Below are 115,343 nucleotides of genomic sequence, written 5' to 3' on the forward strand. Positions count from 1 at the left end.
ACGAGGTGGTCTGGTTCGGTGAACCCGAAGACATGGACGGCCGTCTGATCGCGCAGTCCGGCACGTTCGTGCTGCCCGGCGTGATCGACCGTCCCCTGCACCGCATTCTGGAAGGCTACGAGAGCGAAGACCCGCTGCTGCGCAAGATCGTGCTGCCGGTCGCCCTGCGCGCCGACGCCATGAAATGGCTCTACCGGATGAACGTGACCAACGCGTCGTTGTTTCCGGATCTCGACGGGCTGGCCCGCTCGATTGCCGTCGAAATCGAAATGGTCTGGCCAACGCAGACGCTGGGTTGAGGCTGGATTGAGGGCAGATCAACGTCGGATGAACGTGCCTTACACCCATTGCTCGAGAAAGCTCGCCCCGCCGGACTTGCGCGCCGATTTGTTGGCGTACATGCGCTGATCGGCCACACGAATGAGCTCGCTCATCGATTCGCCGTCCTCGGGGAACACGGCCACACCGACGCTCACCCGCACCGTCAGGTTGGCGTCATTGACCGAGACGGCCCGCTCGATTTCCTCGCGCAGGCGCGTCACCGCGAAGTCGATCCGCTCGACGATCTCGACGTCCTGAACGATGGCGACGAACTCGTCGCCGGAATGACGCGCCACAAAACCGCAATCCGTCACGCCCGCCTTCATGCGCTGGCCAATTTCCTTGAGCAGCAGGTCTCCGGCGGCATGCCCCAGGCTGTCGTTCACGCCTTTGAATCCGTCGATATCGGCGAACAGCAATGCCAGCTTGCCGTTCGTGCGCTGTGCCCGCCGAACGGCCTCGCTGGCGAACTCGCCAAAGGTGCGGCGGTTCGGCAGGCCAGTCAGTTCGTCGAAACGGGCGGCCTCGTAAAGGTCGTCGATGAGTTGCTTGCGCTCGATGGCCAGCGCTGTCTGATCGCAGACGAACGCGAGTAGCCGTTGCGCCGCCTCGGCCTGCAATGCCCGCACCGGGCCGTAAATCATGAGCGTGCCCACCGCACGCCGCGCCGTATGCATCGGCAGCACGGCAAGCGCATGCCGCGCCGCCTCGACGTTATCGCCGGGCGAGAATGGCTCCGCACGTACCGGCACCGGGGCATCGGCCACCCCCCCGCCCGGCATGGCTCCGATCAGACGCCAGAGCGATTCCCGGGCATTCGTGGCCTCGGTCGAAAGACGCTCCGCCTGCGTCCAGTCGAGCAGCGGCACTTCGGCGCTGTCCCGGTACTGATACGCCTTATCCCATGCTTTTAGGTCCGTATCGCACGTCGCAACGACGATAGCGTCGATGGGAAACAAGGTGGCCAGCGTGTCATGGACAGCCTTGCAGAGCGAGCGGATGTCGGCAGCGTCGTGCGCGGCTTCGGAAATCGAATAGGTCGCGCGCTGGAGCGCTTCGGCGCGCTTTTTCGCCGAGATGTCGCGTGCGACACCGATGCGCAGCCCGTGCGCATCCGACCACCGCGCAGACCACATGATGTGGATGTAATGGCCGTCCTTGTGGATGTACCGGTTCTCGAATCCGATCCGGGGGCGTCCGCCCATGACGAGTTTCGACTCCTCGATGGTGCGTTCGCGGTCTTCCTTCGCCACGTAATCGATCATCGAGCGGCCCATCAATTCCTGCGGCGAGTAACCGAGAATAGGCTCGCAGGCCGGACTCACATAGACGAGAGTACCGTCCCCGTTGACGAGAAACACCGCGTCCAGCAGCAGCTCCATGCAGCTTGCCAGAACGTCTTTTGTTACGAATTCCATTGATTTCGAACAGCCACCAAGCATTCGCCCTATCGAAGGCGATCTCAACATGTGAATATTTCATCACTGCTTGAATCACCCTTGATCGCGACGCTTATTCGTGATTTTTATTCGTTTTTCCCCTCGCCGGACTTCCCCGCCATGCTGACTGTCCGGGTGTGGCGATTGTCACGCGGGGAACTCAAATTGGCAACCGCGAAAAAGCATGCGTGGCGCCCGCGCGACGGGGCTCTCCCGGCGTCATGACGTCGAAAATATCGTCAAAAAGAGGGTTAAAAGATGCCCTGTCGAGAGGTAATTCCGGGAGTGTATTGGGGGGATTTACCGGTAAAAATAAATCGGATTGCGAAATTAATTAATGAATTATGAGGTTTTCGAATCGATAGTCACCCATCGCTCATCGACTGCGTCCGACAACACGATGGAGACCTACCTGATCCCGCAGATGTGAACTAGCATGAAAGCCGTGATGCCCGAAGGCGAGACAGTCCTCCCCGCCAGTTCATGCCGGATACGCACACCGTGTTCGTGCGGATGCGTTCACGAGGGCGATTCACGGCAGCGATTCCCCACAGGAGACAACCATGACGAAGCTCGTTACCTGCGTTTGGTTCAACGGTCAGGCTCGCGAGGCCGCCGAGTTTTATGCCGCGACATTCCCCGACAGTCACGTTCAGGCGCGCCACATCTCACCGATCTCCGGCATCGGAGCAGGCAATGAATTGACGGTCGAGTTCACGGTGCTTGGCCAGTCGTTCGTCGGCCTGAACGGCGGCCCCGAATTCAAGCCCAACGAAGCCGTGAGCTTCATGGTGGTCACGCAGAACCAGGAAGAGACCGATCGCTACTGGAACGCCATCGTCGGCAACGGCGGTGCCGAGTCGGCCTGCGGCTGGTGCAAGGACCGCTGGGGCTTCTCGTGGCAAATCACGCCGAAGCGTCTGCTCGATCTCATGGCGGACGCCGACATTGCGAAGGCGCGCCGCGCAATGGAAGCAATGATGACCATGCGCAAGATCGATATCGCAGCGCTCGATCGCGCCGCAGCGGGCTAACGCCGACTGTCGCAACTGTCACGACTGGCGCGACCGGCGATTGGCCTGCGCGTCACCGGATGCCGGCGCGCTCACTCCGCTCGCTCATTTCTCCATCTCGACCTTGGCGGACACCTCACGCGCCTCGCTCAGATGGTGACGTAGCGTCGGCAGCATCTTCCCGGCAAAGCCGCGCAAGTCCGTGTCCTGGCCCTTTTCGGCTTCCGTCTGGAACAGGGTGACGGCCTGCTCGTGAGCCTCGGGCCCGGCCAGCGCCAGATAAGCAACGTCGAACTCGCGCCCCTTCTTGCCCTTCAGTGCTTCGATATCGGGGTCGACAGCGGCGTCGTTCAGCACGCTAACGCCCTTCTTCGCGGCCAATTGACGGAGCGCCTCATTGGCCTTGCTATGGTCCGTCACCATCTGCTGCGCGAAGCGTCTGACGGCGGGATTGCCGGAGTGCTGCACCGCGACCTGGCTTGCCTGCACTTCGGCCTTGCCCGCCTTTTGCGCATTGTCGACGAACTCGGCGTCGATACCCGCGGTCGGCTGCGCGGTGCGCGTGGCCTTCGCAGGCGCATTCGTCACGTCTCGCCCCGGGTCGCTGCCGCCCACTTCAGTACCCCCGCCCTGCGCAGGCTCACCCTTCGGCAATTCCTGCGCAATAGCCCACGGACTCATCAACAGCGCGACGCTCAGCACACAGGCGCCACGCGCGGTAGTGATTCGTGAATGCATTTTGACCTCCCGGTAGTGGCTTCGATGAGATTCCCCTCAAGCCGTGATCTGCGACAGTCGTGCGTACAGCGTCTTCAGGCTGATGCCCAGTTGTCTCGCGGCGCGCGCCTTCACGCCACCGCATTGCGCGAGCGCCCCGAGAATGACCTGCCGGTCGAGATCGGCGAGCGATGCATCGAGGGCGACGGATGTCCGGTCGTCACGCACCGGAAACTGCGCCAGTTCGGCGGAAACTGGCGGCGGCAGCGAATCGATGACGGACGTCTGACTGAGAATACGCACGCGCTGCACGAAGTTGCGCAACTCGCGAACGTTGCCCGGCCAATCGTGACGCTGCAACGCCGCCAGCACGTGCGGCGCGAACTGCATCGGACGGCCATCGCTGGCATTCACCTCGTCGAGCATCGCTTGCGCGAGCAGCACCACGTCGTCGCCGCGCTCGCGCAAAGGCGGCAGCGTCACGGGAAACACGTTGAGGCGATGGTAGAGATCGGCGCGCAGCTTGCCCGAGCGCATGGCGGCTTCAGGGCAGACGTTGGTGGCGGCGACGATCCGGACATCCACCGCAATCTCTTGCGAGCCGCCCACACGCATGAGCTTGCCCGTCTCCAGCACGCGCAACAAATTGACCTGCGACGCCGGGGGCATTTCGGCAATCTCGTCGAGAAACAGCGTGCCGCCATGTGCGCGTTCGAAAAAGCCGCGGTGGCGTCGCTCCGCGCCCGTGAAACTGCCCCGGTCGTGGCCGAAGACTTCGCTTTCGACGAGATTCGGTGCAATCGCGCCGCAGTTCACGGCAAGAAACGGCCCGTCGCAACGCGCGCTGAGATCGTGCACTGCGCGCGCCGCCAATTCCTTGCCGGTGCCCGATTCGCCGGTGAGCAGCACCGCGGCATCGGTCGGGGCCACACGCGCGAGCGCATCGAATACGCGCTGCATGGCGACCGACTTGCCCAGCAAGCGCGCAAACGCTCGTGGCGACTCGGAGGCCTCGGCAACGTCGCCCGCGACCACACTTTCCGATGCCCGCGCAATCCACTCGCCCGCCCGCTGACGATCTCCCGGCAGCACCAGATAATCGCTTGCTCCCCGGCGCAGCGCCTGCACCGCGCTCTCCCAGCCGGGACGCGCCGTGCACATCACGACGTTCAGATCGCGCCGGCTCGCCCAGCCATCGAGCACGTCGAAGCCACTGCCGTCAGGCATCTCGACATCGGTCATGACCAGCGATGGCGCCGCATGGGCGAGACGCGCATCGGCCTCGGCCAACGTACCGGCCCACGCGGGCGGCGGGCACGTTGGCGGACACAGCGTCCGGCACAACGCGCGTAGCGCATCGCGTGTCACGCTGTCCGCGCCGACCAGCAAAATGGGCGACCGGTTGGCAGCGTGTCGCGAAGCGTCTGAGTCTATTGACATGAATCCTCCGGAGAACGGCCGATGCCGGTTCGACTACGTAATCTGCGATGCCGTTCGGCGCACTCTCATCGAAACTTCCTATGCGATCCGGCGAGCGGCTACAAAATTTCAATACCGAATTCGCGCAAGATGGGGATATTTGCCGAGCACTTCGCGTCACACCGGCATGACACCCTTGCCCAACATTGCCGGCGCTGCATCTCTGCTTGGCGACTCTGTCGCGATTCGTGCGTTACGCGCGCAAATCGAGCGCGTCGCGCCAACGCCTGTCAGTGTTCTGATTCTCGGGGAGAGTGGCAGCGGCAAGGAACTTGCCGCGCGTGCGTTGCATGCCGCAAGCGAGCGGCGCAAGGGTCCGTTCGTCGCCGTGGCGTGCGGCGCGATGCCGGCGGAACTTGCCGAATCGCAGTGGTTCGGCCACGAGCGCGGCAGCTTTACGGGCGCGACGGACCGACGTCGCGGCTATTTCGAAACGGCGCATGGCGGCACATTGTTTCTGGACGAAATCGGCGATATGCCCCCACCCACGCAAGTCAAGCTGCTGCGCGCGCTCGAATCCGGTGTCATCTGCCGCGTCGGCGGCAGTCAGTTCGTGCCGGTGGATGTTCGGGTGATCGCGGCAACGCGTCATGACGTCACGCAGGCATTGCGCAGCGGCTCGTTACGTGACGATCTGCTCTATCGGCTCGCCACCTTTGTCATGCATGTGCCGGCGTTGCGTCATCGTGATTCGGACGTGGTGGCGCTCGCCCACGCGCACGTTGCGGCGCTCAATGCGCGCGCCCGCACCGCGAAGACGCTGTCGGCAGCGTCCGTGCAGCGGCTGAGCGCCCACGCATGGCCCGGAAATGTGCGCGAGTTGCATCACGTCATCGAGCGGGCGTTCATCCTCGCGGACGACTTGCTGGACGTGACCCCCGAAGCAGTGCCGCCGTACGATCCGGTCGTGCGCGGCGCGACGCTGGAGTTACCGCGCGTCGTCACGCTCGCGAGTGCGCAACATCACTTCATCACGGCGTCGCTCGCCCATCACGGGAACGACAAACCGCGGACTGCCCGCTCACTTGGCGTGAGTCTCAAGACGCTATACAACCGCCTGGCCACCTCGACCGAGCAGACCGAGCAGACCGAGCAGACCGGACAGACCCGGCAGCCGTGCAGGTGAAGCGGCCGCTTCCCCTCTGTGAACCTGTGTAGCGGCCGCAATCGCAAAACCCCGTCTTAGTGGTGCTTGCCCGAGTCATTGCCCGTGCCGGACGTCCCCGGCGACGAGCCGGTCGAACCGGTGGCGCTCGACACGGTTGTCGTCCCTGCGGTCCCCACCGTTCCCGATTGCCCGGAAGTGCGCTGCGCGCCCGACGATGCCGACGCGCCGCCGCGCTGATGATCGCCCTGAGCGTGCTGCGGTGCCTGCGTGCGAATCCGGTTCTCGACATCGTGCACACCGAAGCATTGTTCGACGACGTCTTCAATGGCGTGCTTCATCCAGCGCTGCGGCACACTGCCCTGAAGCTCCACGCGGCCGTCCTTTACCTGAACGCTGACGTCGCAGACCTCCAGATGATGCGCCATGCAAAGACGCTCGCAGACGTCCTCGCGAACGCGCTCGTCGGTGCGGCTGTAGCCCTTCGGCCCTTCGCGGTGACGCATGTCAATGGCCCCACCACCGTATGCGTCGTAGCCGCGCTGACCGGCTTCCTGACGGCCCTGCCAGGATTCGTCGCCGTAGCGATGCTGCTGTCCGTAGCCTTGCGACATACCGTTGCCGTTGCCGTTGCCGTTGCCATTGTCACGCGCGTAGTCGCGGCTACGGTCCCGGCCATACATGTTGCCGAAATCGCCGCTGTAGTCGCCCTCGTAATCGCGGCCGAAGTCGCGACTATATTGGCGACCGGAATCGCGTCCGTAACCACCGCCGAAACCGCTGCGCGCGCCGTAGACGTCGCGATTCTGCATGCCGCCTTGCGAACGGCCGTACGGGTCGCGGGAGTAGCCCTGTGCGTCGAGCTGACGCGGATTGCCGTAGCGGGATTCGCGCGAGTCGTGGGAATCGCGGAAGTCGCGGGAGTCGCGTGCGCTGCCGTAGCGTTCGTTGCGCTCATAGCGCGAATCGTCTGCGCGGGCACGGCCCGACTCACTCCAGTCCGCCTGCCATTCGCCACGCTCGCGCGAGGGCTGCATGCCGTACTCGTCTTCCTGGTCGTACCCGCCGAAGTCGCGCTGCATCGCCTCGTCGTCGAACTCGCGACGGTATTGACCCCGCTGACCACCACCTTGCAATTGCCGTTCGTTATCGCGCGTTGCGTATCGTCGTTGCATGATGATTCTCCTGATTAGCAGCACCAGCGGCCCAGAAGCAAGGGCTTCTGTTCAGACGCGTCGGCACCGCCCAACACTATTGCAAGTCGCGTGCCACCAAACACAGCCCGCCGTCACGGTGTGGCACCCCGGTTGCGCGGACGGCCAGCGAGGAGAATTTTCCATTCGTGGCAACTTCATCCTGCGGCGTTGTGGAGTTACCATGCTTGACGTAACACGCGCAAAGCGTATAGAGTCTGCGCATGACGAATTTCCGCATCCACCGCTCGCAAGACTTGCGCGTTGTCCCGACGGGACGCGTGTCGGGTGTCCTTGTGGGACAGCAGGTTGCATTCGTCAAAAGCAAAAAACAGTCGCTCAACTGACCGGAGCGTGCTGTTCCGTCAGTTGAGCGACGGAATAGCCACGTGGACCCGGCAGTCCCGCCCCGCGCCTTGCGCCCTCCAGCATCACCCGGCCGACCTGCCTCGAAGTCCCCACGCGTCTTGATCTCTGCGTCGCCCTGCTGAACGGTTTCCGTACAGATCACATCACGTTCATCGCCTTCGTATCGTCCAGGGAGACACCATGCAAGACGCGCAGCCCCAGAGCATTTCAGGCACCCCCATTTTCTCGGCCACGACACCGTCGTTGTCTGCACCCTCCGCGTTCCGCGGCATTTGGTTGCCCCTCATCACGCCCTTCTCGCGCGAGGGTTCGCACACACCGGTCGATCACGCGGCGCTGCGCCGGCTCGTGGCGCATTACCGTCACTCGGGCATTGCCGGGTTCGTGATCTGCGGCACGACGGGAGAAGCCGCCGCGCTGGACGACGCAGAACAGCTCGCCGTCTTCGAGACGGTGCTGACAGAAGCGGACAACCTGCCGGTCATCGCTGGCCTCGCCGGCAATCATCTCGGCCACACGCTCGCGCGCCTGGACACCTTCAATGCCCTGCCGCTCGCCGGTGTGCTCACGCCTGCACCGTATTACATCCGCCCGTCACAGGCAGGTCTGACGGACTGGTTCCAGACGTTGGCGGATCGCTCGCGCGCGCCGCTGGTGCTCTACGACATCCCATATCGCACAGGCGCGACGCTCACCCTCGAGACGTTGCTGACGCTCGCGGGCCACGGCAACATTCGCGGCATCAAGGATTGCGGTGGCAACGCCCACACGACGCAAAGGCTCATTGCCGACGGTCGTCTCTCGGTGCTCGCCGGCGAGGACCATCAACTGCTCTCGACGCTGGCGATGGGGGGACAGGGCGCGATCATCGCGTCGTCGCACTGCCGCCCCGCCCATTTCGCGGCGTTGTACCGCGCAGTGCAGTCGCAGCAACTTGATGTCGCACGGGTGCTCTTTCACGCCCTCATGCCCGTGGTGAAGCTATTGTTCGCCGAAGCGAATCCGGCGCCGGTGAAGGCATGGCTCGCGCGTGAGGGGCTGCTCGAAGACGTGCTGCGCGCCCCGATGACGAGCGCCTCGCCAGCGCTTGCGCAGCAGCTGGTCGACGCCATTGCGGCCATTGACGCCGCATTCGGCGCAAAGACGGCGAGCGCCGCCTGACAAACGGTTGGTAAAGCGCAACGACGGATAGGAACGGCGCATCAGCCCTGCGCCGTCAGCGATGTCACGAACTCGAGAAACGCCCCCGTTGGCCGGCGTCGTGACATCGCTCGTCGCTTGCCATTGAGGTAACGTTTGCCCGACACTGAGCGCACGGCATCGCGTGCGGCGGCACAGACCGCCAGTGCGGTGCGCTCTCAGGGAGTGTCGAATGGCAAACGGCAAGCGCGTCAAACCTGAAAGGAAACCACAGTGGGCCACCCCGGAAGCCCGGCTGGCACGGCTCACCCGTGAGCGCGAGCGCAAGATGGCGCGCTCGCCTCACGCTTATGTCCGGGGCAGCACCGCGCGGTTCTACGAATGGCTGGACGGGGCCGACGTCAATCTGCCGCAAGGTCCGGCCATCTGGATCTGCGGCGACTGTCACACGGGCAATCTTGGCCCGCTGGCCGACGCCCATGGCCATGTCGACGTGCTGATCCGGGATCTCGATCAGACCGTCATCGGCAATCCCGTTCACGACCTCATCCGGCTGGGACTCTCGCTGGCCAGCGCGGCCCGCGGCTCGGCCCTCTCGGGGCTGACCATCATCCGCATGCTCGAAGCGCTCACGCACGGCTATATGTCGGCGTTCGAGCGTGGCGATGGCGATGGCGATGGCGATGGCGATGGCGACGAGGATAAGGAAGCCAAAGCGGCCGAATCGGGCAAGACGAAGGCCCGCAAGCGGCGCGCCGGCGCCGGAAATACGGGCAATACCGGACGAACGAAGCAACGTGCGAAAGCCGACGACGCCCGTCCGGCAATCGTCGACCTTATCATGCGTCGCGCGGTCAAGCGCTCGTGGAAGCATCTCGCGCTGGAGCGCATCGAGGATATCCATCCGACCATTCCGCTGGGCCGACGCTTCTGGCCGCTCAGCAAGACGGAGCGCAAACAGATCGACGCGCTGTTTCAGGTCAACGCCATTGCCAGTCTCGCGACCGCATTGCGCGGGCGTCCGAACGACGGCCATATCGAAGTTCTCGACGCCGCCTACTGGGTCAAGGGATGCAGTTCATTGGGGCGTCTGCGTTACGCCGTTCTGCTCGATGTCAATGGCGACGTGGTGCAAGGCGACGATCTGTGCCTCATGGACCTGAAGGAAGGCGTGAAGGCTGCGGCCCCTCGCTACTCGGGGGTTCGCATGCCTCGCGATAATGCCGAACGGGTCGTCAAGGGCGCACTCCACCTGTCGCCGTCGCTTGGCGAGCGCATGCGCGCAGCGCGCCTCATGGATCGCGCCGTCGTGATTCGTGAACTTCTGCCGCAGGATCTCAAGCTCGACATCGAGACGCTCGCGCGCGACGACGCGGCCGAAGTCGCGCAATATCTCGGGCGTGTCGTCGGCCTCGCGCACGCGCGTCAAATGGATGACGCGACGTGCCGCGCGTGGCTGGCCGACCTGCAACGCAACCGTTCAAAGACGATCGACACGCCTGTCTGGCTATGGAACAGCGTGGTGCAACTCACGAGCGAGCACGAAGCCGCCTATCTCGAACATTGCAAACGCATGTTTTCCGGCGAAACGCCCGGCTGAGGGCCGTCATGCGGCGTTAGGCCGCATCCGTCGGCGTCAAATCAGAACATCGAATTGCCGCTGACCGTCTTGGCCGGCGTTTGCTGCGAGACGTCCCAATGCTCGACGATCTTGCCATGCTCCAGACGGAAGATGTCGACGATGGCGATCGGCAAGTCGCCCGGATGCGGTACCTTGCGCACGTGCAGAATCACGAAGTCGCCGTCGGCAAACGCGCGCACGATATCGCTATGGGAGTCCGGCTGATTCTTGCGCAGGAAGTCCAGAAACCTGGCGAAGCCTTCGACGCCGTCGGGTGCATTCGGATTGTGCTGAATGTACTTGTCGCCGAGATACTGACGCGCCGCATTGAAGTCCTTGCGATTGAGCCCCGCGTCATAGAAAGCGAGCACGGCCTGCTTGTTCGCGGCCAGTTGCGCCGCGGACACGGCCGGGGCCGCGCTGCCCGACGCTCCGGGCCCTTCGGTGGCGGCTGCGGAAATCGCCGCGCCGGGCAAAGGAGGCATGCCCTCGGCGGCGTTTGCGCAAACCGTCGTGATCGAGACGGCAGCGCTCATAACCATGGCGAGCGACGAAGCAATGGATGTTTTCATAGGTTTTCGCGTGTGTGTTGCCTTGACGGGCAATCAGCTTAGCAGTTCGTACGGACCGCCGCGCGCGAGGGCACGCTGATAAGCATCACGGGCGTGGATACGTTCGAGAAAATCGGTGATCGCGGGCCAACGGCCTTTTGCGTCGCCGCTGGCATCACCCCGTGCCACGGCTGCCTCCAGCGCAAAGCTCATCTGAATATCCGCAGCACTGAAGGTGTCGCCGACAAACCAGCCGGTTTTCGTCAACGCATCGTTGACATAGCCGAAATGCAGCGCCAGTTGCGGGTCGACGAAACTCGACTGCAACGTGCCACTGATCTTGCGCGCAATCGGACGCGCAAAAAACGGCATCGGCGCGCTGGCGATACGCTGCGCCACCAGCTTGAGCAGCAACGGCGGCATGGCCGAGCCTTCGGCGTAATGCAGCCAGTAAGTCCAGCGCAAGCGCTCCGGGGTGCCGCGCGGCGGGGCAAGCCGGCCTTGTCCGTCGTGGCCGTCATGTCCATATCGTTCGACGAGATATTCGATGATCGCCCCCGACTCGGCCAGCGTCAGATCGCCGTCCGTGACCACGGGAGACTTGCCCAGCGCATGCACGCGACGCAGCTCCGGCGGCGCCAGCATGGTCTTCGGATCACGTTCGTAGCGCTGCAGATCGTATGGAACGCCAAGCTCTTCAAGCATCCACAGCACGCGTTGCGAGCGGGAGTTGTTCAAGTGATGGACCGTCAGCATGGTGTCTGGCTCCGGCGGGAAATCCGCACGCCATTGTCGCCGTAATGCCGGGTTTAAGGGTACTCTTGCCCATCGGCCGCGCCGGGACTCATCCAGCGGCCCTCCACCGACTGCTTGCCTCTTACCCGTTACCCCCTCTCGCGCATGGACAGAATCGACGCCATGAAGGTCTTCGTCGCCACCGTGGACGAAGGCAGCCTCGCCGGTGCCGCCCGGCGACTCGGACGCTCGGCCGCCGCCGTGAGCCGCGCCATCGCCTATCTGGAAGCGCACACCGGCACTGCGCTGCTGCATCGCACGACCCGCACGCTCAAGCTGAGCGTCGCCGGCGAGCGTTACGCCGCCGCGTGCCGCCGCATCCTGCTCGATCTTGAGGAAGCCGATGTCATCGCGGCCGGCGAGCGCTCCGAGCCGCGCGGCCAGCTCACAGTATCCGTACCGCTGGCCGCGGGCGAGACATTCATGCGCGAGATTGTCGACGCATTCATCGAGCGCTACCCCGACGTCGTCGTGCGCCTGCAATTGAGCGATCTGCCGGTCAACCTGATCGACGAAGGGGTCGACGTGGCGGTGCGCGTCGCGCATCTGCCCGATTCGTCGCTTGTCGCTACGCAGGTGGGCGAGGTCCGGCGCGTCATCGCGGCTTCGCCGGCGTATCTCGCGTCCCACTCGCCCATCGAGACACCCGCCGATCTCTCGAAGCACCGCATTGTTTCCATGACCTACTTCGGCATCGACTCGTGGCGCTTTCCGCCCACGGGACGCAGCACCGTGCCGCAGATCGTTCAATTCACGCCGCGTCTGATCGTCAATTCGATTCGCGCGGCAATTGCGTCGGTCGTGGCCGGACACGGCGTAGCACGCGTGCTGACGTATCACATCGCGAGCGAGCTGGAGCTCGGCGCGCTGAAGATCGTTCTGCAAAACTACGAACACCCGCCGATGCCGGTGCACGTCATCACCCCGCAAGGCCGGCTGGCCGTGCCCAAGGTACGGGCGTTCGTGGATTTCGCCGTGCCGCAGCTGCGCAAGCATTTCTCGCACGCGCACAGGCTCGCGGCGGGCAAGGTCTGAGAGACGCGGGACGTCGGCGGACGGCATCCATACGGCCCCATCGGCCCCATAGACCCCATACGCCCGGATTACGCCACGATTACGCCCTCATTGTTACGCCGCGCGGAAGAATGACTTCCGACGGGTAGCGGTTCTCTGACGCACCGCAGCAACCTACACTGACTCCATCGCTTTTGCGCGCCGTGCCGGCCGAAGCCCGGGACGACGCAGCGTCACCCGGAGTCATCATGACCAATGCAGTTCTTGGCGGCACGTCGTCCGCCCCCTTCAACGCCTGGCGCGCCACACTCTCGGCCGCCTGCGCAAGCCTCATCGGCATCGGCTTTGCCCGCTTCGCGTACACCGCCCTGCTGCCGGCCATCATCGGCGCACACTGGTTCGCGCCCGCCACGGCGGCCTATCTCGGCGCGGCCAACCTCGGCGGCTATCTCGCCGGGGCGCTCGGCGCGCGCGTACTGGCACGTTATGCGTCGAGCGTTGCGATCGTGCGCGTCATGATGCTGCTCGCCGCCGTTGCGTTTTTTGCGTGCGCGTGGCCCGTCTCGTTCCTGTGGTTTTTCGTGTGGCGCTTCGCGTCGGGAGTTGCCGGCAGCGTACTGATGGTGATCGCCGCGCCCACGGTGCTTGCGCACGTGACGCCGTCGCGCCGCGGCATCGTGAGCGGCGCGATCTTTGGGGGACTCGGTCTGGGTATCGCGGCGTCGGGCACGCTCGTGCCGCTGCTGCTTCGCCAGGGCCTTGCGCAGACATGGATCGGTCTGGGCGTGCTGTCGCTGCTGCTCACTGCCCTGGCCTGGCGCGGATGGCCTGAAGGCGCTCCGGCCGCCACGCCGACTCATGCGAAGCATCGCCCCACCACTTCGGTCACGTTGCGGGCGCTCTATATCGAATACGCGCTGAACGCCGTGACGCTCGTGCCGCACATGATCTTCCTCGTGGATTACGTCGCACGCGGCCTCGGCAAAGGGCTCGACGCTGGCGCCAACTACTGGGTGCTGTACGGGCTGGGGGCCATCGTCGGACCGTTATTCGTGGGACACCTTGCCGACCGGATCGGATTTGCGCGTGCTTTGCGAGTGGCTTACGTTGCCCAGATGTGTGCCGTCGTACTGCCGGTGTTGGGTCTCGGGCTGCCCGCGCTGATTGTGTCGAGCGTGGTGATGGGCGCCTTCACGCCCGGCATCGTCACCCTGGTGCTCGGACGCGTGAACGAACTGCTCGCGCACCATCCCGCTTCGCAAAAGGGGGCATGGAGCACCGCAACGACGAGCTTCGCCACCTTGCAGGCAGTGGCCGCGTACGGCTTGTCGTTCCTGTTTGACGCCACGTCGGGCAACTATTCACTGCTGTTCATCGTGGGCGGCGTGGCGATGGCGTTGGGGTTGGTAGTCAATCTGGTCGCCGCGCGGCTGGCACGGGCATGACGTTCAGCCCTCGGGTTCGTACAGGAAACCGGATGGGCCATTCGCTCGCCTGATTCTCGCGAAACCGAGTTCGCCCAGATGCATGCCGGCGACCAGCAGCCGGTCTGCGCTGACCCGGTCCAGCAGCCGTGACCGGGTCGTGGCGGCCAGCGTCGAATCCTGATCGAAGGCAATCGAAACGTCCGGCCGCTCGATCTGGATGTGAGGGAAATGAACGATATCGCCCCAGATCAGCAAGCTCTGGCGACCCGACTCGACGAGATATCCGGTGTGGCCCTGCGTGTGTCCCGGCAGCGAGACTGCCCGGATACCGGGGAGCACCTCGCCCGCCTCGAACGTGCGCAGCTTGTCGCGATATCCGTCGAACACCTGACGCGCTATACGGAAGTTGCCGCGTACCCGCTCGCTGGCGCGCGCCAGATTGGCGTCGTCCTGCCAGAACTTGATTTCTCTATGATCGACGACAAGCTCGGCATTCGGAAACGTGATTTGCCCTTCCGAATTCACCAGCCCGCCGACATGATCGGGATGCGCGTGTGTGAGCAGAATGGTGTCGATAGCGGCGGGTTCGATGCCCGCCAGCAAGAGATTGGCCCGCAGACGGCCACCCCATTGCTTGATGCCGCCGGCCCCGCCGTCGATGAGCGTCGTGCGCCCCGCCGTCTGCACCACATAACAGTTGATGTGCACGGCGTCGGGCGCAGTCTGCCCGGCATCGCGCTGCATTCTGGACGCATCGAGCGTGTCGATGTTCGAGAGAGCGTCGAGGCTCGCAGTGAGGTAACCATCGCTGATGGCGGTGATCGCGAAATCCCCGACTTGCCGGCTGGGAAAGGAACGCTTGGACACAAGGCTTCTCCGGAACAACGGGTTGAACGTAGACAGTCACGTTGGCGATGGCACACCTACTCGTGCTTCGCCGGCGGATGCGCCGTCGAGTCCGCTGGGGCACTGGTGAGCTGCGCCGTCATCGGCGAGTAGAGGTAAGCGCCGTCAGGAGGATTCTCGAGGAATCGCGCGCTGCCACGAGGCAGTACCGCCAGCCAACGGCGCTCCGGAGACTTCTCCAGCGCAACGGCGTGCATGGCCAAAGGTTGAAGGCCCATCCGAATCAAGGCATCGGGACCGCTCGCGCATAGCACGAGCCATTCGTCCGCCTTTACCGCTGGCGCACGGCCGATACCGCTGTAGAGATTTCGGTGCCAGTCGGTGATGTGTGGCTGCCACTTCGCGAAATTGCCACCGCCTTTGCGGCGATATTCGTCGCCCGTCAGGACATCCAGATCGTCAATCGTGTGAAGGGCAAGGTAGACGGGGCAACTCGCGCCGACCGCCTTGAAGCGCTGCGACGTGTGAAAACCGGTCACCGAAATCAGAGCGGGCAGCTTTTCAAGGCTGTAGAAGTTGTTCCATTCGGCTTCGCTCGCAGGGTCGGCGAAGCTGCATTCCACGGTGTAAATCATCGGATTGTCCTTGGTGACAAATCGGTATTCATCGACGAAACCATTCGTTCTCATTGCAGTCACGTAATGGTAATCTCACGTTTCTAACGTATATAACGAATAAACGTCAGCCTTCATTGATGTTTTATCAAGCTGACGTCGAACGCCTTCTGATCGACGAGACCTCTATGCGACGCAAGATTCCAAGCCATTCCGCGCTCCTGGCTTTCGAAGCCGCGGCGCGACATGGGAGCTTCGCTCGCGCGGCCGAGGAGTTGTCACGGACCGAAGGCGCCGTCAGTCGTCAGATCGGTCGGCTGGAGGCGTTTCTGGGGGTTGCACTGTTCGAGCGGATCGGCAATCGGGTGCGGCTTTTACCCAATGGCACGCGATACGCCGTGCAGGTTCGTGAAATTCTAGATCGGCTGGAACGGGACAGCCTGTATCTGATGGGGCAGCCTATCGAGGGCGCGAGTCTCGATATCGCCGCCATTCCAACGTTTGCCACTCGCTGGCTGATTCCCCGGCTGAAGCGTTTTCAGCAGCGGCATCCGACCATCACCGTGCACATTGCCGAACGCATGGAACCTTTCCTTCTCCCGCAGAGCGGTTTCGATGCCGCCATTCATTTTGCGCATCCCGCCTGGACGGGCGTGCATCTGCATCACTTGCTCGAAGAAGTGCTGGTGCCTGTGTGTAGTCCGGCGCTTCTCGCAAACGCCGGAGCGAACCCATCGCTGGACGATTTGCCTCGTCTTCACCGGCGGCAGACTCCGGACGCCTGGCAAAGGTATGCGCAAGCGTGCGGCATTACGCTGACCAATTCGGCGGTCGGCGCGCATTACGACCTGCACGCCATGCTGATAGAAGGCGCGCTGGCGGGCCTGGGTGTCGCCCTGGTGCCGCGCCTTTACGTCGGGAGCGAGATCGCGCAAGGCAGATTGATCGCCCCTTGGCCGGAAGACAAAGCCGTCACCAAGCATTTCTGCCTTGTGCTCCCCAATTCGATCGAGTCGAGTCAGACGCCGGTACAGGCCTTCGCGAAGTGGATCATCGAGGAAGCCAGAGGCGTGGCGTCTTGAGCTGTCATTGTCCGGCCCCAACGATTTTTCGGCTCACCGCCACGCCGCGCTAAGCATCACGCCACCGGAAACGACGAGCATCGTATCGAGCAGACGCTGAAAGACTGCCGGCGTGATGCCCAACACGAAGCGCTTGCCCAGCAGCGTGCCAAGCATCAGCGTCATGCCGACGATCAGCCCGTTCGCCCATGCTTCGGGCGGTAACGCTCCGAGGCCCGAGAACATCAGCACCTTCGCCACGTAGATGAAGACGGAACTGGCCGATTCCGCCCCGAGAAACGCGCCGCCCGACAGCCCGTAAGCCGCGAACGCCGGCACGCTTAGCGGGCCGGTCGACAGCACGATCCCCGTCAGGAAGCCGATCACCGCGCCCACGACCGCCAGTTGCCAGAGCGATAACCGCCATTCACGGCGTTTCAGGTAATGCCGTGTCGGCACCATTGCGATGAAAAACACGCCCAGCGCAATGTCCACGACCGTCGAGGGCAGACTCCACAACGTCTTCGCGCCAAGCGCCGCCGCCGGGGCCCCCGGCACGGAATACGCGGCCACCGCGCGCCAGTCGATCTCGCGCCACCACGCCACCACTTTCGACACATTGCCGAAGACGGCCGCGACCGCCATGATCGGCACGGCCTCCTTCGGGCCGTAGGTATAGACAAGCACCGGGAGCAGCATCATCGACGAGCCGGTACCGACCACGCCACTTACCGCCCCCGCCGCCGTACCTACGATGGCGATCATCACCATGCCCCACGCGTGTCCCGCCAGGAAAGCTGCCAACATCCGTGCCTCGTGATTTTTCGTCCGCCCGCGCGACGCCAATGCGCGTGATCCATGGACGCGACATTAAAGCATGAGGCGCACTCACGCCATCGACAAAATAGCCGCCTATCCGTTACAAAAACTCACAATCAAAAGATCCGAAGAAGGGGGATGCCTACTCGCCATACACCTTTCTGCGTAGGAAGCAGGCCGCCTGTCCGACCAAATTTCTATGCTTTTTCCCAAAAACACATCCACCAACCACCTTTGGGCGATCGACCACGTTAGCCTTGTCGGCCTGCTCGCTCAACGCGGGTGCATAACCCCGAATTCCTGCACGCCCGCACGGCGATAACCCACACGATCCAGGAGGATCCTGGATGTCAGACCAACAAGCCGGTACGTACCTCCGGCGCTTCATGCACTTCCAACGCGCGCTGATTTATGGCGGCGGTGCGCTCGTGACGCTCGCCATTCTCGCCGCGCTCACCTTCCACGCCGTCTCCATCGCCGAACGCTACGCGGTACGGGAGCACCAGGACCTCACGGTCGACCTGCGCCGTATTGCGGACGAAACCACGCAGGCGGAAAGTCTCTTGCGTAGTTATGCCGTCAATGGCGAGTTGCTGTTTCAGCGCGACGCGATGGCGACCCACGCGGATGTCGACCGTTTTTTCAAGGACGGGCGCGTGTTCTCGCTGCCCGAATACCCGACCTTGCTGGTCATCGGCATCGACAGGCGGCCCATCAGTCGCGACGAGGTGGCACGCACAATCGCATTTGCGCTGCACATGGCTCCCCTGCTCGATGTGGTCGCGCGTCGGCGCGGTGCGCCGATGTCCGCCTATGCCCTGTCGGCCGACAGGTCGCTTGCCGTGTTGTCCTTGAGCGCGCCGCCCACGCGCGCGGAATTCGACCGCCTCGTCGCCAATCGGCAATCGCTGGGCAAGCGGCTCGCCGATCGGCTGCCCTCAGCGACCGATTGGGACGACACAGGCCCGCAAGCGGTGCCGAACCGACGCCCCGTGCGTTGGCTCGAACCGACGCAAGATCCGCTTAGCGGGGCATCGGTCATCCGTCTGGCGACCGTCATCAACGATCCCAAAGGTGCGCCGTTGTTCGATGTCGTTGTCGACATCCCCACCGAGCTCATCGGCGCAGCGCTGCCCAAAGAACGATTCCCGGGGGCGTTCGCCGTGGTTGCGGCAGGCAATGTGATTACCTCGACAGCGACGCACGCCCTCTCTCGACAAGCCCTCGAGCACGCCCTGCGCGCGCACCCGAGCGAGGCGCCGGAGAGGGGGGCCGCCCTCTGGTCGCATGGCGGGCTGATGTTTCAGGAGCGATACGGCACAACCCGTTGGAGCCTCGTCTACGTCGTGCCATGGCAAACGATCCTCGGCGATCTGGATACGCCCGTGAGCACGACGCTGGGCATCTTACTGGGCATCATCGCGATGATCTGGGCGCTGCTGCTGGCGTTCGATTACCGCGTGTTCCGCCCGACGCTGGCGCGCTCGATTCGTGTGTCGGAAAGCGAACATCTGAGCCGTATGCTCATCGGTACGGCGCCGGTTGGGCTCTCGCTGATCGACACACATACCGCAAAACCTCTGCTTCGAAGCCCGACGATGACCGAGCTCGAAGCCAGGATATCTCCGCTGACCGATGGCATCGCAACGACATTGGTGCAGTGTTACGAGCGTGCCGGGCATCCCTCGACGCCCACGCAGACATCGGCACAGGCAGACATCGTGACCGACGTCCTGACGTTCGAGCGCGCCGGCGCCACACCCTTGAAAGTGGCACTGCGACTCGCCCCCGCGCGCTACCAGAACCGGGACGTCATCGTCGCCACCCTGTCCGACATTACTGCCGAACACGAACTCCAGGTCAAAACCGCCGAAGCGCGTCGCGCGGCTGAAGCGGCGAACGCGGCGAAGTCCGCATTTCTCGCGGCAACCAGCCATGAAATCCGCACACCGTTGCACGCGATCCTCGGCAATCTGGAACTGCTGGCACGCTCGGATCTGGAGGCAACGCAACGCGATCGGTTGAGCACGGTTCAGGCAGCGGGGCGACAACTCACCCGCATCATCGACGACATCCTCGACCTGTCGAAGATCGAAGCTGGCGACATGCAATACGAAAGCATCGCGTTCGATCTCGTCGCGCTCGCCGAGCAGGCCATGACGCTCTTTTTGCCGAATGCGCAGGCCAAATCGATCACGCTGCTGCACACCTTCAACACGACCACTCCCCGATGGTGGATGGGGGACCCCACGCGCATTGCGCAAGTCCTTCGCAACTTGCTATCGAACGCCGTCAAGTTCACCAGCCACAGCCAGATCCTGATGACGCTGGACATTGCACCCGGCGATCATCCGACGAGCCCCTCATTCATCGAGCTGGTCGTCGAGGACACGGGCATCGGCATCGATCCGGCACACCAGGCCGTCATCTTCGACGCGTTCCGGCAAGTGGACGAAACCGTGACACGGCGCTTCGGCGGCACGGGACTCGGGCTCTCGTTGTGCAAACGCCTCGTCGCAGGCATGGGCGGGACGATTTCGGTCGAGAGCACGCTGGGCGTCGGCAGCCGCTTCCGGGTGCGCATTCCAGCCAGCGTGGCGCCGCAAGCCTCCTGCGATTCACGCGCCGGATCGCTCGACGCCAGCGCCGTCGTGCTGGCGGCCTCGCACGCCGAGTGGACCGATCACGCAACGCGTCTGCTCACGCACTGGGGAATGTCGGTCAAGACAAGCGGCCACCCGGCGGACATCGACACCGATGCAATCGGCGAATGCGACGTCGTCGTGCTGTGGGGGGACCGGAACGCATGGACATCGGTCGACGAAGACCGTTTGCTGGAAACCGCCCCCCAAGTCGTGATCGTCACGCCGGACGGCCCGCGCCGCCCTATCAGAACCGGACGTCTGACGTCGATCAGCTGCTATAGCGTCGACGGCCTTTATGCCGCGCTTGGCGGGATCGACGCCCCTTGCACCGACGACTCTCCCGCACTGAGCAACGACGATCGGGTAGCGCTCGGCCTGTCGGTGCTGGTCGTCGAAGACAACCCCGCCAATCGGCAACTGATGGCCGAGCAGTTGCATACGCTGGGCTGTCAGGTCCACACGGTCGACACCGGCGAAGCCGCGCTCGATCAACTCACACAGCTCGCCGGGCGCGCCGACCATGTTTTCGATGTGCTGATCACGGACCTCAACATGCCGGGCATGACCGGACTCGAACTCGCACAAACCCTTCAGAGCCGAGGCATTTCATTGCCGATCCTGCTGATTTCTGCGGGCGTGGCGCCCGATGTGACGGCACGGGCGAAAGCCGCCGGCATCGAGCGAACGTTGGTCAAGCCGGTCAATTTGCGCGAGCTGCTCGAAGCGTTGCAAGACTATGTCCCCGCGCCCCGATCCGCCCTTGCCGCCACCGAATTCGTCTCGTCGGACTCGCTGAAGGAAGTCTTCGTTACATCGGTCGCGCAGGACCTCTCTCGCTTGCGCCAGGCGCATGCCGTAGGCGATATCGATGGCCTGCACGCAGCGCTTCATTCGCTCAAGGGATGTCTCGGCGTGTTCGGCTTCGAAGCGCTGGCGATTCAGGTTCGCCACCTCGAACAACAGCTTGACGATGCCTCTGAGGGCGATCCGCTCCCGTCCCTGCTGCAATGGGCCGATCAGGTCGAGCATCAGATCGTCACGACGGACTCGGGGTGACGCATCCGAGCCGATATTCCCCGTTCTCGCAGCCCGGATCATGGACGTCATGATCCGGTAACCGTCGACATCCGACGCCTCCCAACCCGGCAACGGGGAGCGTCGTACAACCACCAATGACGTTGCCTATCTCGCTTCCGTAGTCATTTCGTTGTCATGAAAAAACTCAATATCATTCTCGCGGATGACCATCCCGCGATCATCTCCGGGCTTCGCACACTTGCCGAACAGTTGCCCGGCGTCGATGTCGTCGGGCACGCGCGCGACTCCACATCGCTGGTCGAGATGCTGCGCCGGCTGCATTGCGACGTCATCGTCACCGACTACGCCATGCCCGGAGGACGCTTCGGCGACGGTCTGTTGCTGCTGGAATTCCTGCAACGCCGCTACCCCGATGTCGTCGTCATCGTCTATACGGCCATCGACAATCCCGCGTTGCTCGACGCCATGCACAAACGCGGCGCGCGCGCGGTATTCAGCAAGATCGAGCCGCCGGAAAAGGTCGCCGCAGCTATCCGAGCCGTCGCGGAAGGCACGCCGCCGTCCGACTCCCGCGCCAAGTCGCCCACGTCGACGGCAAAACATTCCCGCGAACCGGTCGCGTCCGGGTTCGATACGCTGACGAAACTCGAAGCCGAAGTCGTGCGCTTGTATGTCAGCGGTCTGACCATCGATGAAATTGCGGAGCTGCGCCATCGCTCCAAACAGACCATCAGCGCACAAAAGCAAAGCGCCAAACGCAAGCTGAACATCGCCCGCGACATCGACCTCATTCACTACGTCAAGGAAAGCGGCTTTGCCACGCTGAGCGGTGCGACCACAGCACCCGCCCCTTATCCCCCCGATGGCGTGTGACAGCGCAACGTATCGAGTCGCTTCTACGGTCATCGGTCAGCGGTCAGCGGGCTCCCGACAGAAATTCGTCGGCTTCCTCGTCCTCCTGCGCGGTGCGTTGCAGATTGTCGTCGGCGCGACGGCGTCTGGCCGTGAGCGACTCGAGCGCCCCTTGCTTGCCAATCTCACGCACGCACTCGGCTTTGCGGTCTTCCAGATGACGTAACGTCACCGCATGGGCGCGGCACTCGGCGTCGTTCGCCTGAACACGGCCTTCGATCCACACGAGTTTCGCCCGATGCACATCCGCCTGCCGGGACGATGTGCGGCCGACCACGCTCTGCGTGGCAAGCTCGTCGCGCAACACCGTGTAATCGTGCGCCAGTTGCTCGGCCGCTTGCTCGAGATGCACACGGTGTGCCTGCGCCTCAAGCAAGGCGGCGTGGAGCGATTTGAGTTGTCGCTCGGCCCGCTGTCGCCGCAACGCCGCGACCCGTTCGAGCTTTCGCGCGGACGTCATCATGCGCGCTCCCTCGCCCTTTCACCCTTCCCGACCTTCCCACACCGCGCCGTCCCCATCATTGCGTGCGCGGCGAATACTGCGCCACCATGTCGGCCAATCGCTGACGGATGCTCGTTGCGTCCTCCACATCGAGCGTGCCTTGCCGCAAGAACGCAAGCAGCGCGGAGCGGGCGGCGATTGCACTGTCCAGTGCGGCGTCCTGTCCGGCGACGTATTCCCCCAACTGCATCAACAGTTCGGCATCTTCGAACTTGACCAGCCACTCCCGCACGACGCTGGCGACCCGCAGATCCTCCTCCGACGACAATTCGGCCATCAACCGGCTCACGCTCTGCCGCACATCGATCGCCGGGTAATGCCCGGTGCCCGCCAGCTTTTGCGACAGGATGATGTGACCATCCAGCAGCGACCGGACTTCCTCGCCAATCGGATCGGGGATATCGGCGTCTTCAAGCAGTACCGTGTAGAACGCCGTGATGGAGCCCTTGTCGGCCGGCCCCGCCCGTTCCACCAGGGCGGGCAGCGCGGTGAACACCGACGGCGGAAAACCACGCCGGACGGCGGGCTCCCCCGCGGCCAACCCGGTTTCCCGCAGCGCTCGCGCAAAACGTGTGAGCGAATCCATCAGGAGCAGCACGGGCCGGCCCTGGTCGCGGAAATACTCGGCAATCGCGGTGGCGGTATAGGCCGCCTTGATACGCTCCATCGACGGACGATCCGACGTCGCCACGACCACGACCGTGCGCGTGCGCTGTTCGGGCGTCAGTGTCTTGTCGAGAAATTCGCGCACTTCCCGGCCTCGTTCGCCGATCAGGGCAATCACGCTCACGCAATCCTCTGCGCCCTGCGCTATCGAGCTCAACAGCGTACTTTTACCGACCCCGGCCGGTGCGAAAATGCCCACGCGTTGCCCGTGGCCCACGGTCAGCAATCCATCGATGGCCCGGATGCCCGTGTTCAATACCGTGCGGATCAGCGGACGCGACATGGGGTCCGGCGGTGCCACCTGACTCGGGCGTGAATCGAGCCCCGTCAAGGCGTCGCCATCGATCGGCCGGCCAAGCCCGTCGAGCACACGGCCCAGAAGCGCATCGCCCGTCGGGACAAAATGACCTGCGCTCAGTGGCAGCACGTGCGTGCGAGTGCCCAAGCCGTTGACGTCGCCATACAGCGTGACGAGCGCGCCCTGTGGCGTCATGCCCACCACTTCGCCCAACACCCCGGCATGGTTCGAATCGAACAGGCGGCACATTTGCCCGACGCCAAGCGACAGTCCGCACACCTGCACCTGGTTACCCTGAACACTCGTCACGCGTCCCAGATGCCGCTTGCGCAGGTCCACCTGAAACGCCTTGGCAAACGCCGCGTCGAATTTTGCAATATCCCAGTCAATCATGTCCGTCCCTGCCGTTCCTACGGTCGCTGCGGTCATTACCGTTCCCATTAGCATCAGGCGCCGGCGAACCCCGAATCGAGTTCCCACTCACGCACGTCGACGGTGCCCATAATTTCGTGCCTGACCTGGTCCGAGAGCTCCTCCACCGCCAACACCACCATCGATTTCCCGCCGGCTTGCCAGAGCAGGCCTTCCAGCGAACGGCGCAGATCCTGACCGGTAATCACCACGACATCCGGCGTATTGGCGCGCACGCGCTGTACCTCCTCGACAATGCGCCGTCCCAGTTGTTGCTGCTCCTCGACGCTCAGGTCGATGAAGCGGCTGCTTTCCGTGACGACCAGCTTGCGCCGCAACGTCGCTTCGATTTCGGGCGCCAGCACGATGATCGGCAGCCGATGCTCGGCGTCGGCCCACGTGTGGGAGATCTGACTGGCCAACGCCTGCCGGCATGCCGACACCAGACCGTCGATGTCGTTGGGGTGCGCCGACGCGTTGGTCAGCCCCTCGGCAATCGACCTCAAGTTCCGAATATGAATGCCCGCCTTGAGCAGTTCGATGAGTACGGCGCGGAAGACGAACAAATGCACCCGCTCGCCCAGCAGGTTGACGAGCCTCGGATATTCGCGGGCCAGTTCGTCCTGCAGGTAGCTCGCTTCCTGCGTGCCCAGGAAGCGCCAGCGTTGTCGCGCCACCGCTTGCCCGACTTCGTCGACGAGCCGTTGTTCGAGCGCCGTCTTCTTGAAGCGCTCGCCAAGCGACGGCATCGCGGCACGCACTGTCTCGCCCGACTCCGACTCCGGCGCCCCCGTCGCGAGCTGCCCGGAGACGATAGGCACTTCATCGATGTCGACGGCGTAGCCGCCCGCAGGCAAACCCTCGTCGGTGTCCAGGCGAAGTCCGGGGTACGGTACGCCGGACTCCCGGAACTGCTCCTTGAATTCCAGCAGAAGCCGGTTCAGTTCGGTCGGGCTCAAACGGCTTAACAGGTTCGGGGCCAGCCGCACTCGCAAGGGTGGCGGCAAGCCCAGATCCCCGACCGAATGCGTCGGCCCATCGCGGCGTGCCCAGGCATGCGCCACGGCTTGCCCGGCGCGATGCTTCCCGCCCAGCTTGCGCAACACCAGCGCGAACGCGATCAAGGCAGCCCCGAGTCCCAGAAACGCCAGCGTAGGAAAGCCCGGCACCAGCGCAAACCCGAGCGACACCACGCCAGCAGACAGGATCGCCTTCGGTTGTGCGGCGATCTGCGTACCGATATCGGTTCCCACCGCGGAGCGGCTATCGGGCGAGGCGACGCGCGTAATCAGAATCCCCGCCGCAAACGAAATCAGCAACGACGGAATCTGCGAAACCAGGCCGTCACCGACGGTGAGCACCGTATAGAGTCGCGCCGTATCGGCCAGCGGATTTCCGTTCACGACGGTGCCGATGATGATGCCGCCGATCACGTTCACCAGCGCGATCAACAGGCCCGCGATCGCATCGCCCTTGACGAATTTACTGGCACCGTCCATGGCGCCGTAGAACTGACTCGTCTGCTCGAGTTGGCGGCGTCGCTCCACGGCATCCGCCTTGCTGATCAGGCCGGCGCGCAGATCCGCATCGATCGCCATCTGCTTGCCGGGTAGCGCATCGAGCGAAAAGCGTGCACCGACCTCCGCGACACGATCCGCCCCTTTGGCCACCACCACGAACTGAATAATGGCGATGATGATGAACACCACGCAACCGACGACGACATTGCCGCCAACGACCAGTTGACCGAACGTCGTGATGATCTCGCCGGCATAACCGTTGAGCAGGATCTGCCGGGTGGACGCAATGTTCAGGCCGAGACGAAACAGGGTCGTAACGAGCAAAAGCGTCGGAAACGTCGACAGATAAAGCGCATGCGGAACGTACACGCTCATCGTGAGCACGAGCACCGACAATGTCAGGTTCAACGCCAGCGCAACGTCGAGCATCACCACCGGGAGCGGCAGGACGATCAGACACAGCACCCCAAGGACGGCGACGACAGGGATCGTATCGGAATGTTGATTGAACGCCGCGAAGAAGCGACGCCGGAGCTTGTTATTGGACATCCAGTGACTGGCCTTACATGAATATTGTCGGGAAACAAAAAATCGAAAAATGCGGGTGACGATCCCGTCGTCAGCGCAATGCTTCGTGATGCAGGCGCTTGCGCTCGCCCTTGATCATCGGGTCGCCCTCCTGCTCCTTGAATTCGCGCTGCACCTCGTCTTTGCTCATGCGCAAGCTCTTGCGGTGCTCGTACTTCTGGTACAGCACGTCGAGCACTGCAAGCGCGAGCGTGAACAATTGCGCGCCGATGCTCAGCAACAGCAACAGGAAGCCCATGATCGCGAGAGAGTCCAGCAACGGCAGCCCCACCGTGCCCGCAATGTCGCGAGCCGTATGCCGGAGCAGCAGCAAAGCCACCGCCGAGATCACAATGACCTTCGAGATGCCTTTGAAGAGTTCCACGATGGTTCGCATCGAGAACATCGACTTGATCTGGCTGGCCGGATTCAGCTTGTCGAACGCCGGCACGATGGGCTTGATACTGATCAGCCCCTTGGTCTGTATCAGCTCAAGCGCAATGCCGCTGACCATGGCAATCACCGCCGCCCCGATGCTGAACATCAGACCGGTACGGATCACGAGACTGGACCAGTAGATCTGCTGCTCATCGAGCGAGACCGAGGGGTCTGCGATCCAGCTCATCAGTTGGCCCAGCATGGCGCCCGCCATCGCCATGGCGGGCAGGAAGATAGCGGAGAGCACCATGGGCCAGATGCAGCCCGCCAATGCCTGCGTCAGGTCTTTCGATTTGGCGATGCGCCCATCCCGGCGTGCCTGACGCACCCGGTGTTCGGTAGGTTCTTCCGTTTTCTCACTCATCGCGACTCCCCTTCAACACGCGATAGACGATGCCCGTCTGGTCCATCCAGCCGCCAATGGTCGTCTGGAACGTTTCGGTCAACGGTCCGAGCATCGCCACGAAGACGATCATGGCGAATGTGATCTTGATCGCGACGGAATTCGTGAGCACATTCAACTGCGGTGCGCTGCGCCCGATCAATGCCATCGCATAATCCAGCGTGAACAGCACCACCGCGAACGGCGCAACGATCATGAGCGTGGCGCGCCCCATCGAGCGAAAGCCGTCGGTCAATATCGTGACGAGTTGGTCCAGGTCCGGAAATCCGAACCGCCCCATCGGCCATACCTGTTGCGACAGTCCATAGGCGTGCGCCATCATCGCGAGACCGCCCACGCCGACGAACATTACCCAGACGATCTGTTCGAACAGATCGGCGAACAATGTGCTGGAACGCTCTGCCGAGCTCGGATCGAACAGTTGAATGGACTGCAAACCGGCCTGCATGTCGATCAACGCGCCCACCGCACGAGGGACGGCAAACAGCGGCAGAAACAGCGCCCCCACGATCATGCCGATGCCGAACTCGAAGGCCGCGAGCACTGCCACGGTCCCCATGTCCAGATGAGCAATCGAGACACTCGGCGCGAGATTGACGGACGGCAGCGCCAACGCCAGTGCAATGGGCAAGCGCACCATCCATCCCTGCCCGGCCTTCATCAACGGCGGCACCACGATCAATACGCCGTATCCGCGCGCGATCAGCAGCGTGAGCAGGCTGAGCGCATCGAACAACATCGTCATCGCACTACTCGCGGGTGCTGGCGCGGCCGAGCGAGGGAATCTGCTCGAAAGCCCGCTCGAATGCGCCCATCATCTCGGCGCCCATCCAGCGGCCAAGCACGACCAGCACAACGATCACGACGAGGATCTTGACGCCATAGCCAATGGACTGATCCTGAATCTGCGTTACCGCCTGCGCAATGCCCACGAGCAGGCCGACCATGAGCGCAGCCCCCACCACCGGGGCGCTCACCAGCGAGATCGTGAGGACCGCCTGCTGGATGATGTAAGCAATCGATTCCGTTTCCATCATTGATAAGTCAGAATCAACGCCTGCACGAGCCTGGACCATCCATCGGCCATCACGAACAGAATGAGTTTGAGCGGGATCGACACAATGGTCGGCGAGAACATGATCATGCCCATCGCCATCAGCACATTGGCCACGATGAGATCGACCGCGACGAACGCCAGATAGAGCAGGAAGCCGATTTTGAATGCGGCCGTGATCTCCGAAATGGCGAATGCCGGCACCAGAATGAAGAAGTCGTCGGGTTTTGCCTGCGCAGCGAGGCCCGACGGCCAGATGCGTTTGGCGCTATCGAGCAGGCGATCCTGCTCGGCCGGATCGACGTGTTGCTTCATGAAGCGCGTCAATGGCTGCGTTGCGCTTTGCACGACCCATTCGATCCGATCCTGGTTGATCGACTTTCCACGCGACATGTTGTCGCCGATATCGTGCAGCACCGGCGCCATCACGAACGCCGAAACGATCAGCGCCAACGCATTGGTCACGAGCGTGGAGGGCACCTGCTGGACCCCGATCGCGTTCTTGACCAGCGCGAACACGATGGCGATCTTGGTAAACGACGTCACCAGCACACATGCCGCGGGCAGTAACGCCAGCGCGATCGATAGCGTCAGCAGATCGATCGATTGATTCGTAATCACGGGCGCTCGCTCAGATAAACGCTATCGAGACGAATGCCGACCAGCCCGGCGATGTCGGTCAGTTGCCCCGTGGCAACGCGCTGGCCCTGATACATCACGCTCACGCTCAGATCGTCGAAAGCCCTGTCGAGACGCACGCACTCACCCGGCTTCAAATCGGCCAGGGCGCTCAGCGACATCTCGCAGGTTCCCAGTTCCACGTTGAGCGACACGGTCTTCGCCTCAACAATGGAGAGCGCACCCGCGTCGTCCGCGACTACGAAATTCCCATCAACCATCACCATTCCCTTCCTATCAAATCGGACGGCACAACCGGCGTCGAATCCGGTCGGGCACAGCGTCCCCTGCAATGTGAAATCGTCCGCAACGTCCAGCAGCAACACATCGCCTGGCGTCAGCGCCAGGTAGCTGTCCATCGGCACGGAGATCGGCCGAAGCATCATCCGGCAGCGTGTCTTCAATCGCCCGAGCGCGCGTACGCTCTTGGCGCGTGGCGTTGTGTCGGGCGTTCGCCGGGTGCCGGGCAAGGCCCGCACCAGCGATTCGGCTTCGCACCAGCAGTTCAGGTCCAACGACCCGCACCGCACGCGCAGCTTCATCCACCCATCTGGGACCGCTTCGATATTGGCGCGACTCACGGCGATACCTGCGCCGAACGCGGACTCCAGCGCACGGCGAATGCGTTTGCCGCGAAGCTGCCAGAGTTGCGCTTGCTGCATCGCGGTGCTGACTTGCTGCCAGTGTTCCGGCCACGCGAGTCGCCAGCGCGGGTCCGCCAGATAGACGGGAACGTGTTCCCCGCCGATATTGACGGTCAATCGCATGGCCTCGCCGGCGTCGGCGCTTCGCGTGCGCCCGTCCCAGTTCGCCACGATGTGCCGGTCGTCAAGGTGAGCGAGCACGCCCATCAACTCGGCTTCGAGCAGTGACATGGACGGCAGGCGCCGCAGCGTCGGCGTCCGAGCGATATCGGGCGTATGAGCCTGATCCATAAGTTGAGCGAGCGGAGATGTCACGACGCAGGCCCCCGTTCGACGCGGGCCGCTTGCAACGCCTGCGTGCTGCAGGCCGACATCGCGGCAACCGCGGCGTCGGCGTCCATCTCCACGCTGCCCAGCGGCGATTCGATGCGGCAGAATCGATAAGCGACGGCAGAATCTCCGACAACCGGAATCGCACGGGCGTTGCCCAGTTGCTGAAGCAGTTCGTCAATCCGGTCGCGATGGTCCGGATGCACGACCACGCGAACCACCGATTCCTCAGTCACATCCTGATAGGCCGCCTTCACGAACCCATCGACGATCTCGGCGTCCGGCACGGCATCGACGATGCGCGTGAGCGCTAAGCGAACTGCCTGCGAAAAACTGCTCTCGAAACGCGTTACCGTCTGTGCCATGAACTGGTTTGCCTCGAGCAGACGTGCCGCGCATTCGCGATCTGCACGCTGTTCGCCGGCTTCGTAGCCGGCTTTTTCGGCGACCTCGGTCGCCTCGCGCTGCTCCGCACGACGCAGTTCGGCCTCTTCCTCGACAACCCTCACGATCTCGATAGCCTGTTCAAGCTGATCGATCGCCGCGCGCTTGAGCACGCGCGATTCCACCAGGATGTCGCGCCCCTCGCGAGCGCCTATCTCACACTTAAAATACACGCGCCCTCCTTGCTTAAGTAATCGCGCATTTCGACCGACACCAGCGACGCTTCGAGCTCGCTCACGTCGTCAATGGCCAGCACCTCATGAAAACAACCGGGCCGGAAACGCAGCCGAAAACGCTGCGCGACTTCCGGGCTCAGATGCTCGTAAATCGTGCGCAACACCCGGCGATGCAGCACCGCAAGATCGGCGGGCCTGGCGATTTCGCTTCTGCCATGGCTTCCATAATTTCCATGAGCCCGGTGCACCGATCCGTCTCCCTGCCCATCGCGGGGCATGGCGAGCGCGCCGTCCATGACCGCCGTTCCCAGCACCCGCGCATTCCCGCGAGCGATCCGACCGCCCACGTTCTCGCGCAAATATCCCGAGCAGTGCCGTGCAATCCAGCATCGAATCAACTGATGGATATCGCGGGCGTTCAGGAGCGCGACGCGCTCGAACGCGGAGTGCATGACCTCCGCACGCGTGAGCGCCAGGCCATGCGTCGAAATCAGATACTGCGACTGATGATGGATGTCGCGCACCCAGGCGGCCGGCCAGCCCTGCTTGAATTGCGTCAGCCATGCCGGGTGGGCGTAACGCGCCACCTCGACATTGAAAGACCAGATCCGGCGGTCCAGGAACGCGGACAAACCGCTACTCATCGCGCCGCTCCCGAACCCGTCGCCAGAATCGCATCAGGCGCGACTCTCCGGCCTCTCCGAGCAGATTGCGCTCGATACGGGACCACCCGGCCACAATCGCGATACCCGCAAGCACAGCGAGCAGTGCCCACGGCAGGATCACCACCCACAACAAACGCGAGTAGCTCGTCGGCGACACGGCAATGCCCATGGCCTGCGTGTACTCGGTGGACGCCTGAATCGTCGCGCTCGGCGACCACGGGAATAACGACACCGTGACCGACGCGTGATCGAGGCCCTTGACCGCACCGATCACCAGGTTCTTGATCGCCAGCACGTTCTGCTGCATGTTGACCTCGGCGCGGTGCTTGATGAACACCGACGCGGTGGGCACAGAGGCGTACCGTAGCGACGTGCTTTGTTTCGGGATATTCAGATGGACGCGCGCGGTAATCACGCCGTCGATGGCCGCAACGGTGCGGCTCAATTCCTGAGAAATCGCATAGGTTTCGCGCATGTGTTCCTCGACGGGCGTGGAAACCAGGCCCTCCTTCGGGAACAGCTCGCCAATACTCTTGTAGCGCTCACGCGGCAGACCCGCGGAGTTCAGCATCTCCAGCGACAGCGAAACATCGGACGGCGCGACATGCACTCGCCAGCCGTCGGCGCTGCGTTGACTTTTCTGTGCCGCGATGCCCGCGCGCCCCAGAACGGACAGCATTTCGTTCGCATCGCTCTCGCTGATCTGGTCGAACAGGGCGGCTTGCCCACAACCGGCCAGCAACAGTGTCACGACGAGGATCCACCGGCGAAAGAGGCTGCCTTGCGTCTTCCCGCCGGCAGCGGATATTGCGTCAAGCCGCATTGAGCACCGTCCTCAACGACTGATTGAAGCTCGTCACCACGCTCGATATCACCTGGTGGGTGATCGAGTATTCCGTCACGCGCAGTTGAAGCAATGTCAGGCTGGACAGCGAGCCGCCCGTGCGCTGGACATCCTCCACAGTTCTCAGCAGGCTACGCTGGTTGAGCGTGAGATTCTGTTCCACCGAGCGCATGCCGGAGACGACGTCCAACGGACGAGCAGAAGCTGCCGGCTCAAGGGTGATTGGCTCGGCGCCTGACGCCGGCGGCATAGCGTGTGCGCGCCGCATATCCGCAGCGCCTACCGCATCAATTGATTCGATCGATTGCATATCCCTGTGTTCTCCGATCATGTATTGGAGTGAAGCCGCCCGAGCGTCGAGCTGACCGGCATCTGCTCACGCGGCTTGCCCGCGCGGTCGAACCAGGTCAATACCTCGCGGGCGATTTCATTCCCGCCGTGCGCATCTGCACACTGCGCAGCTTCCTGAAGGTAAGTTCGCCAATCGGCCTTGCCCTGCTGGAGTCGAACGATCCCCAGGCAGGCGAGTACCAGGCTGTGTTTCGGCGATAGCGCAAGCGCGCGCCGGAAAGCCGTTTCCGCGTCGGCGAACGCGCCTTGCACGGCCAATGTCAGCGCCTTGCCAAGTGCCGGGTAGACGTGATTCGGTTGGTACCTTTCAAGCGCCCGGAACACGCGCAATGCGGCGTCGCCCTTGCCCTGCTTCCTGAGAAAGTAGCCAATCTGGTTAGCAAGTTGAATGCTGGTCATTTCCATGGTCTGGCACGCCCATTCGAATCGCGTTCAGTGAAGCGTAGGGTCCGAGCCTGCCCGTATCGCGCAGGCTCGGACCACGTCCTGCTATTAGCTGCGGATCGATTCAGCAGCCTTCTGTTGCGCGCTACGGACCTGATCGAACAGACCCTGCGTGCCCGACGTCATGTTCTTGAACGTGTCGCCGGCAATTTGCAGCTGCATCATGTCTTCCTGGCTGGCCTTGTCGCCCTTGGCGTCAACTGCCTTGGCCTGGCTCAACAGACCATCGCGCTGGTTTTCGTTGATCTTGGCCATGACTTGCATGATTTCGTACAGACCGCCGTTTGCGTTGTTTTGAATTTGCATGAGAAAACTCCTAACTAATTAGTACTTCAAATAAAAGAATGTCCGGAAGGACATCCACATGCGCCAGTCCCTCAGATCGGGAGAAAGGACTTGGCGATGCCTGCTACGGACGAAATCAGGGACGTGGCCATACTGAGCCCCTTACCGATTCCGTCCATGACCATCTGGCCGATCTTCGCGAGCGATTGACCGACCGTTTCAAGGATCTTCATGAATTGACCGATCCCTTCAGCCGCATTGTTGGCTTGGCCGCCCGAAGCCTGGCCGCCAGCGGATGGCGACTGAGACGTGTCCGCCTTCGCCGAAGCGGAGGAGGATGCGCCGGTGTCAGCCGATTGCGCCTCACGTTGACCCAATTGCGCCTGGGTAGACGATGCTGCGCTCGTGTTGGCTTGCGCGGGATTTTGAGAATTCGCGGATGCCATTGCGACCGCGGGTGCCGATGCGGTGCGATCCGGCGCCACCATGGCCCCGTCATGCGCAAGCGCTTGCGGCATCGGTTGATGCGAAGGGCCGATTCCGGCTGGATTCATCATGTAACCTCCTAGTTTCCTAGTTGAGAGGCGTTTCAGCCTCTGGATTGCATAAAGCAGGTGCTCAACGATTGAAGTGACGCCCCAGCTCCGCCCTGGCACACGCAATCGCATCGACATAGGCCTGCTTCGATGCCCCTGCTGCGACGTCACTTTGGGGTGACGTTCGCACTCGTTCCTCTGCCTGCCGCAACAGCTCGATCACCGCGAGATGACCAGCGGGGCCGTCAGCTCGGGTCAGGGCTTCCTCGAACGGCGTCCGATCCTTGTTGAACAGCAATACAAAAAGATTCATGAGACTGACTCGCAATGAAGGGACGCGCCTCAGGCTTGGCACCTGAGCGTCACGACTGTTGATCGATCCGTTCCACAAAAATGGTTTTACGCCCGAGTCCATGCAACCGGATGTCTCGGGTCAGCATCGATCCGCTGAAATAACGCGCTCCATCGTTGTCGATCAGGAAAGACAGGTTGTCGACCGACACGATCGAATACGGCGCCGGCAGAAGCTCCTGCACTCGGGAAAACGCGGGGCCGTCGTAGAGGACTTCGCGCAATCCGGGGATGTCGCGCAAGAGCGCGTCAGTGAGCCACGTTCGATATTGCGGACGAAGCGGCTCGCCATGTCCAATCGCCACGGTGCCGGTGCCACTCAGCCACACGGTGGCCGACGGCAGATACTTTTTTGCGTAAAGACGGGCGTCTTGCTCGATGCGCTCGTCTGAGAAAATCCGGACGATGGGCTTGAGCCGCGTCGACGCAATCACCGCTTCGAGCCGAAGTCGTTCCGTTTCGCGAGCGACATAACCCGCCACCACGAGGTTGTGTTCTTCCACGACTTCTTTCACCGTCAACTCGCCTGCCCCCTGCGCCGTCAGCACACGCTTCAGGTCGAGCGCGCGCTCCGCCAGGGTCGGGGTCGTGATCCGCGGGAACACCCACCACTGGTGGAACGGAATGGCAACGGCAGCCAGCGCCAGTGCCAACGCCACGGACAGCACCGATGCCTTGACGAGCTTCAGATGCAGCGGCTTGGCCGACAGCCATCTCAGGCCGGCGAGCTTGGCGCGCACGAGCGGCGGCGACTTGGCGTCTTGCGGCGCCTCCTGAGCAACGAACCCTGGCTCGCCAATCCCGATGGAAACGTCGCCCAGCGCAATGATGGCGCCGTTGCGCAACATTCGGGTCTTGCCGGACGGCAGCGATTGCCCGTCGATTTCGACGGCGTCGGTCAGCGCCACCACGCTAAGCTTGTGATCGAGCACGACAAGCATCAGATGGCGGTCGGCGACGGACTTGTCGCGCAGCATGATGTCGCACGCGATATCGCGCCCGACCACGATGTGACTCTTTCCATCGAGCCTGACCGTCGCCCCCGCGTGCAAGCCACTCAGGACGGCGACCTCGAACACGTTGTTCGTCGCACTCACGATCTTTCTACCTCAAGGGCTCGAGCCGGGGCCGCGTTCACAGGCACGGCACGATCGGTTCGTGCGGTGCTTTTTGAGGGACGGAACAATGTTCCCTCGGTAACGCCAGGCATCGGCACAGATTCGGGCGCCGGGATGAGTGCAGGCACGGGTTCCGGAACGAGCGTCGTCTCACGAATGTCTGCGCGTCCGGTTTGCGAATCTGCCGGGGCCGTGCCACGCAGCACATCTTCGGCGCCGCGGGGCGTCGGCATGGGCTGCACAATGTCGGGTGCCACCTGCGTCGGCGCACGTCCGGATTGCGCGCGCACCGTCGAGGGACGGAACAACGCACCGTCGGAAACGCTCGGCGCCGGGGCAGCCGGAACAGTGGGGGTAGCCGGAACAGCCGGAACGTCGGGCGCGCCACCTTGCGATGCCGCATTAGCCCGCCATGCATTGGATTGCTGATTCAGGGTGCGAGCGACCCACGAGTCGCGGGGATTCAGCTCGCTATCGAACGCGCCGCGCTGGTCAGCATGTTCCGCGCCGGCATTGATCAAGCGCGGCGTAATCATGATGAGACGCTCCTTGCGCTCCACGTTCCCATTGCGGAACCGGAAAAGCGCGCCCATTACCGGAATATCCCCAAGCAACGGCACCTTCGATTCCGATGCCTCGTTCACATCGCGCACGTAACCGCCAATCAACAAGCTTTCGCCCTCCTTGACGATGGCTTGCGTGCTGATGGTGCTTTTCGAGGTCACCGGCAGGTCGCCGACCGATCCGCGGCCGAGATTGCCGTCTTCAATGAAGATCTGCAGACGGATATCGACACTGCCGTCGTTACGACGGATCACAATGGGCAGCACGCGCATGAGCAGGCCCACATCCACCTGGAACAACTGCGCCACACGCTCGTTACTGACGCGCGGATAGAAGGCGCTCTGGTCGCTCAGCACGGCCTCGATACCGTTGAGCGTCGCGAGCCGCGGCCGAGATTGGATTTGTGCCTTGCCCTCGGATTGCAGCGCCGTAATGCTGCTGAGAAACTTGAGCGCCGCCGAGCCGCCGAAGATCGAGATGTTGGCACCGCCGCCACGTGCCGCGTCGCCTTTCAGATCCTCGCCAATGCCCGCGCCGGTCGACGTCGACCCGATGCGAACGCTGCGGCCTTGCAGGGCCCAGTCAAAGCCGAGCTCTTTCAGCACGCCATCCCGCACATCCATGATCGATGCCTCGATCTGGATCAGCTCGGGCTCGACGTCGAGTTCGGTCACGATCTCTTCGAGCGGACCGAGCATGTCGCGCGGTGCCATGAGCACAACCGCATTCATGCGGCTATCGCCAACGATCTTGATCTGCGCGTTCGCGGCGCCCTCGGGGCCCGCCACGAGCCCCTCGCCGGCGCCAAACGGCGACAGCGGCGACATCGACGCCAGAGGGAAGCCGGCCGTCGACTCTCGGGAGGCCCCCATCAGCTCGGCGAGCATGCCGGAGGGTCGTTCGACCTGCGCAGGCAAGGGCGCGGGTTTGCGACGGGGATCGGCACCGGAGACGTTCGAGACGAGATCGCGCAACGAATTCGCCACGCCACGAATCACGGTTTCCTTGCCGCCAATCGTGTAGCGAACGTCTTCGGCCCATGCGTGCTTGAGTCGCACGACGCGAAATCCCAGGCGCGTGTCGTCGTCGTTGCGCAATGCCCCACGCTCGGCAATCGACACGGCGTCGGCAATGCGCTGCAGGTAGGCGGGAGGGCCGTTCACCTGAACGACCGATGCGCCCGGCAAAATACGGAAGCGAAAAGCGCTATCCAGATAGCCCATCTCGCGCGCAGTCCGTTCCACCGTGGCCGGCGACGTACGTGTCAACGCGTGCACTGCCTCGCGGTTTTCCGCCAGGGTCGTCACGTAGACGGTGGAGCCATCGAAGTAGCTCACCAGCCCATAAGACTTCTTGAGATTCGAGAACAGTTCCGCAGGCGGGATATTGAAGGTGCCATTGAGTGCAGGAAGGTTTCGCGCAGCGTCCGAGATTTCCACGGGACGCTGTTGCGTCGCGAAAATATCCTCGATGACACGAGCCACCGATTTACCGGTTGCGCGGTATTCGAAATCGACCGGATGCCACGGCATGTCAGCCGCCCATACGGGCGACACCGCCATCAACATCGACAACATCACGGCGCGCGAACTCATGCCGCCGTTGAACCCGTACTTGCGCACGGCGGCTGCAATCCGCTTCGATTTAAAACAAAACTCATTCACTCAATCACCCGATCTTCCTCAATTCGGACGGGGTCCTCAACTACCGTTCAGGGCTCCGTCACTTCAGGGGTAGATGCTAATTGTTTGGTCGAGGAATGAAATATGACCAGTCAGAATTTGAACCGGCGTTAGGAAGCCTCCCCAAGAAGCGCGTGATACGCCGGAAATCGGACTAGTCAGATTGATCCACCAAAAAGCGCTCGATAGGATCAGATCAAACGGATTGCCGACCGATTTCACCTGCTTATTAAAAGGAGCAACGAGATGCAGATTCAATCCAACGCACCTCAGGGGTATGGCGCGCCAGAACCGGATCAAAACCTGAAGCAGCCCCGGAACCAGCCATCGCCGCCAAACGATCCTCAAGCGTCATCACAACCCTCCTCCACATCCCCACAAACAGACGAAATGCCGACCGCATCCGGGTCGGATTCCGGTCAGTCGACACCTTCCGCGCAAGCCGAGAAGAACGCCGGCGAACACGGCACCCATGCCGCGGGCTCGACCCAATTCGCTCAGGCGCAAACGTCGGGAGCGGCAAGTTCCAAGGCGTCTGCATCGACGCAACCCTCGCCCATCGACTCGCGCTCGGCACATGTCGCCATCGGCAGTCCCACGGCAGAAACGCTCGCCACACTCCAGAAACGCAAGCGTTCGGCAGATGCGTCGAGTCCTGCCGGGGTCAATCAGGCCAAGTCGGCAGCGGCCGCGCTGGAGGAGGCCAACATGGACGTCCAGCATCGTCTGCGTGGCATGCCGAGCGACGATCTCGACTTCAGCCGCCCGGACAACTTCGGCGCTCCTGATGTCGCCGTCGATTTCTATACCGCGCGAAGTGCTGCGAACCGAACCAAGCTCAACGACTACTGGAACGAGTCGCTCACGATCAATGGCGCCACGGACACGCGAAAATCCCATGTCGCCGAGGCCGAGAAAACGCTTCTCTCAAGAAGCGCAGCACTCGGTGTCGCAGATGGCGATCTATCGCGCGAGGATCAGACACGGATCGATCGGTTGAGAACGTATCCGAAGGCCGCTGACCGAGAGGGGCAGGCCAGCATGCCCGGCGTCTATTCGATCGCCGGAAGCGGCGGCTCGGACAACACCAAGGTCGATTTCTCGGGAATGTATGTGATCACGCAGCGCCCGGCCGCGGGAGGCGAGTTGACGCCGTCGTCCGACGTCGGGACAGCAATGCTGGTCGTGCCAGGGCAACCGATCGTGAAGCGCGACTCGATGCAGGCACTGACCGACTATGTCGAATCCAGGCTGAACAACGCGTCCGAACGGAATCAGTTGCTGAATTTCGTCGACGCGGACAAACATGACGCCATGTCGAAAGGCGACGTGACGGCGAGCTTTTCGCCCATCGCGGGGAACGTATTCACGAATCGACTGGAATCGCAGATCACAAGGCAGATCGAAGACCTCGACGATCTGGCGATGGACATGTCTCTCGCCAAGGTGACGCAAGAGCAAGCGGAACTGCGTGGCCAGAAGATCGCCGATAGCGTACGCGCGAATGGCGATATGGCACCCTACGTCGCACAGTGGCAAGACCGGAAACAGAACGAACAGAACCTCGCCACATTGAAAGCGGCGTTGCCCGACTGGTTGAAAGCCCCCCCGGGCGGAGACAGTGACGCATCGTCCTTCGCCGCAACACAACGCAAGGCCGACTGGGAGAGAGAGCGCGAGAAGTATCTGGGTCTGGCCGAAAAAACGGCCGACAAACAAATCGAAGCCAGCAACGCCACTTCCGATGTGTTGTCTCTGGACGACTACACCGATGCGTATGCGAAAGGTTATCTGACCGAAAACGGATTCCCCGGTGTGAATCCGGGCGACATTCAGGTCAAGGTCACGCGGAGCGCGACCACGGTCGACCCTGTTGCCTATCAGACTTCCGCCGGCGTAACCAAGAAAACGACCGAAGATACGATGTCGCTGCCTGAATACCTGCGGCGCAACAATGATCCGACGTTCACGGGGAGCTACACCTTCGTCTCGGTCAAGGCATTTTCCGCGGATGGCCAGCCAATGGGTCTGAATGTCACACGCATGGCTTCCACGCTCGATGTCGGCGAAAACTATACGAAGTATCTGAAGGACTCGTTTTTCGCGCCTTCGAGTGCCGCGCGTCGCGACTCGATGCAGCAGGCCGATCGTGCCATGTTCGAGAAAGACATTTCTCAGGCACGACTTCAGAGGGCTATCGGCGAAACCCAGGACAAGCGAGGCACGAAGTGGGCCGAAGCGATCCTGAATCACCCTGATCCCGCGTCTCGTCCCAAGGTCGACGGCTATACCATCGAAGCCTCCAGGCTTCGCATCGGCGGTGAAGCCGTGGCCAATGTCTACGTGATCGGGCCCACAGGAAAGCAATCCATGGGCTCGGTCTTGCTCTATACACCCGACGCGCCACATGGCAAGACCCTTCGGGAGTTCAGTGACCGCGCGGAGCTGAGTCGGACACTCAAGTCGGACGCATTGCGGGACCATCTGCTCCAGCGAGTCGACCCAGGTGCCAAGGGCGCCGTGAACGCCGCGCTGTCAAGTCGGGGAGGGGCGTTCATCACTGAAAGACCGGTGACGGAGAACTTCTTTAACGCCATGTATCAAGATCGTGTCAATCGCGCGATCATCAATGCCGATCGCGCCACCACATCGAACTCCGAGGTCGGCGCCCAATCCGCGTGGAACGCTTTCAACTGGGGGCTGGACTTCTTGTCGCCGATCCCTATCGCCGGCCAGGCCGTGAATCTGGGACAAGCGGGCGTAGGTTTTATGAATAGCGCTGAAGCGGCACGCAACGGCGACGCCAAGGCCGCCAAGGAGTATCTGTTTGACGCGGTGACACGCGTCCTGAGCACGGACGCCGGCGGCATACCTCGCCGGCGTAGCGGCGGTCCGAAAGCACCCTCGCCTTCGTTGAACCCGAGTCCGTTGCCGAACGGAAAGACCGGATATCAGTTTTCCGAAAACAACGCCGAGGCGCCGAGCTGGAAAATTCCGACCACATTCGGGGTCGCGAAACCGCGCGATATTGGCGACGCCGAGCGAGGGGTTTACTCCGCCACGCGCAACGGCCAGAAGCACGAATACGTGCAGATGGACGGTCAGTTTTATGAATCCGGACAGAACGGCAAAGGACGCTACATCCAGCGCCCGGGCGCCCCGACCGAGCGCATGCAGATCGTTCGTGCCGACGACAAGTGGCAATTGACCGAGCCCCCCGCGCGTGGCCTGCTCGGCGGCGGAAACGATACCCCGGGCGATCGACTGACTTCCTTTTCGAATCGGTTGCAAACCCACGGCATCGCCAATTCGAGGGCGTTCAGTCGAGTGCAACCCGAATTGAACAGCTATCTCGCCGCAGATGCGAACCGAACGACATTTACCCGACTCGTGGATCTCGCTGCCGCAGAGGGGCGTTTGAGTCTGGAGGATCGCGCCGCAATCCGTGAGGAATCGACGCCCTATCGGCAAGCCGAGTCCTTCACGAATCGATTCCTCAGCAGGAACGGCAATGGCGCATCGAGTTTCCCCCATCTTCTGTCGCAAGCCGAACGTAATGGGCCCAGGGCCCGGTTAGCGACGACGACGATCGGCGGTGTCGCCGCGCGGGAACACGCGGAGCTGACGGCACTGGGTAATTTGGCGACGATGGATGCCGCGACGTTCGGCCGGCGTCGGCATGATATTTCTACCTCGCTGTCTCTGGGCGGCAATCACGAAACGTTCAATCGACTCGTCGATCTTGCTACCGCCGAGGGGCAACTGGGCTTAGCGGATCGCGCCGCCATCATGAGGCAGCCGAGTGCCTATGAAAGAGCCAGCGCGTTTACGAATACCTTCCTGAGTAGAAACGGTGCCAACGTTTCGAACTTCCCCGATCTTGTAACGCAGGCGCAAAGTAACGGACCGCGGGCCACTGCGGCGCCGACGACGATTCGCGGCATGATCGAGCAGGAACGTTCCCGCATGGAAGGGCTGCCGGGGCGGCTAACGGCAAGCGGCCCCTTCGATAGTGCGGGACTGACACGCCATCGCGCAGACCTCATCAACCTGTTGACCGCCGATAGCACTCGCGGCGTACAGGATCGCTTCCTGGATACTCTGGTGGCCAACGGTAGCCTGGGTGTCGCAGATCGCTATCAAATCGGCCGGATCCGGAATGACTATGAGCGAGGGTCCAGACTGTTGGACGCCGTTCACAGCCGCGTCGGCAATGCCGGTCTGGCGAGCGTTCCCGACGCCCTGCGCCAGGCCATCGCGCGCACCCCCGGCGCCACCACGGCCGACGGCCCCCTTGGCTTGCGTGCCAGTGCGGAGCGCTCGCGACTCGCGGGCTTGCCGGGACGGTTAAGCACCGAAGGCATCGCCGACACGAAGGCATTCCGCCAACTGCAACCCGAATTGGCCAGCTATCTTGCCGAAAGTGGCAACCAGACGGTATTCAACCGCCTCCTCGACCTTTCTGTTGCCGAAGGGCGGCTAGGCATGGCGGATCGAGACACGATCATGGCGCAATCCGGCGAGTATCGGAGAGCGAGCCGATTTGCCGAGCACTTCCTGAGCAGGAACGGCAACCGCGCAACGGATCTTCCCGACCTTCTGTCACAAGCCGTCAGCAACGGCCCTCGTGCGAGCTCGGCGCCGTCGGTGGTCAACAATATGATGCAACAGCAGCGTACCGCGCTGGCGGGTATGCCAACGCGTATGACGACAAACGGTTCGTTCGATAGCGCCGGAATGACACGCCATCGTAATGAACTCATCGGACTGTTGACCGCCGATAGCAATCGCGGCGTGCACGATCGCTTGCTCGATATTCTGGTCGCCGATGGGAGTCTGGGCGTTGCCGATCGGTTCCAGATTGGCCGGATCCAGAATGCATACGAACGCGGGTCTCGCCTGCTCGAGACGGTTCAGAGTCGTCTCGGCAATTCCGGGCTGGCAAGGTTTCCCGCCGCGCTCGAGCGTGCTGTCGAGTACGACCGATGGAGGCCAAGCGCGGCAGTCCCCGAGAAGAAGCCTGCCTCGGGTCAGGGCCCGGCCCCTGGCGCTTAAGGGGGCTCCCACCCGGCACCAAGGGGAGATGGACCGCCATCTGAGGCGCTCCTTGGTGACGGTGTAGCACGCCATTCGGTGCATGTCGGGTACGGGGCTTACCAAGCCCCGTACGCCGCACTCCGTATCTCATATCCCAGATCCCATATCCGGCTGGCAGCCCACAACGCCGCCCGGACAACATTCCAATCGCGATTCACGTATCGTTGCACTCGTTGCCTATCACGCCGCTTACGAGGATTGAGAATGTCGCGTCGTCAGTTACCGCCACTCCATGCTTTACGCGTTTTCGAAACGGCCGCCCGCGCCGAGAGCCTGAGCGCCGCCGCGCAGGAATTGTCGATCACGCATGGCGCCGTGAGCCGTCAGATCGCCCTGCTGGAGGATTGGCTGGGGCAGACGCTCTTCGTCAGACAAGGTCAACGCAATGTCGCGACGGACCACGCACGCGCGTTTGCCGCCGAGATCAGCGCCGCGTTCGACCGCATTGGCGACGCCGCACTGCGCTTTGGCAAGGCGCCGCAAACCCGTGTGGTACGCGTCAACGCGCAGACCACGCTCGCCATGCACTGGCTGATTGCGCGTCTGCCCGCGTTTCATGCCGCACATCCCGACGTGCAGATCGTCGTGACGACATCGAGCAGCGCCGACCCGGCCTTTCGCGGCGGATTCGACGTCGCCATCCGGCGCGATCCCCCTCCCCGCCCCGAGTGGCAGCCTTACGAGAAGTCGGTGCTGTTCACCGAGCGGGCGAGCGTCGTCGCCGCGCCCTCGCTGCTCGCGTCGCTACCGTTATCCGAATTGAAGGATCTCGCCAGACACACATTCGTCGCGACACAGACGCGCGTCGGCGCTTGGGAAGACTGGCTGAGCGCTGCCGGGGTGCCTGCGCTGCGACCCGTGCGATTTCACCGTTTCGATCACTATCACGTGAGCTTGCAGGCGGTCGTCGATGGACTGGGATTGGGCATCGGCTGCACGCCGACGCTCGATCGCGAACTGGCTGGCGGCCGTCTGGTCATGCCTTTTCCGGAGATTCAGGTGGACGGCGCAACGTACGTCACGCTCGTGCCGCGCGACGCCGACAAGTCCGCACCGCTACGCGAGTTCCTGGCGTGGGTTCACGATGGGGTCGACGCACCGGCCTCCGCCAGCGTCACGCCCCCGGCCCGACCCGCCACTTCCCGGGCGACACGCCGAACGCGCGACGGAAATAACGGGTGAAGTGCGACAGATCGTTGAAGCCTTGTGCGAGCGCAACGTCGGTCGCCGAGGCCCCTGCACGCAACGCCGGCAACGCGCGCACCAGACGCAACTGATTGCGCCACGCATGCGGGGCCAGTCCCGTCTCGCGGGAAAACAGGCGTGCTGCGTGAAAGGGAGAAAGGTCGACCGCTTCGGCCAGCGCCGTTAGCGAGAGCGACTCCGTGAGATCGGCGGACAGACGCGCCTTCATCGTCTCGACGCGCATCGCATCGCGATGCACCGCCAGCTCGGGCATACGCGCCTGCGCATGACGAATCAGCATCATCGACACCGCATCGATCAGCACGCTTTCCGCCAGGAGCGGGTCTGCGCCCGTCTGAAGCAACCGATGGGCCTCGATCAGCCGATGCATGACCTGCGCGTCGCGAATGACGTTCTCGCCAAACCACGGCATCGCGTCGTGCAGCGTCGTCAATCCGGTCAACGGGTTCGCCAGTTGGCGCTGCACGCCCTGAACGAAGCCGACCGGCAGATAGAACACGCGATAGCGCCATCCGAAGTCGGTTTCCCGCGCCCCCGTGTGCACTTCACCGGGATGGATGACCGCCACCGACCCGGCATCCGCCACGTGCTCGCCGCCCCGATAGGCATAACGCTCGGCCCCGGCCACGATGCACGCGAACGTGTACGCATCGTGCCAATGCGGCGCGAAGGTGTGGTCGTTGTATTCGGCCGTGAGCATATCGCCTCCGGGCACGAGCGACGAGCGCCAGTACAAAGGGGCGTTGCGAAACGGCTGAAAGGGCTGAAGGGGCTGGAACACGGCATCCATGGCCGCTACTTTACACCGGGCGACGCACCGCCGCCGGTGAGCTGGCCCACCCGCCTTACCCCCTACCCGCGCGCGTGATGCGACGCCGTACCCATCGCCGCCCCCAGCGGCTGTGCGAGCGGCGCAAACGCAGCGTCGTGATCGATCGAATTCAAGTGTTTCATCTGGTTTTATGCGTTATGAGATGAATGGACAAAATGGACAAAAGACGTGTCCTCGCGCCGGGGTGTGCGCGACACCGCCGGAGCGTTCGGACTGACTCGGACAACGAGGAAAAAGGCGACACGGCCGGCGTGGCGGTGTGGCTGGGCGCGCCGGTGCGGGTACTGCGAAGACCGGCGGGCCGTGTCGCTCGGGCGAACGGCGTCTAGACGGATGTCACGACGTCGTCCACGATCAGTTGCGGCAGGCCGCGCGAGCACTGCTCGACCCGGGCCTGCACGTCGAATACCCGGGCAATGGCATCGGCGGTCACGACCGCGTCGATATCGCCCGCTGCCATCACGCGCCCATCGCGCAGCATCACCGCTGCATCCGCGTGACGCATGGCAATCGACAGGTCGTGCATGACCACGACGGTGATCATCTGACGAGCCGCCGTCTCGCGTGCGATCAGTCGCATCACCTGAAACTGGTGATGCAGATCGAGCGCCGAGAGCGGTTCGTCGAGCAGCAGAATGCGCGGCGCACGAATCAGCGCCTGCGCCAGACCGACCAGTTGTCGCTGCCCACCCGAGAGCTCATCGAGAAAGCGCATCGCGAGCGCTTCGATGCCCAACTGCGTGAGCAGCGCCATGACGACAGCGGGTGTGGGCGCCATCGCGCTCACCGAGTCGCGTGCGGCTCGACGCGCCCCATGCCCCGCAGCCAGCACCGATTCGAGCACGCGCAGATGCACGCCCGCAGGCAACGCTTGCGGCAGATAGACGACATCGCGCGCCGGGGCGTGTCCGGTACAGCGGTGAAGGATGTCGCCGCCGAAGGTCACTTCGCCGCGGCCGCTGACAAGGCCAGCCAGCGTGCGCAGCAAGGTCGACTTGCCCGAGCCGTTCGGGCCGAGCAGCGCGCTCACGCTCCCGGCAGGCAGCGGTGGCAACGACACGCCGTGCAGAATGTGGCGGCGGCCGAGCGTCACGTCGATGCCCGTGGCCGACAGCACAACGCTGTCGGGTCGGTTCAGCCCATCGGCCGGTTGCTGGATCGGCAACTTCACAGCGACCTCCCGCTAGAGCGCACGACGATCACGAGGAAGAACGGAATGCCGACCAGCGCCGTCACGATTCCGACCGGGATGATGACGCCGGGCAGCAGTGTCTTCGACGCCATCGAGGCGAGCGACATGACCAGCGCGCCAACAATGACGCAGCCGGGCAGATAGAAGCGATGGTCTTCACCGAAGATGCCGCGCGCAATGTGCGGCGCGACCAGCCCGACGAAGCCGATGGTGCCCACGAACGACACGGTGAGCGCCGAGAGCAGCGACACGCGCATGAGCGTGATGAGCCGTAACCGGGCGACGCGAATGCCAAAGCTCGCCGCGCGGTCTTCGCCCAGACGCAGCGCCGTCATCGCCCACGACTGACGCCATGCGAACACCGCCATGATCGCGAGCACCGCGCCGAGCACGCGAACCTGCGTCCAGTCGCTGCGCGTGAGACTGCCCAGCGTCCAGAACACGAGGCCCTGCAAGGCGTCTTCCGTCGCCACGAATTGCATCAGCGACACGAGCGCGTGAAACACGAACACCAGCGCAATGCCCATGAGCACCACGCCCGAAGTCGGCAGACCGCGCCAGCGCGCCACGCCGTCGAGCACCAGTGCCGAGATCAGCGCAAAGATAAACGCGTTGACGGGCACGACCCACACGTCCGGCACGCCCGGCACATGCAGGTTCAGCACAATGGCGAGCGCCGCCCCGAAGGCGGCGGCCGCCGACACGCCCAGCGTGTACGGACTCGCGAGTGGGTTGTCGAGGATCGTCTGCATTTCGCCGCCCGCCAGGCCCAGTGAGCCACCAACGAGCACCGCCATGAGTGCATACGGCAGACGGATCTGCCAGACGATGACTTGCGCGTCGGGACTCGCGGTGCCGGGCGACACCAGCGTGCGCCACAGGTCGCGCCAGCCGAGCGCCGACGGTCCGTGTGTGAAGTCCATCGCCAGCGCGAACACGATCAGCGCCGCCAGCCCGATGAGCCACACGGCGCGGCGCAGATTCAACTGGCGATAGCCGTTCGCGACCCCCGCATGCAATACGTCCTCTTGTGCCAATCGTGCCGAGGACGTCGGAGAGGCCGTGGGTACGGCGGGCGCCGAGGACTCAGGCGCCGGAGACATCTCTGTGACCAGACTCACGGCTTGTCTCCGTCGACCCAGTATGTGCCGTTATCGGGCACGGCGAGAAAACGCTGGTGAATCTCGGCAAACGTGGCGTTCGCGTCGATCTGCCTGAAACGGCCCGGATAAAACCAGTTCAGCATCGCCTCGACTGCCACGATGTTGTACGGCGAGTCGTAGAAGTTGTGCCACAGACCATGCGTGTGGCCTTCTCGCACCGCCTTGATCGACGCGATGCCCGGCGACTTCACGAACGCGTCGAGCGAATCGCGAGCGTCCTTTGCCGATGTCTCGGCACCGACATGAATGCGCAACTGATTCGCGTTGCCGCGCGTGCCGGTGGCGATGTAGACGTCTGGCTGCGACGCGATCACATGTTCGATATTCAGGTCGCCGATCACGCCGGGCAACAAGTCGCGCGCGATGTTCACGCCCCCCGCCGCATCGACGAATTCGCCGATATTGCCGTTGCCGACCGTGTGGCAGCAGCCCGGCCAGACCCCCGCGAGCATCTGCACGAATACCTTCGGACGCGCATTCGCCGGGATCGTCGCCACCGCATCGCGCACAGCCTTCAGGTGCGACTCGTACAGCGAGATATAGGCGTCGGCCTGCGCCTCGCGATGCATTGCCTTGCCCATCAGACGCAGACTCGGCACCGTGTCCTCGAGCGGCTTCTGACGAAAGTCGACGAAGATCACCGGCACGCCCGCAGCGGCGAATTCCTTGACGAGGGCGTTGTGACGCCCCGGACCATGCCCGCCGATGCTGAAGATCGCGAGGTCAGGCTTGAGCGCGAGCGCCTTCTCGGCGCTGACGGTGGCCTCCGACGATTGGCCGATCTTCGGAATGGTGTCGATCTTCGGGAAGATCTTTTCGTATTGCTGCCACGTCTGCGGGTCGAGCGATTGCAACTCGCCTTGCCAGCCGACAATACGCGCGAGCGGATGCTTGCCTTCGAGCAACGCAACGGCGTAGAGCAAACGGCCCTCGCCCAGCAAAATCCGCTCGACGTGATCCGGCAGCGTGACTTGCCGCCCGGCCATATCGGTGACGGTCTCGCCTGCGTGGGCGGCGGTCGTGGGCACCAACGCGGTGAATGCCGCCGACATGGCAACCGTCACGCCGCACACCGCGCGCCTGACGATATCGGTCAACGATGCCCGAAGGACTTTGCGGCGATCCGGAGCGAGCGCCGTTCGAGAGAAAAACATCTGCATAAGATGACATCCAACATTGAATCAAGAACTATTCTCATTTCCATTAAAATGTAGCGCTGCGTTGTGTTGGCTTCGTGTTGATGGAATTTCGATATGTATTCGTTTGTATTGGCGTGTATCGGTATATGCGCGACGCGCGCGCGGTGTGCGCTCGCCGGTAGACTGCCGTTCTTTGGAATGTCCTCGTGATGTCGGCCCCCTCCTCCTCATCGGCTTCTCCCGCACGCGCGGTTGCCCGTCTGCTGGTCGTCGACGACGATCCGCAGATTCGCGACCTGCTCTCGGACTATTTGCGCGAGTCGGGCTTCGATGTCGCAACCGCCGCCGACGGCACGCAGATGTGGGCGCAACTCGCCGCGCAACCGGCCGATGCGGTCGTGCTCGATCTGATGCTTCCCGGCGAGGACGGACTCTCGCTGTGTCGTCAGTTGCACGCGCGCGGCGACGTCTCGGTCGTGATGCTCACGTCGCGCAGCACTCTGCTCGACCGCATCGTCGGCCTCGAAGTCGGTGCCGACGATTACCTGCCGAAGCCGTTCGATCCACGCGAATTGCTCGCGCGCGTGAAGGCGGTGTTGCGACGCGGCCCGCGTCTGCCGTCGAGGAGTGCGCACGCCGGGACGTTGCCCGTCTGCGCCGCGCCGCAGGGCCACGGCGTTCGGCCCGCACAGCCAACGCGCGCGTCGTCGCAGCCCACGCCGCCGTCTCAAGCCGCCTATTTCGATTTCGACGGATGGCGGCTCGATACGCTGGCGCGCCAACTGATTTCCCCGGAAGGTCGCGTGATTACCCTGGGCGGCTCCGACTACCGCACGTTGCAGGCGCTCGTCACGCATCCGCACCGGCCGCTCTCGCGCGACTTCCTGCTCGACTGCGCGTTCGGCCGTCACGGCGCGGCCAACGATCGCGCCATCGACGTCTGCGTGAGCCGCCTGCGGGCGCATCTCAATACGCGCGCGCGGCCATCGCCGCTGATTCGTACGGTGCGCAACGAGGGCTATATGCTCGCGGCCGATGTGGTGAGCTCAAGTGTCTGACGCCAATCGCGCGCCCTCGCGGCGTCAGCGCGCGAGCAGGACGGCGGCCACACGCGTGGGGCGGTTCAGTCGCTATTTCGGCTGGCCCAGCACACTTTCCGGCCGTCTTGCGCTGATTCTCGTGATCGGCATGCTCGCCACACAACTCGTCACGGGCACCGTCTGGTTCGACGCCCGCTACGGTCGCGTGGCCGAGGTGCCGGTGCGCTCGGGCGGCGCGCGCATCGCCGATGCCGTGAAACTGTTCGATGTCGTCCCGCCCGCAGAGCGTGCCGCGCTTATGCAACGCCTGCGCGCGAGCGGTGTCGAGGTACGTCCCATCGACGCCCCCGCTCGCGCACAGCGCATGTCGCACTTCTCCGATGATCTGTTCGACGGCGTGCTCACGGCGCAACTCGGCCCGGCGCATCCGTTCGTCGCGCATCCTGTCGTGCTCTATGACGACACCGGCGAGCCGCTCGCCCTCGCCACGCTGCTGCGCGCGCACGCCCCCACGGCGCATCTGGCCGCCGACGTCCGTTTGCAAGACGGGCAATGGCTCTGCGTGGCGGTCGTCGCCGGTCAGGCTGGCCTCGACTTGCGCCCCGGCGCCGCGTTTGCCGATTACTTCGTGCGCATCTACCTGATGCGGATTCTCGCGGTGGTGCTGATCGCCTTCATCGCCGTGCGCATTGCCCTGCGGCCACTCGCGCGGATGTCGGCCGCCGCCGAGCGGCTCGGACGCGATATTCATAGCCCGCCGCTCGATGAAAGCGGGCCGGTGGAAGTGCGTCGTGCGGCGCAGACGTTCAACGCCATGCAGCACCGTCTGATCGAAGCGATGCAGGCGCGTACCGCATTCCTCGCGTCGGTCTCGCATGACTTGCGCTCGCCGCTTACGCGCTTGCGACTACGCGCCGAAACGCTCGACGACCCGGTGCAACGCGAGCGTTTTCGTCAGGATCTGATGGAGATGGAAGCGATGATCGCGGCGTCGCTCGATCACGTGCGCGGCGTGCCCAGCGGCGAGCCGCTGCGCGACGTGGATATCGAAGCGCTATTGCACGCCGTGGCCGAAGACGCGCGCGAGACCGGCGGCGACGTGCTGGTGCGCGAGCACAGTGCAAGCGGCACGGTGCGCGGCTATCCGCGAACGCTGCGGCGGTGCGTGCAGAACCTCGTCGACAATGCGCTGCGATATGCGGGTGGGTGTCGCCTCTCCGCGCATCTCTCGGCTCAGGGCACGCATCTCGATATCGTCGTGGAGGATCGCGGCCCCGGCATTCCGGAAGCGGAACTGTCAGCCGTCGTCGAGCCCTTCGTTCGCACGGGCGCACCGCCGCAAACCCCGGCGCACGCGCATGCCAGCGCTGCCGGGCCGGACGGTGCCGGGCTGGGTCTCGCCATCGCGCGCACGATCGCCCAGGCGCACGACGGCTCGCTCATTCTCTCGAATCGCCCCGGCGGCGGGCTGCGCGCCGAACTGCATCTGCCGATCGACGGTCCGGATCTCGATATCGAAATACATACGAAATAATCATAAATTACAACGCAACATTCATTTCTCTTATGCTGCGCCGCGCCATACACTCCGGGTATTCCCTCATTTTCCGGGCCAAGGCGCAGCACCATGAACACCACGCAAGTCACGCAAACCCCCGCCACACCGGCCGCACGCGCGCTGCCCGTGGTTGCGTCGGTCCCCTCGACCGCACGCGAACCGGCGGGCGCCCACACGGATGACGTCCATGCCGTGCCGCTCGTCACGCTGGCCGTCGTTACGGTGCTCACGGGGATTGGCGCGGGCGTGGCGGGCACGCTGCTCGCGGCGCTGCTCCATATCGTTCAGCATCTCGCCTTTGGTTACGCCGAGGATCAGGTCTTCGGCGCGCAGAGCTTTCTGAGCGGTGTCTCGGCAGCGTCGCCCGAACGCCGCTTTGCCGTGCTCACGCTGTGCGGCGTAGTCGCGGGGCTGGGCTGGTTCGCGGTCTATCGCTACGGCGCGAAGCTCGTCTCTATCAAGGAAGCGGTCGGACACGCCCGCCCCATACCCGTCGGCAGCACGCTGGCGCACGCGTTGTTGCAGATCGTGACGGTCGCGCTCGGCTCGCCGCTCGGACGCGAAGTCGCCCCGCGCGAACTCGGTGCACTGGTGGCCGATCAGCTCGCGCGTCGCGCCGGGCTGTCGACCGAGCAATGCCGCCTGACGGTCGCCTGCGGTGCGGGGGCGGGGTTGGCTGCTGTCTACAACGTGCCGCTCGGCGGTGCGATCTTCGTACTCGAAGTGTTGCTCGGCACGTTCGCGTGGCGCGCGGTGCTGCCCGCGTTCGCTACGTCTGCCATTGCGGCAGCGCTCGCGTGGATCGGCATGGGCGCAGAGCAGCAGTACACCATTCCCGCGTTCGACGTAACGGCGCCGCTCGTGGGCTGGGCGCTCGTAGGCGGTCCGCTCCTGGGCGTGGCAGCGTGGGCGTATGCACGTCTGACGGAAAGCGCCCGGGCAAAGGCGCCGCGCGACTGGCGCGCTCCGGTCTTCGCACTGGCGAACTTCATGCTGCTGGGGCTGGTCATCGCGTGGTACCCGCAGTTGCCCGGCAACGGCAAAGGGCCGGCATCGCTGGCGTTCAACGGCGAGTTGGTGACGGGCCTCGCCTTTGTGCTGCTCGTGCTGCGCGTGTTTTTCACGTGGAGCAGCCTGCGCGCCGGAGCGGCCGGTGGTCTGCTCACGCCGGGACTGGCCAACGGTGCGTTACTTGCCGTTGTGCTGTGCGGTGTGTGGAACGGTGCGCTGCCGCAGGAGATGGAAGTGCCGCTCGGTGCGGCAGCCCTGATCGGGGCCACCGCCTTCCTCGCCGTGTCGATGCGCATGCCGATCACGGCTGTCGTGCTCGCGCTGGAATTCACTCACGTGAATCAGGATTTCCTCGCGCCCATACTGCTGGCCGTGGCCGGTGCCGCCTGCACGGCACGCTGGCTCGATCAGCGCGTGGCCACCACGAAGAGCCGCGGGAACGGCAGCAATACCGTGCCGTCGGCCAGCGCCGGGTAAGCCTTGGCGATTTCCTCGGTATAACGGCTCAGGAAAGCCTCGCGCGACGCGTCGTCGAGTTTCGCGAGGAACGGGCGCAATGCGCTGCCCTTGAACCATTCCACCACCGCCGGCGCCCCGCCCGCGAGCGGGTGGTAATACGTGGTGCGCCAGATGTCCACGCGTGAGCACGACTGGCGCAGCAGCGGGTAGTAGAACGTTGCCCCATGTCGCGCGGTGCGCTCCGTGCCTTTGAGCGTTGCGGCCCAACGCGGGTCCGCCGCCACTTCGCGCATCACCTGGTGTGCAGGCTCGTCGAGGTTGTCGGGCGTCTGCACGGCCAGCGAGCCACCGGGCGCGAGACAGTCCGCCAGACGCGGATACAGCGTGTCGTGATCCGGCAGCCATTGCAGCACCGCATTCGCAAGGATCACGTCGAACGGACCGTCTTTCCAGCGCCCGATATCGGCCACGTCGAAGTGAAACTGCGGCAGACGCTTGCGCGCCGCATCGACCATATCCTGCGAGCTATCGAGCCCGATCACTTGCGCTTGCGCATAACGTGCGGCGAGCACTTCGGTGGAGTTGCCGGGACCGCAGCCGATATCGACCACGCGCGCGGCGTCACGATCGGGAAGCGCCGGAATGGCGTCGACGAGATCGCGCACGGGACGCGTACGCTCGTCTTCGAACTTGACGTATTGGGAGGCCTGCCACGCCGGATTCGTGGGGGCCTGCGAGGTATTCGACGGCTGGTTTTGCGACATGAATCACTCCATCGGAGACGGCTGGACAATAGCCGTCACGATATCAGGTCGCCGCCTGCAATGCCTCCACAAACACACGCAGATGCGACGCTTCGGCGTCGGTAATCGCCCAGTACGTCATGCCATTGCGCCGCCAGCGCGCTATCGCGTAACCGTCTGAGCCGGTGATCGTGGGTGCCGCCGACGCCTTGTCACGCGCCGGAAACACGTAGAGATCGATCGGATGCTTATCGGTGTGGTAGACGAGTACGGACACCGTGCGACCGCCCACATAGTCCAATCGCCCGCCCGCGAGCGGAAAGCCCTTGTCCGACAGGTCGACGACCGGGGGCGCGTAATCGATGCGTCCGTTGAACCACGGTTTGACGGTGTGCTGATCGGTCGAGATCACGTCGATGGGATGTTGCGAGAGCAGCGCGCGCACGTGGCTCGCCACGATCTCCTGCGGTTGCAGACCGGTCGCCTGAACGTCTGGCTCGGGCGGCGGTGCAGGCGGGCGCGCCACCAGCAACGCCATTGCCACCGCCAGCCCGCCGAGGATCGCACCGCCCGCGCCGCCGAAAAGCCACGGCACCAGACTCGGTCCCCATGCGGCACGCGGCGGTCTGCCGGTTTTTGGGGGTGCCGCGTCGTGCTTGGGCTCGGGGGCTGCTTGCGGTGCTGTCGGTGCTGTCGGTGCTGTCGGTGCTGGCGTAGTGACGGCGTGCGTCGCCGCTGAGGGCTGAGTGGCTTGAGCAGCATGACGTTCCGCCTGCGCCAACTCGTCACGCAAACGCTCACGCAACGATTGCGGCGCGTTGTGATGCAACGAGCCATCGCGCAGCATCTTGCCCAGTGTCGTAGTGTCGCCGGCAGCCGAAGCCGTTTCGTCAGAGGTGATCGACGTTGGAGAAGTGGTGGACGTGGTGAACGCGGTGGATGTCGGGTCTTTGGGATCGTCGGGCTTATTCATCGCGTCCTCCGCGGGTGGTGCCGTCTGCCGGCAGACGGGTGAGACGAGTGACTTGCGCAGATGGCGCCTGTGGCGATGGGTTCGATGCGCCCGAGGTTCTGGCGTCTTGCGCGGCACGCACAGCCGCGGCCAGCATCTGTCTGCCGCGTGCCAGACGCGACATCACCGTGCCCGCCGGTACCCCGACAATCGTTTCGATCTCGCGGTAGCTCATATCCTCCATCTCGCGCAACACCAGCACTTCGCGAAACACGACCGGCAACGTGGCGAGCGCCTCGCGCACCAGCGCACACTCGTCGCGACGTACCGCCAGCAACTCCGGATCGCCGGGCGCGGCGTCGTCCCATCCCGGTAGACGAACTTCGTCATGCAAACCGTGTGTGGCCTCGTCGAAGGGCGTGGCGTCCGCCGCATCGGAGCGGCGACGCCATTCGGTCAGCCACGTATTGCGTACGATGGCGAGCAGCCATGCGCGTGCGTTCTCGCCACGAAAGCCGTCGAAGAATCGCAGCGCGCGAAGGAAGGCTTCCTGAACGATGTCGTCGGCGTCGCTCGCGCTACCGGAGAGCCAGCGCGCGAGGTTATACGCTGCATCGAGGTGCGGCAGCGCCAGTGCTTCGAACCGTCCTGGCGCCTTCGCGCCGGGTTTTTCAGCGTCGGTCACCGGAATCTCCCGAGAGCGGGCAACGCAGTGCCCGGGTGAGTCGAACCGGCGTTGCGCGGGCAACGCCGGTGGGCCCATTGAATCACATCTGCCTGTCGCTGCCTTCGCGAACGATCATTTCACGACGATCACCCCCGTCATATGGGGATGAATCGCGCAGTAATACGGATACGTTCCCGGTGTATCGAAGGTGAACGCGAACGTGCCGTCGGTGTCGAGCGCGCCCGACGCGAAGGCACGCGGATTGGACGAACTGGTCACCGTGTGCGGCTCGTCGTCGCGATTGGTCCACGTCACGCGTGTGCCGGATTTGACGGTGAGCGTCGCGGGCGAGAACGTGAAGTTTTCGATATGGACGGCGCTGGCGTCGGCCGCCCGCACAGGCTTGTCGAGGGTGAGCCATCCGAGCGCACCGACGGCCAGACACCCCAGCAGCACGCGGCGTTGCGCGCCATGCGGTTTCAAAAAAGGCGAGTTCATGAGGAAAGCTCCCGGGTCCGGAACGTTGAGTCGATCGTCACGACGCCAACGTGGTGTCGCGAAGCAACGGCGCGCCGTCGAGTGAGGTGAAGTCGATGCGGCGAATTCCCAGCATCTGCCGCAATTGCGACGCTTCGACTTTGAGTGGCCCCGGCCCCGGGCCCTCGCCCGGCGCGGGCTGGGGGAACGCCGTCGACATCGCTGTCTGCAAGGTCACGTTGCCTTCGACCTTTTGCAGCACCTGATGGATGTGCCCATTGAGCACCGTCACCGAACCGAACGGACGCAGCAACGCCAGCGCGCGATCGCCGTCGTCGGTGCCCCAACCCCACGCGGGGTAGACGGACCAGAGCGGCATATGGGTAAACACCACCAGCGGGGTGCTGCGGGAGCGCCCCTTGAGATCGGCGGCGAGCCAGGCGAGTTGCGTGTCGCCGAGATAGCCCATGCCGCCCGCCTTGAGATTGAGAACGTTGACGAGCGCGACGAAATGCACGCCCTGGTGGTCGAAGCTGTACCAGCCCACCCCGCGGGTGTCGGGCGCGAAGCGGGCAAAAAAGGCACGCCCGTCGTCACCGATCACGTCATGCTCGCCGGGAACGTAATGGGTCTCCAGACCGGCGCCGTTCACGATCTGCTGCGCCGTATCGAATTCTGCTGGTCGCGAGAGATGACTGACGTCGCCCGTATGCAGCATGAACGCAGGGCGCGAGGACGCCCCGCGAATGCGCTCGATGGCGGACTGGAGCGTGGCCGCGGGATCGGGATTCGGGGCCTTGTTGAAGCCGATGTGGCTGTCGCTGATCTGCACGAACGACAGCGCATTGGCGGAGGATGCTTGCGCCGCCGAGGCCGGCGTGCCCAGTGACAGACCACGTGGTACGCCCCCGTCGAGCGTCCACAAGATGCCCGCCCCGGCCCATGCCAGACACGACATCGCCCTGCGGCGCGACATCGACGGCCCCCCTTCCGGGAGCGGGCGGGCACCGGTATCGACATCGGCATCCGTGCCGCTTCCGATGTCCGCTTTGCCTTCCGTGTTACGGGTCATGACACACCTCCACGCGGTTTCACGCGATTCGTGCGCTGCCCGGGTCGTCGCCACAGTGGGACTTCGGAGCGCCCTTCACCGTAATACCGGTGCAGAGGGTCTTTTATTCCTGGACGTCGGATTTGCCGAACGCCACGGACCTGGCGGTCCGCATCGGAGCGGCGCTCAGAGCGGTGAATACTTCCATGGATCCGCAACGCCGGCTTTGTCCAGCTCCAGTTCCAGACCGGAGGGCACCGCGTCGTGCGCAGGCGAGCAATCGTTGAGCGCTTTCGTGCTCACGAGCGCGACGCGAACCGTTTGAATCAGCAAAGGCGTGGGATCCACCGCAACGCCCTGACGGCGAAGTTCGAAATGCAGATGCGGCCCCGTCGCGGTGCCCGTCATGCCGACCGAGCCGATACGCTCACCTGCCGACACCGTGTCCCCCACGCGCAATCCGGGGGTCGTGGCCGACAAATGCGCGTAGATCGTGTCGCTGCCGTAAGGATGCGAAATCGTGACGTAACGGCCATACCCTCTGCGCTCGAAGGCGATCGCTTTTACGACGCCCTGTGCGACCACATGCACCGGCGTGCCAGACGGCGCAACGAGATCGATACCGGTGTGCCAATGCTGCTTCCCTCGTACCGGGTGAATACGCCCGCCGAACGGCGACGACACACGGGAAAACGTTACAGGGACGACAAGCATCCGGGACGCGCGTATCGCGGCTTGCAACATCACCGACTGGGCGTGGCCGGTCGGCGAGACACATGCCGTGACGGGCGCAACGTGTGAGAACTCGGGCAACGGTGTCAGACGCGAGTGCGGATGCAGGGCATCGCTCGGGACTGGCGCACCGGCCATCACAGAAATCGGCATGGTGAAGCACATCAAGGCCCACAGGGTGGACCAACGCAAACTGCCAACGCCCCGCCCCGACAAACCTCGCGCCACACCATCCAGCGCAGCGCGAATGCGCCTGGCGGAAGCTGAGGAGAAAGACATCGTTCGAAAAATAAACTCGGAAACGACGCAGTCTACGGGTTGAGAAGGCGAAACTTTATGGGAAACCCCCCAAACAGGGCGCTAACAGCGGGCAAAACACCCCCATTTGGGAACATTCCCAAACGCAGTGTGCGGACAGAGGCTTCTGTTGATGTTGATCGGACGAATCAGCGCCGGGTGCCGGGGCGCGTGCGCTTGACGGCGTACATGGCCTCGTCGGCGTGGTCCATCAACTGCGTCATGTCGGTGCCGTCGTCGGGTAGCATCGCCACGCCCACGCTCACGCCCAATTCGAGCTGCTTGCCTTCGAATTCGAACGGCGCGCCCACCTCCTGAGCGAGTCGCTCGCTGTGGGCCAGGGCGTCTTCACGGGAACGGATGCCGCACAGGATCATACCGAACTCGTCGCCGCCGACACGCGCTACCGTGTCGGCGCGGCGCGCCGTGGCGTTCATGCGCTCGGCGGCGGCCCGGATCGCGGCGTCGCCCGCGCGGTGTCCGTACTTGTCGTTGATGGGCTTGAGCCCGTCCATATCGATGTTCAGAATGCCCAGCCGCGACGACGAACGCAATGCGAGATGCACCGCCTGGCGCAGACGGTCGTAGAACAACGCGCGATTGGGCAAGCCCGTGAGTGCGTCGTGCGTGGCTTGCAGATAGAGCTGACTTGTCTCGAAACGCGCGGCGTGGAACATGGCGGCCGCGATCAGCTCGCTCATGAGTTCCAGCGTGTGGACATCGGCATCGGGGAACGCCGAGGGCGTGGGCGCAAACACCTTCAATACGCCAACGGTCGTATCCAGATGTTTGAGCGGAGTGACGATCATCGAACGCAGACCGACTTTGCGACAGGCGTCGCGGTCGACGCGGGGATCGTTTTCCGAGTCGTTGCAACGCAGAATCTCGCCGGTCTTCACACATTGCCCGGAGAGCGAGCCGTCGCGCGAGAGTCGCAGGCCCAGCAGATTGGCGGCGACGCCCGAGGCCGCCCGGTACACCATGTCGTCGCCTTCCGCCAACTCGACCACGGCGCCGTTGGCTTGCGTCAAATCCTGTACTCGCTCGGTCACGAAGGTCATCACCCCGCCAAGATCCAGACCGAGTTTGGCGATTTCGGTTTGCGCCTTGACGATCTCCAAAAGCATATTTCTTTCGGGTACGACACTCGCGACGTTATGGCTCACAACCCATCCTGTTCATCAAAAAACGTGAACTCGCAATGTACCATCGCGCCCGCGGAATTTCATGTCGGGTCGACGGACAGCGTCGGGGATCACAACGCTGTGGCGGGTGTCGCTGCAGGCTGGCGGGGCAAGAAGTACCGCCGCGCCGGGGCGCTGACATGCCGGTGCAGTGCGCCGCCGATCAGCGCGCACACGATCAGCGCCGGCACGTAGACGAGGAAAGTCCAGCGCCTGTCGCCCTGTGCCAATGCGCGATACGCCGGCGTGAGCGCCAGCACAACGAACATGTGACTCAGATAGATCTCGTAGCTCCAGCGCCCCATCTGCGTGAGCCAGCCGACGCCGCGCGGCATGGCGCGCGTGGAACCATGCGCCGCCATTAGCCAGAGCGCGGCGCTCACGCACAGCAGGAGCATGACGTGGTCGTGCAAGAGCGGCCACAACACATCGCCGAAAAACACCACGCAGAGCAGACCGGCTGCGCCCAACGCGCCGAGAGCGCGTGCGGCAACGCGCGGCAGCGTCATGCGCTGCATGGCCAGTGCGCTCAGGACGCCCCAGGCAATCGCCGCCATACCCGGCAGGTACGCCTTTTCCTGCCAGATCTCGTTGCCCTGCAAGGCGGCCCGTGTCCACGGCAGCGAAATCGCCAATGCAACCAGCGCGAGCACCCGCCACGGGCCCCGCAGCACCACACAGAACAACGGGAATGCCAGGTAAAAGCACGCCTCGATGGACAGCGACCAGAGCCCATCCCATGCGCCGGGCAGCCAGTTCGTGCGGCCTTCGTACCAATTCAACGTCATGGTCAGCGCGCTCGCCAGCGCACCGGACAGCGATTGGCCCGGCTTGTTGATGACGAAGGTCGGCACGTTCAGCCAATGCATCGCGCAAAGCACAGCCAGCAACAGCAGCAATAGCGGGAAGATGCGCGCGGCGCGCTGCGCGTAGAAGTGGCGCCAGCGCAGTGCGTCGAGCGAGCCGTAACGCGCCAGCGAGCGGCGCGTGATGACGAAACCGGAAATCACGAAGAACACGAATACCGCTTCGTAGCCGTTAAAGCTCAGACCCTTGACGACGCGCTCGGGCAATAGATCCCCTAGCAGGCTAGGCCCGAGCGGCAGACGGAATTTGAGGGCGAGGTGGTGAATCACCACAAACAGAATGGACAGACCGCGCAACAGGTCGATGCCGTCGTTGCGTGCGCGCAGCGGCACTCGTTGTGCCTGCTGCGCCAAGGGTGAAACCATGAAAACTCCGGAAGCGGTGTGCGGGGGGTCACACCGCGGCCATCCTACTACGGGGCTGCCCATGCACGACACCCCTCGAGTTTCGGGGGGTATGAGGCTGTCCCTCCCGGTGAGAAGGGATGCGCAGATGCGTCGAACGCGCGCACGGCAACGCTGTCTGACGCTGTAAGACCGCACCGCCGCGTGACAATTTGTTCTTGTCGCGGCGACACGCGTAAGATAGCGCTTTCGCCCGCAGCCCCCCGCTAGCGGGCCGTCTCTCGACATTCATGTCTAACTTCTGGATCACCATTACCAATTTCGGCAGCGCCGCCGTCACGGTGCCATTAGCCGCCGCCCTCACCCTCTGGTTGCTATCGGCGCGCGCCTGGCATGCCGCCTTTGCATGGGTCGCGCTGTTCGGCGCGGGCTCGCTTGTCGTTGCCGTCTCCAAAGTCATGTTCCTCGGCTGGGGCGTTGGCGTGCGCGAGCTCGACTTCACCGGCGTGAGCGGGCACACGATGTTTGCTGCGACGGTCTACCCCGTCATCGCCTGGCTACTGCTGCGAAAACTGGCGTTGCCGTGGCGCGTGCTCGGTACGCTGGCCGCCGCCGCCGGGAGTGTGGCCGTGGGCGTCTCGCGCGTGGCCCTGTCGGCGCACTCGGTGTCGGAGTCGGTGGCCGGCTGTGTCGTCGGCTTTTCGGTATGTGCCGCCTTCGCATGGGTCACGCGGGGTGACGACGCTCCCAATCTCAAGACCTTGCCGATGGCCGCGAGTCTGTTCGTGCTCGTGATGTGGCTGCATGGCGAGCGCGTGCCGACGCAACGCTGGATCACCGAAATCGCACTCATGATGTCCGGCCGCGAGCAACCGTTCAAACGCTATAGCTGGCACGTGCGCGAGCGTGCGTCCCTGCCGGCGGTGCCCGCCCTGCCGTCCTCCGGCGGGGTGCCTTCACCCGCCCGGTAAGCGCTCAAGCGCGAACCTCCGGACGAGCGTGCGCAACTTGTCGCAGATCAGAATACTCATACGTGGTGTGCGTTATATTCATCGAAACGCACAAGATGCGTGAAACGCTTGAAACGTATGAATCGCCTCGTGCGACCGATGAAGCATTGACGTAACGGCGACGTGCCCGTGGCACCTCGCCCCTTCCGTTTTCCCTCTCATTGCCACGCGCGGCGCACTCACGCGCCTCGCGGCAAGTCAGAACGGAGTTCGCCATGCCTGCTCGCAGTGACAAGACGTCCCGCGCCTCGCCTTCCGCGCCAACCAGATCCAAGTCATCGGCGAAGACCCCGCCGCCAGTCACTACCTCCACCGCGTCACGCGCGCGCGGCGCACCCAAGACGGCCAGTCCGCCAACGCGCCGGGCGGCACCACACGAACCGCTTCCCATCGACGCCACGGACCGCGCATCGCCGTCGAAAGCGCCCGAGGCACCGCCCCCATCAGCCGCCCCCCAAACATTACCGTCCGCCTCACTCACCGATCACCTCGACCGTGTGACCATGGCCACGACGGCACGCTTCACCGGCAACGTCTCTCCCGCCGCCGTTGCCCTCGCGTGGGCCGACTGGGCCATGCATGCGGCCACGGCGCCTGGCCATCGGCTGAATGTCTTCAAGGCGTTCACGGCAATCGACAAGCCCACGGCGAACCGGGCGCCGAAAGCCAGCGAGCCACGCGACGCCGACCGCCGCTTCCGAGACCCATCATGGGACAAGCCGCCATTTTCCTGGTGGCGCGAGCGATTCCTGCGCACGCAGGATTTCGTCGACGAGATGACCGGCGAGATTCCCGGCGTCGATCCGCATCATCGTGACGTGGTGCGCTTCATGGCGCGGCAATGGCTCGACGTCTTCTCCCCGAGCAACCTGTGGTGCCTGAACCCCGAAGTGCTGGGCGCGATTCGCGACACGCAGGGCCAGAACCTCGTCCAGGGCGCTCAGCGCTGGTGGTCGGACCTGCGAGACATGGCGGGCGGGAACGCACCGGGTGCAGGCCCCGAGGCGTGCAAGGCGTTTCGGGTCGGTCACGAAATTGCGGCCACGCCCGGCAAGGTCGTCTATCGCAACGCGTATTTCGAGTTATTGCAATACGCCCCGGCGCAGGCGCAGACCTGGCGCGAGCCGGTGCTGATCGTGCCGTCGTGGCTGCTGAAGTACTACATCCTCGATCTGGAGGCGCAGCATTCGCTGGTGCGCTATCTGGTGTCGCAGGGCCACAGCGTCTTCATGATCTCGTGGCATAACCCCGGGCCACAGGATCGCGACCGTGGGCTCGACGACTATCTGGAATCGGGATTGCTGACGGCGCTGCGCGAGGTGCGGCGTCTGACGGGCAACGTGCCCGTGCATGCCTGCGGCTATTGCCTCGGCGGCACGCTGCTCGCCATCGCCGCAGCCACGCTGGCGCGACGGAACGGGCATGCCGAGGGGACAAACTCGGGAAACAAGGGAACCCAAGGAGATGCCGGAGATGACAACGCGCTCGCCAGCGTGACCCTGCTTGCGGCTCAAACGGACTTTAGCGAGCCCGGCGAACTCGGATTGTTCATCGACGCCAGTCAGGTGGCGTATCTCGAAGCGATGATGTGGCAACAGGGCTTCATCAGCGGCGCGCAACTCGCGGGCACCTTCCAGTTACTCAACTCGCGCGATCTGATCGGCTCGAGGCTCATGCACGACTATCTGCTCGGTACGCCGGCGCAGACAACCGACTTTACCGTCTGGAACGCCGACACGACACGCATTCCCGCCCGTCTTCACAGCCAGTGCCTACGCGAGTTGTACCTGAACAACGCGCTGGCCACGGGCGCCCTGAAGGTTGGCGCGCAACCGGTCGCGCTCTCGGATATTCGCGTGCCGATGTTCGTCGTTGCGACCGAGCGCGACCATATTTCGCCGTGGCGCTCCGTCTACAAGATGCATTTGCTCTGCCACGGGGATCTGACGTTCGCCCTCGTTTCAGGCGGACACAATGTGGGGGTGGTGTGCGAGCCGGGACACGCGCGCAGTCATCACCGCGTTGCCACGCGCGTGGCGGGCTCGGCGTATCGCGATCCGGACGAGTGGTTCGGCGCAACGCCCGCAATGCAAAGCTCATGGTGGCCCGCGTGGCAGGCGTGGCTGCTGACGAAAGGAACACAGGCAACGCCAGCAGCAAAGGGCGGCGGCAAAACCGTTGCCGCCCCCTGGCCGCCCGCGCAAACGCTGGGCGACGCGCCCGGAACTTACGTGCTCGAGCGCTGAGCGTGGCCGCCGCGCTTGGGCGGCACGCGGCCGTTGAGCGGCGACTGCTGCGAGACGGCTGCCTCGGTCGCCTGCGCGGCTTCCGCCGACATGCGGCGCCATGCATCCATCGTGCCTTGCGTCGCTTCGTTGAACGCCTGGAACCACTTCTGCAACGGCGCTTCGGCGGCCTGCGTCGCAACGCCCGCGGTGGTGCCCGCACCGATCAGATCGGGCAGCGTCATCGCACCGGCCATGCCGTGCTGAAACTCTTCGCCCGTCTTGCGGCAATGCTCGGCCCAGAGCATTTGATTGTTTGCGCACACCGCCAGCCACTCGCGCCAGAACTCGTTTTGCTGCGCGAGCTGGCCGTTGAGCAATTGCAGATGTGCGGTGAGCAAGCCGTTGAAATCCTTGGCGCCGCCCAGCGACTTGGCCGCTTCGGCATGCGCCTTGAGCAATTCACCGTCGCGCTCGACTTGCAACTGATGGGTTCGTTGCGCGGCTTCGAGCGCAATTCCGTAGGCGCCCAGCGCGCTCGCCGTGCCGAGCTTGACTAGCGCGAGTGCCGGATTCGTTTCCTTTGACATCGTGAATCTCCTAAGTAGGTGGTTCGCTTTCGCTGCGCGTTACTCCATGTGCATGCCGCCATTGATGGCGAGGTTGCTGCCTGTGATGAAACCTGCGTCGTCGGACACGAGAAAGGCGACGAGCGCTGCGACCTCGTCAGGGCGGCCCAGCCGACCGACCGGAATCTGCGGAAGAATGCGCGCTTCGAGCACGTCTTGCGGCACGGCCGTGACCATCTTCGTGGCGAGATACCCCGGCGAGATGGTGTTGACCGTCACCCCCGATTTGGCGACTTCAAGCGCGAGCGCCTTCGTAAAACCGTGCATGCCCGCCTTCGCCGCGGCGTAGTTCGCTTGCCCGAAGGCGCCGCGACTGCCGTTGACCGACGAAACGTTGACGATGCGTCCCCAACCGCGCGCGATCATGCCGCCAACGACCGGCCGGGTCATGTTGAAAACGCTGTCCAGATTCGTGCGCAATACCAACTGCCAGTCGTCGGCAGTCATCTTGCGCATGGTCGCGTCGCGCGTAATCCCCGCGTTGTTGATAAGAATGTCCACCGGACCGGTGTCCGATTCGACGGCTTTCGTGCACGCCTCGCAAGAGACCAAATCGGCAACGTCGACCCGATAGGCCGCAAAGTCCCGGCCTGTGGCACGCATACGCTCGACCCAGCCTTCGCAATCGTGATTATTGGGGGAACAGGTGACCGCGACGCGGTACCCGGCATCGGCAAGACGCATGCTGATCGCCTCGCCCAAACCTCCCATGCCTCCTGTCACCAACGCTGTTCGTGTTGTCATGGCTATCCGTCTCTGGTTAACGTCTGTCGTTAAACTTCGGATACATCCAGCATAGTCGCGAACGGCCGACTTGCTGCGGCATTCGACATCCCCGTGTGTGCTCCGCTTGACTTCGGTCAAGCCGCTGCGCGCACGCTGCACTGTGAGCACAAAAAAGCTTGCCGCCGGCATCGAGATTCCGATGCCGCTCGCGTTATGCACTGCCGGGTGTCTTCGCTACGATGTCGCCAGTCATTGCAACTGGCCTCAATGCGACTCGATGTGCGCGACAACGTTCCTCGGTAATGACAAATTGTCCAGGTGGATAGCCTTCGCGAAGCCGCGTTGACGTCCATTCGTCACATTGTCGATTGCATGCAATATGACGCTGCGCCGACACTGGATTCGCGTGTACGCTTGCACGTATGTGACTCAGGAATCGTACTCCAAAATAATTTGTTGGTTAGGTATTCATGCCCCCCGCCAACAATCTAATGACCTGCCCCTACCGATAGTCACAGGGCGGTATGCCGAGCGTTGCAACCCCGTTGCGAGAGGTCGTCAATCCATATATCATCGCCCGTAGATTTTTTCCGGATTGCGCGGTGGCCATTGCCTGCCGGGCCGACAAACGTGCCGCGATCCGGCTGTCGAAATCGTCACAACTCGTTGTTTTTCCTACCGGATTCCTACTTTTGTGGGTCACGAGCGCATGATGTCCTTTCTGCCCGATACCGCTCCACGCCGCCGGCTTGTGCTGGCGCTCGCCACCACCGCCATCGCTGCGGCCACATTGGCCGCGTGTTCGCGCAAGGCGCCACCGGAGACGCCGCCGCGCCCGGTCGTGGCCGTAGCGGCTCAGCTCGCCGAGCACACGCCCATTGCGTCGCTCCCCGCACAGATCGAGGCGCGTTACACCACGCCGCTGTCGTTCCGGGTGGCGGGCAAGATTGTCGAGCGCTCGGTGCGGCTTGGCGACGCCGTCAAGGCGGGTCAGGTCGTTGCCCGGCTCGACCCGGCGGATCTGTCGAAGAACGCCGCCAGCGCTCGCGCACAGCTCGACGCCGCCCAGCACCAGCTCGAATACGCGACGCAAACTGTCACCCGCGACCGCGCACAGGCGCGTGAAAACCTGATTGCGCCCGCGCAGCTCGAACAATCGGAAAACGCCTACGCGAGCGCGCTCGCGCAGCGCAATCAGGCGAGCCAGCAAGCCGCACTGGCCGGCGATCAGTTGAGTTACGGCAATCTGAAAGCCGATCGCGACGGTGTCATCACGGCCGAGCAGGCCGATACGGGACAAAACGTCAGTGCCGGTCAACCGGTCTATCAATTGGCATGGACGGGCGACGTCGACGTCATTGCGGATGTGCCCGAAGTCGCCCTCGGCGCGTTTCGCGTCGGACAGATGGCGACTGTCTCGCTCCCTGCGATGCCGGGCAAGACGTGGCAGGCGCGCGTGCGCGAAATCTCGCCGGCGGCAGACCCGCTGAGTCGCACGTACCGGGCCAAGCTCTCGCTACTTTCGCCCGGCCCTGAGGTGAAACTCGGCATGACCGCGAACGTTGCGTTCGCCCAGCCGTTGCCCGGGACGGCGGCGGCGACAGCATCAGCCCCCGCCGCGGCATCCGGCGCAGGCGCGGCAACGACCGTTGCCGACTCCCGCCCCATCACCCTGCCGTCCACCGCACTCTTCCATGATGGCAATCAACCCGCCGTGTGGGTCGTCAAACCGGACGACACGCTGGCCCTGCGCCGCGTGACGATCGTTCGCTACGGCGAGCGCACGGTCACGGTGGCCGGCGGCATTGCGCCCGGCGAGCGCATTGTCTGGCAAGGCGTGCACACCGTCACCGCGGGCGAGAAGGTTCGCGTGATTGCGCCGCTGCATCCCGAGGACTTCGCGTCATGAGCACGCAGGACGGGAAGCCGCCCGTGCCCCACGACACACCTGCCACACCAGCCGACGCCCCCAGGGATTACCGCCACGAGGAGGGACGTTTCAACCTCTCCGCGTGGGCATTGCGGCATCGGTCGCTCGTGATCTTCCTGATCGCGATGGCGACGATTTTCGGCATTCTGGCCTATTCGCGTCTCGCGCAATCGGAAGACCCCCCGTTCACGTTCCGCGTGATGGTGATCCGAACTTTCTGGCCGGGCGCGACCGCCAAGCAGGTGCAGGAACAGGTCACCGATCGCATCGCGCGCAAACTCCAGGAGATGCCCAGCATCGACTTCCAGCGCAGCTATTCGCGCCCGGGCGAGTCGCTGCTGTTCTTCTCGATGAAGGATTCGGCACCGGCCAAAGAGGTGCCCGAAGAGTGGTATCAGGTGCGCAAGAAGGTGGGCGATATCGCCTTCACGCTGCCCCCCGACGTGCAGGGCCCCTTCTTCAACGACGAATTCGGCGACGTCTACACGCACATCTTCACGCTCGAAGGCGACGGCTTCGGCCCTGCACAACTGCGCGACTACGCGGACTCGCTGCGCACCGTGTTGCTGCGCGTGCCGGGCGTGGCGAAGGTGGACTACTTCGGCGATCAGGATCAGCGCATTTACGTCGAAATCAACAACACGCAGCTCACCCGGCTCGGCATCTCGCCGAATCAGATCGCACAAGCGGTCAACGGTCAGAATGCGATCTCGCCGGCGGGCACCATCGAAGCGCCCAACGACCGCGTGGTCGTGCGCCCGAGCGGCCAGTTCCGCAATGTGGACGAGCTCGCCGACACGCTCATCCGGGTGAACAACCGGACTTTCCGTCTGGGCGACATCGCCACGATCAAGCGGGGTTACGTCGATCCGCCCGTCTCGGAGATGCGCTTCGGCGGCAAACCCGTGCTCGGCATCGGCATCACCATGCAGAAGGGGCAGGACGTCGTCCATCTTGGCAAAGCGCTGGCCAGCACGCTGGGCGAGTTGCGCGCGCAATTGCCCGCCGGCCTGAAGCTCACGGAAGTCGCGAGCATGTCGCAGTCCGTCTCGCATTCGGTCGACGACTTCCTCGAAGCCGTGGCCGAGGCCGTCGGGATCGTGCTGATCGTAAGTCTCGTCTCGCTCGGATTCCGCACCGGCATGGTGGTGGTGATTTCGATTCCGGTCGTGCTCGCCGTCACGTCGTTATTCATGTACATCTTCGACATCGGCCTGCACAAGGTCTCGCTCGGCACGCTGATTCTGGCGCTCGGCCTGCTGGTGGACGACGCCATCATCGCCGTCGAAATGATGGCCGTGAAACTCGCGCAAGGCTGGGACCGCAAGCGCGCTGCGGCCTTCGCGTATACCAGCACCGCCTTCCCGATGCTCACCGGCACGCTCGTGACCGTCTCAGGCTTCTTGCCGATCGCGCTGGCGAAGTCGAGCACCGGCGAGTACACGCGCTCGATCTTCGAGGTGTCGGCCATTGCCCTGCTCGCCTCGTGGTTCGCGGCGGTCGTGCTCATCCCGCTGCTCGGCTACAAGATGCTGCCCGAGCGCGCGCGCGAGGCGCACCATGGCGACGACCACGAACACGAGGTCTACGACACGAAGTTCTACAACCGACTGCGCGGCTGGCTGACGTGGTGCATCGAGCGCAAGTTCATCGTGCTCGCCATCACCGTGGTGCTGTTCCTCATTGCTATGGCCGGTTTCTCGCTGGTGCCGCAGCAGTTCTTCCCCAGCTCCGATCGCCCCGAACTGATGGTGGATCTGCGCTTGCAGGAAGGCGCGTCGTATCAGGCGACGCTGCGCGAGACGGAGCGTCTGGAGAAATTGCTCGAAGGCCGCAAGGAAATCGACCACACGGTGAGCTTCGTCGGTACCGGTGCGCCCCGCTTCTATCTGCCGCTCGACCAGCAATTGCCGACGCCGAACTTCGCGCAACTCGTGATTACCGCCAAGTCGGTGGAAGAACGCGAAGCGCTGGCGCAATGGCTTGAGCCGAAGCTGCGCGAGGCCATGCCGGGGGTTCGCACGCGCTTGTCGCGGCTCGAAAACGGACCGCCGGTCGGCTTCCCGGTGCAGTTCCGCGTGAGCGGCGACGACATCGGCACGGTGCGCAAGATCTCCGAGCAGGTCGCCGACGTCATGCGCGCGAACGGCGACACCATGGACGTTCAGTTCGATTGGGACGAGCCGTCGCAACGCTCTGTGCGCTTCGAAGTGGATCAGCAAAAAGCACGCGCGCTGGGGGTAAGCTCGTCGGACATCGCGAACTTCATCGCCATGACGCTCACAGGCTACGACATCAGTCAGTACCGGGAACGCGACAAACTGATCGCCATCACGCTGCGCTCGCCCAAAGCCGAGCGGGTCGATCCCGCCAGGCTCGCCACGCTCGCCATGCCGACACCGAACGGCCCCGTGCCGCTCGCAACCCTCGGACGCGTCGTCGACGAGCTCGAATACGGCGTGATCTGGGAGCGTGATCGTCAGCCGACCATCACCGTGCGCTCCGACGTGCGCCTGGGCAAGCAGGGGATCGACGTCACCGAAGCCGTCTACAAGAAGCTCGGCGACATTCGCAAGGCGTTGCCGGTCGGCTATCGCATCGAGATCGGCGGGTCGGTCGAGGAATCCGGCAAGGGCCAGTCGTCGATCAACGCGGAAATGCCGATCATGATCATTGTCGTGCTCACGCTGCTGATGATTCAGTTGCAGAGCTTCGCGCGCACCATGCTGGTGGTGCTCACCGCGCCACTCGGCATGATCGGCGTTGTTGCCACGCTGCTGCTGTTCGGCAAGCCGTTCGGCTTCGTGGCGATGCTCGGGGTGATCGCGATGTTCGGCATCATCATGCGTAACTCGGTGATTCTGGTCGATCAGATCGAGCAGGACGTCTCGGCCGGACACCCGCGCTTCGACGCCATTGTGAGCGCCACGGTGCGACGCTTCCGACCGATCACGCTGACCGCGGCGGCCGCCGTGCTCGCACTGATTCCGCTGCTGCGCAGCAACTTCTTCGGTCCGATGGCGACCGCGCTGATGGGCGGCATTACCAGCGCCACTATCCTGACCGTGTTTTTCCTGCCGGCGTTGTACGCCACGGCGTTCCGCGTACGTCACGACGAGCGCGCGTCGCACGCAGGCAACGCGCCATCCGGCAGCCCGCAAGGAGACCGCTCATGACCTCGCGTTCCACATTGCGCCCCACCTTGCGCCCCACGTCGCGCCCTACCCGGCGTTTCTTGCGCCGGTATCTGCCGCTTCTGCCGCTTCTGCCGACCCTTCCGCTCTGGCTCGGCGCCTGCTCGTTCACACCGGGCGACAAGCCGCCTGCCATGCCCTCGCCGTCGCACTACGGCGCGGCGGCCCTGCCCGAGCGGACGGTGAGCGCCCAAGGCGCCTCGCAACAGTTCGCCGTGGGCGCGGCCCCCGTCAAGGCATGGTGGCACGCCTACCAGTCGGATAAGCTCGACGCGCTCGTCGACGAGGGCCTGCGCAACAGCCCCAATCTGTCCTCGGCCGACCACGCGCTGCAAGCGGCGCGCGAACAGTTGAAGGCGCAGATCGGCTCGTCGCTGTTCCCCTCCATCGATATCGGCGGCGAAGCGGCACGCGAGCGCAACCTCGGCATTCCGAACCTCGGGCCGCCAACGGCGCTGTACAACATGTTCGTCGGCCAGATCCAGGCGCGCTATACGTTCGACTTCTTCGGCGCGTCGCGTTTCGCCAATGCGTCGCTGGCCGCGCAAGTCGATCAGCAGGCGTTTCAGCTGGAATCGGCGCGTCAGGCGCTTGCGGCCAACATCGTCTCCGGGGCCATCGGGGTGTCGGTGCTCGGCGCGCAGGTCCGCGCCACGCAACGGCTCGTCGACCTCGCGCAGGCCGACGCCACCGACATGGCACGCCGCGAAGCACTGGGCGCAGTGTCGCGCTCGGACGCGCTGGCGTCTGCGCAAAACGCCGAATCGCTTGCCGCCTCGCTGCCGGGGCTGCGTGCGCAGTGGCAGTCCACACGGCACGCGCTGGCCGTGTTGCTCGGCCGCACGCCCGATCAGGTCCCGGACGACCTGCCGCTCGGTGAGCTCAAGGTGCCGGGCACGGTGCCGGTGGTGGTGCCGTCGACGCTGCTGCAATCGCGTCCCGACATTCAGGCCGCGGAGATGGCGCTCAAGGCGGCGTCCGCCGAAGTCGGCGTGGCCACGGCGCAGCTGTTCCCGAGCCTGTCGCTGAGTGCGTCGATGGGTAAAGGCGGCTTCAACTGGACCACGGTGATGTCCAACGCTGGCTCGCTGTGGAGCGTGGCCGCGTCGATCACGCAGCCGATTTTCCATGGCGGCGCGCTGCTGGCACAGCGTCGTGCGGCGCAGGCCACCTACGAGGCCGCCGTCGACCAATACAAGCAGACGGTGCTCGCCGCGTTCAAGAACGTGGCGGACACGCTGGCGTCGCTCGAAGCGGACAACACCTCGCTGCTGCACGCCGATAACGCCAGCGCGGCGGCCGAGCAGATCTACCGGGATACGGCCGCCAGGGTGCGTCTGGGTGCGCTGCCGATCTCCTCGGCACGTGCTCGCGAGCAACAGTACTGGAACGCCTATTTGACGACGGTGCGTGCAACCGGCGCGCGTTTGTCGGATACTGCGCTACTGTTTTACGCGATGGGAGTGCCGCCCGAACCGGCGGCCGGCGCGGCAAAACCGGACGCCGGAGGCACCTCGGGCGCGCCGGCGGCGGCGAGCGGCACGGATTCTTTGGCAGCGGGCGCACCGGCCGAAGGTCGAACGCCCCCGTCGCAAGACGTTGCCCGACGATGACCACCGCCACACCCACCACTCGGGGCCGACGCCCCAAACATCTGCCCGATGGCCGCGCGGCCCTGCTGAGCGCCGCCATCGACGCTTTCTCCCATCTCGGCTACGACGGCGCCAACCTGCGCGGTATCGCCAGCGCGGCGAAGGTCGACGCGAGCCTCGTGCGCGTGCATTTCGGCTCGAAGGAGCAGCTCTGGCTCGCGTGCATCGACACGCTCGAAACTACGCTCGCCGAGCCAGTGCAATGCCTGCGCGCGATCTCGCTCGACACGACCCGCCCGGTCAGGGACCGGCTGTGCGATGCCGTTGCGCTCATCGCGACTCACGCGGTGAAGCATCCGGAACACAAGCGTTTCATCTCCCTGCACGCCTCGGAGACCGGCGAGCGTGGCGCGCTGCTCTATCGCCATCTGCTCGAACCGGTTTACAACTGCATGGAACGGCTGATCGTGGAAGGGATCGAGGCCGGTGTCATTCGCGCCGAACATCCCGCGATGTATTTCTGCATGCTGGCGCACGCCCTGCACCCGCCGCCCGGTTCTCCCGTGCTGATGCAGGTGATCGCGCCGGAAGTCGGCGGCGAGGCGTTCGGCCCGGCGCTGCTCAGGCAGGTCGAAATGGTGTTTTTCACGCCGCCGCAGACCGAAGGCTGAAGCGCGCGCTCGGGTCATGAGGTCATGAGCCAACGAGGCGCGCGCTTGCCCCGCGCTAATGCGTCATCGGCGCGCCGGGCGGCATGACACTGCTTGCCGGCACCTCCGCACCGGTGCCCAGCACCACACCTCGACGCTCGCGTCCGAAGTACACCATCACCGCAATCACCACCGCGACCGTACCCGCGACGAGCGCCATCGCCAGCCCGAAATTGCCGTCGTGCGCTTTGGCGATGCTTGCCTGAAGGTTGCCGTTGACCGACGCGAACAGATTCCCCAACTGATAGACGAGCCCAGGGAACGTCGCCCGAATCTCGTCAGGCGAGAGTTCGTTCAGGTGCGCCGGAATCACGCCCCATGCGCCTTGCACCGAGATCTGCATCAGGAACGCCCCCGCCGCGAGTAGCACGGCACCGCTGGAGAACGCCCACAGCGGCAGCACGGGTAACGCAATCAGCGCGGCGATGATGATGGCGCGGCGGCGTCCGATTTTCTCCGACATCGCGCCGAAGAACAGCCCGCCGATAATCGCACCGATGTTGTACGTGATCGCGATCCAGCTAACCGTGTGGGTATCGAACTTGTGCTGCACTTGCAGGAAGGTCGGGTACAGATCCTGCGTGCCGTGCGAGAAGAAGTTGAACGCCGTCATCAGCACGATGGCGTACAGCGCCAGTTTCCAGTTACGCGAGAGCACCTGCAGGAAGTTCGCACTCGGCGCGGCACTTGCAGCCTCCCCTTTGCGCCATGCGGGCGACTCGGGCACATGCCGCCGGATATACAGCACGAGCAGCGCCGGCAACACGCCGACGAAGAACATGCCCCGCCAGCCGATACTGTCGTAAAAGAGTCCGTAGACAATCGACGCCAGCAGATAGCCGCTCGGGTAGCCCGCTTGCAACAGTCCGGAGACGATGCCGCGCGAATGCGTCGGCACGCTTTCCATCGTGAGTGCCGCCCCCACACCCCACTCGCCGCCCATCGCAATGCCGAAGAGCGCGCGCAGGATCAGCAGTACCGTGAGACTGGGCGCGAAGCCCGAGGCCAGTTCCAGCAACGCATAGAGAAGCACGCTGGCCATCATGGCGGGACGCCGCCCGAACTTGTCTCCCAATCGTCCGAAGATGAAGGCGCCGACCGGACGCATCGCCAACGTGAGCAACAGCGCGAACGCCACGCTGCCAAGCTCGGTATGGAACTCCTTCGCGATGTCCTTGAGCACGAACACCATCAGAAAGAAATCGAACGCGTCGAGCGTCCACCCAAGATAACTTGCCGTTACCACATGCTTCTGTTCTTTAGTCCAGGCCATGGTGTCTCCTCCATCGGCGGCAATGTTGCGCGACGAAATCACTCTACGCCTGAATTCGCGCAACCATGCAATCTTGGGCGAAACCGGCTGGCAACCCGCATGAATACTGAAGGACCACCCGATGACGAGGGTTTTGTCTGACCAAACGGCCCACGAAAGCACGGCTTGCGGGGCCATGCCACGACGGGCGCGATCGCGCCAAATGACAGCGCGCAAGCGCCATTCGCGGGTGTCCGGGACGCTGCCATTTCGCTGGGGGAATGCCGATGCATTACACTGGCGGCCGATTTCACTCGCTTCTTTGGCTCTCCCTCCTATGTCCGAAGCTACTACCACCGTCATTCTCGGCGCCGGTCAGGCCGGCGGCGAAACCGCCCTCGCGCTGCGTCAACTCGGCTACACCGGCCGCATCGTGCTCGCCGGCAGCGAAACCCATCTGCCGTATCGCCGCCCGCCGCTCTCGAAGGCATTTCTGGCCGGTCAGGCCGACGAAGCCAGCCTGCTGATCCGTCCGGCCGACGCCTGGGAGAAGGCCGAAATCGACGTGCGCCTCGGCGTGACGGCCACCACCATCGACCGCGCCGCTCGCACCGTCTCGTTCGACGACGGCCAGACGCTGCGCTACGACCATCTCGTGCTCGCCCTCGGCGGTCGCGTGCGTCCCCTGCCGATTCCCGGCGGCGACGCCGCCAACGTCTACTACCTGCGCAATATCGCCGACGCCCAGCGTCTGCGCGACGCCCTCACGCCGGGCAAGCGCGTCGTGGTGATCGGCGGGGGTTATATCGGTCTGGAAGTGGCGGCCAGCGCTGTCAAGGCCGGCACATCGGTGACGGTGCTCGAAGCCGCGCCGCGTCTGCTGGCGCGTGTCGCCGAGGCCGATCTGGCCGGATTCTTCGCCACGCTGCATCGCGAGAACGGCGTGGACGTGCAAGTCGGCGTCGGTGTCACGGCGCTGGAGCAAGACGCCACCGGTCAGGTCGTAGCGGTGGTGGCCGGTGACAAGCGTCTGCCGGCGGACGTGGTCGTTGTCGGTATCGGTCTGATCCCGAACGCCGAACTCGCGCAAGCCGCCGGTCTCGCGGTCGATAACGGCATCGTCGTGGACGAATTCGCCCGCACGAGCGATCCCGCCATTCTGGCCGTGGGCGATTGCGCACATCACGAGCACCCGGCGCTGGGCCGTCGTATTCGTCTGGAGTCGGTGCCGAGCGCCAGCGAAATGGCCAAAGTGGCGGCGAGCGTGGTGCATGGCGACGCCCCGAAGGCCGTCGCCACCGCCCCGTGGTTCTGGTCGGATCAGTTCAACGCCAAGCTGCAGATGGTCGGCATGACGCAAGGCCACGACACCGTGGTCGAACGCCGTCTGCCGGACGCCCAGGGCGCTGCCGTGTTTATGCTCTTCTATCTGCGCGACGGTGCCGTCGTGGCAGCCGCGAGCATCAACCGCGCCCAGGAGTTCATGGCCGCCCGCGAACTCGTGGGCCGCCGCGCAGTGGTCGATCCGGCGCGTCTGGCCGATGCCGCCACGCCGCTCAAGACACTGCTCGCCGAGTTGGCCTGAGGCGTCTGGCGCACACCGGGCGCGCCCGCCCCGATGTGCGCCACGAGCCTGCGCAGCCCGTCAGACCAACGGGGCGTGCGCAGGCAGCAGCAGTACCGGACGGCCCGCGTGACGGGCCGTATCTTCCGCCACGCTACCCAGCGTGAAGCGTCTGTACCCACGCCGGCCGTGCGTGCCGAGCACGATCACGTCGACATCGGCATCCTTGCCCGCGGCGATGATCTGATCGGCAACCCCTTCGCCTACCGGCTGAATCTCCCGCATCTCGATTTCGCCCGGCACTTCCGCTTCCTTGAGTCGTTTCACCGCCCAGCTTCGGACTTGTTCGCCCACGGCACGTACCGCGTCGAGCAGCGGCTCCGGGTCGAAGCCTGCAAGGAACGGCCCCGGCAAATCGAGCACGTGCACCACGCGCATCGACGCCCCGTGCGTGCGCGCGAGCGATAACGCGTATTCGAAGGCGAGGCGCGACGTCTCGCTGTTGTCGAGCGCGACGAGAATACGTTCGTAATGCCCGCCGGAGCGCAGCGGCAAATGCGGACGGGCCTCGCCCGCCACGAGCATCACCGGCACTTCCGCGCAGCGCAGAATCTGTTCGGCGACGCTGCCCAGCATGACGCGACGCACGCCGCTGCGGCCATGCGTGCCGACGATGATGATGTCGGCGCCCCACTCGTCGGCCTCGCGCGTCATGGCCTCGGGGACCGTCTCCCCGGTGGTGCGCAAATCGAGCAGATGCGCCTGCGCGTCGAACCCTTCCTCACGCAGATAGAGCACCGCCCGCGCGAGATGCTCTTCGCCCTCGCGCTGCATGTCGCGGCGTATCTGTTCCAGATCCACGAGCTTGCCGAACGCCGCCGTCAGCAGATTGACGGGATCTTCCACGGTGTGAATGACGCGGATCGCGTCGCCATTGCGCGCAAAGGCGGCGGCCTCGCGCAACGCCCGGCGAGACGACTCGCTACCGTCGGTCGCCAACAGAATGCGTTTTGTCATGAGCAGCCTCGCGTCGGAAGTCGAAGGAATGCCATGCGCGTGTTCGGCCACCGCGATGTTTCATCTGACGAACCAGGCACGACGATGCCACTATACCGCCCGAGGGTGGACGAAGGCCACCCTTCGCGTGCTGGGGTAGCGCCCGGAAGGCGCGTGTTTGATGCAGCGCAAAAAACCACAGGCCCGGCATAGCGGGCCTGTGGCGTAGCGCTTCGCGACGACAATGGGGCTTAACGCGCGGCGTCGCCCCAGCGATAGGCGTGCGACGCCTCGTCAAGCTTCCCCTTGAGTTCCGGCGCCAGCGTGTAGTCGATGGTGCCGAGCGTCTCGTCGAGCTGCTCGACGCGGCTCGCGCCGATGATCGCCGACGTCACGGCCGGATTGGCGAGCACCCAGGCGAGCGACAGACGCGTGAGCGATTCACCGGCGTCCTTCGCAATCGCCTTGAGCGCTTCGATCGTCTCGAACTCGCGCTCGTGCCAGTAGCGCTGCTGATACATCGCTCCCGCCTTGCCGACCGTCGCCGCCGTGAAGCGGCCTTCGGCCGGTGCGGCGTCGTGACGGTACTTGCCCGTAAGCAACCCGCCTGCGAGCGGGTTGTAGGGGATCACGGCCAGCCCCTCTTCGCTCGCCAGCGGCAGCAGTTCGCGCTCGATCTGACGGAACAGCAGGTTGTAGCGCGGCTGGACCGACACGAAACGCGCCACACGCAGCACGTCCGAGCGGCCCAGGGCACGCGCGAGGCGATAGGCGAGATAGTTCGACACGCCGACGTAACGCGCCTTGCCCGACGTCACAATGGTGTCGAGCGCTTCGAGCGTCTCGTCGAGCGGCGTCTCGGCATCGTCCCAATGGAGTTGATAGAGATCGACGTAGTCCGTGCCGAGGCGGTTCAGCGACGCGTCGATCGCGCTCAGCAAGTGCTTGCGCGAGGCGCCCTTGTCCCACGGCGAAGGCCCCATCTCGCCGCATGCCTTGGTCGCCACGATGAACTTGTCGCGACGGCCCTTGAGCCAGCGGCCGACAACCTCTTCGGTGCGCCCGACAAGCGACGTGTCGGCGCCAAGCGGATAAACGTCGGCGATATCGATGAAATTGACGCCCGCGTGCGCCGTGCGATCGAGAATGGCATGGCTGGCGGCCTCATCGGTTTGGAGACCGAACGTCATGGTGCCGAGGCACAAGCGAGAAACAGTCAGGCCGGTGCGGCCGAATTTCGTGTATTGCACGGTAACTCCCGGAAGTTTCGGATCAGGCAAGCATCTGGAGAGACGCGACGTCGCAAGACGGCGCTGCCCGCTCTCGCGGGCACGTCGCACAGTATGCGCGATTCCGGAAGACCGTGTGCAGAGCCCTTGCGCCTGGCCCCTCGCGCGATTCGGGCGATTAGGGCTATTCGAGCGATTTCAGATCGAGCCAGACGCCGTCCGCCCCGCGAATCAGCATCTTGCTGCCGTACTTCATGACGGTCGTCTGCTCGTTGGCCGACACGAAAGCCGTCTGCGGCAGATCGTTCGCGTATTGCGCCAGATCCGGCGTGCCCGCAAACGGATTGTTGGCGACCAAATGCGAGACGAGCGTCATCAGTGCCAGATAGCTCGTGGGCGTGGAAATCGTCACCGGCGTGCCGTGCGGCGCGCTCGCCCCGTCACCGAAGCCGACGAGCTTGACCGCGACCGGCACATGCGTGATCTCCGGCACCGGAATTTCGCGCATCCCCGAAATCTGCAACTTGCTTCCGCGCAGCGCCGCCCCATGCTCCGGCACGAACACCACCACGGCTTTGCGTCCCGAGCTGGCGATGGTGTCGATGAACTGGCCAAAGTCGTCGAACAGCGTCTTCGCGCGCACGGGATAGCTCTGCACGCTGGTGAGTTTGGAGCCTTCGAGACGATTGCCGTCGTGCAGCGAGATCGTGTTGTAGTAGAGCGCGACACGCTTGTCCGGCATGGCGTTGCGCTGCTTCCACCACGCTTGCAGCACCTCGCCGTCGGCGCGGATCGGTGTTTCGTCGAACGCGCGCATGGACACGCGGGTATGCGTGTTGTCGAACGGCGCGACACCCGGCACGTTGAAGTTCTGCCGCACTTCCTGCATGAAGTTGTCGAAATGCCCGTCGTGATTCATGGCGAGCGACGGCGTGAAGCCAAGGGTCTTGAGGTTGCTCATCACGTAGCATTGCGGGCCGGCCGGGTCGTACAGCGACCGGTGCGCCGGCTGTCCGCACCCGGCCCGCAGCACGCGAATGGCCGCCGGACCGCTGTAGCTCGCCGCCGAATTGAAGTTCTTGAAGACGAAATCGAATTTCGAGAGCAATGGCAGATTGTCGAGGTTATCGACGTCGAGATCGTCCTGCGCGAGCGAGCAGACATGCAGGAAGATGATGTCGAAGTCGGGCCCTGCGCCCGCCTGCGCAGGCAACGAAACGGCGCGTGAGAGTTCGCGCGAATAGAAACTGTCGAGCGCCGCGTTCGGGTTCGCGCCCGGCAGTACCTCCCCGTCGGCCGCCAGGAACTCGCCTGCGCCACCGGCCGATGCCGCGGCACCTGTACCACCTGCACCGCCTGCGCCCGGCGCCGCGCCACCCGCTACCGCCGTGGTATCGCCCTGCGCCGCGATCACCGGCGACACCGAGACCAGCGTCCCCACACGCAGCACGCCCGGCACGATCAGCAGCGCCAGCAGCACGAACGTCGTCACGCGCACCCAGCGGTTCACGATCCAGTAGGCGAGCACCATGATCGCGAGCAGCAGCCAGTCGCGCGCCGAAACGAAGCGGCCGAGCAACTCGATGAGGTACGAGAAACGGAACTGCATCAACGCAGGCAACTGCTCGATGAAGCGCGCGAACGGCGGCAGGTTCGAATCGTAGTAAAGCAGCGCCGCGCCCAGCACGATAGCGATCACCTGGCGTGTCACGCGCGCCCAGCGCGGGCGCAGCCGGACCGCCAGAAACAGCGCGAAGACGAAGTTCGGCAACACGTGAAAGCCGATGATGCCCGTCCACAGCAGCAACAGCTTCAGAATGAAATAGAGGTTCCAGATGCCCATCGTCTCGTTCCCTTGGTGCCGGTGACCTCCGGCTCACGTTCCGCTTGATCCTCGCTCAGGGCGTTCGATGCTGGCCGCCCGAGCCGTCTACGTCCCCCCGAATCGCCTCACGTCTGTCGTGCGCCGCGCAGACGATTCTGCCAACTCGTCACCAATTTGCTCAGCAGGTAATTCGCGAGCACCTGATAACCGCGCAGGCCCATGGCCAGCATTTCGAACAGCGCCTTGATCGGTTCGTCGCGCATGCGCTCGGCATCCCAGTCGCGCCATGCGTCGGCGCGCCCGAACGTGAATTGCACGAGATGCTTGTCCTGCTCGGCCGTCAGCGGCATGAACGCGAGGAACAAGTCCTGTGCGCGTGTGCCGACCACGCTCACCGGGAAGCCGTACTCGGTCGCGCCTCGCAAGAGCGCCACCTGCGCCTCGGTCCCCACGCCCAGATCGAGGGCCACCGGCAGTGAGAGCGCGAGCCCGCCACCGGAGAAGTCGCGCGTGTGGCACGCCATCGTACGTCCATCCGGCAGATACAGCGTGGCGGGCATGCGCATCGATACGCGGTGCGTGCGACGCACCTGCTTCACCTCGGTCGCCACCGCGACCGCGGCGCCCAGCACCGCCAGGTTGAACATCACCCACAACAGATTGAAGATCAGCGCGCCCTCTTCGTGTACCGGGCCGTAGAAGTAGCGCACCACGCCCGCGCAAAAGCCCGCCACGTTGAACCCGAGCAACACCAGATACGGTTTCGAGATGCTCCAGTCGAAGAAGCTCTGCTCGATCAGGCCGCCCTTGGCCGTCACATTGAACTTGCCGTAACGCGGGTTGATGAACGCCACCGTTGTCGGCAGCGCAACATACCAGGCGAGCACCGCTTCATAGACGTCAGACCAGAACGAGTGCCGGTATTTGCCCTGAATGCGCGAGTTGGCAATGTTCGCGTGAGCGATGTGCGGCAGCACGTAGGCGCAGATACTGAGCGCCGCCGCCTGCACGATATGCAAGCCGAAGAACAGGTAGCAGATCGGCGCGAGGAGGAAGATCATGCGCGGAATGCCGTAGAAGAAATGGAGCATGCCGTTCGCGTAGCAAATGCGCTGACCGAACTTCAACCCGCGCCCGAACAGCGGGTTATCGACGCGGAAGATCTGCGCCATGCCGCGCGCCCAGCGAATGCGCTGCCCCACGTGGCCCGAGAGCGACTCGGTCGCCAGGCCCGCGGCCTGCACGACTTTCAGGTACACCGTATTCCAGCCGCGACGGTGCATCTTGAGCGCCGTATGCGCGTCCTCGGTCACGGTCTCGACGGCTACCCCGCCGACTTCGTCGAGCGCTGTGCGACGCAACACCGCGCACGAGCCGCAGAAGAACGACGCGTTCCAGAAGTCGTTGCCGTCCTGCACGACACCATAGAACAAACGCCCTTCGTTGGGCACCGCGCCGCGCGTGGCGAGGTTGCGCTCGAACGGATCGTCGGAGAAGAAATGGTGCGGCGTCTGAACGAGCGAGCAGCGCGGATCCTTGAGGAACGACCCCATCGTCGTTTGCAGGAAAGAGCGCACCGGAATGTGATCACAGTCGAAGATCGCGATGAACTCGCCCTGCGTCTTGCCTAGCGCGTGATTGATGTTGCCAGCCTTCGCATGACGATTGTCGGGACGCGTGACGTAATGCACGCCCGCGAGTGCGGCGAAGTCGCGCATTTCGTCGCGACGTCCGTCGTCGAGCAGATAGATGTTGAGCTTCTCGCGCGGCCAGTCGATGCCGCAGGCGGCATACACGGTCGGGCGTACCACGTCGAGCCCTTCGTTGTAGGTCGGGATATAGATGTCGACGCTCGGCCATTCGCGCGTGTCCGGCGGCAACGGCGTGATACGGCGTTGTAACGGCCAGACCGTCTGGATGTAGCCGAACAGCAGAATCATCCACGTGTACATTTCGGCGGCCACCAGCGTGTAGCCCGCGGCCGCTTCCCCCACGGTGTCGAACGCCAGCGACTGCGTGAGACGCCACCACACGTAGCGGACCGTCGAGGTGAGCGACAAGCCGATCAATACCAGCACCGAGTACTGGCTGTCCAGGCGGCGGAACACCAGCGCCAGCGTGAGCGTGCAGATGGAGAACAGCAATTGCGAGAAGGGATCGAACGGGGTCGTCACGATCCAGAACACACCGAAAAGGCCGAGCAGCGCCACGACGGTCGACGTCACCCGCCACTGCATCACCTGTTCGAGCTTTCTGTCGAACCGATGCGCGAGTTCGGCCGGGGTGTCGGGGGGAATGCCGAAGAGCGTTTGCACCAGCCACAGACGCAAGCGCTCGTTGTTCTCCCGGAATAGCAACCACGCGGTGTAGGGCGGGAACGCCGGGCGCCGGTCGGCCCGACGCCAGAGCATGGCGCGCACAACCTGCCAGAAGCCCGCGTCGGCGGGCACGTCGAAGCGTTGCGTCATGCGTTCGTTGAGCCGTGACAGCGCGCGGCCCGGATAGTCGGGACGTCCGGTGCGAGCGGGCTGGAACACCATGCGCAGCCACCAGTCGCGCCATTGATCGAGTTGACGAACGTCGAGCCGCATCGCCAGACGCGCCACGAGATGATCGCCCGCTTGCGAGACCCACCGCCGCTGACGTGGCGAGCGCAAGGTCGCGGCGAGCACCCATTGCGTGACGCCCGGCGGGCGCCCGTCCGGGCGATGCGGCACGACCAGACGCATCGCGAGAAGCTCGCGCCCGAGCCGGTAGAGGGAATGCAGCGCGTCGCCGATCATTTGCCGGCCCTCGCGCGTACATTGGCGGTCGCAGCCGCGGTCCCAGCGCCGTCGTCCGGCGCCGTCGCACGCTGCAACCACGATTCGAGGTGAACGATATCGAGGGCGGCCTGCGAGCCTTGAGCTGCGCGCACCAGCGACTGACCGTTCGCGGCAGCCATGCCGACGGCGTCGTCACGATGAATCCGCACGGGCACGATGGCATCGCCGCCGCGCGCCCGAATCAGATGCAGAAGATCGTTGTTGAGGGACGAGTTCGACGCCGTCAGATTCGGCACCATCTGCGCCCGGCCCGCGCAAGCCGTCATCAGATCCGCCTGCGTGACGTAGCCGGTCGTCGTCACCGGCACCACGCCAAGCACCAGATCGGCGGCAGCGGCGGCCGCCTGCGCAATGACGTCCGGCAGTCGTTGCGTGTCGACCAGCACCCGGGTGCCCGCAGGCAGGCCGAGGGCATCGAGCTGACGACGCAAGCCGCCGGTATCCTGACGCAACCACTGACCGAAGGACGCCACGCTGGGCGCATCGGTGCGCCCCGCGGGCAGAAGCGGCACGCCCTCGGGTGTCTCCCGCAGCACGGCACGCCATCCGTCCGGCGCAACGCCGGGCGTCAACACGCCCGTCTTACACGTCTCGCGCAAGCCGAGCAATGCGCCGATGCTGTTCTGTGCGTCGAGTTCGAGCACGGCCACGGGGTATGCCCCGTGAGCGAGCTGTGCAGCGAGATGCGCCGTTACGGTGCTGCGCCCCGCGCCGCCTGCGCTGGAGACGACGGTGATGAGCGTCAGCATACGCCCTCCCCGGCCGCTGGCGCGTTTCTACCGACATATCGCACGACACGCCCGGCAACGTCGGCGGTCACGAATTCGGAGTCGTTGCGAGCGCTCATATGTCAGTAACTCCAGATAGGACGCACCGGCGAAGGCGGCATCGGCACGTCACCGCGACGGGCGTCGAAGTGATAACGCATGTAGACGAGGAAGCGATTCGGCGCGTAGTAATCGGAGCGTTCGAACTGCACCTGCCCGCCGATCACCCAATGCCGGTTGACCCAGTATTCCGCCCGGCCCGCCACTGAGAAGCCCACGCCGAAACCGCCGCCCGAGCCGTAGGTCAGATTGCCGCTCGCAGCCTGCAACGCGTCACTCGTCGGGAAGTACGGCATCGACTTTTCCTGGCTTTGCGAGAACGACACCGAGCCGCGCAGGTAATACGACCAGCGTTGCGTGCGTCCGTACCATTCCAGCGGCAATGTCAGCGACACATACGTTTGCGGGCTGTAGTAGCCGCCGTGTCCGTATGTGTAATAGCGCTCGTTCTGCGCAAAGCTGTCGAAGAACAGCGTGAGGCCGGTGTTCAGGCGCATGTCGCGCCTGTAGATGAGCGGCAGGTCGACACCGGCGCGCGCCGACACCTCCGAGTTGTTCAGCACGTTCTCGCCTGTGAGACGTGCCACGCTCGCTTCCCCGAAGATGCCCCACTTCGCAAAATCGCGCGACGCGTGGAACGTGATCGCATCGCGCCGCACACCGCCCCATTTGCCGTCGCCGAACACCTCCGGCAGCGGCAGATACGCCCCGGCATACGACACCATGCTGCCGGTCATCGGGCGGCGCGACGCGTCGACCCAGTAGTGATAACGGCCGAGATTGCCGAACAGACGCACCCCGCCCGTCACATAGGAGATGGGGAAGCCGATAGGCGTGTGGCCAATGTCGGCACGGATCCAGTCGTTCTCGTAGCCGAGCATGAGCGCCTGCCCGTACGCCTTTTGGCGCTTCGTGCCGTAGTTGCTCTGCACGCCGGGGAAGGCGGCGCGCAAGGCCGGCACGTTCAGGAACGGCAAGGTGCCGAACTCGGACGTCCCGTTCAGCGGCAGATCGCCGGAGTCGGCACTGACGTAGTCCGTCTGCGCAAACACGTGGCCGTCGTACCCCACGGCGTATTGGCCGTACACGGGCACGGCGCGGGCATTGAACATCGAGATGCCGCCGTCGCCCTTCTTCTGGTCGATTTCGTAGCCCGCCGCCACATAGCTGTTGCGACGCGATTCCAACGAGTCGATGGCCGACTCGGCGGAGGTCATGCCGTCGTAGCCCGGTAGCGCGCCCTGCACGATCTCCTCCTTGCGCGCCTGGTCGTACCATCCCTTCGCTTCGTTGTAGTGACGCTGCGACTGCGCAATACGTCCGCGCTGCACGGTGACGGCCGAGGTATCGGGGAACTGCGTGCGCAGCCGGTCGTTCAGGGCAATCGCTTCTTCGTAACGCTCCATGGCCGTGAGACGGCGCACGGCGGCGAGTTGCGTCCAGACGTCGTCTGGCGACGCCTCGGCCAGCGCGCGGTCGAGCTCGCGGTTGGCGGCCTCGTCGTCCTGCATTTCGTAGAGCACGCGCACGAGCGACAGACGGGCGTCCTGATCCGTCGGGTCTTGTGCAATCTGATCTTGCGCGATCTTGCGGGCGTCGTCGAAACGGCGTTCGTCGAAATAGATGTCGCCGAGCGTCGACAGCGCGCGCTTGTCGGGCGGCGCGCGCGAAAGCAACGGCTCGAGCTTTTCCTGCGCGCTCCGGAAGTCGCCCAACGCACGGGCGCGGTCGGCCTGACGCAATGCAAGACGATCCTGCAAGTCCTGCCATTCGTCGCGCTGATCGGCGCCGAGGGTGGACGGGTCCATGCCCGCGAGGAAGGTGCCGAGTTCGGCGTCGCGCTCAGCCGTATTGAGCAGTTCGGCGTAGCGCAGTTGGGCGTCCGGCTGTGGCTTGCCGGCATGGGACGCGAGCCAGTCGCGCATGAGCGTCAGCCCCTGCGCCGGTTGTCCCGCCGACACGCGGGCACGGGCCACTTCGCCGATCAGTTCGGGATCGTCGCCGGCCATCGCCAGCGCTTCGCCATAGCGGCGCTCGCTCTCGTCGTCGTTGCCGGCGGCATGCGCTTCACGCGCCAGACGCGCCGAGTCGCGGATCGCGAGCGTCGTCTGCATGCGCCGGATCGACGGCGTGACGTTGGCCGCGGCAATCTGGGCGAGCGACGCGCGTGCGCCCGCTTCGTCGTCGATCACATTGAGGTAAATAGCCTGCGCGTAGAGCATTTGCGCGCGGTCGTCCGGCGCAAGCGGCTGGCGTATGCCTTCCGCCATGACGTCGCGGCCGATCTGCGGCAGGCGAAGTTTGCGGTAAAGGCTGGCGAGGGAGTAGCGCGTCCAGGCGTTCCCCGGATCGAGCGCCACGGCACGCTCCAGCGCCGCGAGCGCCGGACCATTGTGGCCTTCGGCGATGGCACGCTCGGCATCGTCGGACAAGGCAGCGGCCTCGGCCTTGTCGAAGCGCGCCCTGTCCTGCGGGAAGCGCCGGCGCAGATCGCCCAGCAGGTTCGCGAGTTCCGTGCGGCGTTGCTGGCGCGAGTAGAGCGTAATCATGCCGCGCAACGCCGTGTCGTTATCCGGCTCGATCTTCAGCGCCTGCTGGAAGAGCCGCTCGGCGTCGTCATCGCGCTTGTCTTGCAGCGCAATGTCACCGAGCAGCGCCAGTCCGTCGGGATTGTTCGGATCGCTGGCAAGCGCGCTGCGCACGAGTCGATCGGCGTCGGCCAGACGCCCCGCATCGCGGGCGTCGCGCGCGTCGGACATCGCGCCCCAGAATTGCGCCGTCCTGAGCAGGCCGCGCCATTTGCCCGCGTTATTCGGATCGCGACGCATAGCCTGCGCGAACAGTTCCTGCGCGCCCTTGTGATCGCCCTGACGCATCTTCACCAGCCCCAGCGAGCCGAGCAGTTCGCCGTCGTTGGGACGCTTGGCGCGCGCCGCATCGAGCGACTTCTCCGCCTCGTTCAGACGCCCCTGATCGAGCGCCTTGATACCCGCCTGCCGGGCCTTGTACGCGGGATCGTTGAGCATGCGCGCACGGGCGGCCTGCTGCGCGCCCAGCGTGTCGTAGGCCGCACGGATGTCGGCGTCGTTCGGCGCGAGGGCGAGATAGCGCTGGTAGAGCGGCAACCAGTCGAGGCTGCCGTCGGCCTTGGAGAGTCCCTTTTTCCAGAGCGGCAGCAAGGCGTTCAGATCGGCGTTCGGACGCGCGGCGAGTTCCGCCACCATGCGTGTGCCCGCCAGTCGGCTCGCGGGACGGTCGATCGTCAGTTCGGCGAGCGACTGCGACGCGCGCGTGTCCTCGGGCGACATCTTCGCCAAATTCGTCAGCCCCTGTTGCGCCGCGGGCCAGCCGTTGGTGGCATTGGCCTGCGCGCGGTAGTACTCCACCCCGAGTTCGCCCGTGGGCGCACCGTCGGGAAAAAGCGCCTTGTATTCGGCGAAGGCGGCATCGGCCTGTCCGCTGCGCTGGAGCAGACGCGCGCGGGCAATGCGGGACTTGTCGACGGTGTTGATGCGAATCACGTCGGCAAGCGCTTTCGTCGCGAGCGAATTCGGATAGCGCGAACGCAAGGTCTGCAACGCCTTGTTCGCCTGCTGCGGCTGGTTTTCTTCGATGTCGATCTGACCGAGCAGCGAGAGTACGTCCGGCTGGTCCGGCTGCACGAGCAACGCCTTTTCCAGCGCGGCACGCGCGAGATCGTTGCGGTGACGGGAACGCCAGAGCGCCGCGCTCGACAGCAAGTTGCTCACGTCGCGATTGATGGCAGGGGCGGCCGGGGCGGCGGGCGCAGGGGCGGCTGCGTTCGGCGCGGGGGCGGCACGCACTTGCCCCCCGCCCGCGGCCATCAGCAGGCACGTCATGCAGGCGGAGCGGATCAGCGTGTCGCGCACACTGCCTCCCATGGCACTTGCAGCGTGCCGTCGGCCGCAAAACGAAACCGCCCGTCCTGCCAGCCCAGACCGAACAGCGAGAGCACCGAACTGTAGTAGCCCGGTGGCGACTGGGCATCGAGCGAACGGGCGCGCTCGACCTGCCCTTGCGCGAGCGCCGTGTTGCCGGTGGATTGCAGCAGCGGAACGAGTGCCGCCGAAAAGCCGGCACCGCCGTCCTGCTTCGCGGTGCCATCGCGGGTGTTGACCCGCTCGGGCGGTGCGCCATGCGTCGCCACATACTTCAGCATGCCGCCGAACGTGTGCATCAAGGCGCGGAAATCGTCGCTACCCTGCGCGAGCATGCCGGCCCACAGATAAACGCGGATGGCGTTATAGCTCCCCTCGCCCTGCGTCTCCGGATCGATCTCGAAGCCCCGCCCCGCGTGATACATCGCCCATTCCGGCGCGAAGCCCAGTGGCGGCGCCGTCAACGTGATCTGCTTGAGCGACGCTCCGACGAGCGGCGCCCAGCCGCTGTCCGGAAAGCGTCCCGCGAGATACCGCACCACTTGCATCGGCACATAGCTGGGGTTGAGGCGCCACAAGTCCTTGGCGGGATGAAAGCCGACGGGCGCGGGCAACAACGTACGCCCGAGCCCGGGGACAAAATCGGTCTCCTCCGACGCAATGCGCCGCGCAACGAGCGCGCCGAGCGCGGTGTAACGCCGCACATTCCACAGCCGGCCGGCTTCACCGAGCGCGTAGGCAATCCACATGTCGGCGTCGCTCGCCGGGTTGCTGTCGAGCACCGCCCACTGACCGTCGTCCTTCTTGCCCCACAGCCACGCGGGCAGATGCGCCGTGAGGTCGCCCTGAGCAAGATTGTTGACGGTCCAGTCGAGCACCTTGTCAAAGGCCGCGCGGTCGTTGGCGATAACAGCAAACGTCAACGCATACGCCTGCCCTTCGGACACCGTGCGCAGATCGCTCGTGCTGTGATCGATTACACGGCCGTCGTCGCTCAGAAACCCGGCCTTGAAGCGGGTCCACTCGGGCCAGTCGACCGGCGGGCACGACCGTGCGGCGGAGGTCGGTGAGGTGGACGGGTTGGCAGCAGGCGGCGCAGCCGCACCCGGCCCCTTCGCTGGCGCACCATGCGCGGGTGGTGTCAGACTGGCGAGCATCGGCCCCGCGCCGCAGACGGCAAGCGCCTGCAGCACGGTCCGACGGCGCCGATCGCTGACATCGGCGCGTGCCATCTACTTCTGCAGCCGACGCGTCGCGCGGCGCTGCAACCAGCCGAAACACTTGAGCGCAATCGCGAACGCCGCCAGCAACGCAACGAGGCCGACCAGAATCGGATGACTCGAGAGGTGGTAACGAATGCGTGTCCACCAGTTCACGTCGCCCACGAAGTACGTCTGCCCCAGCCGGTACGAATCGGTACGCTCGCCGTTGACGACAGCCAGATCGCCGTGGATGGCGGCGCGCCGGATGTTGTCGTCCATGGCGTCGACCACGCTGAGCAACGCATCGCCGCTCGACGCATTGATCGCCACCACCGAGCGCGAACGGCTTACCGGCGACTCGAAGCCGACCAGCGCCGCGAGCGTCCCGCTGGACTGCGCATCCATGCGCGCCGGGCCGATGTTGCTCGCCGCCAGCGCCGAGCCCATGACGCCGTCGCCCCGATATGCTTGCGGCGCCGACGTCATGACACGACGCGTCTGATCGATGACGAGCGGCAAGTTCTTGCCCCACCTGGTCAGCAGACCCGCCGCCTCGTTCGTGCCGACAACCAGCAAGTCACGATCCTTGAAACGATCGGTCTGCGTCGTGTCGACCACCTCGAAGCGATCGGCATAGACGCCGGTCGAGCGGCCGAATTGGCCGAGCGCCGAGAATACCGTCTCCAGTTCGGCCTTGTCCGGCGACTTCGACACGACGACGGTCGTCTGCGAAAGATCGGCGTACTTCGTAAATGGAAAGCCGCTGCCGACGAAAAAACTCAGATTCGGCATTTCGGCGTAATGCGGCAGACCGCTGAAGTCGATGGTCGAGTCGGCATCGATGGCCGAGCGTGCGGCGTTGGTGATCGTCTGGCTGCACAAGCCTTCCTTGTGCGGCTCCATCGCGAACTGAAACGACAGCGAGTTGCGCGCGGCCACCTGGAACGCCGGAATGCGCACCTCCTTGCGGTCGGCCATCGTGCCGTCGGAGAGAAGCTCGACGAGCATATGGCTCTTGTCGGTGCTCGCCCCCGCCGGACGCAGACGATAGGCGCGCACGAACTGATCGTTGATCGCCACGCTCATCGACGAGTCGTCGGGCTTGACCGGCGGCGTATAGCGATACCTCAGATCCATCGGCACGCCCGTGTTTTCCCACGTCAGCAGGTCGGCCGGCAGATTGAGCTGGATGCGGATCGGCCACGGCATATAGCCGTTCGCTTGCAGATCGCTCGGATTGTCGATCAACTCGCCCAGTTTCACGGGACGGTCGGTGCGCACCCAGCGCGGTGCATCGTAGGCCGGGCGCGGTGGCAGCGGCGCGAGCGCCTCGATGCGTGTCGCATCGCCCGAGAGGGCGGCCCGGCCCGAGACCAGGGCGAGCGCAGCCGTCTCCAGATCCTTCGCGTCGCGCCCCTGCACGACAAGCAGCTTGAGCGACGGATCGTTCGGGTTCGAGACCATGCGCAGCGTGGGCGCCTCGACCTTCGGCACGTCGAGCCCGGGCACCATCGTATCGTTCGTGACGAACACAATGGCGTGCTTCGACGGCAGCGTATTCACACTGACCGGGAAGCGCGTGCGACGATAGTCGCCGATGGCACCTGCCCACGTCGCCACCACACCGGCCGCATGCACCACGTCAAGCGAGGGCTGCGCGCCGAACACGAACGGAATCGTCTGATCGCGGTTGTCGTGGCGGTCGAAGAACGGTGCGGGCAACGTCGACAGATCGTTGCGCAGCGCGAGCGGCTGGGTGCTCGTGACGATCTCGCTCAGCGGGCTGATGTCCATCCACAGACTGGAGTGCATCGGGTCTTCGCACTCCATCGTGTAATGACCGATGAGCACGAGCCGAACGCGATTGAAGCCCGAGAGCATGCGTGGATCGAGAGGAATCTCGCGAACGAGATTCTTGCCGCCGTCCTGCTTGTTGAACGGCAGCGTCGCGATCAATTCCTCGTTCAAATATATCTTGAGTTGCGAGAGATCCGGGATGAGCGCGGGCGAATAGGTGTAGCGCAGCCGGAGCAAGGCCGATGCCACGGACTGATCGAGGCGGATGCCGAAGTTGACGTCTGCGGTGCCCTCGGTGCCACGCAATCGAAGGCCGTCCGTCTGGCCCAACTGGGCAAACGTGACGGTCCGCTGACTGGTGCCCGGCGCGGCCGGGAGCGTGGCGACCGTGGTGCTGCTCGTGTCTGGGGAGACGGTGGCGCCGGAGGCTGGCTGAGGTGCCGTGGCAGTATCGGCTGGCGCCGGGGCCTTGCCTGTGCGGCTCGCCGTTGGCGCAGCGCCCGCGCGCATGACACCGCCGGGATCCATCGCTGCGGCAACCAGCAGGCAGAGAGTTGTGACCTTCGTGTAACGCGACCAAGACGCTCGAAGCTGCATATAAGATGCCTCATCTGTTCTTGCGCTGCATTCTCGCCACGTCGACACGAACGACGTCCCATTGCCCCGAAATCTCATCACGTCGTCATGCAATCCTAAGATTACCAAGGCCCGGCGGGACAGCGTTGTTCGTGTGTCTGGAAATGGCACGTTGCGCCATGCTAGCTTGCATCGATGCCAGTGAGCAAGTGAACTGTCGCCATCAGGTGTCGTGCAACAGGTAGATTGGCCGACCAGTTGACAGAGCAATTGCCCTGTGTGCGAAGCACCGTATAGAATGCCCGACATGAGCCAGAACGATTCCTCGTCAATCCTTGCCGGCCTGTCCGCCGAACAGGCGGGTGAGCATGCCGCCGCGCAAGCCGCCGACATGATGATCGAGCGTCGATACCCCTCGGACATCGACCGCTTGCGCGAAGCCGTCGGCACCGACGTGCTGCCGTTCTACCGGGACGAGCAGGCTATCGTCGCCAGCCAGCAGGCAAGCGAGCGCTGGCCGCATCTGGTAGCGGTCGCGAATTCGCGCGGCGCGCCTTCGATGCCCTCGACTTACTCTGCGTATTCGTCAAATGCTGCGCATGCGTCACGTTCGTCGAGTTCATCGTCTTCGACGCACTCGGCGCCTACGTCACCTTCTGTGCGTACAAACTGATTTGGCATGCGAGACGCCTCCATCGTCGCCGCCTTCGATTTCGACGGGACCCTTTCCACCACCGACAGCCTGCGCGTCTTCGTGCGCAGCACCGTTGGCACAGCGCGCTTCGTTGCGGGCGCAGTGATCGCGTCCCCGTGGCTGATCGGCGCGGCACTGCACCTCGTCGACCGGGGCAACGCCAAGGCGGCGTTCCTGCGCGCGACCTTGGGGGACCGCTCACGCGCTCAGCTCGAAGACGACGCCCAACGCTTCATCGCACAACGCCTGCCCGATCTGCTTCGCCCCGAGATGCTTGCGCGCGTGCGCCAGCACCGGGCGATGGGACATCGCATCGTGCTCGTAAGTGCGTCGCCCAGCCTGTATCTGCGACCCTGGGCGGCATCCGTCGGCTTCGAAGCCGTGCTCAGTACCGAGTTGGCCTTCGATGCGCAGGATCGTTTCCACGGCGAATTCGCCCAGCCGAATTGCTGGGGCCCGGAGAAAGTGAGACGTCTCGAAGCCTGGTGGGGCAATACGCCGCCACGGGTGCTCTTCGCCTATGGCGACAGTCGCGGCGACAAAGAGATGGCCGAGCGCGCCGATCATGCGTGGATTCGCGGCCAGGGCAAGCTCATGCCGCTGATGGACGCCGAAGCGCCTGAGCGTCTGTCGTGACCCGACCTGCGGCCCGGCGGCCATGACGACAACGCCTGAACCCAGCCGACGCGTTGCGTGGATGACGCGGCTCGCACGTCTGGAGCCCGTCGCGTTCTCCCGCTGGGACGCCATCCATGCAACGCTCAGCGTCGCCGTGCCCACCGCCATCGGTGCGGCCATCGGTTACGGCGCCGACGCCTCCCTCATCGCCCTTGGCGCACTGCCGGCCGTCACCGGTGACCGCACCGGCCCTTACCGCGCCCGTGCCCTCTCCATTCTGCTCACCATTGCCACAGGCGTGCTGGGCTTCCACGCAGGCATGCTGATTCAGGACGTCGGCGCAACGCACCCGTGGCTCGCCCACGTGCTGCTGCAAGTCGCGATTCTGTTGTTCAGCTTCATAGGGACGTTCGGCAACGTGGCGTCCGCCGCCACCTTGCAGGGCGCGGTCTACCTGATCGTCGGCTGGGGCCTCGCACTGCCGCCGCCGGAATGGCGCGCCCCGCTGCTGCTGGCCGCGGGCGGCGTCTTCAGCATGCTGCTCATGGCGGTGCACTGGCTGCGTCACCCCGGCGCAGCCGAGCGTGACGCCGTCGCCGCCATCTACCAGCAACTCGCCAACGTGCTCGACGCGAGCGGCACGCCGCGGGTGCGCCTCGCGCGACGCTCGCTGGAAAACGCGATTGCGTCGGCTTACGACACCCTATTGACGGCGCGCGCGAGCACGACCAGCGGCTGGGCGGTGCTGGAGCGCCGGGCGGCGCAGATTCTTGCGGCGGAGCCCATCACCTCGGCCGTCATCGGTCTGGCGCACGGCGGACAACCGGTGCCGGGCGCGTTGGGCAAAGCCCTGTACGGCGTGGCCCGCAGCATCGAGCGAGATCGGCCCGTCGACATCGAGGCGGCCGCGACGGCGGCCAAAGACAATCAGGCGCCCACGCTTGCAGCCGCCCTGCATCGTGCCGCGCCGCTGCTGAGCGGGACCGTGCATGCGGCAGAAGCACCGCTGATCGCGCTGGCGCGCCATCAGGCCCGCGCGAGCACCCATCCGCGCTGGATGCCGAAGTGGCCATGGCCCGACGTCTGGCGCTATCTCGTGCGCATCGGCTTGTGTCTGCTCGTCGCGCAAATCTTCATCGCCGTCACCGCGTTGCCTCGTTCGTATTGGGTGCCGCTGATCGTCGTAGTCATCTTCAAGCCGAACTACGGCTCCGTGTTCGCGCGCGCCTTGCAGAGTGGCGTGGGCAGTATCGTGGGCGTGGCCGTCTCGGCGGCGGTCGTCGCCATCGACCGTAACGGCTGGTTCAATCTCCTCACGCTGATCCCGCTGGCGGCCTGCCTGCCGTGGGCCTTGCGGCGGAACTACGGGCTGTTCAGTGCCCTGCTGTTGCCGATCCTGATGTTGGTGATGGGCGCATTGCAGCCGGGCAATCAGGACATCGCACTGGCGCGCTTCGTCGACGCCGTGGCGGCATGCGCCATCGTGTTGCTGGTGGGCTATCTGCCGTGGGCGAAGTGGGAGCGGCGTCAACTGGACGAGCGTGTCGCCAATGCTGTTGATGCCCTGGGCCGCTACGCAGCCCTGGCCGACACACACGACAGCGATGCCGCGTTTGCAGCGCGGCGTGCGGCGTACAAAGCCTTGGACGATACCCGGATCGCGTTGCAGCGCGCACTGTCCGAGCCTCCGCTGGTGAGTCGCCGGGCGGCGCGTTGGTGGCCTGCGCTGGTCTCGCTGGAGCGTGTGGCGAATGCCATCACGGATACCGTCCCGCATGGCGACGACCATGACGCGCCGGTGCACCCCGGTGCCGCCATTCTGACGCACATGGCGGCGGCACTTCGGCACGGCGGTCCCGTGCCGGTGTTGCCCGAGGGGCCGGTGGCAGGCGTCGATCCGGTACTCGATGGCGCGTTACGCGAGGCCATCGGCATGCTCTTCAGCACGCCAGGCAAAACGGTCTGAGAGCGGTCTGAACAGGGCCTAATCGGCTCCTAAGTGACTCCCAAGCAGCTCCCAAGCGGGGCGATTACGGCCGAAGACCCGCCAACGCAGGCATAATGCGGGCTTACGGTGCACCGTACAGGCAGTGAAGACGACGGACCGGGCCCCCTTTCCGAATCGACTCGGGTTGATGTCCGAGAGCGGAAAGGGGCCTCGGTCCGTCTCGTCTTGGCCTCCCGGCAAGACTTTCAGGTGCACCGCCACGCCATTCAGAAGACAAAGCATGAACACTACCCCGACGCTAGCCTGGACCGAAGACGGTCGCCCCGTCACCGCCCGCTGGCGCTCAGAAGCAGGCGTCGCCGCGCCGCGGCGCGTTGAAGTCGTCGACGACACCGTCACGGCGGACGAGGCCTATCACCTCGCCTGCGGCGGCACCGCCCTGCTCTACCGTGGCGACTACCAGAATGCCCGCCAGTTGATGCAAGCGATGGCGCGCCGCGTCGATCGCCCGCCGCATCGTCCGCGTCGCAAGCCGACGGCCAAGGATGCGCCAGCACCGAGCCCGGCAGACGCCTTCCATAAGCACCGCATGGCGCAGGCACAACGTGCGCGCATTCTCGGCATGGTGCTGATCCCGCTTGACGCCGACTACGGCATTGCGCTGCGTCGCGCACCGAACGTGCGCGACGCCTGCTCGGAAGCCTGGGGCGCGCCGGACGATGTCGCATCCGTCGCCTCGCTGCGTGAAATCCTCGGTCTGATCGGCGCGCATGAATGGCGCAAGAAAGGGGTAATCGTCCCGGCGCTCAGCGCATCCATTCACCCGTGGTACGGCGTGTTCTCGCCGGTGCGCGGCGAGTATCTGCAACTCATCGATCAGGCGCCGCTGCCCGCCACCTCCCTGGCATTCGATGTCGGTACGGGCACGGGTGTGATCGCCGCGCTGCTCGCCCGTCGAGGCGTGCAGCAAGTCGTTGGCACAGAGCGGGACGCCCGTGCGCTGGCGTGCGCGCGCGAGAACATCGCGCGTCTCGGTTACGAGCGCGCCGTGAAAATCGTCGACGCCGATCTGTTCCCCGAAGGCCGTGCACCGCTGATCGTGTGCAACCCGCCGTGGCTGCCGGCGAAGGCCAACGCGCCCATCGAGCACGCGATCTACGATCCGGACAGCCAGATGCTCAAGGGCTTCCTGAACGGACTGGCAGCGCACCTGAGCCCTGGCGGCGAAGGCTGGCTGATTCTGTCGGATCTGGCCGAGCACCTCGGCCTGCGCACGCGCGAGACGCTGCTGTCGTGGATTCACGGCGCGGGACTGGTCGTGCTGGCGCGTCACGATGTGCGTCCGAACCACCCGAAGGCCGGCGACGCCAACGATCCGTTGCACGTCGCGCGTCGCGCCGAAGTGACGTCGCTCTGGCGTCTGGGTGTTCGTCCGGCGTAAGGTGGGGGCGGTTGATCCGCCGCCCAAGTCAGCGCTGAAATCAGCACAGAAGTGAGAAGTGAGTGACGTCCGACGGCTCTGCGCCGTCGGATGATGCCGCGTCGGCGGCATCGATTCGGTTCAGCCCAGCGCCCGCAGATAAGCCGCGACGCCATCGCCCGCCACGCATGCGCTGGCCAAGCAAGCGGTGAGCAGATACCCGCCCGTTGGCGCCTCCCAGTCGAGCATCTCCCCCGCACAGAACACGCCGGGCAACACCTTCACCATCAGGTGCGCATCGAGCGCCTCAAGCGACACTCCGCCCGCACTGCTGATCACCTCCGCAATCGGACGCGTGCGCAGCAACGTCAACGGCAAGCGCTTGATCCCGGCCGCGAGCGCCGCCGGATCGTCGAACGTTTCGCGCGGCAGACACTCGCGCAACAGCGCCGCCTTCACGCCAGCAATCCCCAGACGGCTTTGCAGATGGCTCGCCATCGAGCGCGAACCGCGCGGACGTGCCACTTCCGCCACTACGCGCTCCGGCGCCCAGTCCGGCAGCAGATCGAGATAGACCTGCGTGCAGTTGTTCGCACGGATCGCGTCGCGGATCGGCGCGCACATGGCGTACACGAGACTGCCTTCGATGCCGTGCTCGGAAATCACAAACTCGCCCTGCCGCGTGGTGCCGTCCGGCAATGTCATCGTGACCGGCTTCACCGGATGGCCCGCGAACCGCTCCCGCATGTGCGGCGTCCAGTCCGTCTCGAATCCCGCGTTCGCGGGCAGCAGCGGCGCGACACTCACCCCATGCTCACGCAGCGACGGCACCCACGCCGCGTCGGAACCGAGTTGCGGCCAACTGGCGCCGCCCAGCGTCAGCACCACCGCTTTCGCCTGTACCTGGCGCTCGCCAGCCGGCGTCGCGAAGCGCAGATTGCCCGGGCTCGCCGGCATGTCGTCGTCCCACCCCAACCAGCGATGCCGCACATGCAGACGTACCCCCGAGGCACGTAGCCGCGAGAGCCACGCACGCAGCAATGGCGCAGCCTTCATGTCGACAGGAAAGACACGGCCGGAGGTGCCCACGAACGTATCGACGCCCAGCCGATGCGCCCACGAGCGCACGTCGTCGGCGCTGAAGCGGCGCAGCCACTGGCCCACTGCGTCCGCCCGCTCGCCGTAGCGAGCCACGAACGGCGCGGCCGGTTCGCTGTGCGTGAGGTTCATACCGCCCTTGCCCGCCATCAGGAACTTGCGTCCGACGGACGGCATGGCGTCGTACACGTCGACACGCCAGCCCGCGCCGGACAACACTTCCGCCGCCATCAGACCGGCAGGCCCCGCCCCGATCACGGCGACATCGATGAGGTCGGCCGGCGCGGAGCTCGGGTTTGGGTCGTCAGACGGAAAATGTGTGGCGCTCGATGAGGTCATGCTGGGAGGCAATGTCGCGAAATAACGATGGCCGCTCAACACCCGCCGAACCCCTCGGTACGGAGGCTGACGCGCGTTGACTAGCGCTAACCGGGGCTGATCGGTGCTTGCAAGCGGCGAAGGCCGTCATTGTCCCACATCGGTGGCAGGCAGACACTCGATTCTCCCAGGGACCAGGCCGGGGGATGGCGCACGGTACGTTGTCCACCATCGTAGACAAATCCGGGGCGCTTCCGGCGCTTTGGCGTAACTTCGGCGTAACTTTGGCGTTACAATCGCTCCCCCGCATTTTTCATCCGCCCTTGCGCCATCGTTGTCGCTTGGGCCGTCATCCTGGAGTCGCGCATGTCGTCAACCGAACCAGCGTCGATGGGACGCACCGCCTACGCAAGTTTCGCCGAACGCTACGCCGAGATTGCCGTCACCAAGCCGCACAACGCGCTTTACGAGCGACCTGCCACGCGCCAATTGTTGGGGGACGTTGCCGGTCTGCACGTGCTCGACGCGGGTTGCGGTCCGGGTATCAATAGTGCGTGGCTCGTCGAGCAAGGCGCGACGGTGCAAGGCATCGACGTCACGCCCGAGATGATCGCGCTCGCGCGGCAGCGCTGCCACGGCATGAACGCCGCGTTCGACGTACAGGATCTCGGCACCTCGTTCGTCACGCTGGCCGACGACCGTTTCGATGCCATCGTCAGCGCCCTGGCCCTCGATTACGTGGAAGATCTCGGGCCGACGTTTCGCGAGTTCGCTCGCGTGGCCAAGCCCGGCGCGACGCTCGTCTGGTCGATGGGCCACCCGATGCGCGACTGGCTGGACGAGCGCACCCGGCGCAACCGGACTTACTTCGAGATCACGCGCTTCGGCATGTACTGGAGCGGCTTCGGCGAGCCCAAGCCGTATGTGGAGTCGTACCGCCGCCCGCTCGCGGGCATTCTGAATGCCGCCGCCGACGCGGGCTGGCAACTCGAACAGATGGTCGAGCCGCTGCCGTTACCGGAAATGAAGGCCGTCAGCCCGCGGCTTTACGACGAATTGTCCCAGGCGCCCGCCTTCATGTGCCTGCGGGCGCGACTGAACAAGTCTGCGCGCTGAACGCGATACGCGACGTGCCGGGCCTCGGGCCGCAACTTACGGCGCGAACACAGCGCTGGCCAGGGCTCGATCAAGCCCCCATCACAACGCGCTCACGACTCGTCGCGCGCCCCCCACGGGATAAGCATGGTGGCCGTGCAGGTTGCGCCGAGCAGCACGGCGGCCACGCCGTAGCGCGACACCTCCGGCAGGTTGAACAGCAGACCGTGAATGGTGGCGAAAATGCCTCCCAACATCACGAACGCGGCGATGGAGGCAATGAAGACGCGGCTATCGGAACACATACGTCACCTCACAACGAGACCACGCCCGTTGCGAAGCGAATGATGGGATCGAGAGAATCGACGAGGCTCGCGGCGCGTTCACGCCGGGCCGCGCGATCTTCGGATAGCTTCGACGGCGTCCCTCGATTTCAGTGTAGGACGCCCTGCGCCAAAGGGTTAGCCGCTAACGAAGGGGCCGGAGGCGTTCGGAACCACCGATGTCACGACTTGGTTTTGGTATCGGCCGCCTCATCTCGCGGCCATGGCGTCAGCATCACGACGATGAACAAGATACCGAACAGCACCGTGACCACGCCGCCGTGCATGACGTGCGATTGGTCGTACAGCAGACCGTGGATAGTGGCGAATGCCCCGCCCAACGTCATGAAGGCCGCGATCGAGGCGATAACGACGCGAAATTCCGAGCCCATGGCGACTCCTTATAGTTATCGGCAATGATGCCGCTGGCGTAACTTCTTTAGCGGCAACACCAGTGTACGCCGATCCCTACAGCTCGCCTATTGAGTCGTATGCCTAACCATCCAGACGTTGACCCGCATCAATAGCAGTGCAATATCCACCCCATCAGGACCCTGCCAGCGCCGTCTGAAAACGCACGCCTAGGGGCAGCCGCCGATCAACGGCGGGCCTCATGGCGCTGCGCCCAGCGGAAGTGCCCGCTGCGCAGCAGCACCGGGCCCGGCAAGCCCATCGACAGATATTCGCGCGTCAGCGCCTCGATACGGCTGCGACCGTGCTCGAAAGCGTGCAGCAGGTCGTCTGCCTCGGCCGAGTGCGCGTGGAAATGCGATTCCAGTGCTTCGGCCGATACGGCGCAATCGATCGGCCGGCCATTGACGACAACCGCGAACTCGATCGTCAGCTCTTCATAATTGAACATGGGACGGTGATCCGGAAACTCGATTTGCATGGCGGCACCCCCGGGTTGACGAAAGGACACGATCGACGTGTCGACCGACACGTTCCATCCAGCATAGTGCATCGCCGGAGATTCCGTGAATCGCGTCACATATCGGTTCGTCAACCTTGATTGGGGAAGGTTCCGATCACCTCCCAAGCAATAAACCACATTAAAAAATCATCACAACCCAATGATTTATAAAAATTTATATCAACCATCTCGCTTGCATTCGTTCAGAAACGCGACGAAGCCTGCGACAAAATCCGCCAGTTGCTGGCGCACGGCGTCGTCCTGAAGGTTTCCATCGGCATCAATGACCTTGTTGGCACGAGAAACCATCAGGCGGCCCTGCCACCACGGGGTCGTTTGCAAGGTGTGCAGCACCGGCAGCCACGCGTTCTGACTGAGAATCGTGCCGAAGCCACCGGGCGATGCGCCCATGATCGCCACCGGCTTGCCTCGGAAGACCCGTGCGCTATCTGCGGGTGGACGCGATAGCCAATCGATCGCATTCTTGAAGACGCCCGGCATGCCGTTGTTGTACTCCGGGGTGGCCAGCAACAGGCCGTCGGCCTGGGCGATGGCGTCCTTCAATGAGGTGACGGCTGCGGGAATGCCGTCGCTCGCCTCCACGTCGCCGTCGTATAGCGGAATGCCGTGCAGCGTCCGCAAATCGAGTGTGACGCCTGCGGGCGCCACCGCCTTCGCCGCCGTCAGTAACGCCGTGTTGTAAGAGCCCTTGCGCAGGCTGCCGGACAAACCAATGATCGTCGTCATCGAATCGACTCCTTCCGTTTCGGTTCATGTTGCTGCGGCTGCTTCTGATCGAACATCGCGACGGCGCGGCTATTGCACGTCGCGCTGGAACGGGTAAAGGCTGCCCAGTCCGAGCAACCGGGTGAGCTCGTCGAGGGCGGCACGGCACTCGTCGAGCAATGCCGGGTCCGCCAGATCGCCAACCGCCAGTTGGTCGCGATAGTGACGCTTCACCCAATCGGTCAACGTGGCGTAACGCGCGTCGTCGATCCACACGCCGGCATGGGTCGCCTCGCGCTCTTCGGGCGTGAGCACCACGCGCAGACGCAGGCACGCCGGGCCGCCGCCGTTACGCATGCTCTCGCGCAAATCGAACACATGCAGCTCGCGAATCGGTCCGCCGCTGGCCACCAGCGACTCCAGATAGCGCCACACGGCCGGACGCTCCCGGCACTCCTGCGGCACGACCAGCCGCATGCCCCCGCCCGCCTCCGCCGCACGCGACAGCAACTGACTGTTGAAGAGGTAACTGCCGACGGTGTCCTCAATCGAAACGTCGTCGGGCGAGACTTCGACGACGTCAAGTTGCGTTCCTCTGGCCGCCAGCCGCTCGCGCAAGGTCGATAGCACCGCCGCCTGATCGACGAACGCCTGTGCGTGGCAGAACAGTACGTTGCCGTTACCTACGGCGATGACGTCGTTGTGGAAGACACCGGCATCGATGGCGTCCGGATGTTGCTGCGCAAATACGACGTCGGCGTCGCTCAGTCCGTGGCGCCGCGCAATCGCCTGACTCGCCTGCAACGTCTGACGGGCCGGGAAGCGGCGCGGCGCCGGCGCGCTCGCGAGATCGTCTCGTCCGTAGACAAAAAACTCGACCCCTCGCTCACCGTATGCCCCACAAAGCCGCGTGTGGTTGGCCGCGCCCTCGTCGCCCAGCGACGGCCAGCCCGGCAAGGCGTCGTGATGCGCAAAGCGTGCCTCGTCCGCAAACACCGTGCGCAGCACGCGCGAGGTCGTTTCGTGCTCGATAGCGCGATGCAACTTGCTGCAAAGATTCGCCGCCGTGAAATGCACCCGCCCGTCGCGCGTGTCTGCCGACGGGCTGACGGTCGCGGCATTGGCCGTCCACATGCTCGCCGCAGAAGACGCGGTACCGAGCAGTTCCGGGGCCATACGCGCGGCCTCGCGAATGACGGTCCGGTCGTCTCCCGAAAAACCGAGCGTGCGCAACAACGCAACCGACGGACGCTCCTGCGGCGGCAATACGCCCTGAGCGTAGCCGAGATCGGCCAGCGCCTTCATCTTCGCCAGACCTTGCAACGCCGCCTCACGCGGGTTCGATACGCGGTTGGCGTTATTCGCCGAGGCGACGTTACCGAACGACAACCCTGCGTAGTTGTGCGTGGGGCCGACCAATCCGTCGAAGTTGGCTTCGAAGGCAAAGCGCGTCATGTCAATTCCTGAAAAAAGCAAAAAACCAGTGTGAAAAACGGAAATTCTGCGAGCCGCGATGTGCGGCCTTCTGCTGCGATCAAGCCGTGCCGAAGTCCAATCCGGGACCGAGGCGCTCGGGCATCACCACGCGCGCCGCCTCCATCGACGCTATCGGGTAGGCGCAGTAGTCCGCGGCGTACCAGGCGCTGGGACGGTGGTTGCCGGACTCGCCCACGCCACCGAACGGCGCCGCCCCGGCCGCGCCCGTCGTCGGTCGATTCCAATTGACGACGCCCGCACGAATGCCGGCAAGAAACTGTTCGTAGCGCGCCGGATCGTCGGACAGCAGCCCGGCGGCCAATCCGTAGCGGGTTCGATTCGCGAGTTCGATGGCCTCGTCGAACGTGTCGTAACGAAGCACTTGCAGCAATGGGCCGAAGTACTCCTCGTCGGGCAAGACGCCGCGCGCGGCGAGTGCCGTCACATCGATCAAGCCGGGCGTGAGCAACGCCGAGCGACCATCCGGTTGCGACAACGCCAGGATCATGCGAGCGCCGAGCGCCATCAGATCGGCCTGCGCAGCCGTCATGCGACGCGCCGCCTGCAAGGACACGACAGCACCCATGAACGGTTGTGGCTCGGCGTCGTAGCGCCCGACGCTGATGCGTTGTGTGACGTAGGTCAGGCGCGCGATGAACGCGTCGCCCTGTGGGCCTTGCGGCACCAGCAGACGCCGGGCGCAGGTGCAGCGCTGGCCGGCAGACAGGAACGCGGACTGGACGGCCACGTGAACGGCGGCGTCGACGTCCGAGGGCGCGTCGACGATCAGCGGATTGTTGCCGCCCATCTCGAGCGCGAGGATCTTGTCCGGCCTTCCGGCAAATTGTTGATGCAGCGCGCGGCCCGTGGCGGAACTGCCGGTGAAGCACACGCCGTCGATGTCCTCATGCGCGGCGAGGGCTGCGCCGGTATCGCGTGCGCCTTGCACCAGATTGAGCACGCCCGGCGGCAAGCCGGCGTCGATCCAGCATTGCAGCGTGCGCTCGGCCACGCCGGGGGCAAGTTCGCTCGGTTTGAAAACGACGGTATTGCCCGCGAGCAACGCCGGCACAATGTGCCCGTTGGGGAGGTGCCCCGGAAAGTTGTACGGGCCGAAGACAGCCATCACGCCATGCGCGCGATGACGCACCACGCTCTGGCCGTCCGCGACAGGACTGCGCCGCTCGCCGGTGCGCTCCTGATAAGCCTTCGCCGAGTTGAAGACCTTGGCAGACATGGTCGCCACTTCGGTGCGCGCTTCCCACAGCGGTTTGCCGGTCTCGCGGCCGATGGCGTCGGCCAGCGTCTCGGTTTTCGCGCTGACGATGGCCGCAAAACGCTGCAAGACGGCAAGACGTTCGTCGAACGCGAGCCGCGCCCAGTCGCGTTGCGCGCGCCGCGCCGCCTGAACGGCCGCGGCGACTTCGCCGGCGTTGGCCGCACGGCCATGCCAGACGACATCGCCCGACATGGGATCGAGAGAGCGGAATTGCGCCCCGTTGGCGGTACGCCAGGCACCTTCGATGTACAGATCGGTCATGGACGGCTATCCCGGGGGCCACGCCCGATAAAGCGGCGTGCGATGCGGATCATGATGACACGGATTCGACAGCCGGAACAATGCGCGCACGTTGATCGCCCCCGCAAACCCTTGTCAACCGGGGGTCTGCGACGTCATATGACTGTCATGACGCGCGCACGCATAGAATACGAAATCGATTCTCCTGAGATTGCTTATCATGACCGAGGCCCATCGTTCGGCCCTGCGCCACTGGCTTAGCGACGTACGCGAAGCGCGTGACTACATTCACGGCGAAGGCATCGACCCCTGCGGCGTACGCTGGAAACGGCACGCAGAAGGCGTGCTTGAACTGACACCCGCAGACATGACCGATGGCGCGAGCAATGCCCTCGACGCAAAAGCGGCACAGCCGGGCCATCGCTTCGACGCCATCCTCTCGTGCGGTGTTCACGGCGACGAGACAGCCCCCATCGAAATCGTCGACGGCATTTTGCGTGACATCGCCGACGGCCGTCTGACGCTGCGAGAGCGCGTGCTCGTCGTGCTCGGCAACCCGGACGCCGTGCGTGCCGGCAAACGCTATCTCGAGTACGACCTGAACCGGCTGTTCCAGGGCGCGCACGCCAAGCGCGCCGAATCGCCTGCCGTGCAACGCGCTCGCGAGCTCGAAGTGATCGTGGCGCAGTTCTTTGCGGGCGTGGATGGCATACGTCGTCAGCGTCGTCACATCGACATGCACACGGCCATCCGCGCGTCGCTCTTCACGCGATTTGCGGTCGTTCCCGGCACGACGCAGCATCCTCCCGGCAACACGTGGTACGAGGCGCTCGCCGCCGCCGATATCGAAGCGATCATGCGCACCGAGCAACCCTCCGTCACGTTCTCTTATTACACGTGCGCGCGGTTCGGCGCCGAGAGTTGCACGCTCGAACTCGGCAAGGTCGCGCCGTTTGGCGAAAACCATCTCACGGATTTTGCGGGGATCGACGCCGCACTGCGCCGCTGGCTGTCGGGCGGCGAGATGAGCGCGCGCGAGGACGGGCAGGTGCTGCACGCAAAGCGCTTTCGCGTGGCCGCAGAGATCGTACGCCGCACCGACGCCTTCGTTCTGGATGTGAGTGCCGATACGCCCAATTTCACGCCGTACGCAGCGGGCACCGTGCTGGCGCGCGACGGCGAGAATACGTACACGGTGTCGCATCCGGAAGAACGCATCGTGTTCCCGAATCCGAATGTCGCCAACGGCTTGCGGGCAGGGGTCATGGTCGTGCCGGAATGATGACGTCGGCATGCTCGATGCTCATGATGCGTATCGCTGCAGTCGCGTGATTGCCGCGGCGGTTCGCCGGCAGCGCTACCACTACGCAAATTCGCGAATGAACGTCTTTAAACGCCTGTCCGAGCGTCGTCGCACCGCGGGGATGCGCGTAGCATCCCCCACTTCATTTCTCCCATGAAATGGCGGCAAGCGGTGCGGGCAAGGGGAATTGCGCGTGTCCAGCCGACCATCGACGACATGCCTCCGTTTTTTTCCCCGTCAAGACAAGTCTGTGCGCATACCACGAGTTTCACCGTAGAACGCCCGACGTCACTGCCGCTTGCTCAGTCGGACAGCAATATCGAAGACGATTTGGCACGGGCACAGCAAGCCGCCGTCTCGTTGGGCAGCTCCCGCGATACGCAACATGCCGCTGTCGCGCATCCACGCTGGCGTGAGTCGCACAGCGAACTCGCCCTCGTTGTGCGACGCGCCACCAACCTGCCCCCGACGGACCGTGCGCCGGGCATGACGCACTTCCGGCTCGGCGCGTACGATGCGAGCAACACCGCCGAGTCCATCTATCTGGCGCTGCGCGACGAGGTCGCGACACCGGCACTGCGCCGCTTCGCGCGCGCCGACAGCGGCGCCCCGGCGGGTCGAAAATCCGGCGCGCACGCGTCGCGCAGCTCGGCGCGCACGCACACCATGGCAGGCGAGCCCCCCTTGTTCGATGACTTGCGCTCGCATCTGCGGGTGGAGGCCCACGTTCTCGCGCAACGTGGGCTGGACGTCGCCAAAGTGAGACGGCGCCTCGACGCCCTCTTCCGTCACGAACACCCCAGCCTGTCATGGCGCTCGCTTCGCATCGGTCTGGCGCGCGACGCGCTGCCCTTCGCCTTCGGCGCTACGCTGCTTTCGTCGTTCGCCGATCTTGTGGATCCGAGGCGCACCCAATCCCTGATGTGGCCCCCGGTCGAAGCGCTGGGGGTCGTGATGGTCAACCTTATCGGGATGGCCCGCTTCAACGCCGCGCATCCGGCATTGCGCAGCCGTCTCACCCACGTCACGCCGTCGCAGGCGCTCGAAGCGCTCCAAACCATGTTGCGTAACCCGGTGCGGGACGTCGCCGGGCATATCGTCGGCTTCGTGTTTTGCTACGGCGTTCTGCGCAATCTGGCGCGGCTGGCGGTCGAGCTGGGGATATCGGCCGCCGCACCGGGCATCATGTCGCATCGCTTCGCCAATACGATCCACTCGTGTCTTGAGATTCTGCTCGCCCCGATCCCCGGCGCCCTTCTCTTGCCAATTGTCGATCGCATTGCCATCTCCCCGGAGAACGCCCGGCTCGAACTGCTGCTGCAAGACCGCTTCGCGGATCTGATCTGCGAATTCAGCGACGACGTCCCTGCGTCAGCCGACGCGCCGTTCTGGCCTGCGTTCTGGGCGGAGCTCACAGGGTCGTTACGCACCGGAGCGCCAAAGGCCATCTGGCTTACGTTGACGCTCGGGTTCTATTTCCTCTCGACGTTCCACGCTCAGGCAGGCGCACCGGACGACGACGAGGCAGCCTTCGACGCCGCCCTGGCCCTCGACGGTAACTCATCGACTACGCTCCCACCCGTCGACGAACACAGCGACGGCGTGGACTGGCACACGCAGATGGTGCTCAGTGTGCTCTACAGCCTGATCGCCACGGCCATCTCCCTGCAGGGTATTGCGACGCGGCATGACGCACTTTGCACGGCTTACACCCGGCGTCGCGGCCGCCCGAAGGTCAGCACGATCACCGTGACGTCGCAGGGCGACTCCGGCCGCTCGTCTGTCGGTTCGCACTCGGATGCGTCCCCAAGTCCTGCCAGTCCGCATGACGATGCGTTCGGGGGGATGGGAGGACGACACACCGATCCGGGCGACACCTCGGGAGACGAGTCGGTCTTCTTGCCGATGGACGACGCACATAACGGATGGCCGCCCGACACGCTGGAGACGGCAAGTACCGTGGCGAAGAGGGATAAGGCGGCTACGCCCATAACGGCAGGCACCACGCGCGTAGCACGGGCGCCCGTCGCAGCGCGCACGGCAAAGACACCGCACACGCCACACACGCGCAAGCAGGGCACATCCGTCGCACCCTCCGGCGTTGCCCGTCATACAGCGCCCCCGAACGCCGAGGATGACGACGATGACGAGGATCGCCACACGGCTTTGTGACGAAGTGTTGCAGCGCACTTGCCGTCGTTGGCCCGGCATGGCATCGTGCTCCCGAAGCGCGCTCATTGCGCGTGACCCTGAGCCGGACGCACCGCACGACGCGTTCCCCCCCTGCCCGCCGGAGCGCCTATGTTTTCCACAACCCCGAGCGAACTCGCCCGTAACCTGCTGGTCATCCTGGTCCTCAGCCTGCTGATGGTCGGTACCCTTTGGGTGCTGTTGCCGTTTCTGCCGGCGTTTATCTGGGCGGTGACGATCGTCGCGTCCACCTGGCCGTTACTCATCGGTTTGCAGCGCCGGCTATGGGGCAAACGGTGGCTCGCCACGACCGTCATGATCATCGGCATGCTGGTGATCGTTGTCGCCCCCTTGTCCGCAGCCATCGGCACGCTGATCGGCCATGCCTCGGACATCAGCGATCAGGTGCACTCCATCGGCCAGCGCGGCCTGCCGATGCCCCCCGACTGGCTGGCGCGCATTCCCGTGGTCGGCCAGCGCGCAAGCGACGAGTGGCAGGCGCTCGCGGTCGCGGGCCCGGGCGGCCTCGTCGCCAAGGTGCAGCCTTACGCCGTCAAGGCGGCTTCGTGGGGATTCTCCAAACTGGGATCGGTCGGACTGCTGGTGGTCCACCTCGGCCTCACGCTGATCATCTCCGGCATTCTCTTCATGCAGGGTGAACGGGCGGCGCGCGCATTGATTCGTATGGCGAGACGTCTGGGCGGGGATCGCGGCGAGGAGTCGGTGCGGCTGGCCGGGATGTCGATTCGCGCCGTGGCGCTCGGAATCGTAGTCACGGCGGTGACGCAGTCGCTGCTCGGCGGCATCGGGCTATGGCTCACGGGCGTGCCGTTGCCGGGCTTTCTGACCGCGCTGATGCTCGTGCTGTGTATCGCGCAGATCGGGCCGTTCCCCGTGCTGCTCTCGAGCGTAGCATGGCTCTACTGGCAAGACAGCCCGACGCTCGCCACGCTGCTCCTCGTGCTCTCGGTGATCATCGGCATGCTCGATAACGTGATGCGTCCGATGCTCATTCGCCGGGGCGCCGATCTGCCGATGACGCTGATTCTGGCCGGTGTGCTCGGGGGCATGCTGACGTTCGGGATCGTCGGTCTGTTTGTCGGCCCGGTGATTCTGGCGGTGACTTACACGCTGCTGACCGCGTGGATCAACGAAGGCCTGAATCGCCCGGTCACCGCACCCAGCGGCGCGCCAATGACGGGGACAGACGGCGAGACGCCGGTGCCCGTAGAAGCGGCTGACGCACCGCCGACGTCGAAGAAGGTCGCGAAGCCCTCGCCCGCCCCGGCACACGACAAAAAGCCCGGCTAATCGCGCCCCCGCGAGAAAGTACGCGGGGCGCGTTCGTCACGCGCCCCGTACCTATTTTTCGGATTGCTTCACCTGTCGCGCACCGCCGCGACGTGGCTAAATGTTTCCCGTCCTCACACGTTTTCGGGAGATACCGAATGCCACACCGCTCATCCACCAGCCAGACCACGCCAAGCGCGCGGCGTTCGCTGCGAGTACCTCGCCGCGCTCGCCTCGGCGATCCGCCGCTGTTGCGACGCGTAGGTAACGAACTGGCCTACATGCCGACGCGTTGCCGTGTCACCGCGAGCCTGCTCACCGCACGCGTCAACCCGTGGTGGCAACGTCTGCCGTCGGCGGGCGGCGCCGAAGCGGGCCTGCACGACGCATCGACCGATCCGCCAAAAGCAAACGCGCCGGCCGGATGACCGGCACGGCGCGTCGCGCATATCAGACGGGAGCGGCCTGTCGCGCTCGGTGAGCTCGGCGGCCCTAGCGAGCTTAGCGAGCCGACCAACGACCTTCTCGACCTTGTTGAGCCAAGGGAGCTCGTTGAGCTTACCGGGCTTTCGCAGGAAGGATCTTGCCCGACACCTCGCCGAAGCCGACGCGATAACCATCGCCCTGACACCAGCCGGCCATCACAACGGTGTCTCCGTCTTCGATGAACGTGCGCTTCACACCGCTGGCAAGCGTGATCGGATTCTTGCCGTTCCACGTCAGTTCGAGCAGGCTGCCGAACGAGTCAGGCGTCGGGCCGCTGATCGTGCCGGAGCCCATCAGATCGCCAACACGCACGTTGCAACCCGATACCGTGTGATGCGCGAACTGCTGCGCCATGCTCCAGTACATATGGCGGAAGTTGGTGCGGCAGATGGACGTCGCCTCGGCGTCGTCTTCGGCTTGAAGCAGCACTTCGAGCTCGATGTTGAACGCGTGCTGGCCTTGCTGTTGCAGGTAGGAGAGCGGCTCGGGCGTCTGCTCCGGGCCGGCAACGCGGAACGGTTCGAGCGCTTCCATCGTCACCACCCAGGGCGAGATGGACGTGCCGAAGGTCTTCGCGTTGAACGGGCCAAGCGGCACGTATTCCCACTGTTGCAGGTCGCGCGCGGACCAGTCGTTGAGCACCACCATGCCGAAGATGGCGGCCTGCGCCGCTTCCACGCTCAGGGATTCGCCCAAGGCCGTGTCGCGACCGACGATGAAGCCGGTTTCGAGTTCGAAGTCGAGCTTGCGGCAGCCATCGAAGATCGGACGCGACTGATCCGGCAACTTGATCTGGCCGCTCGGACGATGAATCGCGGTGCCGCTCACCACCACCGAGCTCGCGCGACCGTTGTAGCCGATGGGGATCTCGAGCCAGTTCGGCAGAAGGGCGTTGGCCGGATCGCGGAACATGGTGCCCACGTTGGTTGCATGCTCTTTCGACGAGTAGAAGTCCGTGTAGCCCGGCACTTGCACCGGCAGATGCAACGTCGCGTTCGCAAGCGGCACAAGCGCTTGCGCCTTGAGCGCAGCGTTCTCGCGCAGGGCCGCGTCGCCGTCGAGTGCCAGCAACGACGTCAGGCGTGCGCGCGTAGCGCGCCATGTTGCGCTACCGAGCGCCACGAAGGCATTGATGGACGGCTGGGCGAAGACCGGCGTGTCGCCCGCCTTAAGGACGCCGGCCGCTTCGAGAGCGGCCAGATCGAGCACTTGATCGCCGATGGCGACGCCCACACGCGGCGTCGGTTGGGCCTGAGTGCTAAACACGCCATAGGGCAGGTTTTGCAGCGGAAAGTCCGTCACGCCGGTGTTGGCGGAGGCGACCCAGCTTTGCAGGAGAGCAGACATGTGGAATTCCTTGTTCGAGGTAACGCGTCGGCCAGCCGCGCGCAACGCATGCGTCGGGCCGGCCGTCTTGATGTTGAAGGGGGTCGTGGCGCGATGCCGCTTACTTCTGGTTCGGATTGAAGTGCTTCTTCAGACCTTGCCAGCAGGTGTAGTAGTTGTCCTGCAACTGTTTGGTCTCCAGCGCGAAACGCGTTGGGCGAATGACCGCGGGCGTCTCGAACATGAAAGCCATCGTGGCCTCGACCTTATGCGGCTTACTCGTGTCGGCCGCGGAGGCCTTCTCGAACGTATCCGCATCGGGGCCGTGGCCCGACATGCAGTTGTGCAGACTCGCGCCGCCGGGCACGAAACCTTCGGCCTTGGCGTCGTACACGCCTTGGATGAGGCCCATGAACTCGCTCGCGATGTTGCGATGGAACCAAGGCGGACGGAACGAGTTTTCCATCGCCAGCCAGCGCGGCGGGAAAATCACGAAGTCGATGTCGTCGACACCCGGCGCATTGCTTTGCGACTGGAGCACCAAAAAGATCGACGGATCCGGATGATCGTAGCTGATCGAGCCAATGGTATTGAAGTGGCGCAGGTCGTACTTGTACGGCGCGTAGTTGCCGTGCCAGGCCACGACGTCCAGCGGTGAGTGACCGATGTCGGCACGCCACAGCGCGCCACCGAACTTGGCGACCAGTTCGAAGTCGCCTTCGATGTCTTCGTAGGCGGCAACCGGCGTCAGGAAATCGCGCGGATTGGCCAGACCGTTCGAGCCAATCGGGCCCAGATCCGGCAGACGGAACAACGCCCCGTAGTTCTCGCATACGTAGCCGCGCGCACGGCCGTCCGGCAGCGTCACACGGAAGCGCACGCCGCGTGGCAGCACGGCAATTTCATACGGCTCGACTTCGAGCACGCCGAACTCGGTCGCGATGCGCAGGCGTCCTTCTTGCGGCACCACCAGCATTTCGCCGTCGGCGTTGTAGAAGAAACGGCCGTCCATCGACTGATTGGCCGCGTACAGATGAATGCCGCAGCCGCGCCCCGCATCCGGGCCGCCATTGCCGGCCATCGTCACCATGCCGTCGATGAAATCGGTCGGCGTGCCGGGCATCGGTAACGGATCCCAGCGCATCTGGTTGGGCGGCGTGGGAACCTCGTCGAAACGGCTCAGCCAGCGCGAGTTTTCGATTGCGAAGAATGGTTTGTGCATCGCCGCGGGACGGATGCGATAGACCCACGAGCGGCGGTTATGACCGCGCGGCGCCGTGAATGCCGTACCGGAAAGTTGTTCCGCGTAGAGGCCGTACGGCGCACGTTGCGGCGAGTTCTGCCCAATGGGCAACGCGCCGGGCAATGCCTCGGTCGCGAACTCGTTGGCAAAACCGGACAGATAGCCCAGCTCCCCCTGGATTTGGTCTGCTTGGCGCATGAATGGCCTCGTCTCCTGATTCGAATGCAATCATTGTCCGACAAGCGACCACATTTTGCGATATAAATAGACAAATCCACTATATTCACAATGCGAATAATCTTGCATCCACTTCCACGGCGATTCGCGCCGTTCATCGCACCATGATCTCCTTACGCGACGTCGACTTGAACCTGCTGGTCGTCTTTCACGCAGTGCTCACCCATCGCAGCATTTCTCAGGCGGCTCGCGAGTTGGGTTTGTCCCAACCCGCCGTCAGCAATGGCCTGGCGCGCCTGCGGCAAACGTTTGAAGACGAACTCTTCACGCGAACTGGCGCGGGCATGCAACCCACGCCGTTTGCCGAAGCGCTGGCCGAGCCCGTTTCTGCCGCCCTCGCGGGCATTTCACGGGCAATCAATCACCGGGAGGCGTTCGACCCGGCGAGCAGTCAGCGGGAATTTACGTTGGCAATGACCGATGTTGGCGAGGTGTATTTCATGCCGGCGCTGATCGATCTGTGCTCCCAGTTGGCACCGGGGGTGCGCATCAGGACGGTGCGGGCGTCGTTGCCCGAATTGAAGGAGGAGATGGCGGCCGGACGCATCGATCTCGCCGTTGGCGCATTCGACGATCTGACGGGACCGTTCTTCCAGCGACGGTTGTTTCGTCAGCAATACGTGAGCCTGTTTCGCATCGGGCACCCGCTCGACACGCCCGACGCAGGATTGGCGGAATTCAAGGCCGCGCGCCATCTGTTCGTTGCAACGGGCGACAACCCCTACGCGCGCGTCAATCAGCTTCTGGCGCAGGCCGGCTTCGGTTGCGACGCCAATTTCTGGGTCCCCCACTTCATCGCCGTGCCGTACGTCGTCAGCGCTAACGATCTGGTTGTGACGGTGCCGCAAAAATTCGCCGAACGCGCTGCCGCGCCGTTCGGCCTGCGCTTCGTCAAACCGCCGCTTCGGTTGCCCGCGCTGCAAACGAACGTGTTCTGGCACCGGCGCTACCACCAGGACGCCGGGAACCAGTGGCTACGTCAGTTGATTTCGGAACACTTCGTTGAGTAGCGAGGCGGGCGCAACCCGCCTCGACCAGAAAACAACGGAGAACGCCACGCAGCAATATCAGACGTCGCTGGCAATGGCATGCCCTTGCGCGCGCAGCCAGTCGTTCCATGCGGTATCGAGCACGTCGAGCGCGGCGCCCATCTGCCCGGCCGAGGCCTGCGGTGCCAGATGCTCGACCTGCGCCGCAAGCGTTGCCAGCGAACTCAGGCCGAACGCCATGAAACCGCCTCGCAACCGGTGGGCAGAATGACGAAGCGTTTCGCGCGACATCTCGGCCAGCGCCGCCCGGCAGTTCGCGATGTCCTGATCCGCGATCGTAACGAACGTATCGAGCATGTCCGACAGGGGCAAACGCCAGTCCTTCGGCGATGCCGTTTCCGGCACTGGCTTGGGAACGTTCTCGATCAGGCGCGATGACGCTGGCAGCGGCGCGATTTCGACGCAAAGCGACGGATAGCGCGAGCGCACCAGTTCAATGACACGCAGCAACGAACGTGCATCCACCGGTTTGTAGACAACGGCATCGAACGGTGAATTTGTTTCACGATCATTGCGAAGTGTGACGTCGGCGGTGGCGACCACCACGGGCACCATCGGCGCACGCGCCTTGATCTCCGTGGCGAGCGCATGTCCGGAGAGGTGCGGCATGTTGGCATCCGTGATCACCAGCATGTGCGACTCGGCGTCGAAGGCATCGAGCGCCTCACGCGGATCGTGATAGCAATCGACCATGGCGCCAAGGCCTTCCAACTGACGCGACAGCAGCATGCCGCTGATCGGATGATCGTCCGCCACCAGCACGTACCAACCGGCCAACGGCTTCACGCGCGTCTGAGCGTTCGCGGAGCCCGGTATCGGCAAGTCCGCACTTGTCACAAGCCCCGGACGCGGCGACGTGCTCAGCGCCTCCCACAGTTCGGCCTGCTGGAACAGCGCAATATCTCGCGGCCATGCCGGTGCGCTACCTGCCGGACGATCCACAGGCGTCGAGCGCAGCAGATAAACCTCCGCGCCCGCCATCCCCCGCACCGGCCACTCGTCGGCGAACATCAGCAACCCGGCGTCCTGCTCACGGCCACTGCCAGTGGACCACAACACCGCGTCGTCGTACCGCACCGGTTCGTAACCGGCACGGCGAATGAGCGCGTCGAGATACCAATGACGGCGCGCCAGCACACTGACATATGCAAACGTCTGCCCCGCGCCTGCGACGCGCGGCGCCTCGGTGTCAGGGGCCCAACGCAGATGCAGCGTGAAACGCATGGTCGTGCCCTCACCTTGCGCACTGTCGACCTGCAACACGCCGCCGAGCATACCGACGAACTGATGCGAAATCGCCAGCCCCAGCCCGGTGCCGTGATGCATGCCCGCCTCGGCCGTGCTTTTGCCGAACGGCCGGAACAGATCGCCCAGATCCGCGGCGGCAATGCCTACCCCGCTATCGCTGACCGTGAAGGCCACATCACAGCCCTGCGCGTCCGAGCGCGTCACCATGGCACTGAATGCCACGTGTCCTTTTTCGGTGAACTTGACGGCGTTACCGACGAGATTCGTCACCACCTGGCCAAGCCGCAAGGCATCGGTATGCACGGCCCGCGAGAGCTGCGGATCGATCATCCAGTCCAGCGTGAGCCCCTGCAGGCGAGCACGCCCCGTGAACGACAAACCAACCGCCTCCAATTCCTTGAGCAGCGAACAGTCGCGCGAATTCAGTTCGAAGCGACCGACCTGGATGCGCGAGTAATCGAGAAGATCGTTGATGAGATCGAGCAGGTTTCGCGTCGAACTCTCCATCACGTCGACGTAATAGCGATGGTCGTCACCCAGATGCTGTGCGCTCAACAGCTCGAGCGACGCGAGCGTGCCATACAGCGGCGTACGCATCTCATGACTGACGGTGGTGAGGAAAACGTCCTTGGCACGATTGGCGCTCTCGGCCGCAAGCCGCGCCTTGCGTTGCTCCAACTCGAAGCGGCGCTGCTCGGTGACGTCGGACAACGTGCCGATCAATACCGGTTGCTCACGAAAGACCGTATCGACGAAGCTCACGGCGTAGTGACGCTCCCCCGCATCGTCGTTCGCGCTCAACAGGCGACGCACCGGACGTGCGACCACCCCGCTGTTCAGTTGCCGGTACATGCGCATCAGTTCGCCGTCGCCGAGTTGCCGAAGCAGATCGACGGTGCCTGCGTATGCCGGATTGCTCATCACGACAGCCGGCTCGAAGGGATCGATGATCGCCATGCCGACCGGCGCCGTCTCGATAAGCGTTTGCGTAAAGGCGTCGCGCTCAAGGAGTGCCGTGGTACGTTGGCGCGCCGGTTCGATGATGCGCTGACGCATGTAGCGCGTCGCGGCATAGACACACGCGGTGTATATGCATAGCAGCAATGTGGCAATGAGCAAGAGCGGCGCGCCCTGGCGCAACATATCGAGCGGGCGAACGGCGTAGCGCACATAGGAGGGCGTGGAAGCCAGATGGCGCTCGAAGACGAGACGATGGCCGTCGTAGCGCACTTTCATTTCCGCGTCGCCGAACAGCGGCAATCGTGCCAGCGTACGCAGTTGTCCCAGGGTGGAGAGCGGCGCCCCGGCGCTCGCAATGACGAAACCGTCCGGCGAGACCAATTGAAGGGATTCACTCGTGTGCGCCAACGTGCGCAGGCGCTCGGGCACGATTGCGTCCGGCGCCATGCTTGTGCCCACGTAAGCCAGGAGGTTGCCATCCAGATCGCGGATTGGCACGAAGCTGGAAACGACCGTCGTACGCGTAAGGGGATCTTGGTACTGATACGTCCAGAACGGAACGTCGCCCGTGGGGCTTGCGTCCGCCGTATAACGTTTGACCTTGTTGATTTCCCCGAGCACCGCCCGTGTATCCCGCGTGAGGTCTGCGGCACTCAAGGATTGGAAATCGACCGTCGTACGATGTGCCGCATAAGCCCCATCGGCGGAAATGATGAAGGTCTCGTCCTGAGTCCCGAGCGCGCTCCAGAAGTTGGCGTCGAGAATCATGAGGCGGACGGTGAGTCGCGATAGCAACTCGGCGCGCTCAGGCGAGATGTCTGCCAGCTTGACGACCTGGAATTCGCCCTCCCACCCTACGCCGGCAATGCGCCTCGCCGTGCCAACCGGCATCTCGAGCAAAGGCGTCGCAATTCGACTGTTGAGCGAAGAGGTCACCCCACCGGAACGTACGGGGCTCGCCAACGTGGCCCGCGCCATTGCGCTGGCCTGCTCGTTGAAAATCTCGATGTCACGAATTTCGTGCCCGACCGTGGCAAAGAAAGCCGCCGTTTTCTGCGCGCCTTGCCAGACCATGCCGAACAACGCATAGGAAACTGCCGCAGCCCAAACCGACAGACCGAAAAGAAGTGCAAGCAGGCCACCAATACTGAGCAGGCGGCCGGCGATCGCGATGTCTCGCGTCATCGTTCTGGCAGGCATAGACTCCAACGTTTGTGGTCAAAGCGGGCTCAGGCAGCACTCGGGGTTTCAGCGTCACCATCAAGTTCCGATATATCCCACGTCATGAACAGCTTGAACAGCTCCATGTCGGTGCGACACCCCAACTTGCACATCGCCATACGTTTCTGATTGTTGATCGTCTTGGACGAGCGCTTAAGCGCCGTGGCGATTTGCGTCACGTTCATGCCGTCCAAATACATGCGCAACACTTCCATCTCCTTCGGCGAGAGCGGACGCCGCGCGGTCGGCTTGCGGCGCATCTGCTCGTCGAGAATCTGCTCGGCGCGCCCGCCCCGATAACTCATGCCACGACGGCAACGCTCCACGCACACCGTAATTTCCCGCAAATCGTCCGATTTTGTCATCACACCCAGCACGCCGCAGCTATCGAGCGCATGAATGATGGCTGGCTGTTCAATCGACGTGAAAACGATGATCTTGACGTCGGGATATTTGCGACGCACGCGGTTGATCATGGCGAGGCCATCGCCAAATGCACCGCCCGGCATGCAGTAATCGGTAATCAGCACGTCGACGGAATTCGTCTCGAGGGCCTTGAACAACTCAGTCGAATTAGAAACGGGCGGCAGGACGTGAAATCCCGGGTCCGGGGAAAGCATTTCACGCAGTGTGGAGGCGACGATCGGATGATCGTCGGCAATCAGAATCTTAACCATCATGTGCGGGATCCTTTTAAAAGAAGTCAGCCGTGGGCGCGCGCGATCCTTCGCCGTGTCTACGCGTCATGGCTTCCCAAAAGAGGAATGTGCGTCTTTCCGACGCACTCGTTGGTCACAAAGGTGTGACCGCATTGCTGCCAGGCGACGATTGCGGGACGCTGCGCACCAGCGCATCAACCACTCATGGTTCTCCCACACGCTGCCTGCGTTATCCGGTGGTATCGTTCGATTTCGGGCCGTCGACGGTCGTCCACGCCGAACAGGTCTTGTGCCCTGTCAACCGGGATGTGCCCTCGCCGATGACCGGCTTGACACAGTAACGAATGCGAACGCCGCGCAAGCCTGCCGACGGCATCATGTCTTTCGCGCGTCCGACAACACGAATACGTGTCGGTCCCGACGCCGCTTCCCACAGATGCACGCTATCGGTCTCAGGCCAATCCGCCATCCATCGATACGAACCACGCACGACGACGCCCACTTGCGGCGTCGCGCTCAACTTCACTGCCGCAGCCACCGGCCGCATCCGCGTCTCGACCTCTCGCGACGCCACCCCCAGCGGCTCTGCCTGCGACAGCGATGCCCCCTCGCTCTCGGATTCGAGCGTGGAACCCGACACGCCCGCTGTCGACGCTTTGTATTCACTACATCCCGCGAACAGCGCCATCACCATGGCGCCGCTTACGCTTATGAGTGTCGTCACAGCGCGCCGCCCCGCCGTCTGAACGGCGTTCAAACGAAGGGACGAGCAAGACATGGAAGAGTCAACGTAGGTTCTTGTCATCGGGCCGATGCCGATCGCCCCGCCGCGTGACACTTGAACGTTACGCGCCGATTTTACGACCAGCGGAAA

At 64.4% G+C, this 115,343-nt stretch carries 94 protein-coding genes (1 of these 94 only partly in view); 31 read left to right on the top strand and 63 right to left on the bottom strand.

All coding sequences use genetic code 11. From position 1 onward, the window contains the following. On the top strand, nt 1-299 hold the 3' end of the coding sequence (locus tag ACIPHM_RS01935; protein ID WP_400323973.1) for an FRG domain-containing protein. The gene continues 487 nt to the left of window position 1, outside the view; the window shows 299 of its 786 coding nt (coding positions 488-786); its start codon lies beyond the left edge, outside the window; its stop codon occupies nt 297-299. Between the two features lie 39 nt (nt 300-338). On the opposite strand, the gene ACIPHM_RS01940 is transcribed toward ACIPHM_RS01935, so the two are convergent. After that, the gene (locus tag ACIPHM_RS01940; RefSeq protein WP_400323976.1) at nt 339-1,703 is read right to left on the bottom strand and encodes a diguanylate cyclase; all 1,365 of its coding nucleotides are present in this window, start codon (nt 1,701-1,703) and stop codon (nt 339-341) included. 620 nt (nt 1,704-2,323) lie between these two features. Here ACIPHM_RS01940 and ACIPHM_RS01945 point away from each other — a divergent pair. Further along, nucleotides 2,324-2,794, top strand: a complete 471-nt coding sequence (locus tag ACIPHM_RS01945) for a VOC family protein (protein ID WP_400323979.1) — start codon at nt 2,324-2,326, stop codon at nt 2,792-2,794. 84 nt (nt 2,795-2,878) lie between these two features. On the opposite strand, the gene ACIPHM_RS01950 is transcribed toward ACIPHM_RS01945, so the two are convergent. Both ACIPHM_RS01950 and ACIPHM_RS01955 read right to left on the bottom strand, forming a co-directional pair. Next, nucleotides 2,879-3,511, bottom strand: coding sequence for a DUF4142 domain-containing protein (locus tag ACIPHM_RS01950; protein WP_400323986.1), 633 nt, complete (start codon nt 3,509-3,511; stop codon nt 2,879-2,881). 36 nt (nt 3,512-3,547) lie between these two features. After that, the gene (locus ACIPHM_RS01955; RefSeq protein ID WP_400323989.1) at nt 3,548-4,930 is read right to left on the bottom strand and encodes a sigma-54-dependent transcriptional regulator; all 1,383 of its coding nucleotides are present in this window, start codon (nt 4,928-4,930) and stop codon (nt 3,548-3,550) included. A gap of 166 nt (nt 4,931-5,096) precedes the next feature. Here ACIPHM_RS01955 and ACIPHM_RS01960 point away from each other — a divergent pair, with 166 nt between their 5' ends. Further along, on the top strand, nt 5,097-6,095 hold the full coding sequence (locus ACIPHM_RS01960) for a sigma 54-interacting transcriptional regulator (protein ID WP_400323992.1): 999 nt from the start codon (nt 5,097-5,099) through the stop codon (nt 6,093-6,095). Between the two features lie 56 nt (nt 6,096-6,151). On the opposite strand, the gene ACIPHM_RS01965 is transcribed toward ACIPHM_RS01960, so the two are convergent. Further along, nucleotides 6,152-7,249: a BON domain-containing protein gene (locus ACIPHM_RS01965; protein WP_400324003.1), complete on the bottom strand. Its 1,098-nt coding sequence runs from the start codon at nt 7,247-7,249 to the stop codon at nt 6,152-6,154. Between the two features lie 567 nt (nt 7,250-7,816). Here ACIPHM_RS01965 and dapA point away from each other — a divergent pair. Further along, nucleotides 7,817-8,797 (top strand): 4-hydroxy-tetrahydrodipicolinate synthase, encoded by a 981-nt coding sequence (gene dapA / locus ACIPHM_RS01970; RefSeq protein WP_400324006.1) that lies wholly within the window; start codon nt 7,817-7,819, stop codon nt 8,795-8,797. 211 nt (nt 8,798-9,008) lie between these two features. Further along, nucleotides 9,009-10,376, top strand: coding sequence for a DUF2252 family protein (locus ACIPHM_RS01975; protein WP_400324009.1), 1,368 nt, complete (start codon nt 9,009-9,011; stop codon nt 10,374-10,376). A gap of 41 nt (nt 10,377-10,417) precedes the next feature. On the opposite strand, the gene ACIPHM_RS01980 is transcribed toward ACIPHM_RS01975, so the two are convergent. Next, nucleotides 10,418-10,882, bottom strand: coding sequence for a nuclear transport factor 2 family protein (locus ACIPHM_RS01980; RefSeq protein ID WP_400324309.1), 465 nt, complete (start codon nt 10,880-10,882; stop codon nt 10,418-10,420). Nucleotides 10,883-11,002: 120 nt separating this feature from the next. Then, on the bottom strand, nt 11,003-11,704 hold the full coding sequence (locus tag ACIPHM_RS01985; RefSeq protein ID WP_400324011.1) for a glutathione S-transferase: 702 nt from the start codon (nt 11,702-11,704) through the stop codon (nt 11,003-11,005). A gap of 144 nt (nt 11,705-11,848) precedes the next feature. Between ACIPHM_RS01985 and ACIPHM_RS01990 the strand changes: the two genes are divergently transcribed. Together ACIPHM_RS01990 and ACIPHM_RS01995 are read left to right on the top strand one after the other, a co-directional pair. Beyond that, nucleotides 11,849-12,778, top strand: a complete 930-nt coding sequence (locus ACIPHM_RS01990) for a LysR family transcriptional regulator (protein WP_400324014.1) — start codon at nt 11,849-11,851, stop codon at nt 12,776-12,778. Nucleotides 12,779-13,005: 227 nt separating this feature from the next. Next, nucleotides 13,006-14,202 carry a YbfB/YjiJ family MFS transporter gene (locus tag ACIPHM_RS01995; protein WP_400324017.1) on the top strand — a complete coding sequence of 399 codons (1,197 nt, stop codon included), beginning with the start codon at nt 13,006-13,008 and terminating at the stop codon, nt 14,200-14,202. 3 nt (nt 14,203-14,205) lie between these two features. Here the strand turns inward: ACIPHM_RS01995 and ACIPHM_RS02000 are convergent, their stop codons facing one another. Continuing rightward, nucleotides 14,206-15,051, bottom strand: coding sequence for an MBL fold metallo-hydrolase (locus ACIPHM_RS02000; RefSeq protein ID WP_400324020.1), 846 nt, complete (start codon nt 15,049-15,051; stop codon nt 14,206-14,208). Nucleotides 15,052-15,107: 56 nt separating this feature from the next. After that, nucleotides 15,108-15,665 (bottom strand): sugar ABC transporter, encoded by a 558-nt coding sequence (locus ACIPHM_RS02005; RefSeq protein ID WP_400324311.1) that lies wholly within the window; start codon nt 15,663-15,665, stop codon nt 15,108-15,110. 167 nt (nt 15,666-15,832) lie between these two features. Between ACIPHM_RS02005 and ACIPHM_RS02010 the strand changes: the two genes are divergently transcribed. Next, on the top strand, nt 15,833-16,726 hold the full coding sequence (locus tag ACIPHM_RS02010; protein WP_400324313.1) for a LysR substrate-binding domain-containing protein: 894 nt from the start codon (nt 15,833-15,835) through the stop codon (nt 16,724-16,726). A 33-nt stretch (nt 16,727-16,759) separates the two neighbouring features. Here ACIPHM_RS02010 and ACIPHM_RS02015 read toward each other — a convergent pair whose 3' ends face one another. Then, the gene (locus ACIPHM_RS02015; protein ID WP_400324022.1) at nt 16,760-17,512 is read right to left on the bottom strand and encodes a sulfite exporter TauE/SafE family protein; all 753 of its coding nucleotides are present in this window, start codon (nt 17,510-17,512) and stop codon (nt 16,760-16,762) included. Between the two features lie 359 nt (nt 17,513-17,871). On the opposite strand from ACIPHM_RS02015, the gene ACIPHM_RS02020 reads away from it, so the two are divergent. Beyond that, a complete protein-coding gene (locus ACIPHM_RS02020) occupies nt 17,872-21,225 on the top strand; it encodes an ATP-binding protein (RefSeq protein ID WP_400324025.1) in 3,354 nt (1,117 codons plus the stop codon). Between the two features lie 156 nt (nt 21,226-21,381). Beyond that, a complete protein-coding gene (locus tag ACIPHM_RS02025) occupies nt 21,382-22,080 on the top strand; it encodes a response regulator (RefSeq protein ID WP_400324028.1) in 699 nt (232 codons plus the stop codon). A 43-nt stretch (nt 22,081-22,123) separates the two neighbouring features. On the opposite strand, the gene ACIPHM_RS02030 is transcribed toward ACIPHM_RS02025, so the two are convergent. The 18 genes from ACIPHM_RS02030 to sctC form a co-directional block, all read right to left on the bottom strand. Next, a complete protein-coding gene (locus ACIPHM_RS02030) occupies nt 22,124-22,582 on the bottom strand; it encodes a hypothetical protein (protein ID WP_400324031.1) in 459 nt (152 codons plus the stop codon). Nucleotides 22,583-22,637: 55 nt separating this feature from the next. After that, nucleotides 22,638-23,978 (bottom strand): FliI/YscN family ATPase, encoded by a 1,341-nt coding sequence (locus tag ACIPHM_RS02035; protein ID WP_400324034.1) that lies wholly within the window; start codon nt 23,976-23,978, stop codon nt 22,638-22,640. 53 nt (nt 23,979-24,031) lie between these two features. Beyond that, a complete protein-coding gene (locus ACIPHM_RS02040) occupies nt 24,032-26,065 on the bottom strand; it encodes an FHIPEP family type III secretion protein (RefSeq protein WP_400324037.1) in 2,034 nt (677 codons plus the stop codon). A 70-nt stretch (nt 26,066-26,135) separates the two neighbouring features. Continuing rightward, on the bottom strand, nt 26,136-26,885 hold the full coding sequence (locus ACIPHM_RS02045; RefSeq protein ID WP_400324039.1) for a flagellar biosynthesis protein FlhB: 750 nt from the start codon (nt 26,883-26,885) through the stop codon (nt 26,136-26,138). Next, nucleotides 26,878-27,669: an EscT/YscT/HrcT family type III secretion system export apparatus protein gene (locus tag ACIPHM_RS02050; RefSeq protein WP_400324041.1), complete on the bottom strand. Its 792-nt coding sequence runs from the start codon at nt 27,667-27,669 to the stop codon at nt 26,878-26,880. The genes ACIPHM_RS02045 and ACIPHM_RS02050 overlap by 8 nt, the downstream gene beginning before the upstream one ends. Before the next feature lie 4 nt (nt 27,670-27,673). Further along, the gene (locus tag ACIPHM_RS02055; RefSeq protein WP_400324044.1) at nt 27,674-27,961 is read right to left on the bottom strand and encodes an EscS/YscS/HrcS family type III secretion system export apparatus protein; all 288 of its coding nucleotides are present in this window, start codon (nt 27,959-27,961) and stop codon (nt 27,674-27,676) included. Next, complete coding sequence (sctR, locus tag ACIPHM_RS02060) at nt 27,958-28,599, bottom strand: type III secretion system export apparatus subunit SctR (RefSeq protein WP_400324047.1); 642 nt, start codon at nt 28,597-28,599, stop codon at nt 27,958-27,960. Before sctR ends, ACIPHM_RS02055 begins: the two co-directional genes overlap by 4 nt. Further along, nucleotides 28,596-29,531 (bottom strand): FliM/FliN family flagellar motor C-terminal domain-containing protein, encoded by a 936-nt coding sequence (locus ACIPHM_RS02065; protein ID WP_400324050.1) that lies wholly within the window; start codon nt 29,529-29,531, stop codon nt 28,596-28,598. The genes sctR and ACIPHM_RS02065 overlap by 4 nt, the downstream gene beginning before the upstream one ends. A gap of 80 nt (nt 29,532-29,611) precedes the next feature. Continuing rightward, nucleotides 29,612-30,247, bottom strand: coding sequence for a hypothetical protein (locus ACIPHM_RS02070; protein ID WP_400324052.1), 636 nt, complete (start codon nt 30,245-30,247; stop codon nt 29,612-29,614). After that, nucleotides 30,226-30,894 carry a hypothetical protein gene (locus tag ACIPHM_RS02075; RefSeq protein ID WP_400324055.1) on the bottom strand — a complete coding sequence of 223 codons (669 nt, stop codon included), beginning with the start codon at nt 30,892-30,894 and terminating at the stop codon, nt 30,226-30,228. The genes ACIPHM_RS02070 and ACIPHM_RS02075 overlap by 22 nt, the downstream gene beginning before the upstream one ends. After that, nucleotides 30,887-31,666: a type III secretion system inner membrane ring lipoprotein SctJ gene (gene sctJ / locus ACIPHM_RS02080; protein ID WP_400324058.1), complete on the bottom strand. Its 780-nt coding sequence runs from the start codon at nt 31,664-31,666 to the stop codon at nt 30,887-30,889. The genes ACIPHM_RS02075 and sctJ overlap by 8 nt, the downstream gene beginning before the upstream one ends. Before the next feature lie 61 nt (nt 31,667-31,727). Further along, nucleotides 31,728-32,069: a hypothetical protein gene (locus tag ACIPHM_RS02085; RefSeq protein WP_400324061.1), complete on the bottom strand. Its 342-nt coding sequence runs from the start codon at nt 32,067-32,069 to the stop codon at nt 31,728-31,730. Between the two features lie 17 nt (nt 32,070-32,086). After that, nucleotides 32,087-32,509 (bottom strand): tetratricopeptide repeat protein, encoded by a 423-nt coding sequence (locus ACIPHM_RS02090; protein ID WP_400324064.1) that lies wholly within the window; start codon nt 32,507-32,509, stop codon nt 32,087-32,089. A gap of 93 nt (nt 32,510-32,602) precedes the next feature. Then, nucleotides 32,603-32,860 carry a hypothetical protein gene (locus ACIPHM_RS02095; RefSeq protein WP_400324067.1) on the bottom strand — a complete coding sequence of 86 codons (258 nt, stop codon included), beginning with the start codon at nt 32,858-32,860 and terminating at the stop codon, nt 32,603-32,605. Nucleotides 32,861-32,931: 71 nt separating this feature from the next. Beyond that, a complete protein-coding gene (locus tag ACIPHM_RS02100; RefSeq protein WP_400324070.1) occupies nt 32,932-33,285 on the bottom strand; it encodes a hypothetical protein in 354 nt (117 codons plus the stop codon). 172 nt (nt 33,286-33,457) lie between these two features. Beyond that, nucleotides 33,458-33,688, bottom strand: a complete 231-nt coding sequence (locus ACIPHM_RS02105; protein WP_400324073.1) for a hypothetical protein — start codon at nt 33,686-33,688, stop codon at nt 33,458-33,460. 49 nt (nt 33,689-33,737) lie between these two features. Next, nucleotides 33,738-34,823 carry an FHA domain-containing protein gene (locus ACIPHM_RS02110; protein WP_400324076.1) on the bottom strand — a complete coding sequence of 362 codons (1,086 nt, stop codon included), beginning with the start codon at nt 34,821-34,823 and terminating at the stop codon, nt 33,738-33,740. After that, on the bottom strand, nt 34,820-37,030 hold the full coding sequence (gene sctC / locus ACIPHM_RS02115) for a type III secretion system outer membrane ring subunit SctC (protein ID WP_400324079.1): 2,211 nt from the start codon (nt 37,028-37,030) through the stop codon (nt 34,820-34,822). The genes ACIPHM_RS02110 and sctC overlap by 4 nt, the downstream gene beginning before the upstream one ends. A 306-nt stretch (nt 37,031-37,336) precedes the next feature. On the opposite strand from sctC, the gene ACIPHM_RS02120 reads away from it, so the two are divergent. Beyond that, on the top strand, nt 37,337-42,145 hold the full coding sequence (locus tag ACIPHM_RS02120; protein WP_400324082.1) for a dermonecrotic toxin domain-containing protein: 4,809 nt from the start codon (nt 37,337-37,339) through the stop codon (nt 42,143-42,145). Nucleotides 42,146-42,391: 246 nt separating this feature from the next. Further along, a complete protein-coding gene (locus tag ACIPHM_RS02125) occupies nt 42,392-43,369 on the top strand; it encodes a LysR substrate-binding domain-containing protein (RefSeq protein ID WP_400324084.1) in 978 nt (325 codons plus the stop codon). Here the strand turns inward: ACIPHM_RS02125 and ACIPHM_RS02130 are convergent. The 4 genes from ACIPHM_RS02130 to ACIPHM_RS02145 form a co-directional block, all read right to left on the bottom strand. Further along, complete coding sequence (locus ACIPHM_RS02130; protein WP_400324087.1) at nt 43,302-44,093, bottom strand: AraC family transcriptional regulator; 792 nt, start codon at nt 44,091-44,093, stop codon at nt 43,302-43,304. The genes ACIPHM_RS02125 and ACIPHM_RS02130 overlap by 68 nt on opposite strands. A gap of 457 nt (nt 44,094-44,550) precedes the next feature. Next, nucleotides 44,551-45,363: an ABC transporter ATP-binding protein gene (locus ACIPHM_RS02135; RefSeq protein WP_400324315.1), complete on the bottom strand. Its 813-nt coding sequence runs from the start codon at nt 45,361-45,363 to the stop codon at nt 44,551-44,553. Nucleotides 45,364-45,392: 29 nt separating this feature from the next. After that, on the bottom strand, nt 45,393-46,520 hold the full coding sequence (locus ACIPHM_RS02140; RefSeq protein WP_400324317.1) for a FecCD family ABC transporter permease: 1,128 nt from the start codon (nt 46,518-46,520) through the stop codon (nt 45,393-45,395). A gap of 14 nt (nt 46,521-46,534) precedes the next feature. Beyond that, on the bottom strand, nt 46,535-47,734 hold the full coding sequence (locus tag ACIPHM_RS02145; RefSeq protein ID WP_400324090.1) for an ABC transporter substrate-binding protein: 1,200 nt from the start codon (nt 47,732-47,734) through the stop codon (nt 46,535-46,537). A 194-nt stretch (nt 47,735-47,928) separates the two neighbouring features. On the opposite strand from ACIPHM_RS02145, the gene ACIPHM_RS02150 reads away from it, so the two are divergent. The 3 genes from ACIPHM_RS02150 to ACIPHM_RS02160 all read left to right on the top strand — a co-directional run bounded on the left by ACIPHM_RS02150 (nt 47,929) and on the right by ACIPHM_RS02160 (nt 51,805). Next, complete coding sequence (locus ACIPHM_RS02150) at nt 47,929-48,777, top strand: response regulator (RefSeq protein ID WP_400324093.1); 849 nt, start codon at nt 47,929-47,931, stop codon at nt 48,775-48,777. Then, on the top strand, nt 48,770-50,293 hold the full coding sequence (locus ACIPHM_RS02155) for an ATP-binding protein (protein ID WP_400324096.1): 1,524 nt from the start codon (nt 48,770-48,772) through the stop codon (nt 50,291-50,293). The genes ACIPHM_RS02150 and ACIPHM_RS02155 overlap by 8 nt, the downstream gene beginning before the upstream one ends. A 93-nt stretch (nt 50,294-50,386) precedes the next feature. Next, the gene (locus ACIPHM_RS02160) at nt 50,387-51,805 is read left to right on the top strand and encodes a chloride channel protein (RefSeq protein ID WP_400324098.1); all 1,419 of its coding nucleotides are present in this window, start codon (nt 50,387-50,389) and stop codon (nt 51,803-51,805) included. Here ACIPHM_RS02160 and tam read toward each other — a convergent pair. From tam to ACIPHM_RS02200, 8 genes are all read right to left on the bottom strand, one after another. Continuing rightward, nucleotides 51,736-52,551: a trans-aconitate 2-methyltransferase gene (gene tam, locus ACIPHM_RS02165; RefSeq protein WP_400324099.1), complete on the bottom strand. Its 816-nt coding sequence runs from the start codon at nt 52,549-52,551 to the stop codon at nt 51,736-51,738. The two genes, ACIPHM_RS02160 and tam, sit on opposite strands and share 70 nt — an antisense overlap. A gap of 43 nt (nt 52,552-52,594) precedes the next feature. After that, the gene (locus ACIPHM_RS02170) at nt 52,595-53,503 is read right to left on the bottom strand and encodes an anti-sigma factor family protein (protein ID WP_400324101.1); all 909 of its coding nucleotides are present in this window, start codon (nt 53,501-53,503) and stop codon (nt 52,595-52,597) included. Next, entirely contained in the window at nt 53,496-54,167 is a 672-nt protein-coding gene (locus ACIPHM_RS02175; RefSeq protein ID WP_400324102.1) for an RNA polymerase sigma factor, read from the bottom strand. The genes ACIPHM_RS02170 and ACIPHM_RS02175 overlap by 8 nt, the downstream gene beginning before the upstream one ends. A 114-nt stretch (nt 54,168-54,281) precedes the next feature. Next, a complete protein-coding gene (locus tag ACIPHM_RS02180; RefSeq protein ID WP_400324104.1) occupies nt 54,282-54,647 on the bottom strand; it encodes a cupredoxin family copper-binding protein in 366 nt (121 codons plus the stop codon). Nucleotides 54,648-54,684: 37 nt separating this feature from the next. Further along, complete coding sequence (locus ACIPHM_RS02185; RefSeq protein WP_400324319.1) at nt 54,685-55,602, bottom strand: metallophosphoesterase family protein; 918 nt, start codon at nt 55,600-55,602, stop codon at nt 54,685-54,687. 261 nt (nt 55,603-55,863) lie between these two features. Next, nucleotides 55,864-56,562 (bottom strand): M23 family metallopeptidase, encoded by a 699-nt coding sequence (locus ACIPHM_RS02190; RefSeq protein ID WP_400324105.1) that lies wholly within the window; start codon nt 56,560-56,562, stop codon nt 55,864-55,866. Nucleotides 56,563-56,855: 293 nt separating this feature from the next. Continuing rightward, complete coding sequence (locus tag ACIPHM_RS02195) at nt 56,856-57,833, bottom strand: diguanylate cyclase domain-containing protein (protein WP_400324106.1); 978 nt, start codon at nt 57,831-57,833, stop codon at nt 56,856-56,858. Nucleotides 57,834-57,961: 128 nt separating this feature from the next. Further along, entirely contained in the window at nt 57,962-59,122 is a 1,161-nt protein-coding gene (locus ACIPHM_RS02200; protein ID WP_400324108.1) for an acyltransferase family protein, read from the bottom strand. A gap of 269 nt (nt 59,123-59,391) precedes the next feature. Between ACIPHM_RS02200 and ACIPHM_RS02205 the strand changes: the two genes are divergently transcribed. Next, nucleotides 59,392-60,072, top strand: coding sequence for a phosphatase PAP2 family protein (locus ACIPHM_RS02205; protein ID WP_400324109.1), 681 nt, complete (start codon nt 59,392-59,394; stop codon nt 60,070-60,072). Between the two features lie 254 nt (nt 60,073-60,326). Continuing rightward, nucleotides 60,327-62,357, top strand: coding sequence for an alpha/beta fold hydrolase (locus ACIPHM_RS02210; protein ID WP_400324111.1), 2,031 nt, complete (start codon nt 60,327-60,329; stop codon nt 62,355-62,357). Here the strand turns inward: ACIPHM_RS02210 and ACIPHM_RS02215 are convergent. Together ACIPHM_RS02215 and phbB are read right to left on the bottom strand one after the other, a co-directional pair. Next, a complete protein-coding gene (locus ACIPHM_RS02215) occupies nt 62,339-62,926 on the bottom strand; it encodes a hypothetical protein (RefSeq protein WP_400324112.1) in 588 nt (195 codons plus the stop codon). The genes ACIPHM_RS02210 and ACIPHM_RS02215 overlap by 19 nt on opposite strands. A 39-nt stretch (nt 62,927-62,965) precedes the next feature. Further along, entirely contained in the window at nt 62,966-63,709 is a 744-nt protein-coding gene (gene phbB, locus ACIPHM_RS02220) for an acetoacetyl-CoA reductase (RefSeq protein WP_400324113.1), read from the bottom strand. A 694-nt stretch (nt 63,710-64,403) separates the two neighbouring features. Between phbB and ACIPHM_RS02225 the strand changes: the two genes are divergently transcribed. From ACIPHM_RS02225 to ACIPHM_RS02240, 4 genes are read left to right on the top strand one after another with little or no spacing between them, the layout of a single operon-like run. Beyond that, a complete protein-coding gene (locus ACIPHM_RS02225; RefSeq protein WP_400324321.1) occupies nt 64,404-65,600 on the top strand; it encodes an efflux RND transporter periplasmic adaptor subunit in 1,197 nt (398 codons plus the stop codon). Next, nucleotides 65,597-68,797 carry an efflux RND transporter permease subunit gene (locus ACIPHM_RS02230; protein ID WP_400324115.1) on the top strand — a complete coding sequence of 1,067 codons (3,201 nt, stop codon included), beginning with the start codon at nt 65,597-65,599 and terminating at the stop codon, nt 68,795-68,797. Before ACIPHM_RS02225 ends, ACIPHM_RS02230 begins: the two co-directional genes overlap by 4 nt. Next, on the top strand, nt 68,794-70,428 hold the full coding sequence (locus ACIPHM_RS02235; protein WP_400324116.1) for an efflux transporter outer membrane subunit: 1,635 nt from the start codon (nt 68,794-68,796) through the stop codon (nt 70,426-70,428). The genes ACIPHM_RS02230 and ACIPHM_RS02235 overlap by 4 nt, the downstream gene beginning before the upstream one ends. Further along, nucleotides 70,425-71,078 (top strand): TetR/AcrR family transcriptional regulator, encoded by a 654-nt coding sequence (locus tag ACIPHM_RS02240; RefSeq protein ID WP_400324117.1) that lies wholly within the window; start codon nt 70,425-70,427, stop codon nt 71,076-71,078. The genes ACIPHM_RS02235 and ACIPHM_RS02240 overlap by 4 nt, the downstream gene beginning before the upstream one ends. Nucleotides 71,079-71,133: 55 nt before the next feature. On the opposite strand, the gene ACIPHM_RS02245 is transcribed toward ACIPHM_RS02240, so the two are convergent. After that, nucleotides 71,134-72,390 (bottom strand): MFS transporter, encoded by a 1,257-nt coding sequence (locus ACIPHM_RS02245; RefSeq protein WP_400324119.1) that lies wholly within the window; start codon nt 72,388-72,390, stop codon nt 71,134-71,136. 316 nt (nt 72,391-72,706) lie between these two features. Between ACIPHM_RS02245 and ACIPHM_RS02250 the strand changes: the two genes are divergently transcribed. Beyond that, nucleotides 72,707-73,954 carry an NAD(P)/FAD-dependent oxidoreductase gene (locus ACIPHM_RS02250; RefSeq protein WP_400324121.1) on the top strand — a complete coding sequence of 416 codons (1,248 nt, stop codon included), beginning with the start codon at nt 72,707-72,709 and terminating at the stop codon, nt 73,952-73,954. Nucleotides 73,955-74,014: 60 nt separating this feature from the next. Here the strand turns inward: ACIPHM_RS02250 and ACIPHM_RS02255 are convergent, their stop codons facing one another. The 9 genes from ACIPHM_RS02255 to ACIPHM_RS02295 form a co-directional block, all read right to left on the bottom strand. Then, the gene (locus ACIPHM_RS02255; protein ID WP_400324123.1) at nt 74,015-74,950 is read right to left on the bottom strand and encodes a universal stress protein; all 936 of its coding nucleotides are present in this window, start codon (nt 74,948-74,950) and stop codon (nt 74,015-74,017) included. 230 nt (nt 74,951-75,180) lie between these two features. Beyond that, complete coding sequence (locus tag ACIPHM_RS02260) at nt 75,181-76,179, bottom strand: aldo/keto reductase (RefSeq protein ID WP_400324124.1); 999 nt, start codon at nt 76,177-76,179, stop codon at nt 75,181-75,183. 163 nt (nt 76,180-76,342) lie between these two features. Continuing rightward, the gene (gene bcsG / locus ACIPHM_RS02265) at nt 76,343-78,001 is read right to left on the bottom strand and encodes a cellulose biosynthesis protein BcsG (protein ID WP_400324126.1); all 1,659 of its coding nucleotides are present in this window, start codon (nt 77,999-78,001) and stop codon (nt 76,343-76,345) included. A 107-nt stretch (nt 78,002-78,108) separates the two neighbouring features. Then, nucleotides 78,109-80,766, bottom strand: coding sequence for a UDP-forming cellulose synthase catalytic subunit (bcsA, locus tag ACIPHM_RS02270; protein ID WP_400324128.1), 2,658 nt, complete (start codon nt 80,764-80,766; stop codon nt 78,109-78,111). Continuing rightward, nucleotides 80,763-81,557 carry a cellulose synthase operon protein YhjQ/BcsQ gene (locus tag ACIPHM_RS02275; protein ID WP_400324130.1) on the bottom strand — a complete coding sequence of 265 codons (795 nt, stop codon included), beginning with the start codon at nt 81,555-81,557 and terminating at the stop codon, nt 80,763-80,765. The genes bcsA and ACIPHM_RS02275 overlap by 4 nt, the downstream gene beginning before the upstream one ends. 101 nt (nt 81,558-81,658) lie before the next feature. Next, entirely contained in the window at nt 81,659-85,537 is a 3,879-nt protein-coding gene (locus tag ACIPHM_RS02280) for a cellulose synthase subunit BcsC-related outer membrane protein (protein WP_400324132.1), read from the bottom strand. Beyond that, entirely contained in the window at nt 85,510-86,766 is a 1,257-nt protein-coding gene (bcsZ, locus tag ACIPHM_RS02285; RefSeq protein ID WP_400324134.1) for a cellulose synthase complex periplasmic endoglucanase BcsZ, read from the bottom strand. The genes ACIPHM_RS02280 and bcsZ overlap by 28 nt, the downstream gene beginning before the upstream one ends. Beyond that, complete coding sequence (gene bcsB, locus ACIPHM_RS02290) at nt 86,767-89,130, bottom strand: cellulose biosynthesis cyclic di-GMP-binding regulatory protein BcsB (RefSeq protein WP_400324136.1); 2,364 nt, start codon at nt 89,128-89,130, stop codon at nt 86,767-86,769. It abuts the gene before it with no gap. 307 nt (nt 89,131-89,437) lie between these two features. Next, nucleotides 89,438-89,632, bottom strand: a complete 195-nt coding sequence (locus ACIPHM_RS02295; RefSeq protein ID WP_400324138.1) for a hypothetical protein — start codon at nt 89,630-89,632, stop codon at nt 89,438-89,440. A 156-nt stretch (nt 89,633-89,788) separates the two neighbouring features. Between ACIPHM_RS02295 and ACIPHM_RS02300 the strand changes: the two genes are divergently transcribed. The 3 genes from ACIPHM_RS02300 (at nt 89,789) to ACIPHM_RS02310 (ending at nt 93,810) form a co-directional block, all read left to right on the top strand. Continuing rightward, nucleotides 89,789-90,439: an HAD-IB family hydrolase gene (locus tag ACIPHM_RS02300; protein ID WP_400324140.1), complete on the top strand. Its 651-nt coding sequence runs from the start codon at nt 89,789-89,791 to the stop codon at nt 90,437-90,439. Between the two features lie 22 nt (nt 90,440-90,461). After that, nucleotides 90,462-92,387 carry an FUSC family protein gene (locus tag ACIPHM_RS02305; RefSeq protein ID WP_400324141.1) on the top strand — a complete coding sequence of 642 codons (1,926 nt, stop codon included), beginning with the start codon at nt 90,462-90,464 and terminating at the stop codon, nt 92,385-92,387. A 262-nt stretch (nt 92,388-92,649) separates the two neighbouring features. Then, nucleotides 92,650-93,810, top strand: a complete 1,161-nt coding sequence (locus ACIPHM_RS02310) for a methyltransferase (protein WP_400324143.1) — start codon at nt 92,650-92,652, stop codon at nt 93,808-93,810. 120 nt (nt 93,811-93,930) lie between these two features. On the opposite strand, the gene ACIPHM_RS02315 is transcribed toward ACIPHM_RS02310, so the two are convergent. Further along, a complete protein-coding gene (locus ACIPHM_RS02315; protein ID WP_400324145.1) occupies nt 93,931-95,226 on the bottom strand; it encodes a TIGR03862 family flavoprotein in 1,296 nt (431 codons plus the stop codon). 345 nt (nt 95,227-95,571) lie between these two features. Here ACIPHM_RS02315 and ACIPHM_RS02320 point away from each other — a divergent pair, with 345 nt between their 5' ends. Beyond that, nucleotides 95,572-96,321 (top strand): class I SAM-dependent methyltransferase, encoded by a 750-nt coding sequence (locus ACIPHM_RS02320; RefSeq protein ID WP_400324147.1) that lies wholly within the window; start codon nt 95,572-95,574, stop codon nt 96,319-96,321. A gap of 92 nt (nt 96,322-96,413) precedes the next feature. Here the strand turns inward: ACIPHM_RS02320 and ACIPHM_RS02325 are convergent, their stop codons facing one another. The 6 genes from ACIPHM_RS02325 to astD all read right to left on the bottom strand — a co-directional run bounded on the left by ACIPHM_RS02325 (nt 96,414) and on the right by astD (nt 101,278). Next, nucleotides 96,414-96,605, bottom strand: a complete 192-nt coding sequence (locus ACIPHM_RS02325; RefSeq protein WP_400324149.1) for a DUF2964 family protein — start codon at nt 96,603-96,605, stop codon at nt 96,414-96,416. 200 nt (nt 96,606-96,805) lie between these two features. Next, entirely contained in the window at nt 96,806-97,015 is a 210-nt protein-coding gene (locus ACIPHM_RS02330; protein ID WP_400324151.1) for a DUF2964 family protein, read from the bottom strand. Between the two features lie 206 nt (nt 97,016-97,221). After that, on the bottom strand, nt 97,222-97,515 hold the full coding sequence (locus tag ACIPHM_RS02335; protein WP_400324323.1) for a DUF1488 domain-containing protein: 294 nt from the start codon (nt 97,513-97,515) through the stop codon (nt 97,222-97,224). A gap of 201 nt (nt 97,516-97,716) precedes the next feature. Continuing rightward, a complete protein-coding gene (locus tag ACIPHM_RS02340) occupies nt 97,717-98,283 on the bottom strand; it encodes an NADPH-dependent FMN reductase (RefSeq protein ID WP_400324153.1) in 567 nt (188 codons plus the stop codon). 69 nt (nt 98,284-98,352) lie between these two features. Continuing rightward, nucleotides 98,353-99,717 carry an N-succinylarginine dihydrolase gene (gene astB, locus ACIPHM_RS02345; protein WP_400324155.1) on the bottom strand — a complete coding sequence of 455 codons (1,365 nt, stop codon included), beginning with the start codon at nt 99,715-99,717 and terminating at the stop codon, nt 98,353-98,355. Between the two features lie 79 nt (nt 99,718-99,796). Next, nucleotides 99,797-101,278, bottom strand: coding sequence for a succinylglutamate-semialdehyde dehydrogenase (astD, locus tag ACIPHM_RS02350; protein WP_400324157.1), 1,482 nt, complete (start codon nt 101,276-101,278; stop codon nt 99,797-99,799). Nucleotides 101,279-101,477: 199 nt separating this feature from the next. Here astD and astE point away from each other — a divergent pair, with 199 nt between their 5' ends. From astE to ACIPHM_RS02370, 4 genes are all read left to right on the top strand, one after another. Beyond that, a complete protein-coding gene (astE, locus tag ACIPHM_RS02355) occupies nt 101,478-102,539 on the top strand; it encodes a succinylglutamate desuccinylase (RefSeq protein WP_400324159.1) in 1,062 nt (353 codons plus the stop codon). Nucleotides 102,540-102,890: 351 nt separating this feature from the next. After that, a complete protein-coding gene (locus ACIPHM_RS02360) occupies nt 102,891-104,732 on the top strand; it encodes a hypothetical protein (protein ID WP_400324161.1) in 1,842 nt (613 codons plus the stop codon). 129 nt (nt 104,733-104,861) lie between these two features. Next, entirely contained in the window at nt 104,862-106,061 is a 1,200-nt protein-coding gene (gene ydiK / locus ACIPHM_RS02365) for an AI-2E family transporter YdiK (RefSeq protein ID WP_400324163.1), read from the top strand. Nucleotides 106,062-106,198: 137 nt separating this feature from the next. Continuing rightward, entirely contained in the window at nt 106,199-106,468 is a 270-nt protein-coding gene (locus tag ACIPHM_RS02370) for a hypothetical protein (RefSeq protein WP_400324165.1), read from the top strand. 130 nt (nt 106,469-106,598) lie between these two features. Here ACIPHM_RS02370 and fahA read toward each other — a convergent pair whose 3' ends face one another. Then, entirely contained in the window at nt 106,599-107,873 is a 1,275-nt protein-coding gene (gene fahA, locus ACIPHM_RS02375) for a fumarylacetoacetase (protein WP_400324167.1), read from the bottom strand. 100 nt (nt 107,874-107,973) lie between these two features. After that, nucleotides 107,974-109,293 carry a homogentisate 1,2-dioxygenase gene (gene hmgA, locus ACIPHM_RS02380; RefSeq protein WP_400324169.1) on the bottom strand — a complete coding sequence of 440 codons (1,320 nt, stop codon included), beginning with the start codon at nt 109,291-109,293 and terminating at the stop codon, nt 107,974-107,976. A gap of 143 nt (nt 109,294-109,436) precedes the next feature. Here hmgA and ACIPHM_RS02385 point away from each other — a divergent pair, with 143 nt between their 5' ends. Next, entirely contained in the window at nt 109,437-110,342 is a 906-nt protein-coding gene (locus ACIPHM_RS02385) for a LysR family transcriptional regulator (RefSeq protein ID WP_400324171.1), read from the top strand. 57 nt (nt 110,343-110,399) lie between these two features. On the opposite strand, the gene ACIPHM_RS02390 is transcribed toward ACIPHM_RS02385, so the two are convergent. From ACIPHM_RS02390 to ACIPHM_RS02400, 3 genes are all read right to left on the bottom strand, one after another. Then, nucleotides 110,400-113,789, bottom strand: a complete 3,390-nt coding sequence (locus ACIPHM_RS02390; RefSeq protein ID WP_400324173.1) for an ATP-binding protein — start codon at nt 113,787-113,789, stop codon at nt 110,400-110,402. Between the two features lie 29 nt (nt 113,790-113,818). Further along, the gene (locus ACIPHM_RS02395; RefSeq protein ID WP_400324175.1) at nt 113,819-114,490 is read right to left on the bottom strand and encodes a response regulator; all 672 of its coding nucleotides are present in this window, start codon (nt 114,488-114,490) and stop codon (nt 113,819-113,821) included. A gap of 208 nt (nt 114,491-114,698) precedes the next feature. Next, a complete protein-coding gene (locus tag ACIPHM_RS02400; protein ID WP_400324177.1) occupies nt 114,699-115,193 on the bottom strand; it encodes a hypothetical protein in 495 nt (164 codons plus the stop codon). Nucleotides 115,194-115,343: the final 150 nt, after the last annotated feature.

The sequence above is a fragment of the Pandoraea sp. NPDC087047 genome, from assembly GCF_044745225.1.
In the GTDB taxonomy this organism is placed as follows: domain Bacteria; phylum Pseudomonadota; class Gammaproteobacteria; order Burkholderiales; family Burkholderiaceae; genus Pandoraea.

Excerpts from the sequence above, each read along its gene's own strand:
- astD (WP_400324157.1), bottom strand. The coding sequence starts at position 101,278 with ATGACCGATCTGTACATCGAAGGTGCCTGGCGTACCGCCAACGGGGCG.
- ACIPHM_RS01990 (WP_400324014.1), top strand. The coding sequence starts at position 11,849 with ATGGACAGAATCGACGCCATGAAGGTCTTCGTCGCCACCGTGGACGAA.
- ACIPHM_RS02205 (WP_400324109.1), top strand. The coding sequence starts at position 59,392 with ATGTCTAACTTCTGGATCACCATTACCAATTTCGGCAGCGCCGCCGTC.
- ACIPHM_RS02085 (WP_400324061.1), bottom strand. The coding sequence starts at position 32,069 with ATGCAATCGATCGAATCAATTGATGCGGTAGGCGCTGCGGATATGCGG.
- ACIPHM_RS01960 (WP_400323992.1), top strand. The coding sequence starts at position 5,097 with ATGACACCCTTGCCCAACATTGCCGGCGCTGCATCTCTGCTTGGCGAC.
- tam (WP_400324099.1), bottom strand. The coding sequence starts at position 52,551 with ATGTCGCAAAACCAGCCGTCGAATACCTCGCAGGCCCCCACGAATCCG.
- ACIPHM_RS02210 (WP_400324111.1), top strand. The coding sequence starts at position 60,327 with ATGCCTGCTCGCAGTGACAAGACGTCCCGCGCCTCGCCTTCCGCGCCA.
- ACIPHM_RS02275 (WP_400324130.1), bottom strand. The coding sequence starts at position 81,557 with ATGCTGACGCTCATCACCGTCGTCTCCAGCGCAGGCGGCGCGGGGCGC.
- ACIPHM_RS02315 (WP_400324145.1), bottom strand. The coding sequence starts at position 95,226 with ATGACCTCATCGAGCGCCACACATTTTCCGTCTGACGACCCAAACCCG.
- ACIPHM_RS02310 (WP_400324143.1), top strand. The coding sequence starts at position 92,650 with ATGAACACTACCCCGACGCTAGCCTGGACCGAAGACGGTCGCCCCGTC.
- ACIPHM_RS02240 (WP_400324117.1), top strand. The coding sequence starts at position 70,425 with ATGACCACCGCCACACCCACCACTCGGGGCCGACGCCCCAAACATCTG.
- ACIPHM_RS02030 (WP_400324031.1), bottom strand. The coding sequence starts at position 22,582 with ATGATGACGTCCGCGCGAAAGCTCGAACGGGTCGCGGCGTTGCGGCGA.
- ACIPHM_RS02235 (WP_400324116.1), top strand. The coding sequence starts at position 68,794 with ATGACCTCGCGTTCCACATTGCGCCCCACCTTGCGCCCCACGTCGCGC.
- ACIPHM_RS02090 (WP_400324064.1), bottom strand. The coding sequence starts at position 32,509 with ATGACCAGCATTCAACTTGCTAACCAGATTGGCTACTTTCTCAGGAAG.
- ACIPHM_RS01940 (WP_400323976.1), bottom strand. The coding sequence starts at position 1,703 with ATGGAGCTGCTGCTGGACGCGGTGTTTCTCGTCAACGGGGACGGTACT.
- ACIPHM_RS01985 (WP_400324011.1), bottom strand. The coding sequence starts at position 11,704 with ATGCTGACGGTCCATCACTTGAACAACTCCCGCTCGCAACGCGTGCTG.
- ACIPHM_RS02160 (WP_400324098.1), top strand. The coding sequence starts at position 50,387 with ATGAACACCACGCAAGTCACGCAAACCCCCGCCACACCGGCCGCACGC.
- ACIPHM_RS02225 (WP_400324321.1), top strand. The coding sequence starts at position 64,404 with ATGTCCTTTCTGCCCGATACCGCTCCACGCCGCCGGCTTGTGCTGGCG.
- ACIPHM_RS02005 (WP_400324311.1), bottom strand. The coding sequence starts at position 15,665 with ATGATTTACACCGTGGAATGCAGCTTCGCCGACCCTGCGAGCGAAGCC.
- ACIPHM_RS02245 (WP_400324119.1), bottom strand. The coding sequence starts at position 72,390 with ATGGCCTGGACTAAAGAACAGAAGCATGTGGTAACGGCAAGTTATCTT.
- hmgA (WP_400324169.1), bottom strand. The coding sequence starts at position 109,293 with ATGCGCCAAGCAGACCAAATCCAGGGGGAGCTGGGCTATCTGTCCGGT.
- ACIPHM_RS02300 (WP_400324140.1), top strand. The coding sequence starts at position 89,789 with ATGCGAGACGCCTCCATCGTCGCCGCCTTCGATTTCGACGGGACCCTT.
- ACIPHM_RS02050 (WP_400324041.1), bottom strand. The coding sequence starts at position 27,669 with ATGACGATGTTGTTCGATGCGCTCAGCCTGCTCACGCTGCTGATCGCG.
- ACIPHM_RS02180 (WP_400324104.1), bottom strand. The coding sequence starts at position 54,647 with ATGAACTCGCCTTTTTTGAAACCGCATGGCGCGCAACGCCGCGTGCTG.
- ACIPHM_RS02330 (WP_400324151.1), bottom strand. The coding sequence starts at position 97,015 with ATGGGCTCGGAATTTCGCGTCGTTATCGCCTCGATCGCGGCCTTCATG.
- ACIPHM_RS02015 (WP_400324022.1), bottom strand. The coding sequence starts at position 17,512 with ATGTTGGCAGCTTTCCTGGCGGGACACGCGTGGGGCATGGTGATGATC.
- bcsB (WP_400324136.1), bottom strand. The coding sequence starts at position 89,130 with ATGCAGCTTCGAGCGTCTTGGTCGCGTTACACGAAGGTCACAACTCTC.
- ACIPHM_RS01980 (WP_400324309.1), bottom strand. The coding sequence starts at position 10,882 with ATGCCTCCTTTGCCCGGCGCGGCGATTTCCGCAGCCGCCACCGAAGGG.
- ACIPHM_RS01965 (WP_400324003.1), bottom strand. The coding sequence starts at position 7,249 with ATGCAACGACGATACGCAACGCGCGATAACGAACGGCAATTGCAAGGT.
- ACIPHM_RS02215 (WP_400324112.1), bottom strand. The coding sequence starts at position 62,926 with ATGTCAAAGGAAACGAATCCGGCACTCGCGCTAGTCAAGCTCGGCACG.
- ACIPHM_RS02145 (WP_400324090.1), bottom strand. The coding sequence starts at position 47,734 with ATGTTTTTCTCTCGAACGGCGCTCGCTCCGGATCGCCGCAAAGTCCTT.
- ACIPHM_RS02010 (WP_400324313.1), top strand. The coding sequence starts at position 15,833 with ATGCGACGCAAGATTCCAAGCCATTCCGCGCTCCTGGCTTTCGAAGCC.
- ACIPHM_RS02040 (WP_400324037.1), bottom strand. The coding sequence starts at position 26,065 with ATGTCCAATAACAAGCTCCGGCGTCGCTTCTTCGCGGCGTTCAATCAA.
- dapA (WP_400324006.1), top strand. The coding sequence starts at position 7,817 with ATGCAAGACGCGCAGCCCCAGAGCATTTCAGGCACCCCCATTTTCTCG.
- ACIPHM_RS02255 (WP_400324123.1), bottom strand. The coding sequence starts at position 74,950 with ATGACAAAACGCATTCTGTTGGCGACCGACGGTAGCGAGTCGTCTCGC.
- ACIPHM_RS02150 (WP_400324093.1), top strand. The coding sequence starts at position 47,929 with ATGTCGGCCCCCTCCTCCTCATCGGCTTCTCCCGCACGCGCGGTTGCC.
- ACIPHM_RS02325 (WP_400324149.1), bottom strand. The coding sequence starts at position 96,605 with ATGTGTTCCGATAGCCGCGTCTTCATTGCCTCCATCGCCGCGTTCGTG.
- ACIPHM_RS02295 (WP_400324138.1), bottom strand. The coding sequence starts at position 89,632 with ATGCGGCCAGCGCTCGCTTGCCTGCTGGCTGGCGACGATAGCCTGCTC.
- ACIPHM_RS02195 (WP_400324106.1), bottom strand. The coding sequence starts at position 57,833 with ATGCTTTTGGAGATCGTCAAGGCGCAAACCGAAATCGCCAAACTCGGT.
- ACIPHM_RS02335 (WP_400324323.1), bottom strand. The coding sequence starts at position 97,515 with ATGCAAATCGAGTTTCCGGATCACCGTCCCATGTTCAATTATGAAGAG.
- ACIPHM_RS02065 (WP_400324050.1), bottom strand. The coding sequence starts at position 29,531 with ATGTCACTGCTCGAAGCCGAGTTGATGGGCGTGCTCGCTCACCTTGAC.
- ACIPHM_RS02045 (WP_400324039.1), bottom strand. The coding sequence starts at position 26,885 with ATGAGTGAGAAAACGGAAGAACCTACCGAACACCGGGTGCGTCAGGCA.
- ACIPHM_RS02020 (WP_400324025.1), top strand. The coding sequence starts at position 17,872 with ATGTCAGACCAACAAGCCGGTACGTACCTCCGGCGCTTCATGCACTTC.
- ACIPHM_RS02025 (WP_400324028.1), top strand. The coding sequence starts at position 21,382 with ATGAAAAAACTCAATATCATTCTCGCGGATGACCATCCCGCGATCATC.
- ACIPHM_RS01955 (WP_400323989.1), bottom strand. The coding sequence starts at position 4,930 with ATGTCAATAGACTCAGACGCTTCGCGACACGCTGCCAACCGGTCGCCC.
- bcsZ (WP_400324134.1), bottom strand. The coding sequence starts at position 86,766 with ATGGCACGCGCCGATGTCAGCGATCGGCGCCGTCGGACCGTGCTGCAG.
- ACIPHM_RS02320 (WP_400324147.1), top strand. The coding sequence starts at position 95,572 with ATGTCGTCAACCGAACCAGCGTCGATGGGACGCACCGCCTACGCAAGT.
- ACIPHM_RS01995 (WP_400324017.1), top strand. The coding sequence starts at position 13,006 with ATGACCAATGCAGTTCTTGGCGGCACGTCGTCCGCCCCCTTCAACGCC.
- ACIPHM_RS02185 (WP_400324319.1), bottom strand. The coding sequence starts at position 55,602 with ATGTCGCGCCGCAGGGCGATGTCGTGTCTGGCATGGGCCGGGGCGGGC.
- ACIPHM_RS02395 (WP_400324175.1), bottom strand. The coding sequence starts at position 114,490 with ATGATGGTTAAGATTCTGATTGCCGACGATCATCCGATCGTCGCCTCC.
- ydiK (WP_400324163.1), top strand. The coding sequence starts at position 104,862 with ATGTTTTCCACAACCCCGAGCGAACTCGCCCGTAACCTGCTGGTCATC.
- ACIPHM_RS02105 (WP_400324073.1), bottom strand. The coding sequence starts at position 33,688 with ATGAATCTTTTTGTATTGCTGTTCAACAAGGATCGGACGCCGTTCGAG.
- ACIPHM_RS02190 (WP_400324105.1), bottom strand. The coding sequence starts at position 56,562 with ATGCCGATTTCTGTGATGGCCGGTGCGCCAGTCCCGAGCGATGCCCTG.
- ACIPHM_RS02370 (WP_400324165.1), top strand. The coding sequence starts at position 106,199 with ATGCCACACCGCTCATCCACCAGCCAGACCACGCCAAGCGCGCGGCGT.
- ACIPHM_RS01950 (WP_400323986.1), bottom strand. The coding sequence starts at position 3,511 with ATGCATTCACGAATCACTACCGCGCGTGGCGCCTGTGTGCTGAGCGTC.
- ACIPHM_RS02305 (WP_400324141.1), top strand. The coding sequence starts at position 90,462 with ATGACGACAACGCCTGAACCCAGCCGACGCGTTGCGTGGATGACGCGG.
- bcsG (WP_400324126.1), bottom strand. The coding sequence starts at position 78,001 with ATGGGCATCTGGAACCTCTATTTCATTCTGAAGCTGTTGCTGCTGTGG.
- astB (WP_400324155.1), bottom strand. The coding sequence starts at position 99,717 with ATGACGCGCTTTGCCTTCGAAGCCAACTTCGACGGATTGGTCGGCCCC.
- bcsA (WP_400324128.1), bottom strand. The coding sequence starts at position 80,766 with ATGATCGGCGACGCGCTGCATTCCCTCTACCGGCTCGGGCGCGAGCTT.
- ACIPHM_RS02035 (WP_400324034.1), bottom strand. The coding sequence starts at position 23,978 with ATGATTGACTGGGATATTGCAAAATTCGACGCGGCGTTTGCCAAGGCG.
- ACIPHM_RS02120 (WP_400324082.1), top strand. The coding sequence starts at position 37,337 with ATGCAGATTCAATCCAACGCACCTCAGGGGTATGGCGCGCCAGAACCG.
- fahA (WP_400324167.1), bottom strand. The coding sequence starts at position 107,873 with ATGTCTGCTCTCCTGCAAAGCTGGGTCGCCTCCGCCAACACCGGCGTG.
- ACIPHM_RS02055 (WP_400324044.1), bottom strand. The coding sequence starts at position 27,961 with ATGATGGAAACGGAATCGATTGCTTACATCATCCAGCAGGCGGTCCTC.
- ACIPHM_RS02125 (WP_400324084.1), top strand. The coding sequence starts at position 42,392 with ATGTCGCGTCGTCAGTTACCGCCACTCCATGCTTTACGCGTTTTCGAA.
- astE (WP_400324159.1), top strand. The coding sequence starts at position 101,478 with ATGACCGAGGCCCATCGTTCGGCCCTGCGCCACTGGCTTAGCGACGTA.
- ACIPHM_RS01975 (WP_400324009.1), top strand. The coding sequence starts at position 9,009 with ATGGCAAACGGCAAGCGCGTCAAACCTGAAAGGAAACCACAGTGGGCC.
- ACIPHM_RS02385 (WP_400324171.1), top strand. The coding sequence starts at position 109,437 with ATGATCTCCTTACGCGACGTCGACTTGAACCTGCTGGTCGTCTTTCAC.
- ACIPHM_RS02200 (WP_400324108.1), bottom strand. The coding sequence starts at position 59,122 with ATGGTTTCACCCTTGGCGCAGCAGGCACAACGAGTGCCGCTGCGCGCA.
- ACIPHM_RS02130 (WP_400324087.1), bottom strand. The coding sequence starts at position 44,093 with ATGCTCACGGCCGAATACAACGACCACACCTTCGCGCCGCATTGGCAC.
- ACIPHM_RS02280 (WP_400324132.1), bottom strand. The coding sequence starts at position 85,537 with ATGGGAGGCAGTGTGCGCGACACGCTGATCCGCTCCGCCTGCATGACG.
- ACIPHM_RS01945 (WP_400323979.1), top strand. The coding sequence starts at position 2,324 with ATGACGAAGCTCGTTACCTGCGTTTGGTTCAACGGTCAGGCTCGCGAG.
- phbB (WP_400324113.1), bottom strand. The coding sequence starts at position 63,709 with ATGACAACACGAACAGCGTTGGTGACAGGAGGCATGGGAGGTTTGGGC.
- ACIPHM_RS02340 (WP_400324153.1), bottom strand. The coding sequence starts at position 98,283 with ATGACGACGATCATTGGTTTGTCCGGCAGCCTGCGCAAGGGCTCTTAC.
- ACIPHM_RS02100 (WP_400324070.1), bottom strand. The coding sequence starts at position 33,285 with ATGGCATCCGCGAATTCTCAAAATCCCGCGCAAGCCAACACGAGCGCA.
- ACIPHM_RS02390 (WP_400324173.1), bottom strand. The coding sequence starts at position 113,789 with ATGCCTGCCAGAACGATGACGCGAGACATCGCGATCGCCGGCCGCCTG.
- ACIPHM_RS02170 (WP_400324101.1), bottom strand. The coding sequence starts at position 53,503 with ATGAATAAGCCCGACGATCCCAAAGACCCGACATCCACCGCGTTCACC.
- ACIPHM_RS02140 (WP_400324317.1), bottom strand. The coding sequence starts at position 46,520 with ATGTCTCCGGCGCCTGAGTCCTCGGCGCCCGCCGTACCCACGGCCTCT.
- ACIPHM_RS02230 (WP_400324115.1), top strand. The coding sequence starts at position 65,597 with ATGAGCACGCAGGACGGGAAGCCGCCCGTGCCCCACGACACACCTGCC.
- ACIPHM_RS02250 (WP_400324121.1), top strand. The coding sequence starts at position 72,707 with ATGTCCGAAGCTACTACCACCGTCATTCTCGGCGCCGGTCAGGCCGGC.
- ACIPHM_RS02095 (WP_400324067.1), bottom strand. The coding sequence starts at position 32,860 with ATGCAAATTCAAAACAACGCAAACGGCGGTCTGTACGAAATCATGCAA.
- ACIPHM_RS02075 (WP_400324055.1), bottom strand. The coding sequence starts at position 30,894 with ATGAGTAGCGGTTTGTCCGCGTTCCTGGACCGCCGGATCTGGTCTTTC.